Source organism: Paenibacillus sp. CFBP13512, assembly GCF_005233705.1.
In the GTDB taxonomy this organism is placed as follows: Bacteria; Bacillota; Bacilli; order Paenibacillales; family Paenibacillaceae; genus Saccharibacillus; species Saccharibacillus nuruki.
In genome coordinates, this window is record NZ_QGAD01000001.1 from 173,015 (window position 1) to 288,357 (window position 115,343).

Below are 115,343 nucleotides of genomic sequence, written 5' to 3' on the forward strand. Positions count from 1 at the left end.
CTAACTTCACCAGACGATTCATATGTTGTTCGACATAGTTACGCGCATGAATAATTTCTGAACGACAATTAGCCTGTAAAGTCCAATCACGTGATAGCACTGCCAGCGCTCCAAAACGGATATTCATCCATTCAGTCAATTCATGGATATGACGAATATGTCCCATTTCACGATGTAATTCTTCTACTGAAAACGCAAACGGTCGATCATGCAATTGCTGTTGCTTCAATTGCCAGTCAATCGCTAATTTGAGCATAAATGTTTTGACCGTTTCAGGATGATACCGTTCTTGCTTTAAGCGCTCAATCCAGTTGTTAATCCAAAGATTAATTTCTCCATCTGGCAATAATGCAAGTGCTAATGATTCTGCTGCTGTTCCATAATTAGCAAACAGATCACTTTCTTTTTGAAAATCTAAACGATGCGTAGAATCACATAATGTAGAAGGTGGTAAATAAAAATAACGATCTGCTTGCGCTTGTAATTGAATCGCATCGTTCATCGCTTCTTGCCAGTGCAGTGTCTTCGAACCACATACCGTCACAATCTCGGCTTTGGCAAATTTCTGCACACTATAAATCAACTGGTACATCACTTCATGCACAATCATTTCTTGTTGCGCACCTGAACGAACAGGCAAAGCAAACCAGACAAATCCTTCACCAGGACTTTTACTTAAATGCACTGCTGTTCCTGAATGTTCTACAATTTCTTCAACGATATTTTCAACGGTAAATGAAAGCAAATCCAGATCATGGAATCGCTGTTTGCGTTCTTCATTGGCTGTTACGGTGTAATAGACCGGCAGAATCATTTTACCGCGCGTATCCAATCCAAAATGAGTCAATCGCTGAATACCATACTCTGGGTCTTGAATACTGCCTGACAGCAATTCACTGGTAAATTTGCGCTTAATTAAGAGCCGATGTCGCAAATGATCTTCTTGTAGACGTTGATGTTCACTGGAATGCGATTGTGCTTGATCCAGACGTTGCCGAATCTGCTCCAGAATAGGTACTAATTGATCTGCTGTTAGATTTTCTTTGAGCAAATAATCTTGTACTCCTAACTTTACCGCCTGCTGAGCATAGGCAAATTCTCCATGACACGAAATAATGACCGACATCAGCGATTGTTGTGTCTGCTTGAGTGAAGCAATCAATTGAATACCGTCTATCTTGGGCATTCCGATATCGGTAATTAATACATCTGGAGCATGTTGCTGTCCATAAGTAAGCGCTTCCTCTGGATCGCTGAAAGAACCTGCTAATTGAAAGCCAAGTTGCTCCCACGGTACAGCACGAGACAAATAATGAAGTACGGGCATGCTATCATCGACCAGTATGACGCTATACATCATCATAAACCTCCTTTACTCTTACCATATAAAATACTATTCCTGCTATGGATCAATTCTATTGTCTATGTGGCAATCCGATCTTAATTTCTGTGCCTTCACCAGGGTGACTTTCTATGTGTACTTGTACCGAAGAACCATAGATCATTTGCAGACGGCGTATTACATTCGTCAGACCAATTCCTGAAATAGCAGGTACAGGTGGTACAGCTGATTCCTGTTCTAACGGGATTGAATCAGATGATGCTGTTTCGGATAAATCAGTATGTGTAGATTCTGATCGTGATAAAGGATGTAGAGCATATTCTATGTTTGGTTTTTGAATCTGATCAATCACTTGTTGTACAGCTTGCAAACGTTCTGCATTCATACCTTCTCCGCTATCACGAATACTGATCCAGATATATGAATCTTCCAACCAAGATTGTATCCACAAAATACCGCCATACTTCGATAACCCATGATGGTAAGCGTTCTCAACAAGCGGTTGAACGATAAATCGAGGTACGAATTTGTCGATTGTATCTGGCGATAATTCCATGTCTAAGTGCACTTTCACTTCTCGCTGAAAATCAACCAGACGAATATAATGTTGTACGGTTTCCATTTCTTCTTGAAGCGAAATACATTCGTTACCTCGATTGACAGTCATTCGTAGTAAAGAAGAAAGTGAACCCAATAATACAGCGGCGTCTTCAGAACCTTTTAACAACAGATCCATCCGAATCGCTCCCAAAATATTAAATAAAAAATGAGGGTTAATCTGTGCTTGTAGCATTTCTAGTTCTGCTTTGCGACGTTCACTTTGTTCACGTTCGATCTGGATAATCATCTCTTCGACACGGTCTAACATGGCATCTAGCGATTGACCGAGCACACCAGCTTCATCTTCTCCTCGAATACCGGAGCGAATACTGAGATTATCATTATCAATTTTGCGGACGACCTGCGTTAATTTGACAATCGGACGGGTGAGACGAGCAATCCCTAGCACTAATAAAATCAGGAATACGATCAGTACCGCCATCTGTACAAAATTCGTCACTTGATAGATTCGGTTAATCTTTTCAGCAGCAACACCATAAGGCACTAATCCTTCCAATCTCCATCCAGCCACAGACATATCTCTTTCCAGTTCTAGAATACCTTCTTGTGGATGATACAGTTGACTAAAATCATTACCGATCATCTGGCTATTGGGATGAGAAATAATCTGATTATCTTCGCCTACGATCATCATTTGAATGGTAGAATCGTACTTATTCAGTACTGCTTTCAATTGTTCTTCATTCATACTAACAATCACATAACCATAGACTTTGCCTGATAATAAGCGTAAACTGCGAGCCACCGAGAGCATGTGGGTGGTTGGTTCGTCTTTGGATTGCAGGTACGATGGATGTAGCAAAAAGTTAAGCTTACCCCCTGTAATAAATGTACCGCTATGGGTCAGTTGATGGATATCCAACTTATCCAGCTGGTATTGATCTGACTGGAAATTGCTATAGATCATTTTACCATTTCCTGTCCAGACCGAGATATAGACTTGTTCTCCTGCATAAGAAAGATTATCTAGTTTCTTGGTCACATCCGAAGCTTCAGTCTGTCCTACATAGATACCACTACGTCGATATTTGAGTGCTAGATTGAGTTCTTGATCCAAGTACAGATAGTTGGAAATATAGATCAGGCGATTGATCTGATCGGTTAAATACAGATTCGCCGCATCAAGTGAATTGCCTGCATTCTGCAAAACGGTTTCTTTCATCATGTCTTTGGTCAGCCAACTGGATAACATTGTGCCTGCGCCGATCGTTAACAGCAAGCAACAGGCCACGGAGGCAATCAGCTTGCCCCTTAGTGAAGTATGCCAGATTCTCCTCCATGCCTTCATGCTCATATGACCTTTCGTTTTGGATTAAAAGTTTAGATCAAAAATGGAATGGGGCTTTGGGGCATCATCCGCTGCGGCAGAGGTATTGTCCTTGTCATCGCTGGTGAACAAAAATACCTTGATTGACCGCTGGCGGTCGGTATTTTTATTCAAAGGCGATCGCTTCGCTTTTTCAGGACAATTCCTTTGCCTTCGCTCCGTGCTCCCTAGCCACCACTCTATTTCTTGATGTAAAGCTTTCTTAATTTGGGGTAGCCGTGTTAGTGCTAAAAGAATTAGTTGGTTTGTTTTACAAAAATATTGGTTTTGTAGTGATTAAAGTATGGTTTGATAGTGATTGGGATTTCTTTGTTGTAGCTTTAGTATAGAGTTTTTGGTTATTACATAAGAATATTTTAGATGAATTAGTATGATCTTATTTTAGTTGGTATACGGGCTTGTTTTATAGTTTAGGAATTTTTATTTCTTTTCGTTTTGGTTTATGATTTTCGCCTTAGTGTCATTCTTTAATAGATGCTATGGATTAGCTTTTGTTAGCGTCTATGATTTGTTGGACAATGGCTTTGGCGTTGGTGATGGTGGTGTCGATGTCTTGTTTTTGTAGGATATATTTTTCGAATTCAGCGTTTACTTCTTGTTCGATTTCGCTCAGGTATGGAACAGCTGGGGCTTTGTTAATGCCTTTGCTGACTTTGAAGGTGTAGATGAGTGAGTCTAGATCGACATTTTCTGGGTGTGTACCATTATTGATAATACTTTCTAGTGCTTTACTAACATCTGCTTTTTGCCAAGAGGAGATATCTGTTCCTTGTGCTTGGATACCTTCTGTTGTCATCCAGCGGATAAATTGCATAGATGCATCTTGTTTGTCTGAGCCTGCACCAATTCCGTAGTAATCATAATCATTGCTTGAATAGATTTCTTTGGTATCTGCGTTATTTTTAGGGTAAGGTGCTACAGCGACTTTGAAGTCAGGTGCAGATTCTTTGCTTCCTGCGATATTGGAGTTCATCCAGCTTCCCATAACTAACATGCTGGCTGATCCACCTAGAAATTGATCACGATAATTTAATTTTTGTGAAATCGCATCGCTATATGGAACGGCTGAATGATCTTCGTGTTCTGCTTGATAACGCAGTTCGAAAGATGCACGGAAGTTAGGGTCGTCCATGTTGGATGTACCGTCTGCTTTGAGGTAGCTATTATTTTCAGGTTGATTCAATAGTTCAAGTAACGTCTGAGATGCCCATGTATGGAAGTATACACCATAGTAGCTATGATCCGGTGCTGTCAATTTTTTGGCATATTCACGGAATTCATCCCATGTCCAATCGGTAGGTACTTTTAAGCCTGCTTTATCCAGACGATCTTTGTTCAGTAACACATACGTAATCGCACGTTTACCCGGTAATGCATAACGTTTACCATCGACTGCGAAGTCAGCTAAGTATTCATCTTCATATTTAAAATCAATCAAATCGTCCAGTGGTGCAAACATGCCCATATCCACACGTTGAGCGTACGTATTCGCATTATTGACCATCACCACATCAATAGGATCGCCCGAACCTGCGGCAAGGTCTAACTTTTTGATATATTCATCGGTATCACTTTTTTCAGATAAACCTACATATTCAACTTCAATATTTGGATTCTTTTTTTGCCATGCGGCATAGACATCATCCCAGTGGAATTGATCTTTGGTATACCATGTGTAAAATGTGATTTTAGTTTTGCCATCTGCTGTTGTGGCACTTTCTTTGGCTTGTCCACAGCCTGCGAGTACTAATAGTAGGCAACAACTCATGATGATCATCGATTTCCATTTTAGATTCAGCTTCATTATAATCCCCCTTAGGATATATACATTTGATATAAATGAATAACAGTTACCCTTTCACGCCACCGAGTGCAATTCCACCGATAACATGTTTTTGTGCTAGTAAAAAGACGATCAGTAAAGGTAAAATCGCCGAGCATGTGCCTGCCATAATCAGTGAGTAGTATTCGCCTGTAGCATCGGCAAAGCGGTTAATACCTAATTGAACTGTAAATAATTCAGGAGAACGTAGGAAGATCAATGGTGCTTGATAATCATTCCATGTCCAGATAAATCGTAAAATGGCATAAGTTGCAATAAAAGGCTGAACTAAAGGCAAAGCAATTTGAGCGAAAATACGTGCATGCCCTGCTCCATCAATCTTGGCAGACTCGATAAATTCACTATGAATCGACATAAATGCTTGTCGTAACATAAATGTACCAAGCGCACTGAACGATTCAAGCAATACCAATCCGATATGCGTATCGAACAATCCTAGACTGCGATACATAATAAATTGAGGCACTAATACCGCTTGCCCTGGAATCATAAACGTAAGTAACACGATAATAAATAATGTATCTCGACCTCGAAAGTTAATTTTGGAAAAAGCATAGGCTGCCATCGCTGAAGTGATTACTGAGATAAGGATGGTCATCACCGAGACTTTGATCGAGTTCCAGTAATACAACATAAATGGTGGGTCACCGAACCATACGGCACGATAATTTTCGACTACATTCCATGTATGCGGAATCCATTGAACCGGATATTTGAACACATCGGCTTCTGGCTTAAACGATGCTGATAACATCCAGATAAAAGGTAGTAAAAAGATAATCCCTATCACCAGCATGATAACGGTTACAATTATTTTCGTCAAAGACAGCTTGGCTCTTTTGGGACGATGCGTTGACGATACATTTGGAGCTGAAATCGGATGTTCCAACAGCTACACCTCCTTATCGATCCTATTCATTAGTAGTTGACCCATTTTTTCTGACCCCAGAATTGAATACCGGTAATCAGTAAAATAACAGCAAACAGAAATACCGATTCTGCGGCGGCATAACCCATTTTCAAATTCACAAATGCTTGATCGTAAATTTCATATACCATCACATTGGTTGACTTGGCAGGTCCGCCCTGCGTAAGAACAGCAATTAGATCAAATGTTTTGAACGAATAAATGATACCGGTAATCAACAAGAAAAACGTAGTCGGTGATAACATCGGTACGGTAATGGAGTGAAACTTACGCCATGATGATGCACCATCAATATCAGCCGCTTCATACAGATCTTTCGGAATCGATTGTAACCCTGCGAGATAGACCACCATATTGAAGCCAATCGATGTCCAGACCGTAATCATCATAATCGACGGTAATGCATACGTAGGATCGGCTAACCATTTCGGCGGATTGGTGACACCCAGAGACATTAAGAAACCATTTACAGGACCTTGAGAAGGATGAAATAAAATCTGAAATACTATCGCTACAGCTACAACACTTGAGATATACGGCATAAAATAAATGATTTTGAAAAAGCTTTTAAAATACACTTTCTCATCGACTACAATAGCGATCACCAGTGAAAATAATAGAGTGAACGGAACCGCTAATAACAATTTGATATTATTGAGCATAGAGATGAAGAATGATTTGTCTTGAAACAAATGACGGAAATTATCTAGCCCTATCATTTCAACACCACGGAATCCTTGAATAAAGTTCCATTTGGTCAAACTAATGAAAAATAACGACACCATCGGGATCAGTATAAAAATAGTCAGTCCAATCAACATGGGTGCCGCAAATAGATACCCTGCAATCGTTTCTTTGGCTGTGGTTGACAGCCAGCTCTTGGACTGCGATGAGGCTGTAGATTGAGATGCAGAACGCTCCACGAGTCGTACCTCCTTGTAGAATAGTGCAACAGCCGCGGACTGTAGCCTTATTCGGTTAATATCTTATGTTCTAAGTGTATCGTGGAAAGCCTGATCATTTAAGACACAGAACTGACCTGTTTCCAAACAATTTTTACCTATTGTGGTTAAAATAATGTTTTGGGACGGTAGCATTGTTTGGTTAACATGCTCTACTGTTCTTATTGAAAATAAAATAGACAACAAAAAATAGCCCGGTTATGCTACCCGAGCTATTTCTTTATCTTTTTATGCTGATCACGTTATGGATCATGACTCATTTCTACGGTAACCCGATTTCAAACGAAATGCGCTGACCTGGCGCTTCAATTCTCGCTCCGCGCAACAGACCATTCCGACTAGCCACTTGCTCTGCTTCTTGGGGAAAAGTAATCATCGAGTGCGGTGTTACAGGTACGATTCGTAATTGTTGCCCCCGATACGTCAGTATAATGGCTTCGGTAGATTCTGGAGTAGCTGTTTCTATCACAGAAGATTCTTGTCCATCCGATTGAAACAACGGAATCCAAGCACCGATATGATCAATCTGTTGTGTGGATTGCTCGCTGTCTTGGTCATGCCCCACTTCATACGTGATTACGATATGCCCGGGAGACTGTTCATAGGTCGCTACCACATAGTCGATTCCTTGTAACGGCCCTTGCCACTTGATCACAAGATGACTATGATCCGAGGTGGTTGCTGACTCCGCAATCGTATATGAACCTCCACCATCAGACGGATCAACCCCTGCATCTCGGTCAAATGGAAACACCGTTGGGAATCCTTCTGCTAGATGATGCCATACTTGATCCTGTGTCTGCCATGCCGGCATATGACTTAGCGGGAAAATGTCACCTGTAGCAAACTCTGTAAATCCTTGATTCTGATGCCCTGAAGAAGAAGTGGCTAGATTCGCATGTAAGCCCGCTCGCTGAATACGGGCTACTCCCGGAATCATATATGGATCATTAAGTGCCGTATGGATCACCAGCTGCTGACCGGGTACAGAACTAAATACAGTTTCAAACCAACCATCTGCCTGAAGTGTACGGCTTCCTAGCTCTACTGGAATCGGATAAGGCGTGATCTCCTCCACCTGTTCATACCAGAGCGTATACGCCAGAGCCGCGGCTGTCCATAGATTGTAAGTCGTATGATTGCTGTATACTTCATATCCGTGCCGCTCCTCTGCCGGGTAATGATTACGTACAATCTGTACATAACCATCAGGCATTTGCCATTTTGCGATTGCTTCCCATGTCAGATCTGCCGCATGACGAAATGCACCTGCCCACTGTACTTCTCCATCGGCATAAGCTTGTTGCGCTTGCATCGTAAAAATAAATGCGGCGGCGGCTTCATTCCATTGATGTTGCGCACTGCGTCCTCTTGGGGGTAATTCTCCAAGTGGTGATAGAGTCAATAACGAACTTATCGCTCCATGTTGCAACTGAGTCTGTAGTTCAGATGCAGTGGTTCCTTGATAACCGGATAACATCATCACACTTAAATGGTACCTTGTAGCAATATCGTAAGCGAATGGGCTATTTGGTCGATCCAGCGGGCCATCTTCGTACCATCCCAGTGTAGTGAATCGAGGCAGATGATATTGTTGCAAATAATCATCTATCCATGTCGTATCAGTAGGTGCTATTCCTTCGGCTTGTCGGATCACTTCTCCAGATAACATAATCGCATTCCAGTTAATCATTCGGTTAGGATTTTTCATTTTGCTCATTGTAAATAGATAGGTCTGTTCAGGTTCAATCGTAGCTAGCGATTGCTTCCATAATTCAGCTTGTTCTGGCAGTCTACTTTTCAAGATACGATAAGCACCCATAATCATAATAATAAAAAAGTCAGGATGTTGATCAGGTGTTCGCTCACTTACCAGTAACTCAATACTATGAGTCAAAGCTTTTGCCGCAGAGTCTAGTAAGTCTTCTCGCCCACTGCTCACCAGAACAGCCGCCGCCAGTGCGTACGAAGGTGTCGAATAATAACGTTCTGCTTCAGAATGGGGATCGATAATCGCTCCGTTATCTTGCTGATGAGTGGCATAATAATCTATCATTTGACTTAACATGTGTACTTTTCGCTCTTTCGTCCAATCTGACGCAGATAAAGGCTGACTCTGTTGCAATTGCTGTTCATAAGCGAGAGCTTCATCTGCCCAGCCATAAGAAGACGAATTCCATCGATTCCACTGTTTCAAAATAACCCCTTCTTTCGGTCTTTTGATGATCATGATTACGCTTACTTCTTCATGAGTTCAGTGTAGCATCTTGTTTTCTCCGATACGATTCACAGATTTGACCGATTAAGCGACAATCTTGACTCTACTGCTACAAGCATAAATTAAAGAGGTCGGATCACAAATGGCAACTCCACTACTACATCCAACCATTCGGATTGTTGTGGCTTTACATCTTCTGATACAAGTTCTGATTGAGCTATATCTGGTCTAGATGTACGCTGTTCTATAGAAGACAAATACTGAATAGATGTCCGATATAAGACTAGCGCTTGTCCTTCATGATCGACATGTTCGATCACTTCTACATTTACTTTATCCTGAGCATGCAAAAGATTCAGACACACTTCTGCTCTTCTTCCTTGCCAGCGTACTTGATCTGCTTCGACTATCGGCTTAATTTTACTAATTAAACGTTCTATAATAGGTGGTGCTGTAGTATAGTTCTGATTTGAAAAGCTTGATGTATCCAAACTACTTTCATACGAAACAGAATGATTCTCGTCTAGATTATTATTCTTATAGAAGCGAAATTGATCTATACAGTCTATCGTCACTTCTTCTTGACCGATCGGAACTTGCCAATCGAGACTACGTGTATATTGGTGCAACGACTGATGATCATAAGCATGAGTCAGATCTACTTTCCATACCGCATATTCTTTCTCTTTTTCTTTCCATACCTGCGGTTCTACCACGCTAGCATAAGCTTCACGTCCACTTTGTTGTTCTTGTCCATCAATCTGTGGTACAGAATGTCCTGCTGACGAAATATTAAGAATCTGTTCTCGACCATGTGCAAAATAAGCTTGTGTATACAGCCCTGCTCCAAGATCAGATAATATATTTTCTCCACCTGCATGAATAATAAAAGAACCTAGATCATTATGGTTATGCGGTTCATCGTTATGCCCACCTTTTGTTGCTAAAGCGACCGTGATTTGTGAATCTGGAAGTTCACTTTTACAGATCATCCACTGTAGATCAGGCAAATATATACTTACATTTTTAAAAGGTGTTGGTACTACAGTAGATGCAAAATAACGCGGGTCTGCCCACAACACATTACGAATCAAATGCGCCCAACGGCGACAAGGATCATCCATCAGTCGATTCATTTGAAAAGGTAACGAATAATGATGCCCTGTCCATTCACTTAATCGAGATAATAATCCTGCTGGCAATATCTCTTCCTCATCACTATCCGAGAAATTAACAAATACACCTTCTGACAAATGGATATGCTCGGGAAAAGCCGCCATCTTCATTATCTTTGTAGATCTCAATCTCCATTCATGCTCTGGCTCATATCGAACAAGCATATCTACAAAATACGTATAATAACCGAATCCATACACCCAATACCCTAGCCCTTCTGCACACCCTCCATCTTCTCCATAACCAGATAGAAAATGATCCATAGCCCCGATCACTCGTTCCAGAATCTGCCCACGTACAGGATCATCTGATTTCAATAACAACAATGCCGCTATCCCACATCCTGATCCACAGACCGCTGACCAATTATGATCTGCTGTTTCCCATGTGAAAAGTTGCTCAGGATCACTCATCGGCTTAAATATCCGTCGTTGCACTTCAAGTTCTATCCGCTTCATTATGCGAGTATCGAGCCGACCCTCGAATAAGGTATACAGTTCTGCTACCATGGCTGCTGTCTCTGCTGCAAATAAATCTATTTCTTCCCATACAGCTCGCTCTGTACCTTCATTCGACGGAGGCAGATGCGCAGGCAAGCACCATGTGTACTCATTGCATATATCCCATAATGCTTCTTCCAATGCTTCTATGTAACAGGTCACATCATCGGTTGTATTCAAGCTGACAATAGCCAGTGCTCCAATACGTCCTCTTTTTTCAAAATAAAGTCGCTGGTACTCTTCACGTCCTCCATGATCAGCAAATTCACGAAATACTTCAAAGGTCAGTACCGGAATAGGTGTAATCAATGCTTGATTGGCTAGATTCTGTAGCTCTCTCCACCATACTTCATAATCAGGATCTGTTAATGTATCTTGTAATCGTTGCTGTAAATGATCTACACCCCACGCAAACGTTGAAGCGTTGGCAGACATGCTCATTCAATTCACCTCATTGATATTGTGATTGTTGATTGTTGATTGTTGATTGTTTTGAAGATACCGCTTTCAACGATAAATGTATATCTATTATGAATTTTTCATATAATGAAATAATTATAAATGACTGGATATTTGACCATTATAGGTTATGCTATATAAAATAAATATGCAGTTGGAGGGATAACCATGAGTGTAAATACAGAATTGGAACAACACATCACTACATTGACGGATGAAGAAAAGAACGATTTTATCAAACATATCTACTTAATCCTAAATAATCGCAGTAATTCCGATCTAATCGTACGTGCCAAAATCAGTGAATTGGTAGGTCGTTATATCAATATTGCTAAATAAGATTATGGTAGACGAATAATAAATCTTGCTATTCGAACTGCCGACCTTTTTTACTTTTCGCTATACTTATATCTACTATTTTCTGCATATCAAAAAGTCGCTTCTTTAATACAAGCGACTTTTTGTGTTGACTGCTATGTTTGACTTGCCTACTTCTAATTACAGATATTTAGCGGAAACGCAGTCCACTTTTTTTATGTTTACGTTTACGAATCCAGATGTACATCATCACCACTACCACGATTCCGATCCCATCGACTAACGTATCTTCAAAATGCCCAGTTCTGCCGACGATAAAGGTCTGATGCCATTCATCAGATAGCGCATATAGATAAGAAACTATCCCTGCCCATATCAACGGCATATACTGCCTACGGCTCCACGGCGAAAATACTCGACATAGCAAAAACGTTAATAGCGCAAATTCAACCACATGAGCTATTTTGCGAATAAAAAACTCAAAAAAATCATATGGCGATTGACCACTTACCAGATAACCATCATAAGAAAATTCAATAGTCGGTGTAAATGTGGTTAATGTAGATTCTGGAATCAAGTTGGCTAGAAATGGCTTCAAATCCTGCTCGGTATAAGGCTGATGGGATTTATAAAAAATAAAAGCCATCCAACCTAAAGCCAGTATCGTCCATATGATCCACCCTACAGATGGAACTTTTCTACTACTATAGATAGAACTCATTAATCTTATCCCTCCAAACATATGCAGCATAGTATATCATATCCTGCACACTGGATCATCACTCTGTACAAAACAACATATCAAAAAACAGCCTGATCTATACCAGACTGTTTTGGTCATTACAGTATGTATTTCCTAGCACATACGGCTATTCTAGTATGTTTTTATCTTATCGACCCTATCGTGTCTTTAATCAAACATACTAGCTAGTCGTTAACTTATTGATCATTTTCACACTTGTCTAGACAAACAGTCATTTTTCACGTTGCAATGACAGAACTATATTCTATTCGATAGGAGCACGTTCTACAAAATATTTATTTGTCATATAGAAAGCTTCACCGCGTGATGTTTCCACTTTTCCTTTTTTCGGATCGAGGAAGACAATTTCTTTACACTTCGTGCAATACCATTTGGTACGCATAAACGGTGAATCTGTTGTATAAGCTGTTCCACATTTACAATCGACTTTAATCAAAATCTCATTCGCTTTATAAGCAGTGCTCAAGTCCTCAGCAGGATGTTGTTGTTCTTCCGGCTGAATCGGAACAATCACACGTTGATGATCAGAGAATTGATTTTGTACTTTAAAGTCAGCAACTAATTCTGGATTCAACCCAAAAAATTCTTTACCTATATTAGTCACATAACGCGTATTGCTTCTATAACTTTCAAGCCATTCCTCAATTTGTTGGTTAGATAAAGGTACAGTACCCTTAATACCACTGTTCAAGGTATATGTCATGATGTGCAAAGCATCGCTTGTTCTGCTTGAGTACATTAGAAACCTCCTCTTTCTTCAAAGCTAATGTACTATAAATCATCGTTTTTATCAAAGCACGAAATTAACTAAAATCCCATGTTCTTGAATTCGCTAGTACATATATGCCGTTTTATTCCCGGTAAAACGGATGATTACATTTTTGTTACAAATAAGTCAGCAAGCATCGGACCCTACTTTCTAGCCTATCCCCCCTATTCGCGATGATTATGTATCATTGCTTAACTTATATAATCGCCCAGATCGACATGCCACTTTATCTGGTTGCGGGCAATCCACAATTGAACAGCCTCATGAAAATGCTGAGCATATTGCTTACGGGATACCTGATTTACAGTACAAAAATGCTCTATTAATTGATATTTTTCTACCCAATCTTTCATCGTAGCAAAGCCAATATGCTTGATCATATGACATTGAAAGCAAAGTGACTGAAATCCAGTAAGAGACTGAACTTGCGTCTGGTTATCAAATGTCCATAATTCATGGCAATGTAGCTTATCGATCGTATCCCCTTTGACACGTTCACAGATACAACACGTATACTGATCCCGTCTCTGAATATCTTGGCTGAACTGTCTCCATTGATAGGAAGTGAACTGATTACGAAGATTCAAATGCATCGTCGATTCGGGAATTAATTCTATTTGTAACTTTAAATCATTCAGATTCATAGAAGTTTCCTGTCATCTAAGAGATTTTAAACTTCCTTATATTATAACACTAATGTTAATAATTTATAACACTAATGTTAACATTAAGGCAAGTCTAGAATCAGTTTTGAATCGCATAGTTAATGCGATTAAACTTTTGATCATTATATATCAATTATTCATTTTTTGAAATCGTTAAATCTAAGAATTATGGATTTCGATTATTTAATTTAGCGGTTAATTCAAATTTTCCATTGGTATTATTACCGATTTCATAATTATTAATCGTAAGATAGACCACCGTATCTTTATTCCATGTTGGCAGAAATTCTCCTTCACCATAATAATCTTGAACATCCGTAATCATCTGTTCACATTTCACTTTCAATTGCTGATCCGGTAAAGTGTATATTCCTTGTGTGCTATAACTAGCTTCCATATTCGGCTGGTTGTAAATATCAATATAGAGATAATCCAAATGATGGGATGTATCTTTGTAAAAATAGACTTTGTTTACCACAAAATCATCTGTCGCTAGATAATCTTCGATCTGATGGGTCATATCGTGAATAGCTGTATCTTCTCGAAGATCAACGTAATTGTTCTGAACATGGGTTAACTTCTGCTGATACTGCTCCAGCTTCTTTGCGAGTGCTAGATTATTTTGTTCACTATGATCTATGGCTATATTTAATCTGGCATTGCCCATCCACAATAGACTGGCTATAGCAATGATAAGCAAGATAAGAACAACTACAAATACTCCTCCACGAACACTTTTTTTGCGGCGAATCATTGCAGTAGTCCAATCCTTTTCTACAAACCGCATAACGACCTCCTTAAATATATTCTCGTTTGCATTATACCTGAAAGTGTATGCTTGTGATCTCTTTTTGAGCATTTATGAGTAATGAATCAAGACTTTGGAATGAGGAAATAAACAGGCTAGGTCTATTCACTTATTTTATAAAAATTTGTCAAAAATACTAGCTGTTTATGTAAACCTATGGTAATATTAGTTCATACAGAAAGGAGGTGCGTCAACATTCAGATTAACATGTTGAACGCGTCCTTTACCCAATCCGAGGTTCTTGTCTAAACCACACGAACTTCGGAGGCGCGGGATGCGGATCAAAGATTTCAATTAGCGCCATCGGGTTAGAAAGACCACCTTCGGGTGGTCTTTTTATGTGCCCTTTTATAATGAAGATACGCTACTCTGCTTCATAGGGAGCATCCAACTCAATAATATTGTGATCGGGATCAAGAATATAGATCTGTGCAAATCCCGCCAGACTATGAGGACGTGCCTCGTAAAATACCTGTTGTTGATCTAACCACTCCAATGTCTCCGAATAACTTTTCACCCAGATCGCCAAATGCCCATCTGTCGAATCAATACCACCCTGACGCAATGTCTCTCCTTGCGGTTGTTCAATCAAATGTAACTGCTGATTCCCAAGAGCATACCAGATGCCTACAGAATCAAATGGCGGGCGCTCAATCTCTTGAAATTGGAGCACATCAGAATAAAATACACGAGATACTTCAATATCGCGTACAGCAAGACTCATATGGTGAATATATTGAAATTCAATCATAAGCGGTTCTCCTTTGTTGTTTTTTTCATTGTTGCAACATTCTTTTTCTATATTAGCGGTATGTATCTATAAAGTAAATTCAGTTTAGAAAAAGAATTGCCAATATTTAAGAGAACGCTTACAATATGAAATATTAATATCCGCTTGTCTACATCCTTTCTAAACCAGGAGGCATATGTAAGATGATATCCAGCGAAAATGAATTGCATCCTTTTTCTCAAAAACCGGTTCGCTTTATTCTAACTCCTTCTCCTGTCGCTCAATCCACCTACCTGTATGTTCAAGAAATCAGTTATACGGATATCGAAGCCTCTTCTTCTATTAAACATGCTCGTATTGCTTCGTATCTATTTTTATATACGTTATCGGGTACAGGTCATCTGTATTATCAAGGGCAATCCTATTCATTACAAGCTGGAGATTTCTTCTGGATCGATTGCACAGAAGAATACCGCTATGAAGCAGATGCCGGTCAACAGTGGGAAACATTATCTATACATATGTATGGCGCTACGATAGAAGGTTATTATCGTCAGTATGAAGCCAATCAATTGCCTATTTATCATGCCCCATCATCTTCTATTCTGCTAGAGCTTGGACTGCAATTGCTCAACTTACAATATACTCGTACGCAAAAAACAGAGTTACTGAATGCGCAACTCCTCACCCAATTATTAACCGAGATCATCATGACGACGATCTATGCAAGAGACAATACCTACACGATCCCATCCAAAATACTCAATATGCAGACCTATCTCGAACACAACTATACTCAAGCGATCACACTGGATCAGCTTGCCCGACAATATGGGATGAACAAATTTCAATTAACCAAAGACTTCAAACAATATATCGGACTTCCTCCCATCGAATACCTGATCCATATTCGGATCAACGCTGCCAAAGGCTTGCTACAATATTCCGACAAAAGCGTCCAAGAAATCGCCAATGAAGTCGGCGTAGAAAATGTATCTCATTTTATCAATTTATTCAAAGCCAGAGTCAACTGTACCCCGCTTAGTTATCGGAAAGAATGGTCTTAACAATGCTTATTTCAAACAGTCATTTGTCTATTCGTGCTCTTCGCATGGAAGATAAAGATATACTGGTTAAATGGATGTCTAATCCTACAGTACTCCAATATTATCAAGGTCGGGACGAACCACTGGATATGGAAAAAGTGACTGAAATCTTTTACGATCCAGATACTGAAGATGTGCAGTGTATCATCGAATATGAAGATGTACCCATAGGATATATTCAGTATTACGTATTAGATGAAGAAAGTAGACAGGCATACGGATATCAGGATGCTGACGAAATCATCTATGGGATGGATCAGTTTATCGGCGAACCGGAGTATTGGAACCGAGGAATCGGCACTCTACTTATTCAGACGATGATCACCTTCCTCACACAGCAAAAACAAGCCCATCGTATCGCAATGGACCCTCAGACATGGAATATGAGAGCAATCCATTGTTATGAAAAATGTGGATTCCAAAAAGTAAAATTACTGTCAAAGCATGAGTGGCATGAAGGACAATATCGGGATTGCTGTTTGATCGAATATAAACGGTAAGGAAAAGTGATAATGAGATTAGATACATTTGAAAAATATACAATTGTACGTTATGATTTGGCTGATATACATAAATGAAAAAAGTGTCTGGTAGAGGATATTCGAGGTCAATAATTGTACAGTACCTGACTCAATTGCAAGCCGTCTTTGATCCCCTGCTCATACATCGTCGATTCTGCCAATCCTTGAATTAACGTAACCACTTCTTCGTATTGAGTGAACAGAATTTGGATGTCTGGTGGTAGTTGATCATAGATGGTAGCGAATAGTTCGGTGCATTCAGTAGTAAGTGCCTGATATTCAGGTGAAGGCGAAATAGCGTCTTCACTCACTTGATCCATGCGTGTCGACATGAACTGATTGAAGGCTTCTTTGATTTGGGCTTTTCTATGTAGTAGTTGGGTCATAGATCAAACTCCTTTTCACAATCTAATTATTCCCTCAAGGTCATATATAAAATATACGCTTATAGTCATAAAAAGTCAATAGTTTTGTGGAGGATATTTATGAAAGTTATCAAGATACGGCTCAAACAAGCGTTAAAAGATAGATCACTTACTCAAAAACAACTTGAAGCTCTCTCTGGTGTTTCTCAAGCCAGAATCTCTAAACTGTGTAGAGATGATCGTCAAGAGGTTAATTTACTTATGCTTTCTAAGATTGCAAATGCGATGAATATTACAGATATCTCTGAACTATTAGATTTTGTAGATGTAGAATAATTAGTTTATTGATTACGGAGAACTTAAATGAAGTTAAATATACTTTTGAAAAAATTATTAAAAGAAAAAGGTATGACTCAATTAGAATTATCATACTTATCCAGCGTTCCTCAATCTAAAGTATATATGCTATGTAATAATAACTACTAAAACTTGAATATTTCCAATCATCAAAAGATTGTAGATACGATAGAGATTAAAATATTTCCGAACTCTTGGAATTTATAAAAGAGAAATAATCTAGTTAATAAGGAGCTATTATGGAGCATGATACATCTTTCACTTCACAAGAAAATATTTTTACAATTGATTGCGAGGATGTAATTCTAAGAGAATTTACAGTTAACGATTTAGATGCTTTTCATTCACTTACTTGGCAACCTGAAATATATAAATATCTTCCTGATTGGAATGTATCAAAAGAACAAAGAAAAGATTGGTTAGTTAATTATGAAATCCCAGAAAATAAAAAGCTTCTTGATGCTATTTCACAAGGTTTTGGTATTGGTGATCTTTGCCTACGTTTAGGAATTATTTTAAAAGAAACACAAGAATTTATAGGTTGGTGTTGCTCAGGAATAAAAGAAGAATTATCACCGCCAAATCGAGAGATTGTATATGCCATCTCAAAAGACTATCGTGGCAAAGGTTATACTACACAAGCTGCAAAAGGAATAATTAACTATTTATTTGAAAATACCAATGTTGAAATACTTAGTTCTATTGCTTTATTAAATAACATTTCCTCTAATAAAGTAATCGAAAAAAGTGGTTTTATTTTTCAAAACATTATTAAGATTGATGATAAAGAATATAATTATTATCAACTACATAAAAAAGATCGGGCAGACGTACTATAATTACAATTATTTTTGACTTCACTTCACGAAACTTTATAGAATTAAAAAAGACCAATACTATGATCAGTATTGGTCTTAACTCTACCTTACTTATAATTTCAACTTTTCTCCAACTGTATTCCCTGGTATTCCTAAAGCTTGAGCTAAATGGACAACAGCAAATTGATTAGCGGATACGCCTTCTTTTTTAGCAGCATTGAGCAATTGCTTGTGCATTGTTTTAGGCATACGCAAAGGTATTTGTCCAGATGGCAAATCTTCGTTTGGCTCTATAATTTCTGCACCAGATTCTAACTTGATTTCTAAATAATCACGTTGTATTTCTTCCAATTCAGCGATTACTTCTGCAATGGTAGGTGCATCGGTGTGACAGCCAGAAAGTTCTTCAACTCTAGCGAAATAATAGATACCATCTCCGTCATTTCTTTTAGTAATTTCTATAGTATAAGGAAGATTCATATAATACTCTATATCTTTACTCATTCCTGTTCACTCCTTTTATTTAATATCTATACGATTTAAAGTCTAATCTTCTATCAATCGATCTAACATTTCTTTTATGTATGAAATCTTTAAAGGATCTTCTTCTTTTAAAACAAATACATTTCCATGGGGATCACCATATATCCTGTGAGAACCTCTTTTACGTTTTAATTCATAACCATAATAGATTAACACTTTTGCCGCTTCACTATACGATATACCTCTTGGTTGATTTCGCATTTTATCTATTATTTTTTCAATAGATGCCATAAACAACAACTCCTTCTTTGAAATAATGATATCATATGTGATATCATTATTTCAATATAATACTAGTTTACATACTAAATAGCCCTTATTTCTAAAATACTGTTCCTTAGAAATAAGGGCTATTTTTCAATCTATTTCATTGTATATTACAGACAATTAATTCGGAACCTTATGCTCAATTCTAAGCTTATCGGCTACCATCGCGATGAACTCACTATTGGTAGGTTTGCTTTTACTAATATTGATCGTATAGCCAAATAAATGACTGATACTATCAATATTCCCTCTTGTCCAAGCCACTTCGATGGCATGACGGATGGCACGTTCTACACGGGAAGGGGTTGTTTTGAATTTGTCTGCAATCGCAGGATACAATGTTTTGGTGATCGATCCTAGAATCTCGATATTGTTGTAGACCATCGTGATCGCTTCACGTAAGTATTGGTAGCCTTTGATATGTGCAGGAACGCCGATCTCGTGAATGATCGCTGTAATATTGGCATCCAGATTTTTACCTCTGGTTACAGGCGGTAGACCGTTATTCACTTTATTGCCCATGCTGTTGCTGTTATTACCCGGTTGCATATTGCCACCGCTATTGGTAATCGGTGATCCTACCAATTGGCGTACACGACTCACCAATACTTCCATATCGAACGGCTTGAGGATGTAATAGGATGCACCCAATTGTACGGCACGTTGTGTGATATTTTCTTGACCGAATGCTGTTAGCATAATAATCTTCGGTGCTGGAGATAGATTCATGTCTCGCAAGCGCTCCAATACACCCAATCCATCGAGGTGTGGCATAATAATATCCAAGATCAATACATCTGGAAGCTCTGGTAATTGATCGATCATTTGCAATACTTCTTCTCCGTTAAATGCTATACCTGCTACTTCCATATCTTCTTGACTGGAAATATATTCAGCAAGCATATTGGTAAATTCACGATTATCGTCCGCTAATAATACTTTAATATCTGACACGTTATAATTCCTCCTTATGAGTTCTCTGTTACTATGGCATAGCGGTTTGTTGTACTTACATTCATAGTTTTGGGGGACAAGCAGAAAATATATTTAAACTTGAAGTACTGTGATCATCAAGTCGCTACAGAAATTTGACTGTTTTGGACTCTTTATTATACTTTTCGACACCAACAAGGGTATTCCTGCTGTCGAATGTAAAAAAGCGGATTATTTTTCCATATTTGCTAACTTGGTTGATAAACGTTCCTTTTCTATATGTATAACACAAAAGGAAGAGCGTTAAGCTCTTCCTTTGACTTGAGCATCTTATTTCAAGATTGTTTAATGTACCGCATACGTAGAACTGTCTTTGCGAGCTTCCGCTAGCTTCAACATTTCATGAGCATGATGATTGGTTTTCTCTGTAATCTCTACTCCACCAAGCATCCGTGCAAGTTCATCTACACGTCCATCTTCATGAAGCGAAGTCACACGAGTCGCTGTGCGATCTCCAACAATATGCTTTTCAATTAGATATTGATGATCTGCCATACAAGCTACCTGAGGTAAGTGAGTAATCGAGAATACTTGGCAATCGGCAGATAATTTGAACAATTTCTCTGCGATCGACTGTGCCGCCCGACCACTAACCCCTGTATCCACTTCATCAAATACCAGTACAGGAACTTGATCATGACGAGCAAAGATACTTTTCAGAGCAAGCATAATACGTGACAACTCACCACCAGAAGCGATCTTACCCAGTGAACGTAACGGTTCACCCGGGTTCGGAGAGATCAAAAATTCTGCATTATCAATTCCCTGACGGGTAATACGAATATGACGTCCATTCCACTCGGGTCCATTCGCATCATCAATATAATCCATATTGACACGCAGCGAAGTACGCTCCATTTGTAGATGTTTGAGTTCTGCTTCGACTTGACTGGCAAGTTCGTCTGCCGCTTTGCGACGAACTTTACTTAGTTTCTCACCGGTCTGAAGCAATTTATCACGTAAACGATCACGACGTTCTATCATTTCAGCCAGACGTTCGTCTTTATTTTCAAGCAGATCTGTCTCATGTTGAATCTTCTCATAGTAAGTTAGAATTTCTTCTACATTGTCACCATACTTACGACGCAGACCTGAGATTTGATTCAGACGAGTTTCTACTTCTTCTAGACGACCTGGATTAAATTCGATATTCTCCCGATAACTCCGTAATTGGTAAGCTGCATCTTCCAATTGGTAAAAAGCAGATTGTAACTGCTCTAGGATAGGATCTAACGCTTTGGAATCGTAACGAGTGACATCTTCCAGTTGAGAAATAGCGACCGTTACAGAACCCATACCTCCGTCTCCATTGATTGAATGATATCCACCTACGATAGCTTCCATCATTTTTTCACTATGAGAAAGACGTAGACGCTCTTCCTGTAATAGCTCATCTTCGCCGATCTCTAGTCCTGCTGAAGAAATTTCTTCAAGCTGGAAGCGATATAGGTCCAGCATCTGGTACGTTTTCTGGCTTGTTTCTTGCAGATCACGTAATTCACGTTCGATTTTGGCATAGTCTGTATATTGTTGTTGATATTGAATTTTTAATGGATTAATATCTGCAAATCCGAATGTATCGAGTAAGCTCAGATGACGTTCTGGCTTCATCAAAGATTGGTGCTCATGCTGTCCATGAATATTGACCAGTTGCTCACCGATCTCACGCAACATCGTCAGATTCACTAACTGTCCATTAATACGCGCAGTACTCTTACCACTCGCTGTAACTTCACGGCGAATGACTAGATGTTCTTCTGCGGTTCCCTGAATGCCAAGTCGTGACATCGTATCCCACACGGGATGATCGCCACGTAACTCGAATAACGCTTCCATCTCAGCTTTATCATTTCCGTAACGTACCAATTCCGCTGAACCTCTACTACCTGCAATCAGACCTAATGCATCAATAATGATTGATTTACCCGCACCTGTCTCACCGCTCAGTACATGGAATCCTTTATGAAAATAAACGTCGATTTCTTCAACAACAGCCAGGTTTTTAATGCTCAGCATAACTAGCATGAGCCTCACTCCTCTTCGTATAAAAGACTATGGAGCAACGCTTTAAGACCGATATGGAGCAAACTCATGCGGTTAAGCTGGCAACTTGTGTGCCGAGCCGAACATTAACGTATCAATTACAACGACATCAATGATTATGAAATAAAGCTCATAATTTGATCAATGACCTGTTGGCTGTCTTCCGGTTGACGACAAATAATCAGTAGCGTATCGTCTCCTGAAATAGTTCCCATAATCTGAGGCCATTCCATATTGTCGATCAGCGCTGCGATTGAATTTGCTGTACCTGGTAAGAACTTCATAACCACCAGATTAGTTGTAAAATCTACTTGCAAGAAATTGTCCACTAATGCACGTTTTAACTTTTGCACCGGGTTATAACGTTGATCCGTTGGTAATGAATATTTATACCTTCCGTCATCCGTTGGAATTTTGATTAGTAATAATTCTTTGATATCTCTTGATACCGTTGCTTGGGTGACTTGAAAGCCTGCATTACGCAATGCTTCCACTAAATCGTCTTGAGTTTCAATATCTTGATGGGTGATAATCTCCCGTATTTTGATATGTCGTTGTCCCTTCATAAAGACCTCCGTTTGTGATGTGCTCTCTATAGTGTTAACCTTCCGCTATCTCTATCTCTGTGTATTTATGCATCGTACACAGAATATGCTCATCCATCTTTATTCGTGAACATATACGTAGATTCCTTTTTGTGAATGGAAAATACTGTAGATATGAGGATCATTGATCATTAGCCGAACAGATTATCCTATTGTAACATCCAGAACGAGAAGGTCCAAGCCTAAGCGATATCGATTAGATCGATTCACCATTTGGCAGATAGGCTACACATGTAGTGTTAAGCGCTATAGTCGGAACGTTCGTTCTCATTATATAGGAATACCTGTTCGTAAATCAATAGTCTTTTGGAATTAGTTTTTTCTTCCAGTTGAATCGCTTCATGCGAACAAAAAAACCTGAGCTCAGTAACATACACCGAACATCAGGTCTTTGTTGTGCTTGCATAGATATAGGTCATGCTGTATGAATGTTTTACTTTTTGGCTGAACCACCGCGGAATGTATGAGCGGCTTCAAGGGCTGTCTGAGAAGCAAGCGCAGGAATATCAATAACATCCCATTGTTCGATCGTATCGTCCCCTTCACCGGAAGGTAGATACCAGTGAGCTAGAAATTCGATATTGCCTTCTCCGCCTGTAATCGGGGAGAACGTTACGCCTTTGAGTACATATCCGATCTCTCTTGCAAACGTAAGAACATGCAGTAATACTTCTTCATGAATCTTCGGATCACGCACTACGCCTGTTTTACCGACTTTGTCACGACCGGCTTCAAATTGAGGCTTGATCAGCGCTGCAATATCAGCAGGACGATTAAGCAATTCTTTCAGCGGCGGCAACATCAATCGTAACGAAATAAATGACACATCGATACTTGCAAAATTAGGTCGTGGTCCTTCTAGTTGATCCGGTGTCATATAGCGGAAGTTGGTACGTTCCATCACTTGTACTTGCGGATGATTGCGAAGCGACCAATCCAGCTGATTGTACCCTACGTCAATCGCATATACGTATTCTGCCCCATGTTGAAGTGCACAGTCGGTAAATCCTCCTGTAGAGGAACCAATATCAAGCATGGTACGTCCTGTCATAGGAATTTCAAAATGTTTCAATGCTTTCTCTAGCTTCAATCCACCGCGGCTTACATACGGATGAACCGAACCTTTGACATTTAGATCGGTGTCACGAGCTATCTTCATGCCTGGCTTCTCCAGACGCTCTGTGCCTGCGTAGACCAATCCAGCCATAATTGCTGCCTTGGCTTTCTCACGACTCTCGTAGTAGCCTTGTTCGACGAGTAAGACGTCGATTCGTTCTTTGTCACTTGCCATGATTGGATATCTCCTAGCTTGCAAAATGAAATAACAACATGAAACGAAGCGGAAAGAATGCCCTCCGCTTCGCTTCTGTTGATCTTATGGTGTAGAGATACAAATGTTAAACTGAGTTTTTGTGAAAAGTAATCGCTTCGCCTGGCGCAAGCGCTTTGAGAGCGGTAGCGATATTTTCAGTGGTTAATCCAGCTTCACGTTGCTGATCTTTGATACTACCGTGTTCGATAAATTCATCCGGTACACCCATGATGCCTATAGCAACATCGTGTAATCCTTTAGAAGCAAAGAACTCAAGCACAGCACTACCCATACTACCTGCTTGCGAAGCTTCTTCAACTACAAGCATACGTGTACCTTTTGCTGCTAGATCAAGCAACAATTGCTCATCTAATGGCTTCATAAAGCGAGCATTAACAACAGATATGTTCATACCGTCACGTTTCAGTTCGTCCGCTACTTCAAGTCCAAGTTGAACCATCGGCCCAGAACCTAGAATCGCGTAACCTTCACCTTCACGTACCGTTTCCCATTGTCCGATCGGAATCGCTGTCAGCACTTGATCCAATGGTACACCTAAGCCACTAATCCGTGGGTAACGGTAAGCGATAGGGCCATCATTGTAATCGACAGCTGTTTTCATCATATGACGAAGTTCATTCTCATCTTTCGGCATCATAATAACCATATTCGGAATATGACGCATAAATGCGATATCGTATACGCCTTGATGCGTCTCGCCATCTGCGCCGACAAAGCCAGCACGGTCAATAGCGAACATCACATTGGCATTATGACGACAAATATCATGTACAATCTGATCATAAGCACGCTGCATAAAGGTAGAATACACTGCATATACAGGCTTCATGCCTTCCATCGCAAGCGCCGCACACATCGTTGCTGCATGTTGCTCTGCAATCCCTACATCAATCATACGATCCGGGAAACGAGCTGCAAATGGGAACAATCCAGAACCACCAGGCATTGCTGGCGTAACTGCCACAATGCGCTCATCTTGTTCTGCAAGTTCGATCAATGTCTGACCAAATACCTCGGTATACATCGGATGACCGCCTGCTGCTTTGAGCACTTGACCGGATTCAATTTTGTATGGTGTAATACCATGCCATTTGTAAGAATCGGCTTCAGCTGGCAAGTATCCTTTACCTTTGATCGTCACCACATGGATTAATACAGGTCCTTCTACATTGTCTGCTTGTTGCAACGTTTCCAACAATTTCGGTAAATCATGACCATCCACAGGTCCCAAATAGGTAAATCCTAGTTCTTCGAACAATACGCCAGATACCATAGCATATTTCAGTGTATCTTTAAGCTTTTCAGCCGTTTTAGCAATTTTATCGCCGATTGCTGGAATCTTTTTGATCAATGATTCCATTTCGTCTTTTGCACGCAAATAATTTTTATCCGAGCGAATCTTACCCAAATATTTATGCATTGCGCCTACGTTTGGAGCAATCGACATTTCGTTATCATTCAAGATCACTGTCAATTTACGTTGTTCATGACCGATATGGTTCAATGCTTCGAATGCCATACCACCTGTTAACGCACCATCACCAATAATAGCGATAACTTTGTTATCTTCTTTTTTGAAATCACGTGCAAGTGCCATACCCATAGCTGCGGATAAAGAAGTGCTGCTATGTCCAGCTTCCCATACGTCATGTTCACTTTCATTGCGTTTTACAAATCCACATAATCCTTGGTATTTACGTAATGTATCAAAACGATCCATCCGTCCTGTCAATACCTTGTGCACATACGCTTGATGTCCAACATCAAAAATCATTTTATCCTTTGGACTATCATACAAATAATGAAGTGCCAGGGTGAGCTCCACTACACCCAGATTAGAAGCAAGGTGCCCGCCAGTTACTGACAATTTTTCGATCAGAAATTGACGAATCTCGCCTGCTAAATCGGCTAATTGTTCCGTTGTTAGATCTTTAAGATCACTTGGTTGATGAATCTGTGGAAGCAGCACACCATTTCCCCGCTTTCCTTGTTGAATGCTTATCGACATCCAATTGGTTTTAAAATTATAATGTTTACCTTGTCCAACTTTTCATCTATCTTTTATATTATTATTCACTATATCACAACATTCCCTTTTTTTCGAAAATGCATGTGTGAATGCTCCTGAATAGTGAATGTCTATCCTATATACGTATAGACGAACTAAAATGATCATTCCTTACGATTAATGGTCCCTTTTTACCAGATAATCAGCAATCTCGGTTAATCGTTGTGAATCTGCTAAATTAGCTTCTGCTAGAGCTTGCTTCGCGCTTTCGGTCAAGCGTGCTACTTCTGCTTGTGAAGCTTCTAGTCCGATAAAATAAGGATAAGTCACTTTTTGAGCTTTAATATCGCTTTGTGTCTTTTTACCCAGTAATGCCTCGTCTCCAATCACATCCAGAATATCATCCTGAATTTGAAAAGCTAAACCGAGATCAGAACCGAAGCGACGCAAAGCATCCAGTTGTTGCTGCGTTGCACCTGCTGTACGTGCGCCAGCCGTTAACGAGAACATAAATAGATCAGCTGTTTTGTGCAAATGGATATATTCGAGTTGAGCAATTTCAGTCATTCCTTGCTCGCCTTCCATATCAGCCACCTGACCGCCAACCATTCCACGAGGCCCAGCATACTCAGACATATCGCTAACAATCGCAAGTAGCGCTTCTGCGGATACTCCTGCTTTGGACGCTTGAGTGACTGTATAAAAAGCTTGCGTTAACAATGCATCACCTGCTAGAATCGCCATCGCTTCGCCATAAACTTTATGATTGGTAAGCTTACCCCGACGATAATCATCATTATCCATTGCCGGTAGATCATCATGGACAAGCGAATACGTATGCACCATTTCTACAGCGCAAGCTACAGGTAAAGCCGCTTCACGACTGCCACCTAACGCTTCTGCTGCTGCAATCACGAACAATGGACGCAGTCTTTTCCCACCTGCCATTAACGAATATTGCATCGACTCTTGCAGATTAACCGGTACACTCCATTCAATCGGTAACACGAATTTCAATTGATCGCCCACATAAGTAGCAATCTCTTGCATATATGTTTGTAGATCCGGACGACTAGTCAATACTGCCACCGCTTTCTGAGGTATCAAATGGCTTTTTACGTAGTTCGCCATCTTCCTCTACGATCATTTCAATTTTACGTTCCACTTGCTCTAATTTCGAACCGCAGATTTGAGATAATTTCATTCCTTGTTGAAAAAGGTCGATTGCTTTTTCCAGTGGAACATCTCCATTTTCCAGTTCGGAGACGATTTCTTCCAGACGATCCATTGCTTCTTCGAAGTTTAACTCTTTTTCTTTTTCAGCTTTTGCCATCGGTTGCCGCCTCCTTGATCTCTGTCACCTGACAATTCAATTGTCCATCTTCTACGTTGACGATAATATGATCACCTTGTTGCACTTGTTGTACCGATTTGACCAGTTGTTGCTCTTGTTCGTCATAGACCAGACTGTATCCTCTTGCCATGACTTTAAGTGGACTTAACGCATCCAGTTGCTTCATGCCAAAGCCTAACTTTTGTTGCTTTTGCCGTAAAATACTACTCATACGAAGCTCCAATTGTTGACGTGCCGTATCGGTACGACGACGAGCATAGATCAATTGTTCTTGCGGATTATGACGGGCTAATCGCTGATTGAAACGTCCCAGACGATCACGCTGCATATGCGCACGGCGCTGTAGACTACTGGTTAGCCGTCTTTCAAGCATATCTAATCTCGTCATATGTTGTACCAGATGACGCTGAGGATGTAACAATACAGGTGCACGGCGTAGACGCTCTAACCGTTCCCGTTGACGCTGAGATAGACGTAACAGCCCTTGATTGAGCTGTCTACGACGTTGCTCTACTTGCGCACGTAATTCATTGATATTGGGTACGGCTAGCTCTGCCGCCGCTGTAGGCGTTGCAGCACGAAGATCGGCTACAAAATCAGCGATCGTAAAGTCCGTCTCATGACCGACTGCTGAAATGATCGGGATTTTAGAAGAAGCAATCGCACGAGCAACGATCTCCTCATTGAACGCCCACAATTCTTCCAGTGATCCACCACCACGACCCACAATCAGTACATCGGCTTCTTGCATACGATTGAAATTCTGAATCGCTTTGACTACCGATGAACCTGCACCTTTTCCTTGCACCAGTACAGGGTAGACTTCAATCTTAACAATCGGATAACGTCGACGAATAGTCGTCAAAATATCCCGTACCGCTGCTCCTGTCCCCGATGTAATCACACCGATCACTTTGGGAAAAGCAGGCAACGGACGTTTGCGTCCATGATCAAACAGCCCTTCATGTTCTAGCTTCTGTTTGAGCTGTTCATACGCCAGATATAGACTGCCGATGCCATCAGGTTGCATTTGTGTGACATAGAATTGATACTGACCATCCCGTTCAAAGACCGATATATTTCCTTTTGCCATCACTCTAGCGCCTTCTTTGGGTATAAAAGGAAGTCGCTGATTATGAGAAGCGAACATAATCGTTTTGATACGGCTACTTTCATCTTTTAACGTGAAATACATATGTCCACTAGAATGATGAGTGAAATTCGAGATTTCTCCGCGTAACCATACTTCAGATAGCAGTTGATCCGATTCCATTTTCATCCGAATATATTTGTTTATTTCTTTGATTGAATAGACTTTTTGCTGCTGCATACCATCAGCCGCCTTCCTTACTTCAAGCCGTGAGCGCGTTTGGCAGCGACCAGAGTGTTCTGCATTAACATCGTGATCGTCATTGGACCTACACCGCCAGGAACAGGTGTAATCGGGCCACATACTTGTGTAGCACTTTCAAAATCAACATCACCGGCAAGCTTACCATTTTCCAGACGATTCACACCTACATCGATCACGACAGCACCTGGCTTGATATAACTAGCATCGACAAAGTTGGCTTTACCAATCGCTACGACCAGAATATCTGCTTGCTTCGCTAACTCTTTCATATTGCTTGTACGGGAATGACACATAGTTACTGTTGCATTTTCACGTTGTAACAACAAAGAAACAGGTTTCCCTACAATGTTACTACGTCCAATCACCACAGCATGTTTACCCGAAATCTCAACGCCTGCACGCTTAATTAATTCGATAACGCCCGCAGGTGTACAAGGTAACAGACTATCATCACCAATGACCAGATTCCCTACACTGATCGGATGGAAACCATCCACATCTTTTTCAGGAGCAATCGCATTAATAATTGCTTTTTCTTCGATCTGCTTCGGTAATGGAAGTTGTACCAGAATACCATTGATATTTTCTTGCTTATTCAGTTGATCTACCATCGCTAACAATTCTTCTTGCGAAGTCGTTGATGGCAGACGGTGTACTTCAGAATAGTAGCCAAGATCATGACAAGCTTTTTCTTTATGGCGCACATATACTTGTGAAGCAGGATCTTCACCTACAAGTACAACAGCGAGTCCCGGTTGGAAACCTGTTGTTTTCAATTGTTCCATTTCTTGACGGATACCTTCACGAATGTCTTCTGCTATTTGCTTACCATTGATAATTGTTGCTGTCATGATAATCGCTCCTTTACCTGTTCGGAAAATTAAGTTTTATCGTTCAACTGCTTGACGTTTATCGTTGATGTCTGATGATCTTTTGTATTCCAATTTCTTATTCGGCTTCAGCTTGTGTTTCCGTTTCTGCTTCAGCTTTGGTGTGTGTTTCTTTGAGTTTATCCAAGTCTTGAATCATTTTACCCAGAACACCGTTAACGAATTTACCGGATTCTTCTGTACCAAAATGTTTGGATAATTCAATCGCTTCATTGACAGCGACTTTGGCAGGTACATCATTATGGAATACCATTTCATAGACCGCTTGACGCAAAATCTGACTGTCTACACGAGATAGACGGCTGATCTGCCAGCCTTTCAAATATTCTTCCAATAGATGATCGATCGCTTCTTTGTTTGTAAATGTACCATTTACGATATCAAGCACATATGATTTTAATTTAGCTTCGTCACGAATTTCAACTTCAGATTCGTTTTCTTGAGCCGCTTCTTCCAAAATCATTTCGATTGCTTCTTCTGCTTTTACATCGTTCATTTCCATCTGATACAAACTTTGTACAACGATCTCACGTGCTAATCTTCTTTTCATTCTTGGGTTCCTCCCGGTATGGATAAGCAGCTATTGCTATTGTCAGCTTACTATCCTGTGTACCTTATTATTTTCAATTCATTATATTTTACTCACGACAACCTATTCGCATCTATCGATTCATAAGTTCATTCCTCTAGCATACCAAAAAACCTGTCGTACATCATGCCCGGCTGTATAATTTATAATCCAATACGTGGTCCGGGAATGATGTATGACAGGTTCATTTAAACGGGCGCCAGCGATCCGATATCCATGCATTCACCCGTTCCCAGGGAATCACAGAGCCTAATCGCATATCTTTGTGCTTGCCGACGCTATAGCCTATGAACACTAACAGTGCAAAGAACAACATATCCCAAAAGCCAACTACCAAATACAATACTCCGCACAATAGACCTGCGGCTACACCTGTTATCCGTCCTCCGTGAGTTTCCCAGATGGCTTTCCATATCATAAGGAGAACTCCCTTCTACTCCACTCTGCTTTTGAATGCAGGGGATTGAACGATATTTGCTATAAATACCGATACCGAGGACACTGGAATACCGGTAATTTCTTCCACTTGATCATGAACGGTTTTTTGCATATTTTCGGTCAGTTCAGGAATCGAACTTTCACCGTCTACGATCGCTCTAATCATAATTTCAAGTCCGGATTCAATTACACGCACACGTGTTTTGACATCGCGCACACCTTTTGTACGTTCTGCTGATTTGAGACACATATTTTCAATCGTTTCCAATGATATCTGAATATCGCCAAATTCTGTCCGTTGATGTACAGAGTGATGATGCCCACGCTCTGAACGCACTGATAGATAAAAAAAGCGGATACTTAGCAAAAATAAGATAACAGCTACAATCACGATCGTAATGTATAGATTCTGCTCGTTCCGATCATTTAATTCTACAGGCACTTTGCCACTTAGTAAAAGGATTGCAAGCACAGACAAGATTCCAATGCTCAGGCTGTAAATAAACAACAGCAGTCTGTCTATAATTTTAGCCAAGAGTGTGCAGCCCCTTTACATTATAGTAAACCCCTGACTGTTACGTCGGGGGTTTATGATTGCTTTTCGTACTTATTTGACCCGTTGTGAAAATTCAACTTCTTCGCTTCTGTTCTTCTCCATTGTCTCTAAATGTACATCATGAATCTGCACATTCACTTCGACTACGATTAAGCCAGTCATCGTTTCGATCGAGCGTTTGACATTACGTTGAATCTCAGCTGCCACTTCAGGCAGACGATGTCCATAATGAACAATAACAGACACGTCTACAGCTGCTTCACGTTGTCCCACTTCTACTTTTACACCACGGGAAAGATTTTTGCGACCTAGTAATTCAGCAATGCCACCGGCAAAACCACCACTCATACCTGCTACACCTTTTACTTCAATCGTCGCTAGACCAGCGATGACTTCTATCACTTCAGGAGCAATCTGAATCTCACCTATATCTGTCCGCTCAAATTCAGTCGGTAACGTACTCATATTTATCTATACACCTCCTGCTAAGTAAACTAAATATAACATGTGAATGATTCATTGACAAACGAGCTTAAACTTCATTTTCCTCAAGGAATTTGATGTCAAAATCGCCACGTACAAATGTCTCATGATTCAGTAGGCGCATATGGAAAGGAATCGTAGTATAAATCCCTTCAATCGCAAATTCATCTAATGCACGCTTCATCTTCGCAATCGCTTGTTCACGGGTTGGAGCCCAGACAATCAACTTAGCGATCATGGAATCGTAATAAGGGCTAATCGTATATCCTGGATAAGCACCACTATCTACACGCACACCTGGACCACCTGGAGCAAGGTAGAAATCAATTTTACCCGGGCTTGGCATAAAGTTACGCTCAGGATCTTCCGCATTGATCCGACATTCCATCGACCAGCCGTTGATAACCACTTCATCTTGACGGAACGAAAGTGGATTACCTTCTGCAACAGAAATCATTTCTTGGATTAAGTCGATTCCTGTAACCATTTCTGTTACTGGATGTTCAACTTGAATACGAGTATTCATTTCCATGAAATAAAATTGTCCATCTTGTCCGAGCAAGAACTCAAGTGTACCTGCGCCAGAGTAATTAACAGCTACTGCTGCACGTACAGCCGCAGCGCCCATTTCTTCGCGCAATTCAGGAGATAATACAGGACAAGGTGCTTCTTCGACAAGCTTTTGACGACGACGTTGTACAGAGCAATCACGTTCACCTAAATGAACAGCATTACCATGCTTATCCGCAATAATCTGTACTTCGACATGCTTCATCGACGTTAAATATTTCTCTAAATAGACGCCACCATTACCAAAAGCTTTTTGCGCTTCTTGTTGTGCGGCTGTGATTTGTTTGATCAATGATTCTTCATCTTCTGCAAGACGAATCCCTTTACCTCCACCACCTGCGGTTGCTTTGATAATCACAGGGTATCCAATCTCACGAGCGATTATAATCGCTTCATCCATGTCTTCCACAATTCCGTCAGAACCCGGGATAACCGGTACGCCTGCGGCAATCATTGTACGCTTCGCTTCAGACTTATCACCCATACGTGTAATCGCATCTGGAGATGGTCCGATAAACGTAATATTGCAAGATTCACAAATCTCTGCGAAATCTGCATTTTCAGCTAAGAAACCATACCCTGGGTGAACCGCATCACATTCAGTCAATGTCGCAACACTCATTAAGTTGGTTAAGTTCAAGTAGCTGTCTTTGGATAAAGTGGGTCCGATACAGTAAGCTTCGTCTGCTAGACGCACATGTAATGATTCGCGATCTGCTTCAGAATAAACCGCTACTGTTGCTATGCCTAACTCACGGCAAGCACGGATAATACGAACCGCTATTTCGCCACGATTCGCTATCAGTATTTTATGAAATTTCATTTTACGTTTCCTCCTCCGGGATTTGGCAAAAGCAGTGCCTTGCTTATTCCGGTTTTACTAAAAATAATGGCTGTCCGTATTCAACAAGTTGTCCATTTTCTGCCAAAATCTCTACGATTGTTCCGTTTGTCTCTGCTTCAAGCTCATTCATCAGCTTCATCGCTTCGATAATGCATACAGTGGATTTATCGTTGACTTTATCACCCGTACTTACAAAAGGAGCCGCTTCTGGTGAAGAAGAACGATAGAACGTTCCAACCATAGGCGATACAATCGTATGTAGAGAAGGGTCTACTTCCGGAGTCGTTGGTGCAGAAGTTGTAGTAGGTGCATTAACTGGCGCTTGCACGACTTGAGATGTTGCAGCAGGTGCAGTTGTCGCTTGCTGTACATATACCGTTTCAGCTTTGCTTGGTTTGCGAATCACTAGACGTGATCCTTCATTTTCGATTTCTACTTCTTGTACAGATGTCTCGTCTACCAATTGAATCAATTCTTTAATTTCATTTAAGTTAAACATCTATTTTTCACTCCTTTGGCTTCATCGCCCGTTGTACACGGAAAGTTACACATAACGCTATGTATTATAGCACATCCTAGCCGTTTTCAAAATTCGTTTTATTCGGCGCGATAGCTTCTCGCAAAAAAGGGCAGAAACACTCTTTCTTTTCGAATGTTTCTGCCCTTTTGATATACGATTAACGACGATCTTGAGGACCGCCTACAAATGCTTGTTCTTCGGTATCCAGACCGTATGCTGTATGAAGTGCAGCCACGACATCTTGCAAGCGACTGGCTTCGATGACACAGGATACTTTGATCTCGGATGTACTTACCATCTTGATACTTACACCTTGTGCAGAGATGGCAGCGAACATTTGCGCCGCTACACCCGGGTGACTTACCATTCCTGCACCCACGATCGATACTTTAACTAGATCAATTTCAGAAGTGACTTCACTGAAAGGAAGTTCGCTACGTAAGCTTTCCATCACAGCAAGCGCACGTTCACGATCCGCCAGACTCACGGTATAGGAAAAGTCTGCTTTGCCATCTAACACACCGCTCTGTACGATCAGATCGACATCGATCTTGGCCGTTGCTAGTTCTCCGAACATTTTTGCAAGTACTCCCGGTAGATCAGCAACACCACGGATTGTAAGACGTGCTACATTTTTATCATAAGCAATGCCGTTGACGACTGCTCCCTGTTCCATAGTTGTCTCCTCCTTCACAACGGTTCCTTCATTATAGTTAAAGCTAGAGCGCACAACGAGTCGTACATTGTTATGCTTCGCATATTCTACAGCACGCGGATGAAGTACCGCCGCACCTAGATTTGCCAGTTCTAGCATTTCGTCATAAGATATTTCTTCTAGTTTGCGAGCACATTTGACAATCCGTGGATCGGTAGAATAAATTCCATCGACATCGGTATAAATCTCGCAAGTATCGGCATGGATTGCAGCTGCCAATGCAACGGCTGTCGTATCCGAACCTCCACGTCCAAATGTTGTAATCTCGCCTTCGGCTGTAATGCCTTGGAATCCAGCAACGATCACGATCTTACCTGCGCCGATTGCTTTCAGTACACGTTCAGGCTGAATATTCCGAATGCGTGCCTTACCATGTTCTGCTTCTGTCTCAAAACCTGCTTGCCAGCCGGTGAAAGATACCGCTTCTCGACCTAGATGCTGAATCGCCATCGATAACATCGCCATCGAAATCTGCTCACCTGTTGTCATCAACATATCCATTTCACGAGCAGGTGGATTCGGATTGAGCAGACGTGCCTGATCAATCAAATCATCTGTTGTATCTCCCATCGCTGAAACAACTACTACACAGTCGTGCCCTTCATCTTGCTTCTCAACAATGCGCTTTGCTACACGTTGCATGCGCTCGGTATCCCCAACGGAACTACCACCGAATTTCATAACATACAAAGCCAAGACCTCTTCACTCCCTACATGATACGGGTATGTTATCTCTTCCATATTCTACCCGGATTGAACAGCGTATTTAGGCGTTTCATACATAATAATGCATGAACATGCTTAGTCTTTAACAGTATAATACGAGAACGCGTTAAGTACTACCCGTAAATTAAAAAAGCTATAACAGATTATTATTCTGCTTTATATGCTGTCTATTCATTCTCCATTGATCCATAATCGATTGCGATAGAACAGTATGTTCTGTGATCTCAATCAAGCACATATCCTTATCTGTAGCAGGTTCATGTCCAAATGTGATAGCGTTTATGTGATATGGTTCTATCCATTTTTGGAAGTAGGTAAGCATATGTAAGCACTTCTTCGAGTCTAATACACCCTCATACATCAACTCTGTATCTCTAAAATTAAATTCCATCGTAATATATTCTCCATCTGATGAAATAACAGTTAATACTTCTTTTAATTCTGTACCTAGTTCAATGACTTTAAACAATATAGTTCCTGTACCTGCACGTAATAAAAAGGTTGAGAACGAATCAATATCGTACCATTCTATATCTTTCGCTGTAGCTTGATCATAAAAATGAGAAGATTTTATATCGGCTGACGTGATGTCTAGCTCCTGTTGTAATAGTTGATCTATATAGGAAATATGTATATCAAAAACGACTTCAAAATTGTCCATATAGGCACTCCTTATCGTAATTTGATTCTAAAAAAAGAATGAGCAGGCATCAAAGCCACTCATTCTTTCACTTGTACAATAATAAGTTCTATGCGCGAGAAACGTATTTACCTTCACGAGTATCGATGATTAGAACGTCACCTTCGTTGATAAACATAGGCACTTGAACCGTGTGTCCTGTTTCCAATTTTGCATTTTTAGTTGCGCCTGTTGCAGTGTTACCTTTGATTCCTGGCTCTGTTTCTGTAACAGCCAACTCTACGCTTGTTGGCAAGTTAATTCCAAGAATTTCACCTTGATAGCTAACGATGTTAACGGTCATGTTTTCTTTCAAGAATTTCAATTCCCATTCCAATTGCTTGGAGTTCAATTCGAATTGATCGTATGTTTCGTTGTCCATAAATGCATGCTCGTCACCACTTGCATACAAATATTGAACGCCACGGTTTTCGATTTGAGCACGAGCGATGGTTTCACCTGCACGGAAAGTACGTTCTACTACGTTACCGTTACGCAAGTTTCTCAATTTAGAACGCACGAATGCTGCGCCTTTACCCGGTTTTACGTGTTGGAATTCCAAAACGGAATAAATATTTCCTTCTACTTCTACGGTCAAACCTGTTTTAAAATCATTTACTGAAATCAAAATAACGCCTCCTCAGATGTGGTAAAGCTGGTCTCTTGCATAATTCTATGAAGCCTATATATTGTACTATACCCCATATCAATCGGATACTATATCATCATATACAGGTATTTTATTCGGCAAATGATAGTCATCATCCTGCATAACAGGATAAACTTTTCGTTATACCGGTAAAATCGTAAATTCTTTGGTCGAATGCGTTAACACACGAATACCGTCTTCTGTTATCAACACATCATCTTCAATCCGTACTCCACCGAAGCCTGGAATATAAATTCCCGGTTCTACAGTTACCACCATACCTGGAGATAATACCGTATCGCTCATTTTAGAAAGGCGAGGTTCTTCATGTACTTCCATACCGATACCATGACCTGTACTGTGTCCAAATGCGTCACCGTAACCATGAGAAGCAATCACATCACGCGCTAGTGCGTCTGCATCTCTACCGCTCATACCCGGTTTTAGGTGTTTAAGCGTATTCAGCTGTGCTTCCAGTACGATATTGTAAATTTTGCGATGCTCATCTGTCGGTGTACCTACAAAAACAGTACGTGTAAGATCCGATACATATCCTTGATAAATCGCACCAAAGTCCAAAGTGACAAATTCATTTGCCCCTATAACTTTTTCACTGGCTACACCATGAGGTAAAGCAGAACGTTCACCCGATGCAACAATCGTTTCAAATGAAGTGCCTGTAGCTCCTAGACGGCGCATAAAGGATTCCATTTCGAGTTCGATCTGTTGCTCGGTTACCCCTGGCTTGATGTAGTTCAAAATATGACTGAATGTACGATCTGCAATATCGGTTGCTTTCTCAATAATTGCAATCTCTTCAGCATCTTTGAAATTACGAATCTCTTCCATGATGCCAGATACAGGAACTAGCTCAACAGGTGCTAAATGCTTGCTGTACATTGCGTATCTGCTATAAGGCACCAAATCTTGTTCAAATCCAAGTTTGCTGATATTGCCTTTAGCCAACAATTCTTTCATCGTATCGACTACATTTGCAGAATGTTCTACCACTGAAAAAGCAGTAGCTTGTTCTGGCGCTTGAGTCATATAACGGAAATCAGTCAATAAGTAAGCTTCTTGCGCAGTGACAAGCACATAACCTGCCGAACCTGTAAACCCTGTCAAATATCTGCGGTTCACACTACTTGTAATTAGTAAGGCTTCTAACTGTTGTTCTTGCATCGCTTGACGTAACTTATTTAAACGTTGTGTACTCAATTACATCTCTCCCCTTCAGCATTTTAGAATAAAACACGATATCTGCTTGGTTCTGTGTATCCTCGTATTGTGATCATTTTGGACAAATGTAAAATGAGAAATAGCCAAAAATTATTTTACCATACCAATTGCAATTTTGAGAATAGGCAGTAGAATATCTTATTCATTCTATCTAGCTTGCTGATAGCGTATTCTGGTAAAAATCAGCCAAATCCGCTACAATTAAAGGATAGGCTTATTTCTAGCAATTATAGATCAATAGATAAGCTTGATCAGGCATTTCGTAAATAACGGTAATGTCGAACTACGGAAGGGTGACTGTACTTGTCAAAACAATCTGCTCCTCCGAGCTATGGCGGCCAAGCAGTAATAGAAGGCGTTATGTTCGGCGGAAAAAATGTGAATGTGACAGCTGTAAGACGTAAAGATGGTGAAATCACCTTTTTAGAAGTACCTAGACAAGATAAGTCATGGGTCAAAACATTACGCCGCATTCCATTGTTGCGAGGAATTATAAGTTTGATTGATTCAAGTGCCAAAGGCTCCAAACATCTCAATTATGCAGCCGATGCGTATTCAGAAGATCAGATGAGCCCTGAAGAATATGCAGAACAGAAGCAAAAAGAAGAATCCAAAATGAGTCTTAGTATGATGCTTGGTGTTGCAGTAGTGGGTATCCTTTCACTCATTGTAGGTAAGCTTGTATTCACACTCGTTCCCGTATTTGTAGAAAGTTTATTATTCGGTAGAGCCTTCGATAATCATGCACTGCATACCTTACTTGAAGGTGTTATCAAAATTATCCTGCTCTTAATCTATCTCTGGGCGATCTCACAGACACCGATGATTAAGCGACTCTTTCAGTATCATGGTGCTGAACATAAAGTCATTACAGCTTATGAACACGGCGAAGAGTTAACCCCTGAAAATGTACAAAAGTATAGTCGTCTACATTATCGCTGTGGAAGCAGTTTTATTATATTAACCGTTATTATCGGAGTTATTATCTATGCACTGTTTAGTTGGGATAGCCTCACCGAGCGGATTATACAGCGTATCGTTTTGTTGCCTGTCGTTATCGGAGTTTCGTTTGAATTTTTGAAATTTACGAATAGCTTACGTGAAGTACCCATTCTACGGTATTTAGGATATCCGGGGTTATGGTTACAATTGTTAACGACCAAAGAACCGACACTGGATCAAATCGAAGTTTCAATTGCTTCATTTAACCGTATGCGTGAATTAGACGCTGCACTTGAACAACAACATGTGCGTTCGGCAGTAACTACTGCTTCTCCTGACCCTGTGAAAGGATGATGATAATAAAATGAGAAAATCACCTGTTCAACTGATTGTATTTGGAGTTGCTATTCTGCTAGGTGCGGTCGGGCTGTTTCTTGAAATATTCCAAATGGTGGCTTCTCCTGCAACGTACAATTGGGCGAATCTCATTGTACCGATCATCTTGATTGTCGTTTTATTTTTGGTAATGCGGTCAGCTTCTGGTATGTCTGGTCGAAGTTATCAAGGGCCTAAAGTCAAACCTTCTGCACGTACCATGGCCAAGATGAACGGCTCACAAAAAAACAATTACAAAACCACTTCTGCTAGACCATCGAATAGTCATCAATCCAAGCCCAAAAAGAATTATCCTTTTCAAGTTATTCAAGGTAACAAAGGTAAAGACGACGATGAAGCACCTAAGTTTCACTAGATCAATAAATAGAATGTAGATCAGTTCCGTATAGCTATTGTTGCAATAAAGCTGATTATATCTATCAAGAAAAAGCATGACTTTTCCTTCTCACAGAGGAACAGATCATGCTTTTTCTTTGCTGTCTGACTATAATGCTCTCAGATTTTAATGTTCTAATTTATCAATATTTCTTTTCCAATCAAAAAAAGAGATTCCATCACCTATTGTAATGGCTGATGAAATCTCTTTTTCTACTTTTGTGCTATTTTACAATCCCCAGTATGAACGTAATTTCGCTAATACACCTTGTGGGTTCTTTTTCAAATCTTTAGCGCTAAAGAAGATACTGCCTTTGATATTGCTGTATTTCTCGTTGTATTTGAGCTGGTTGATGATCTCGTTAGAACTGCTCCAGCCAATTTCAGGAGTGCTGATTTTGTAAAGAGCGTGGCCGATATACAGATCTACACCTGTATTTTTAGTTTCATTTGCCCACCAGTCTACCACTTTATCATAACGAGCTACAGGAAGTGTCATACTCCAATAGACTTGCGGAGCGATATAATCGATCCAACCATTTTTGATCCATGTGCGTGTATCTGCATAGGTAGTGTCATAAGCAGTTACACCTGCTTTAGTATCTGATCCTGTGATATCGGATGATTTGTTACGCCATACACCGAAAGGACTGATTCCGAATTTCACAGCAGGTTTGGAATTATGAATCGATGTGTTGAGCTGTTGCACAAAGCTATTGATGTTTCCACGACGCCAATCCGCTTTGGTTTTGAATTTACCGCTGTTATAACTAGCATAGGTGCTGTCATCACCGAATTTGTTAGAAGCTGTCTCTGAATATGGATAGAAATAGTCATCTAAATGTACACCGTCGATATTGTAGTTGTTGACGACTTCCATCACAGTATCAATGACTGATTGACGTGCAGCTGGAATCCCCGGATTGAGATAATATTTATTATCGAACTTAATCACCCAATCAGGATGCTTCAATACTACATTGTTGCTTGCAAGCTTACTGGTGTTAGCATCTGTTGTAGCACGGAACGGGTTAAACCATGCATGGAACTCCATCCCACGCTTATGAGCTTCAGCAACCATATATTCTACAGGATCATAACCCGGATCTTTCCCCTGTGTTCCTGTAAGATATTTTGACCATGGCATAAGTGATGATTTGTACAATGCATCTCCAGCAGGACGAACTTGTACGAATACTGCATTGATACCCATCCCTTGTAGATCATCTAACAATTTTGAAAATTCTTGTTTTTGCTTGGTTGCACCTGATGTCGCTGGCCAATCTAGATTGTAGACGGTAGAGACCCATGCACCACGAAGCCCATCTTTGGCTACAGTGCTTGTTGGCGCTTTGCCACTGTTACTATTATCTGTTGTTCCTGTATTGGTAGTAGCTGGTGTAGAAGGCTTGCTACTGTTATTTTTACTGCCTGTACCTTGATAGCTACTTGTCGCTAAATTTACGGTACGGTTGGCTTGATCCCAATTCACATCAAGACCTAGACCTTCACCGATAAAACGTAGCGGAACCATGACACGACCGTTTTTCATTTCAACTGAAGCATCTAAGCTTACTGACTTGTTATCAATCGTTGCTGTATTCTGACCCGAAGTCAGTACCAGCACTTGCTTATCACTCGTAATCGTGACTGTGCTTGTCGATTGATTCCAGACGATTTTAGCTTTCAAATTTTCACTCACTAGACGTAAAGGAACCATGGTTACATTGCTCTTGCTGGTTATGTAAGGAGCAGCATCCCCTTGTATCTGTTCTCCATCAAGCATAATCTTAATATCCGAATCTGCGGCATGAAGTGTACTACTGATCGAAGGGACAATCATCAACAATACTAAAAATACAGCGATAACACGAACCATTTTCATAAATTTAAAACCTCCAGTAAATCGTTGCTTGGTGCTTATATCATTAGACGACTGACGGGTACCAAAGTTGCGAACAAAATAAAAGACATCTGCCAAGTGATCGACAGATGCCTGCCTTACGAGTCGCTAATCAGCTCTTTTTGCAGATTCTGTAGCGCTTCCACACGTGAAGGATCACGACGGAAGTATTCTAACAATGTTTCGATTTGAGTAATCGAATTCCAACTTAAATGATGCTCTATACCTTCTACATCTTTGTATATATAATCCGGGTTAACACCGATTACATTCAGGAAATCTTCAAGCAATTGATGGCGTTCTACAAGACGTTTGCCCATCTTTTTCCCTTTGCTTGTCAGCACTAATCCCCGGTACTTCTCATAAATCAAATATTCATCTTTATCTAATTTTTGGATCATTTTTGTAACGGACGAAGGATGTACTTCTAACCCTTCTGCAATATCCGAGACACGCGCATATCCCTTTTGATCGATTAATTTATAAATGCGCTCTAAATAATCCTCCATACTGGGCGTTGGCATCTTGCTCCCCCTTTTTCACTACATACTGTATTCATTTGGCAAATATTGATTCAATAATCATACATTTAATTCGCATGAGTTGGCAAGTTTTGCACATGGTTCAAACGATAGAAAGAACCTTCCATGTGTACACCATATATGCTGTTCCACGGAAGGCTCTACCTGATCATTTAAGCCTTATTTATTTAACAATTGCACCGTTAGGCATACCGTCTGGAACCGTCGCTAGTGTCAATTGATCGCCGTGAGAAGCCGCCAAAATCATACCTCTAGATTCTTCTCCGCGTAATTTAACAGGTTTGAGATTAGTCACACAGATGACTTTGCGTCCGACTAATTCTTCCGGTGTATAGAACTTCGCAATACCGGATACCACTTGGCGTTGCTCTGTTCCTAGATCCAATTGTAATTTAAGCAGTTTGTCTGCCTTTTTAACAGGCTCTGCTGAGATCACTTGAGCTACGCGTAGTTCCACTTTAGCAAAGTCGTCTATACTAATCTCAGGCGCTTGTTGCTCTTCTACCTCTACAGGCGCGGAAGTCGTTGGAGCTGTTGGTGTTGCTTCAGCAGCAGCTGTTAATACGCCACCCATCGCTTCTACGATGTAAGCCACTTCTTCTTTGCTATCTAGACGAGGAAAAATAGGATCGCCTTTCACTACAACTGTACCTGCTGGAATCTGACCATACGAACGAATACTTTCCCAAGCCGTAAGTTCGCCTTCTGCTATTCCAAGTTGTGCCCAGATTTTTTTCGGTGCACGTGTTAAGAACGGTTGTAACAATACAGATACAATCCGCAATGTTTCCACCAAATGATACATTACCGAATCCAATTGTGGTTGGTTAGCTTCGTCTTTGGCAAGAACCCACGGTTGTGTCTCATCGATATATTTATTGGTACGACTAATCAATTGGCTAATTGCCGTCAAAGCTACAGAAAACTCTAGGTGTTCAAATGCGTTTTCTACTTTTTCTATCGTTTGTGCAGCAATATCTTCTAACGTACCATCGACTTCAAGCACACGACCTGGATAAGCAGGAATGGTACCACTACAATACTTATCGACCATAGCTACCGAACGGTTAAGCAAGTTACCTAGATCATTCGCTAGATCTGAATTGACACGATCGACAAAGCTCTCTGGTGTAAATGTACCATCTGAACCGAAAGGCACTTCGCGTAGCAAGTAGTAACGCAGTGAATCTAGACCGTAACGCTCGATCAATGTGACTGGATCTACTACATTCCCTTTAGACTTGGACATTTTGCCGTCTTTCATCAGTAACCAACCATGACCAAATACTTTTTTCGGCAAAGGTAGATCAAGTGCCATCAACATAATCGGCCAATAGATGGTATGGAAACGTACGATTTCTTTACCTACCAGATGAATATCTGCTGGCCAGAACTTATTAAATAATTCTGGATTATCGGTTCCATACCCTAGAGCTGTAATGTAGTTAGATAAAGCATCGATCCATACATAGACGATATGCTTAGGATCACCTTTGACTTGTACGCCCCACTCAAAGGTTGTACGCGAAACGGCTAAGTCTTCAAGTCCTGGCTTGATAAAGTTATTAATCATTTCATTTTTGCGAGATTCGGGTTGAATAAATTCAGGGTTATCTTGATAGTATTTTAATAAACGGTCTGCATATTTGCTCATACGGAAGAAATAAGATTCTTCTTTCACCAATTCTACAGGATGTCCACTATCCGGGCTTTTGCCACCGATAATCTCACCGTCTGCATTACGTTCGATATCTACAATTTGCGTTTCTGTGTAATACGTCTCATCTGGAATACTATACCAGCCTTCATATTCACCTTTATAGATATCACCTTGCTTCAACAATCGATCAAAGATTTCTTGTACCACAATCTTATGGCGTTCTTCTGTCGTACGAATAAAATCATCATATGAAATGTCTAATTGATCCCATAACTTTTTGATGCCTTCTACTACACCATCAATAAATTGTTGAGGAGTCTGTCCTTTTTCTAAAGCTTTACGTTCAATCTTTTGTCCGTGTTCATCTGTTCCTGTTAGATAGCGAACTTCATATCCTCTTAAGCGCTTGTAACGAGCCATAGCATCACCGGCTACGGTTGTATAGGCATGACCGATATGCAATTTGTCACTTGGATAATAGATAGGTGTTGTTAGATAAAAAGTAGGTTTGGCTGTCATTATAATTCCTCCTTCAATATTGTTAAATCACTATCATGTTATTTCCATATCTGGACGCAAAAAAGCCCTCGCCCCTATATGGGACGAGAGCATAGACTCACGCGTTACCACCCAAATTCTCTACTTCTTTGCAAAAGTAGACTCTATCAGTCTTTAGCAGACTGCCCATTAACGCTGGTTCACGCTGAAGCCTTACATATCGATACAACCGAATATGCTTGACCACAGTTCCTCCCGGACCATATTCGATGACGCTCACCATACCGGTTCCCAGCTACTCCGGCTCTCTGTACTGGCGCTTTTTCCATCTACTTATCCATTCACAGGAAATGATATTTGATGTTATGAATATACCGAACTTCCAAATCACCTGTCAAGCATTTTGCTGTTCCTGATTGGTGACTGATGAGGCTGATTTCACTTTGGATTTAGCTGGTGGTACAGGATCAAACCCTCCCGGATGAAAAGGATGACATTTTCCTATCCGTTTAGCAGCTAATCCGATGCCTTTGGCTACACCATGAATCCCGATCGCTTCGAGTGCATATTGAGAACAAGTCGGATAAAAACGACATGTTGGAGGTTTAAGTGGTGAAATGAATTTGCGATACACATGGATCGGCGCCTGTACCGCACGACGACTCAATTTTGGCTTCACTGGCTTTTACCTGCATGTTCATGTGTATCATAATGAGATTGCTTTAGATGTAGCGTTGGACCTTCTTTACCATCTCCGGCACCCATTTCTTTACGACAGTCTTTGCAATAACCGAACACTTCAAATTTGTGTTTAACCACTTCAAATTGTTCCGGCATATCTGTCATATCCATCGGGCAAAAAGCAATCGGGTACGTTTTCTCACATTGTAAGCAGATCATATGATGATGATGGCAATCCTGACTGCAATGGCTTTTAAATTTAACACCATCTTCGAAAACGATCTGTTCTAACACACCTAGCTCCTGCATCACACGTAAATTACGATAGACCGTATCAAAACTAAGTCCACTGTATTTTTTACCCATATAGTCATATACATCTTTAGCGGTCAGATACCCGGGAGCTTCTGCAAATAAACGGGCTAATGTGCGGCGTTGATCGGTTATTCGCAATCCCTGTCCTGCCATGGTATCGATGATTTGTTCTGTCGACAGCATGAGTTATTCCTCCTGTCCTAATCTATCTTTTCTATTCTAAACTATTTATCTTATTATTCGTAATAATAACTATTATACAACATAACCGTATACGATGCGCAATAATTCGTCAAAAGTTTATGGCGATTACGTTACTAATTGAAGCTTACTTCCACCTGCATACACATTTCTCCATCATGCCTTATTTAGGCTCAATCGTCAATTGATTCTGACCAAAATCAGCAATTATCATAGAACATCAAAAAAGCTCGAATCAGCATTCACTGATTCGAGCTTTTGATTTGAAAATTATTGTTTTTTAGCTGGCAATTGTGTGAATAATAAGTTAACTGGCAAGTTACTACCAGGTGCTGCTGTAAACCACAATTCCACGGCTTCTGTATCTAATGTTCCTGTACGATATAGAACAACATTATCATTTGCTGTTGTTGCTGCACCGTTATTTTTGATTGCTGTTACTGCTCCGTTTACATACATGTAACCTGAGTAACGACCACCACGAGCATTAAAGGAAATCATCGTGTTTGGCGCAACCATGTCTAGCTTGATTTTGTACAATACACCAAAGTTACCTGCGTTAGAAGCTTCAGTCATTGACAATGGATCTGTACCCATTAAGTTAGGGTCACTGTTGTTGTCTCCGATTGGCATACGAATCGTTGTGTTACCGATCAAGTCAGCAACATGGATATTACGTACAGCATTGTCATACGTACCACGGTTGTGGATACCATCGCGGTCTAGCTTAGGTTCTGTAGCTAATGCAGCGATCGGATCTTGATTTTCATCAATCATCATCACTGTATATTGTACATTAGAATCACTTACTAGATCGCCGAACAATGAAATAACTGTATCGTTTTTCATTGCAGTAGCACTAAGTTGGTTAAAGATAACTTGGCTTTGTCCAGGTTGTAGAACAACAGATTGTGCTTCTGCACCTGATTGCATCGATTGGAAATAACGTTGAACAGAAACTTTACCTACTGCTGTAGCATAAGGATTCGGTCCACCAAAACCAAGAGCTTGAATATTCAATGTTGCTGGTGTAGCATTCGGATTCGTTGCTACAACGTACATTTTTTTGCTACTACCGGTTTCGTTCAAATGATGCACCATAAAGCGTGTAGCGCCAGTAGCGTATTCTTGATACACAATACCTTTAGTCAATACACGTTCAGGACTGTTACTACGAATCAGACGACTTGGATCATCATTGACTTGAGCATTGGTTACGGTTGCCCATGTTGGAACGACAGAACCGTTAAAGTCGAATGAATCTCCGATTGGTGTAAATAATGGATAGAAGTCTTCAGCCGAATATAATGTTTGATCCGTTACATTAATCGTTTTGCTATATGTTCCTGTTGCACCGTGTTTATCGGTTACAGTCAATGTGATTGTCTGTGGACCTGGTGTAAAGAACGCTAATTGTTTGTTATCCCATTTAGTTAAGCCTGCATTGATAGCATTCTCATCATCAGTACTCATATCTGTATAAGTAACCAATTCACCCATACGATACGTTTCTTGATTGGTATTGAACATCGCTACAGGGGGTTGGTTAGGAGGAAGCACGTTGATGGTAACCGTGTAAGGATCACTCCATTGTCCTGACGAATCCATAACAGAATACGTGATCACATGAGGACCTGATTCTGCAAAAATGTCTTCGCGTCCTGTCCATGTTTCATTAGCAATAGGACTGCCATCAGACGTTTTAGATTGTGTTTTGTACGTTACTAATGTTTGACCTGCATAAATCGCAGTAGGGGAAACTGTAAAGGAAGCTGTTGGTTTAACAACCAAATCCAATACAACTAATTTACCTTGTACTGTATAAGGAATATTTAGAGCTTGAGTAATAGAAGTCAAAGGAACCATAAATACATTTTTCTGTTGGAATGCTGGACCTTTCATCAAGGTGTTCACACCATTTACAGTGTAGTACTTACTGTCTGTTTTGAAGCGTAATTCTTTACCGTCTTTTTGCATGATCGTTTCTTTGGTCTTAGCGTCGTATGTAAGCTTCAGACCGACACGGGTCACAAGTGCGCGAACCGATACGTAAGATACTCCACTTTTCACAGCCATAGGTTGATCTGAAAAGTATAATTTACCATCTTGATAAATTTGATTAGAGTTCATCATAAAAATAACTTTGTTAGGTCCAGCCGAATACACATCATTCACCACGGTAGGTGTTGTTGGTGTAGTTACTGGCGGTGTAACTGTAGTTGGTGGCGTTGTAGGAACCGTTGGCACTGTACCATCACCTGTTGTTCCAGCAGGATCTGTCGTCGGATCAGTCACTGCGTTAGGATCTGTAACTGCATTAGGATCAGTTACTGTAGTATCATCTCCTACAGTCCCTTGAGTATCATTGTAGACATCTTGTACGATACTGCTATCCACATCGCCTTCAGCAGCATGCACTTGCGCTCCTGGAACAGTCGCAACAGTCTGAGCTACAGCGAGTAATGCAATTAGTAAAGTCTTCTTGAATTTCATTATTAGGCTCCTTCTCATAGCAATTTACTGTAATTCACTTCCAAAAAGATGGTGTTTCCCCCGAATTGGCACATTAATAAGACGCGCCAAACCTTGAAAAGTTTCTCTCTTCCTTAAGAAACCTTACAACATACGTATCTGTTCACACTTCAGTCACATCTATTCCGCAGAAAAATCACATAAAAAACAGCCTTATCCATCAGCGATGAATAGACTGTTTTTGACTACATGATGTGCTCAGAAAACGTCATTAATTATACTTTACCACAAATAAATGCAATAACCTATTTTGACAACTACTCTTCTATATTTGAACCTGATATTGCTCATTTAAGCTCACTGGTAATTTTCCTAGCGCTGGCTTAACGCCTGCAATTACATCTGCCAAAGCTTCTATCGCATACTTCCGATTTTCATAACTACAGATATACGTCTTGATCTCAGGAAGATCATTCATATCATAAGGATTACGTACAGAAGCCACAATCAATACAGTATCTGTCAAAAGAGATAATTGACGGGCGAGTTCTGCTTGACCGAGTGGTAACAGACCCGATGATGTATACGCTGCAAAGATCACTTTGGGATAATGGATTGCTTCTGCTAATACTTGCTGAATCTCTTCCGGTTCCGGGCGAGCATCTATCGTAATCTGGGTTGCATCGATCCCATAGCTATTAAGAGCTTGAGCAAAACTGACATCATGCCCTGTCGGCTCATCCACTTCGGTTAGACGTGTCACCTGTGGCCATATAATGAGTACTTTATCATCCGGTTGCAAAGGCAATTGCCCTTCGTCTTTGACTAATGTAATACTACGCTCTGCAATTTCACGCAACACCGGTTCGATCGGGTCAGATTCTAAGCGCTGTGTCCACGCTTCTATCGTATAAGGTGCTGCATCCATCTGATGTTTGGCTTTGAGTGATAGTATTCGTTCAACTGAAGCGTCGATTTGAGCTTCAGATAACTGACCTTGTTGCACCGCTTCTTTAACCGCTTCAATCGCAGCGATCTGGTGCTCTAATGTATGACTCACTAGCAATAGGTCTGCTCCGGCTTGAGCTGCCATAACAGTCGCTTGTGGTATCGGAAAATGCTTGGCAATCGCATGCATTTCCAGACAATCAGTCACAATTAATCCTTCAAATCCCATCTCGATACGAAGCAAATCGGTTAGTACTTTACGCGACAATGTAGCTGGAATAGGCTCCGGTTCAAATGCAGGGAAAATAACATGAGCCGACATGATCACATCGACTCCTGCATCTATCGCTGAACGAAAAGGTAATAATTCAATCTGTTCTAAGCGTAATTGATCATGAGGTACAGAAGCTAATCCATAATGAGAATCCACCTCAGTATCTCCATGCCCTGGAAAATGCTTGGCTGTAGCAGCTACACACTCTTGCTGAATCGCTTGAATAGCGGCGGCTCCATGAATAGCTACTACTTCAGGATTTTCAGAATAAGAACGGACGCCAATCACTGGATTACGAGGATTATTGTTCACATCGACACAAGGCGCAAAATTCAAATTAATCCCTAATGTACGTAGTTCACGCGCACTGATCGCTGAAGCGGCTGCCGTTAACGCCACATCATTTACTGCCCCAAGAGTCATATTGCCTGGAATCAGACTCATTCCATCTTGATCGATTCGGCTCACCATTCCACCTTCTTGATCGATCGCTATCAATAACGGTGGTAATCCTTGCCTCTGAGCAATCTGCTGTAACCCTGTGGAAAGGTCTGTAATCTGCCGAGCTGTTCCTATATTACGCCGAAAATAAATCACTCCACCGACATGGTATTTTTCGATCAATTCTGTAATATGTTCGTTCGGTACATTGGTATGAAATCCGCATACAAATAATTGTCCGATTTTCTGATCTAATGTTAAGTCTGATAATTGAATAGTGTTCATAGATATCCTCCTTGTACTGGAGCCTGTTTTGAAAAGATGTCTGAACAAGATACATATGATATAGATAATCGATATTCTTATTTAAGTATAAATAACGAGATGGCGTGCAACAAGCGGATAAAGTTTGGGTTTTGGGGAGTTTTTTAAGAAGAACTGATATTACAGATAACGTATCACTACTCAACTATGTAGATACCAAAAAGCCCTTTCCTATGGATCAGGAAAGGACTTCTGGCTTCACGTTCATATACCCTTTTTGCTTACTATGGTTGTTATTTATCTATTTTCATAAAGAGGAGGATTAGACACAAGAGACTTGACGACGACCTTGCTCAATCAGACGATAAGCACGTTCTACTTCTTCTTCGGTTGGCGAAGGAACCCCATCCAGCGGATAGATGCGTCCCAGCGCTTCCCATTTGTAGATGCCCATCTGATGATAAGGTAAGATTTCGAATTTCTCTACCCCTTTTAATGTGCCGATAAATTCTCCTAAAGCGATCAGATCTTCTTCAGCATCATTAATGCCAGGTACAAACACATGGCGTATCCACATTTTGCGTCCATTATCAGATAGCCATTGTGCTGTGTGTAGAGTGCGTTCATTTGATACACCGGTTAATTTTTTGTGCTTTTCATTATTGATATGCTTAATATCAAGCAAGACTAAATCAGTAACTTCAAGCAGTTCATGGATTTTGTTAGGTTCATTGAATCCATTGCTATCCAGTGTTGTATTCAGGTTCCAACGGTCTTTGACTGCTTTGAACAATTCTCTGACAAAAGGAGCTTGCAACGTTGGTTCTCCACCAGATACCGTCAATCCTCCACCTGAAGAACGGTAGTAACTCAAGTAAGGTTCAATTTCAGCTAGAACTTCTTCTAGCTCCATCACTTTACCTCCGTCCAAATTCCATGTATCAGGGTTATGACAGTATTGGCATTTCATCAGACAACCCTGCATAAATAGTACAAATCGTATGCCCGGGCCATCGACGGTACCGAACGTTTCTAGCGAGTGAACACGGCCTTTTACCATGATCAATCACCCCTTTCGTCTGAGTTGATGTATATAAATGAATAGGATTTCGAGAGTTAGAGTTACACCGCTACGCGTATGAATTATTCTTACGATCGCTGTTAAGATCGGATATCTGGAATGAACTGCTTTCGCAGTCGATATCCGAATCTTAAATGCGAACGCTTCGCTTCTTCAGAAACAATTCCTACTCTTCGCTCTGCGGTGTGACTCCACTTTCTCAAATGCTTCATTTATATCATTCATTGTTGGTTAGCAGTTACCATCTTTGATTACATTTCTTACTTTAATTAGCGTTATTGCTTTGACTATTGTTAAAAAGTTCGTATTACATTGATCCGTGGAATGTGCGGTTGATGACATCCATTTGTTGTTCACGAGTCAATTTAACAAAGTTAACAGCATATCCAGATACACGGATGGTTAATTGTGGGTAATTTTCTGGGTGTTCCATTGCGTCTAGTAATTGCTCACGAGCGAATACGTTAACGTTCAAGTGATGGGCATTACTACCGAAGTATCCATCAAGCATAGATACAAGGTTAGTTTTGCGAATTTCTTCTTCTTTACCTAATGCTTTTGGCACGATAGAGAATGTGTTAGAAATACCATCTAAGCTATCTTCGTATGGTAATTTCGCAACAGAACTTAGAGATGCAAGAGCACCTTTAGTATCGCGTCCGTGCATAGGGTTAGCACCTGGTGCGAATGGTTCGCCAGCTTTACGTCCATCTGGTGTTGTACCTGTTTTTTTACCATATACTACGTTAGAAGTAATTGTTAATACTGATTGTGTTGGTGTAGCACCACGGTATGCTTTGTTTTTGCGAATCATACTCATAAATGTTTCGACCAATTCAACAGCAATCTGATCGACTTTATCATCGTTGTTACCGTAGCAAGGATATTCACCCTCGATTTTGAAATCTACAGCAATACCGCGTTCGTCACGAATCGGTGTTACTTTAGCGTATTTGATAGCACTTAATGAGTCAGCTGCTACTGATAGACCCGCGATACCGCAAGCCATTGTACGTAAGATATCACGATCATGTAGTGCCATTTCGATACGTTCGTAGCTGTATTTATCATGCATGTAATGGATAACGTTCAATGTGTTCATGTACAATTTGCCTAACCATTCCATCATGGCTTTGAAGCGTTTCATGACTTCGTCATATTCAAGCACTTCAGAAGTGATTGCAGGGTATTCAGGGCCTACTTGAACGCCTGATTTCTCATCACGTCCACCGTTGATTGCATACAATAGTGCTTTAGCAAGGTTCGCACGAGCTCCGAAGAATTGCATTTGTTTACCGATACGCATAGCGGATACGCAGCAAGCAATACCATAATCGTCGCCATAGATTGGACGCATCAGATCATCATTTTCGTATTGGATCGAACTGGTTTCGATTGAAACTTTAGCACAGAATTTTTTGAAAGCTTCTGGCAATTGTTCTGACCACAATACAGTCAAGTTAGGTTCTGGTGCAGGTCCCAAGTTGTACAATGTATGCAAGAAACGGAAACTGTTTTTGGTAACTAATGTTTTGCCATCGACAGCCATACCACCGATTGATTCCGTTACCCATGTAGGGTCACCACTGAACAATTCGTTGTAATCTGGAGTACGTAAGAATTTAACGATACGCAATTTCATAACGAAATGGTCAACCAATTCTTGAGCTTGTTGTTCTGTCATTGTGCCTTCTTTAACATCACGTTCGATGTAGATATCAAGGAAAGAAGATACACGTCCTAGAGACATCGCTGCACCATTTTGCTCTTTGATTGCTGCAAGGTAACCGAAGTATACCCATTGGAACGCTTCTTTTGCTGTTTGTGCTGGTTTGGAAATATCGAAGCCATGCATTTCAGCCATTTTTTTCAATTCGCCTAGAGCACGAATTTGTTCTGATACTTCTTCACGAAGACGAATCACATCTTCATCAATCACGTCAACTTCCATATCATTCAAATCTTGTTTTCTTTCATTAATTAGGAAGTCTACACCGTATAATGCTACGCGGCGATAGTCACCGATAATACGTCCACGACCGTAAGCATCTGGTAAGCCTGTAATAATACCTGCTTTACGTGCTGCTCTCATATCAGAAGTATAAGCATCGAATACACCTTGGTTATGCGTTTTACGAATGTTTGTAAAGATATCAATGATTTGTTCTGGTACTTCAAAGCCATACGCTTTACAAGCATCGATCATCATTTTGATACCACCGAACGGTTGTAATGAACGACGGAAAGGAGCATCTGTTTGAACACCGACGATTTGTTCTTTGTCTTTGTCCAAGTAACCAGGACCGTGTGAAGTGATTGTAGAAGGTGTTGCAGCATCTACATCCCATACGCCACCACGTTCGATTTCTTCTTTAGATAGTTTGGAAATGATATCCCACAAGTCTTTTGTATTTGAAGTAGGGCCAGCTAGGAATGTTTCGTTTCCTTGATACGCACTAATATTTTGTTCAATAAAGTCGCGAGTATCTACATGTTTTGCCCATTTACCTGATTTGAAATTGCGCCATGCGTCTTGTTTTAAATTATCCTGTACATTTCTTTCGATAACTGACATTGATAATCCCTCCATTATTTGTGAATAAAATCACAAAACCATTTACACTATTGCTTGTCTCGCCTACACGATACCGGAAGCTGTTGTTTTCTCCCTCCGGCTATGTCTTTATTATGATGCAATTCATAAGCAGAGTATGTGACATTTATCACAAAATAGCATTTTTATTATGATTTTTATCACATTCTGTATCTATAACAGTTTTTAAAAATAACTACTACAGTTCACAACCAAGCCTGTTACACAATAAGTAAATAACGATTTGTACAGTGAATACAGTGATATGAATCTACTAATACAAAAATACACATCATCATTCACTGCAAATAGCTGTAGCATCATACAAGAATTTACGACTTCTAACAACGAAATACATCACACTATTTCTGTATTATTCTATATACAAGCTATAGAATAATGTTGGACATCGCATCACTCCTCTCTACAAACAAAAGAACGGTTCTCTTTAGTTCTGCTAATATCGCAAACTAGGAGATCGTTCTTTGGGATAAGGTGGCATTCCATATTTGCTTTGTTTTTTATTTTCAACCATATATCTTGAAAGTATATTCCTAGCGATACAAGTTAAATAAGAAGGAAAAAGGATCAACTCCAACGTACTGCTATAACAGCATGTGTGGAGTGATCCTTTTTTCAATCTATCATTTTACTTGCCGGATAGGTCTATTTATTCAAATCGACCATAGAATGCGTTGCGGTATACATCAGCTAGTTCAGTCACTAAAGGTAATTTAGGATTCGCTGTTGTACATTGATCTTCGAATGCACGGTCAGCAAGGTAATCTACACGAGATTCAAAGTCTTTTGCATCAAAGCCCAATGCTTCGAACGTTTCAGGAATACCTAGTTTGCGGTTCAAGTCACGAATAGCATTGATTAAGCTGTTCACGCCTTCTTCGGTTGTGCGTGCTGGCAATCCCAAGATACGAGCAATCTCAGCATAACGTTCGTGAGCAATAAAGTGAGAATATTTAGGGAACGCTGCGAATTTAGTTGGTTTTTTTGCATTGTAGCGGATAACGTGTGGCAACAAGATCGCATTGGTACGACCGTGTGCTGTATGGTATTGTCCACCCCATTTATGTGCTAAGCTATGGTTAATCCCTAAGAATGCATTCGCAAATGCCATACCTGCAATCGTAGAAGCATTATGCATTTTTTCACGAGCCAGTTTGTCGCCTGTTAGAGCAGACTGTTCTAGATATTGGAATACCAGTTGAATCGCTTTGATCGCTAGTCCATCGGTAAAGTCACTTGCCATTACAGATACATAAGCTTCAATCGCATGAGTCAATACGTCCATACCTGTATCAGCAACAGCTACACGAGGTAAAGAGTATACAAATTCAGGATCGATAATCGCTACGTCTGGTGTTAATTCATAGTCAGCCAAAGGATATTTTGTGTTGCCTTTTTCTTTATCTGTAATAACTGCGAACGATGTTACTTCAGAACCTGTACCTGAAGTCGTTGGAATTGCTACAAATTGTGCTTTTTGTCCCAAATGTGGGTATTTGTAGATCCGTTTGCGGATATCCATGAATTTTTGTTTTAGGTTATCAAATTCAGTATCAGGATATTCGTAGAACATCCACATGCCTTTAGCAGCATCCATAGGAGATCCACCACCAAGAGCGATAATGCAGTCCGGTTGGAAACGTTCCATCATTTGACGACCACGTTCTACAGTAGCAGTTGATGGATCTGGTTCTACATCAGAGAACACTTCAACAACAACTGGAGTCTGGCGTTGACGCAAGTAATGTTGTACTTTTTCAACATAACCAAGTTGTACCATCATCGCATCTGTTACGATCACTACACGACTAATATCAGGCATTTTAGCAAGGTATTGAGTTGCGCCTTTTTCAAAATAAACTTTAGAAGGTATTTTGAACCATTGCATATTCACAGTACGACGAGCCACCCTTTTCACATTAATCAGATTCACAGCACTTACGTTAGAAGAAGTAGAGTTACGACCATAAGATCCACAACCTAGTGTTAAAGATGGTAAGTTCGTATTGTAAATGTCACCAATTGCACCATGTGTAGAAGGAGAGTTCACGATAATACGTCCAGTTTGTAGACGATTAGAGAACTTCTGAATAACTTCATCATTATTAGAATGGATAGCTGAAGAGTGACCCATACCGCCAAATTCTACGATTTGTGCAGCACGTTCAATCCCTTGATCCGCGTTTTTAACTTTATAGCAAGCCAGTACAGGGCTTAATTTTTCAGCAGATAATGGGAATTTAGTACCTACGCCTTCCAATTCTGCTACCAGTATTTTGGTATCGGCTGGAACGGTAATTCCACAAAGTTCAGCAATTTTGACAGCAGATTGACCTACGATAGAAGGGTTCACTGCACATTTATCTGTATTCATTGCACCGTTCGTTAATTTGCCTGCTTCTTCTTTAGTTACAAAGTAACAACCGTTATCGATCATTAATTTTTTCACTTTTTCATAAACAGGTTCTTCAATAACTACTGCTTGTTCAGAAGCACAAATCATACCGTTATCAAATGATTTGGAAAGAATCAAGTCATTCACTGCTTGTTGCAAGTCAGCACTTTTCTCTATAAAAGCAGGAACGTTACCAGGACCTACGCCAAGTGCAGGTTTACCACAGCTATATGCTGCTTTAACCATTGCGCCACCACCAGTAGCTAAGATTAACGCTACATCAGGATGATTCATTAATGCATTTGTTTTGTCCATTGAAGGAGCATCGATCCATTGGATACAATCCGCAGGTGCACCATGTTTGACAGCCGCTTCAAGTAAGATGCGAGCGGATTCTTTACTACAATTCTGTGCAGATGGATGGAAGCCGAAAATGATTGGGTTACGTGTTTTGATTGAGATCAAAGATTTGAACATAGTAGTCGAAGTTGGGTTCGTTACCGGTGTAATCCCCATGATGATTCCGACAGGTTCAGCAATTTTTTGGAAGCTTTCATAATCGTTATCTTCTATAATACCGACTGTTTTTTCATTTTTGATACCATGGTATACATATTCAGTAGCGAACATGTTTTTGATAATTTTATCTTCATATACGCCTCTGCCTGTTTCTTCAACAGCTAGTTTGGCAAGATACATATGTTGATCCAAGCCCGCTAATGCCATTGCTTGTACAATGTTATCAATTTGTTCTTGATCCATATTCATAAATGCGGCATGTGCTTTATTCGCTTTATCGATTAACTTTTGAATTTCTTCCTGTGCACTCAATTCCACGTTACGACTAGCATCATTTTTAACAGCCATTTCTCTCATCCTCCTCAGAATGTGTATTGCTTTTGTCTACACACCGATCATAGCATAGAGACATAAATCATAATGTGATATTTTTCACAATCAATTTTTATTTTTTAAATTTGTTTTATTTTATTTTTTCCTTTTGCATTTTAATATAAAAAGATGTATGATAATAGTGAAATTAATCACAAAGTATAGATTACTTTTACGTATACATGAGTTCATTATCTTTCCTATATAACGTAGAATTTAACTAATCATTTAATTTCCAGTTTTTTTCCTAAAATGTTATGCATTATGATTAATTTCACGTATAATTGAAACAAAAAGGGGCGAACCATAATGAACAATTCTTTAGAACATACTCAACCACGTCATAATACAGCATGCTTTTCGGAAATTAATCAGGAAAGATTACTTAATCATTCTACAGAACGCACGATTGCAGCAGGTTCACATTTATTCTGGGAAGGCGACTTATCCGATAAATTATACTTCCTTAAAAGTGGACGGGTTAAATTAACCAAATCTACTGATGAAGGTAAAGAATTGATTCTATATATGTATCAAGCAGGCGACATGATCGGTCAAGCAGATCCATTTTCAGGTACACGCCTTGGATTTACAGCGGAAGCATTAGAAGATACTGAAGTCGCTGTTATTGAACACAAAGAATTGGAATTGATGATCTGCCAGTATTGTGATTTTGCTATCGACTTTATGAAATGGATGGGTACTCATCACCGTCTAACACAGACTAAAGTGCGTGACTTAATGCTATACGGTAAACCAGGTGCTCTCTGCTCCACTTTGATTCGTTTAAGCAATACTTATGGTCAAGATTATAACGATCAAGGTTCGATTTTGATTAACAAAAAAATTACACATACCGATTTGTCGAATATGATTGGTGCTACTCGTGAAAGTGTCAACCGGATGCTTAGTGATTTGCGCAAAAAAGAAAGTATTGAATATGAACACGGGATGATCATTATTCATGATCTTGAAGCGCTACAAGAAGTATGTCACTGCGAAATGTGCCCTAAAGAAATATGCAGAATTTAATGAATATTCAGGTGTGCTTATGCATTTACCTGTTGAGACAATTAAAATACCAAAAAAGCTTTCCGTGTGTTACTCATAGCGGAAAGCTTTTTTTGGTTAACACATCAAAATCTACTCGACCCAATGCTCTGCCCAGTTCTGAATCTGCTCCATCACTGGCTTAAGTGCACGTCCTTTGTCGGTTAGCTCATACTCAATTCGAACAGGTGTCTCTGGATAGACCTGACGAATCAATATTCCACTACCTTCTAAGTCTTTCATCCGCTCTGACAACATTTTGTCGCTCATCATAGGAATAAGATTAGAAATATCTTTGAAACGCTTAGGTCCACTCATTAATGATTGAATAATTAGACCGTTCCATCGTTTACCTAAAAATGAAAACGCGGTCTCAAAACGGGGACATAATCCCAATTGGTGTTGCTCCATGTTTTCTCACCTCTTCAATTGTTCCGAAACACGGGATCGGATAGTCATAAGCTCGTATTTCATCACGTTGTGATGTTAACTTACGATTAGTTAGTACATATATTTTAGCATATTTTACCTGAAAAGAGAACGAAAACATTACATAATTAAAGAATACTGAATATTATTTAAAATTCAGGTCATCATTCTTGAATCTCATCTATACATTTACGCAAAATAACGAGATCATTCGCAATAACATCAGTCAATGATCTATTATACAATACTGCTGCTGGATGATACATAGGAAAAATCCAGTATTCTTGATCAGACCAGTGATATCCTTGATCCATATGATCTGCATCTACTTGTTGAATACGACTTCGGTAAGCTTGACCATGCACATTCGATACCTGATGCCCTTTGCCAAGTAATCGTTGCAATGCAATATTGCCCAGCGTAATAATGATCCGAGGTTGTACTGCCTCAATCTCAGCATCCAAAATAGGTGCAAATGCAAATACTTCGTAAGATGTTGGTGTGCGATTAGAACGACTCGAACGTTCGGCATGATGCTTTCCTTGAATGATTTTGTCTTTATAAGGACGACTGCGTACAGCACTCGTAATATACAGATCATTTCTAGTGATATTTAGCGCTTCAAAATAACCATCTAATACTTTACCTGCTTGTCCGCAAAAAGGAATCCCTTTTTCAATCTCATTCGCACCGGGTGCTTCTCCCACCATCATCAGCGATCCCGGAAATTTGCCATAACCACCCAAAAATCCTTCTAATCGATGTCCGGCGACTCGTTCCAGACATTCACTAATTCGTGCTGGAGATAGCTTCACATTGCCGATTTGTGATTCTATTTGTGCTTTAGACATAAATGCACTCCTTTCTATATCTAACTATATGTTAGAGTGCCTAAGTATTATGGATACTGGATCTAAAGGGATAAATCTCAAAAAAAGTACGCCTGTAGGCTATTAACCATACACGCGCACTTTTGAAATATTTATTTTTTATGATTAACACAGTCTGGAATTCAGGATCAGGCTGTTCAGGTAGACAGTTATACCATTACTTTACTACCGAGTGCACGCGTAGGTTCTTGGCGTCCGAATTCAGGACGTGTATTAGTTGCAGGATACGCCCAGCGTACAGCATTCGAGATAATGTGCATAATATCCTGATTATAATATGTTGGATATGTCTCATGTCCTGGACGGAAATAGAATACTTTACCGTGTCCACGGCGATACGTACAACCGCTACGGAACACTTCTCCGCCTTCAAAGTTGCTTAGATATACCAATTCATCAGGAGCAGGAATATCGAAAAATTCACCGTACATTTCTTCTTTATCCAAAGTAATCGAAGGGTTCACGCCTTGAGCAATCGGATGCGTAGGATTCACACACCATAGAATTTCTTGCTCGTCTGCTACACGCCATTTCAGATCACAACTGGTTCCCATTAATTGTTTGAATGGTTTGGAGAAATGTCCAGAATGCAGAACAATCAATCCCATGCCTTCATTTACTCGTCTTGCTACCGCTTCTGCAATATCATCATCTACTAATTCATGAGCCGTATGTCCCCACCACAACATTACATCAGTAGAGTTCAACACAGACTCTGTCAAACCATGTTCCGGCTGATCGAGTGTAGCTGTACGGCAGGCAAAGCCTTCCTTCGATAGCCCATCCGCCAGAACAGTATGAATCCCATCAGGATATACTGCTTTGACATCATCACGGATTTTCTCATGTACAAACTCATTCCAGACCGTTACATTAATCATAAAAAACTTCCTCCTCTATATTAGACCCACCACATCTCACCAAGTTCTTCTTCAATCAAAACCTGCTTCAAGTTATGGACAGCTTTTGTAAAACCTTCATTCACCGACATCAAACCATCTTCGTGCTCTATACTTACAACGTAATCGTATCCAACTAAGCGTAACGTGCTGATAATATCAGCCCATGTTTTGTTATCATGTCCAAAGCCTACTGTACGGAACTGCCAAGCACGATCTTGCATTTTTGTGTAGTCTTGCATGTCTGTTACACCGTGCATATTAACATTATCGGTATCTACCAGCGTATCTTTAGCATGAAAGTGATGAATTGCATTATTTTTTCCTAAAATTTTAATAGCTTGTACAGGATCGATACCTTGCCACCACATATGACTTGGATCAAGGTTCGCACCAATCACTTCGCCAGCCGCTTCACGTAGACGTAAAAGTGTACCCGGTGTATGAACAGAGAAACCTCCGTGCAGTTCCAGCCCTACTTTCACATTATGATCAGCAGCGAACTTACCATTTTCTGTCCAGTATGGAATGACTTTTTCTTCCCATTGCCATTTCATAAGATCCTGGAAATCATTTGGCCATGGTGCTACAGGCCAGTTCGGATATTTCGCATCATCACTATCTCCCGGACAACCGGAGAATGTATTAACAACTGCTACATCTAACTTCTGTGCCAGTTGAACGGATTTGATAAAATCTTCATGCGATTCTTTCGCAATCGCTTTTTGCGGATGAAGCGGATTACCGTGACAACTTAATGCACTAATGGTTAATCCACGAGAATCAATCGCTTGTTTAAATGCTCTAAGCTTGCCTTCATCAGCAAGTAACTCATCTGGTTTACAATGAACATTACCCGGGTTACCACCAGATCCTAGTTCTACCATTTTAACGCCTTTTTCAGCTACATAATCCAATGCTTCTTCAAAACCCATATTGTTGAGTAATACCATAAATACGCCTAATTTCATTTGTCCATCCTCCAGCTTCATTCATTAATTTTATGAACGCAGTCTGGTGAACTTATCACTTGAATCTGATTCCAATAGAGTGAGCTGTAAGTTCTGTATTCGTCCAATCGAACAAATGAGAATGTAGTAAAAGCTCTATCTATTAAATAATACGTCGAAACATGTCATAAGGTTCACCTTAAATGCGATTTATATCCATTTTAGTATAATTATTGGGATTGAACAGTAAGAGTTTGATTATACACTTACTTTTCCGCTTTTGGCACCGTAAGATTTCACCCAGTTCATGCTTTGCTCAATACTCTGTAAAGGCGGTTGTAAACATGAGTCTTGCTCTACCACTAACCATTCAGCTCCTGCTTTTTCAGTAGCATCTGCAATAGCGGCTACAGGCACTTCACCTTCACCAAGTTCGACCGTCTGTGCACCTTTATCTGTGCGTTTGAAATCTTTCCAGTGAACAATCGGTAAGCGTCCAGCGTATTTTTGAATATATTCAACAGGATCGTAACCACCATACTGTACCCAGCAACTATCTAATTCAACTTGCAATAACGATGCAGGTACTTCTTCATACATAGCATCAAATACAGTGTGTTCACCTAATTTTTCAGTAAATTCAAATTCATGATTGTGATATAACAACACCACATCATTTTGATTACACAATTCGCCAAGCTTACGTAGATTAGCGAAAATATCAGGCCAATTCTTACGGTGCTCATCTGATAAGAAAGGGACAATAATATAACGATTGCCTATTTCTTTGTTATAATCGATTAAAGATTGAGCATCTTCCAGTAGTTCTGTATATTGAGTATGAGAACCAACGACTTCAAGATTGTGCTTTTTGAGTAATTCGTTGATTTGGGTAGAAGTACGTCCGTAGAAGCCAGCGAATTCAACACCTTGATATCCAAGTGCTGCTACTTTGGCAATCGTACCTTCAAAATCTTTTTCCAAATCATCTCGTACGGTGTATAGTTGCAATCCAACTTTAACCATTGCTCCATTCACTCCCACAATTTATGATAGTTGTAATAGCATCATTCATCTTTAATAACTATTGCCTTGTCTGTATCCTGCACGACTTTTGATAATCACATGCTTGCCTTCTAGAGAAGAACGTTGAAAAGCATGCATCGCTTCAAGTACATGATATGCAAGTTCACCACTAGCACGGTGAGGTTGATTGTTACGAATCGCTGTAACCATTTCGTTTAGACCTTTACCACGTTCATTACGAGTCCCTTCAAAAACAGGAGGTACAATCTCAAACTCTTCTGAACCTGCGCGTCTTATACGAACATCACCATCGAAAAAGTTAGGATCAGGGATATCCAGTGTACCTTCTGTACCGTAGATTTCAATTCGAGGCAATTGAGAGCCTCCTTTGATATCAAAACTGGTCACCATGGTAACGATTGCACTGTTTTCGAAATCAATTGTTCCTGCCAGATGTGTAGGTGTCTGTACACGTAATGGTGTACCTTCTTTAGGACCACTCGCAACATGTCGATCAGGAATCTGAATACCAGCTGACGAGCTTATTCTTGTCATCGATCCAAGTAAGCTTGTGAGTGCCGTTAGATAATAAGGTCCCATATCGAACATAGGTCCACCACCAGGTGCGTAGAAGAATTCAGGATCAGGGTGCCATGATTCAGGGCCACCGCTCATCATAAAAGCAGAAGCTGCAATCGGTCGACCGATTAATCCATCATCGATCGCTTTGCGTGCTGTTTCTATGCCTGAACCTAAAAATGTATCCGGTGCACTTCCTACACGACGACCCACTTCTTTGGCTCGTAATAGTGTACGTTGACCATCTTCTAGCGATACAGCAAATGGCTTTTCAGCATATACATGTTTGCCTGCTGCAAGTGCTGCTAGATTCACTGCGGCATGTGCGGCAGGAATAGTCAGGTTGATAATCAATTCAATATCTTCCTGTGCAAATAATTCCTCCGGCGTGAATGCGTTTGCAATGTTAAATTGTGAAGCTCTTGCTTGCGCCTTCTCGATCACCATGTCTGCACAGGCTACGATCTCAACGACTGGACTTGATTGTAGATTTTCCAAGTAAATTTCACTGATGTTACCACATCCGACTAAACCAGCTTTCATTCGTTCCACAGGTCATCCTCCTTTGGGCATGTGTTTTTCTAGGTGCAGAAAAGCTACTCCTCTGGTTATAAGTAAACGTAGGATTGTCCTGTCAAACGACAATCTAGCAATGCTATGATAAACCCTTTATGTATGATGGACTTATACATACCATTGTCCTTTTTGTTTATTGTAAGATCATGATGATTTATAAGCTCGTTACAATAGTATTACTATTTCGTGTCAATTAAAATGAATAATATGATTAAAACATGAACTATTTGGTCAAATTTTAAATTTGTTGCTGAAAAGAGGATTTTTAATGGAATTAACTGGAGATATTTGCAAAGTTTACACCGCAGGTTATTCGTTTCATCGAAAACCTTTTTATATGAATGAGCCCGAAGGTGTCAAAAGTTACTTATTCCGTTTTCAAACTGAAGGCAATTGCTTGCTTCGTTACAAAGGCGGTATGGACGAAGTCGAAGTAGGCGATCTCCATCTATATGCTCCAGACGAACCGTATGAATTGAAAATTGATTATGCGCCGAACGCAGCAGGTCTACCGATAGTAGAAAGCGGAGATTACCATATCTTTTTTGGAGGAGAATGGGCAGATCGATGGTGGAATCATACCGAACGCCCGGCTAAAGTAAAAATTCCACTTAGCGATAATATCGTGGATCTATTACGACAGATCTCGATGGAAAAAAGAAGAATCGATGATCCTTATCCTGAGATTTTATCTTATTATATGAAAATTCTATGCTTATCAATCGATCGATATTTATCGGAACAACCGATCAGTGGTCCCAAAACGTATCTAGCTTATCAAATTAAAAACTATATCGAAGAAAATGCATCGACTGCTTTTAAATTAGACGATGTAGCTATGTATGTGGGGATTAGTGTCTCTAGAGCTGTTCATTTGTTTAAAGAAGCTTTTGATACCACGATTATGCAATATGCGCTTGATGTTCGTCTCAATATGGCACAAGAGCGAATTGTCTTCAGTCCGATGCCGTTAGAGGAAGTGGCTGAATCTTCAGGATTTGCCAATTATACGTATTTCCATCGTGTATTCCGTTCTCGCTTTGGCATGTCACCCAAAGAGTTCCGTATTTCCAAACGTGAACATATCACTTAAATTAGTCTTCAATTGGCTGATAACGCTTAGGGTAGATAATCAATGACAGAGAGATTCTTTGATCTAAAGAATCTCTCTTTTTTCATGTATAATAAACAGAATATAACTATAGCAAATATAAGTAGATATACGATCATTTTTGATCTTTATAAGGAGTATATAACTATGAAAACGATTATTGATATCGCTCAAGCCGCTGGTGTTGCCAAAAGTACTGTTTCTCGGTACCTCAATGGCGGCTCGGTGAGTGAAGAAACTAAAGAAAAAATCGAACGCATTATTAAACAACATCAGTATGTACCGAATACATTTGCTCGAAGCTTAAAAGCGAAAAAAACAAGTATTATCGGCATTATTGTACCGCGGCTGGATTCTTTTGCTGTTTCTCAAATGTTAATGGGGATCGATGATACATTACGTCAAGAGCAGTACCAGATGCTATTAGCTAATGCTAATCAAGAAACCACGCGTGAGATTGAAGCTATTTATGAATTTTCTCGGCAAAAGATTTCAGGCTTACTATTTATGGCGGCTCAAATCACAGATGAACATCGTCAAGCGATAGCCAAATGCAATATTCCTGTTGTCTTGATTGGTCAAGATGATAAACAGCTACATAGTGTTATTCATGATGATCGTCAAGCTGGTTATCTACTAGGCAAATATGTACTGTCTAAAGGGCATCGTCAGATCGCTTATCTAGGGGTCACTGAACAAGATGATGCAGTAGGTATTCAGCGTAAGCTTGGCTTTCAACAAGCTCTTCAGGAGTATACAGATTATGATATTCGTTATTACGAATCAGGATTTCGTATGGATCAAGCGGTCATTGCAGCCCATCATCTACTTGATCAGTGGACTCCTTCTATTGTGGTTGCAGCAACCGATAATATAGCCATTGGTGTATTCAAAGCCGCACTTTCTAGAAAAATTGATATTCCGACTGACTTATCAGTGACCGGATTCGGTGGGTACGATATCACTGAGCTTATGCATCCTGCTTTGACTACCGTCAAATTTCATTACAAAGAAGCCGGGCAACTCGCAGCGACTAACCTGATTCAAATGATTCAAGGGCAATCGGTAAAAAACACATCCATTTCAACATGCGAACTACTTGTCAGAGAAAGCGTTGACAATCGCTAAATACCGACTTATAATACATTGGAACCGGTTCCGATGTATTTTTTTGATCTAATTTGGAACCGGTTCCGTAAAAAGAATATGATGAATAAGTATGGAGAACACACTATGAAAATGAACAGAACTCAGTTATACCGTAAGCTTCATGAAGCAGAGACTGGCGAATGGGAAGCCTTAAAACAATTAGCCGATCAGAGTCCGTGGCGACAAGCTTTTCATATTCAACCTGAAGCAGGGTTACTAAATGATCCTAACGGATTTTCCTTTTTTAATGGAGAATATCATCTTTTCTATCAATGGTTCCCACTAGGCACCCAACATGGTATCAAATACTGGTATCATACTTCTTCTACTGATCTGGTGCATTGGAATAATAAAGGGATCGGTATGGCTCCAGATACGATATATGATTCTCATGGTGCCTATTCTGGAAGCGCTATAGAAAAAGACAATCTACTGTATCTAATGTATACCGGTAATACGCGTAACACAGATTGGAAGCGTTATCCATTTCAATGTATGGCGACTATGGATCAACAAGGTGTGATCACCAAGCTCCCTCCTGTTATCGACAAAGTACCTGCTGGGTATACCGATCATTTCCGTGATCCTAAAGTCTGGCAAGATGGAGAATATTATTACTGTGTCATTGGAGCACAGCGGATCGATCAGACGGGATGTGCGGTTCTTTATCAATCACCTGATCTACAAGAATGGACTTTTCAAGGGGAGTTAAATACGGCGTTACCTTCATTTGGCTATATGTGGGAGTGTCCGGATTACTTTGAATTGGATCAGCAAGGTGTATTTTTATTTTCTCCGCAAGGGTTAGCAACCATCGGAGATCAGTTTCAGAATATTTATCAGTCGGGTTATATGATCGGTACTCCGCTTGATCTGAATACGCGACAGTTTGATCATGGAGAGTTTTATGAGTTAGATCATGGATTCGATTTCTATGCTCCACAGACTACACTTGCTCCCGATGGACGCAGACTGCTCGTCGGTTGGCTCGGAATGCCAGAGATCGACTATCCTACAGATACTCAAGGATGGGCACACTGTCTCACGTTGCCACGTGAATTATCAATTGAAGATGGTCAGCTTAGACAGCGTCCAGTTGCAGAACTGAGTCAGCTACGTGGACAACAGTCTCATGTACATCGCACTGTTCATCATCATCGTGATCTGATTTCTTCTATAGAAGGTATTCATTACGAAATGCTTATTCAGATCAGTGATATTCAAGCTGATAAAGTAGGGATCGAAGTACGAGTGGGCACAGATGAAAAAACAGTTCTGTATTACGAACCTGCACTTGAAAAACTAACGTTAGATCGCACCTTGTCCGGTCAATCCCTTGCACTGGAGTATGGAACGACTCGAAGCTGTAGTTTACCGCTAGAAGAAGGAATAGTAACGCTACATTTATTTATGGATACTTCTTCGATTGAAGTTTTTGTCAATGATGGTCGTAACGTATTCACTTCACGCATCTTTCCACAATTGAACAGTACAGGATTTGCTTTATTTGCAGAACATGGGAGTGCTTGTTTTGATGTTACACAATGGGATTTGATCGATAAGGGGGAACAGTAATCATGTCTGAAAATCAAAAAATTGCTCAACAGGTGATCGAAGCTGTCGGAGGTAAAGATAATATTGCATCTTTTGCTCATTGTGCAACCCGCTTGCGGATTATGGTACATAACGAAGAGCTGATTGATCAGGAGCGCACTGAAAATATTGATAAAGTTAAAGGTGCTTTTTTCAACTCCGGACAGTACCAGATTATTTTTGGTACAGGTACAGTTAATCGTATTTTTGAAGAAGTTGAGAAATTAGGTGTCGAAAGTACTTCCAAAGACGATATTAAAAGTCAAAGTAAGAATGCCGGCAACTTTTTCCAACGTTCTATTCGTACATTTGGCGATGTGTTCGTTCCTATTATTCCGGTTCTTGTCGCTACCGGTTTATTTATGGGATTACGAGGATTATTAACACAACCTCAGATCCTAGCTTTATTCGGTATTACACCTGATCATATTCCAGCTAACTTTCTTTTATTTACACAAGTTTTAACGGATACTGCATTTGCCTTTTTACCTGCACTTGTTGCCTGGTCTGCTTTTAGGGTGTTCGGCGGAAGTCCTGTATTAGGGATTGTACTTGGCCTTATGCTCGTCAACCCTGCTCTACCTAATGCTTATTCGGTCGCCGATGGGTCTGCTCATCCATTAACGATGTTTGGATTTATTCCTGTTGTCGGTTATCAAGGTTCTGTTTTACCGGCATTTGTCATCGGTTTGATTGGAGCCAAATTAGAAAAAGCTTTACGTAAGCGGATTCCTGAAGCGATTGATCTAATCTTAACTCCATTCCTGACATTACTGATTATGATTACACTTGGGCTGTTCGCAATCGGTCCTATTTTCCACTCACTGGAATCTGTTGTTTTGAATGCTACGATCTATGTATTAGATATGCCTTATGGAATTGCAGGGCTATTAATCGGTTCTTTGCATCAAATTATTGTAGTTACAGGTGTGCATCACATTTTCAACTTCTTGGAGATTCAATTATTAGAAAGAACAGGAGTTAACCCATTTAACGCTATTATCACCTGTGCGATGGCGGCTCAAGGTGGAGCTTGTCTAGCTGTAGGTCTCAAAACCAAAGACAATAAGCTCAAAGCATTAGCCCTTCCTTCTTCGTTCTCTGCTTTTCTAGGAATCACAGAGCCTGCGATTTTTGGAGTGAACTTACGATATATGAAGCCATTTATTATGGGATTGATCGGTGGCGGCGTAGGTGGATTTATGGCTTCTTTGTTCCATTTAGCAGGAACAGGTATGGCAATTACAGTGATTCCAGGAACATTGCTGTATTTGAATAGCCAACTTCCACTTTATATTTTGTGTAATGTAGTAGCGATTGCAATAGCATTTACGTTAACATGGTTATTTGGTTATAAAGACAAAGTAGTCACAGCATCTACAGCAACCGTATCAGGAACTGCTTCCGGCTCTACGCCTACTGCTGTACAAGAAGTACATTCTACTTCTTCTGTTGAATCTGTATCATCTGCTTCTAATGATAATCAAACAGCTACATCTTCGCACTCTAATCAAGTAAATACTTCTGCTACAAGCACTAAGGTGTTAGATATAATCGCTCCTATCAGCGGTACATTGGTTCATCTCGAAAATGTACCTGACCCTGCTTTTGCAGGCAAGCATATGGGTGAAGGAATTGCGATTCAACCGGATGAAGGCAAGTTATATGCTCCATTCGATGGAACAGTCGCCCATGTGATGGATAAGAGTAAGCATGCGATTATTCTTGAGCACAGTAGTGGTGTACAATTATTAATTCATATTGGACTGGATACGGTTTCTTTGAAAGGACAAGGATTCACCCTTCATATACAATCCGGGGATACCATTCAAGCAGGACAATTATTGATCGAATTCGATACTGCTATGATTCAATCTTCAGGTCTATCTATTATTACACCTGTGATTGTGCCCGACGGGATCGAACATATTCAGAATATTCAACCTGCTGAACTTCAGCAAGTACGTGCTAATCAAGATTCTATTATGCAAGTCACCTATACTCTTCATTCATAAAAATCAAAAAAGAAACCTGATTCTACGCATATACAAATGTTGCGTAGGATCAGGTTTCATATTATTTATAGCCAAAGTTGAACATTAACGTTGAGTACGGTAAGCTTCCATCAACTCTTCAATAGCATTACGGCTAATCATTTTACCTTTGAAATAGATCAAGTCTTCTGAATCGCCTGTGAAGATGCAAGAAGGCTCATATTTTTTCAAAATAATGCGATCACTATCGACAAAAATCTCCAAACCGTCTTTTACATCGATATTCATGACACGACGCAATTCGATAGGAATAACGACCCGTCCCAATTCATCTACTTTTCTTACAATACCAGTTGCTTTCATCATGTTATTTCTCCTCCAATTATATATTTATATAACCCCTATATGACACTATTATATATCATTCTACAATTTTCTACATTTTTTTCAAATCGTAATAGTTATTATTAAATCATATTAAGTGTCATATGCCAAGTTAAAATTTTAAAATTTGCAAAAAATAAATAAAAGCTTCTGCTATTTCCTTTAATTTTCAGGAAATAACAAAAGCTTTGTACACATGGGTATTCTACTCTTTTTCTGTTTCTTGGGAAGCAAGTCGGCGCTCTGTTGAGGCTCTTGTCTCTATCGCTTCACTAATCACTAACGCTAAATCTTCATTTCCATACATCGACAACACCCCAAATAATGTGTCGTCAGGAATATCACCTGCTTCTTCTTTAGGAACGGTAAGATTAATCCCTTGTTGCAGACGTGGATTGTCCACTTGATCAGGATAAGCCGTCTGATATAATTCTTTGGCATCGAATCCACGATTCACACACCACTGAGCGAATACCAGAATCATCATATCTTCATCTTGACGATAACTCTGTACAATCTGCTCTTCTCGTAATTTCTGTTGCTCTTTACTTGTTAAATTGTCGTAATCATAATCATCCATCTTATTGCATCCTTTCTATATTGACGATTTCTTTTACAAATCTGATGTTAATCGGTCTGCTAAAATATGTGATTCTAATACCAAGTCTGCACGTATACTGCATTGTTCAGGTGTCGATAAGCGATCTAGAAAATGATCAACCACGCCCATAAACCCGCGCCGTTCCCATATCGTTTCCCAGCTTCCAAATTGTTGATGCTGAGGTAACATATCTTTTTCATATAAATAAGCGCTATCCATATTCATCACTTCTGCAGAACGTCCGCCGCCGTGCAAAATCAATCGTTCCATATCGATCCCTGCACTGCGTGCCATTGTATAGCTCCCATAACGCCCGTTCCCTAACGAAAGCATTCCCGAAGCATGAAGCATAGGGCCATTGCCGTTCCCTTGCTGACGAAGCTGATGAGCCATTACAGCATAAGTATCATTACCCAACCACATTAATAAATCCAACATATGAATCAGATCATCATAGACCGTTTCTTTGGCAGGTAAACTTTGGAGACGGGTACGATGTTTGACCACTTCACATAATTCGAAACCACCTGCTTCTGCCAGCCAGGCATAAGCGTTCATATATAATGGAGCAAACCGACGATTAAAGCCTACAGCTAGCAGTAAGTCTTTCTGCTCTGCTGTTGCAGTCATATGACGGGCTTCTTCGATTTCGTAAGACAATGGCTTATCTACATATACAGGCAATCCGTAACTTAGACATTTCATTACAATATCATAATGAGTGAATGTAGGGCTATGTACAAATACAGCATCTAATTCCCATTTTTCAATATCTTCGACTCTAGTACTCCCCTGTGTTAAGCGAAAAGTATCCATCGTCTGACGCACAGTCTGCTGAGAATGGCTGACTACACCGACTACTTCTATATCTACACGATTGATAAGTAATGGTAAATATACTTTACGAGCAATATCCCCTATACCGATCAAAGCAATCCGTTTACGCTTACCACTTTTGTGATCGTGTTGTTTCATACTATAGATTCTCCTTTGATCATAAGTATAGATATTATGGTTACATCTTATTCTACTATAGAGGTAACCGATCGAATATAAAAGTCACTTTATTTTATCTTTATTGGATTTATATTGAAATTTCATATGGTTTTAAGCTATCCCTCATGTGAATTTAATCGCAAAGCTTATAATAAGAGTATACAACACGATGAGCAAACCATTTAAAAATAACATCAAGAAAATATACACAATCTATTGCAATTGTCGAATGATGGTGATATATTTATATCATAAAGTTACTAAATGAAAGTAAGTTATAAAAAATTATGTAATTACAGAGGAGAAATTAATATGAAATCCACATTTAAAAAAGTTTTATTGTCTACTGCTTTAGCTACTAGCTTGGGTGCTGTTGCTTTGGTTGCACCACTAGGAGCAAGTCAAGTATCAGCTGCTGCAGATACAAGTAATCACCAAAAAGCAAAAGATAAAGCAGAACAACGTGCAGATAACTTAGCTTACCAAACAGCAGTTTCAAAACAAGTAGAAGCTATGTTCGGAACAGCTAACACAACAACTGAAGAAACAACTCCAGCTGTAACACCTGCTAAAACAGCAACAACTGTGATTGTTCCTCAAGGTGCTAGCTTGACTGAAATCGCTGCTCAATACGGTGTCACTGTAGATGAATTGATTGCTGCTAACAATCTTTTGCCTGCTGGATACCAATTGACTATTCCGCAAAAATAAGAATTATCCATCTGATCGGCCAAACGGATAATTAATAACAATTAAAATATAACCAACAACCGCTCACATGGCTACATGTCGGCGGTTTTTTCTCCCTATATTTATAAATAGATATCATCCAAATCAACAATTTTTACGTATCTAATGTTTGAATGCACTGTTTTTTTGGGTTTTATATAGTGTAAGATATTATATATGATTTAAATTTTAATTATTTATTTAAAGAAATGGAGTGAACGATAAATGAGCAACTCACAATATGAAAAGGCTACTTTTGCAGGCGGATGTTTCTGGTGCATGGTATCTCCTTTTGAAGAACTACCAGGCATCATCAGTATTCGCTCCGGTTATACAGGTGGACACACCGAAAATCCTACGTACAAAGAAGTATGTACTGAAACAACAGGTCATGCTGAAGCTGTACAAATCGTATACGATCCAGCTATTTTCCCTTATACCAAATTGTTAGAATTGTACTGGCAACAAATAGATCCTACCGATGAAGGTGGACAATTCTACGATCGTGGTTCTTCTTACCGCACAACGATCTATTATCACACAGAAGAACAACGGGAGTTAGCAGAAATCTCCAAACAAGAAGTAGCTGCTAGTGGTCGCTTTGATAAGCCGATCGTTACACCGATCGAACCAGCTCAAACATTTTATGAAGCTGAAGAATATCATCAAGATTATCACAAAAAAAATACAGGTCATTACAAACGCTATCGTAAAGGTTCCGGTCGAGATGCTTTTATCAACGAGCATTGGTCTACCAAACTTGATAAAAGTGATCTAAAAAATAAATTATCCGAAATCCAATATCATGTTACACAAAAAAATGGAACAGAACCTGCTTTTAAAAATGAGTTCTGGGATCATCATGGCGAAGGTATCTATGTCGATATCGTATCAGGCGAGCCACTGTTTAGTTCACTAGACAAATTCGATTCTGGTTGCGGATGGCCAAGCTTTAGCCGTCCAATTCGTGATTATCAAGTCAAAGAAAATATGGATTTGAGTCACTTTATGGTTCGTACCGAAGTACGTAGTCGTGAAGCTGATTCTCATCTAGGTCATTTATTTGACGATGGTCCGGGACCGAATGGTCTACGTTATTGTATTAACTCGGCAGCTCTACGCTTTGTTCCAAAAGAAGATTTGGAAGCTGAAGGATATAGCGAATACAAAGCGATGTTCCAAGAAGCTTAAGTTTAATAGATGAATAGCTAAAGGCTCTTACCTCTAAGGTGAGAGCCTTTTTGTTTGATCATAGTACCGTTTCGTCTGATCTGAAACGGGTAAAATGAATACATAGCATCTTTTTTTCGATGCAAACATGTTTATGGAGCATGTGATTACGTATTCTATCTTATCTAAAGGAGTGTTTATAATGCCGTGGACTAACGGAGATTATCCCCCATCTATGAAAAATTTAGATACTCGTGTACGTCATAAAGCGATTGAGATTGCCAATGCTTTACTCGATGAAGGTTATGAAGAAGGTCGAGCGATCGCTATTGCTACTGCCAAAGCTGAAGAATGGGATAAAGATCATCCTAAATCAGATTAAAACAATCTTAATACTATATAACGAGGGATAATGAGTATGAATATTCATTATCCCCCGTTTTTTTGTAGACAACGTTTTTTTAATCGATCATAAATAAAAATAATGAAAAAAGCACAGACTATATAAGCCTGTGCTTTTTTGTTGCTTTGATATGATCAATAAATTTAGCTGTTTACTTCAATATAATATTCTTTTATACAGATTGAATCGCTTGCTCAACTGTATCGTCACCGGATACAAGGTCAAACGAACGGCGGTACGTACTGGACTGGTCTAAAATGCTAGCAATCACTGAAGCAACATCTTCGCGTGGAATACTGCCTTTTTCTCCTAAATGTTCAACCAGTTTAACTTTACCTGTACCTGCATCATTCAATAGTCCACCCGGACGAATAATCGTGTAATCCAGTGAACTCGCTTCTAACATTTTATCCGCATAATGTTTGGCTACATAATAGGTTTTCATATCGTCTGGCCATTGTGTACGATCTTCTGCATATAATGCACTGACTAGAATAAAGCGTGAAATCCCTGCTTTTTCCGCAGCTTCCATACTCTTGACAGCTCCATCCAGATCAATCAGTAACGTTTTGTCTGCGCCTGTGCTTCCGCCAGAACCTGCTGCAAAAACAACTGCATCTGCTCCTTGAAGTACTTTGGTTAGATCCTCTACCGATCCTTCAAGATCAGCAAGTACAGCTTGTGCACCTACTTTTTCTAATGCTTCTGCTTGTTCAGGCTTGCGGATAACAGCACTGACTTTATGTTGATTTGCTGCTAATTGAGTAGTTAAGATTTTACCAATCTGTCCATTAGCTCCAATAATTGCGATATTCATTGTTATTGTCCTCCTATAGGCAAAAAAGATTCGGTCTTTACTATGTATACCCCAATTACACACTATTTATTCTATATCGCTTTAAATTGTCCTCACAGAAGTCATATGCTAACGATCATATACACTTTTTACATATAGCAAAAAGCGAGCATACACGGTCATTAACTACCGATCTCTGCTCGCTTTTATTGTACTGACTTATATTTATCCAGTTTATAAATTAATTCCATGAAGCAGGCTTGATCTCCACAGGTTCGATCTCTGCCACATCCATATAATGTTTGCCCCAGTTATACATCGCATCCAAAATTGGCATCAATGTTTCGCCCATTTCAGTTAACGAATATTCTACTTTAGGCGGAACAACAGGATAGACTTCACGATGAACAATCAAGTCTTCTTCCAGTTCACGCAATTGACTGACTAACATCCGTTGAGTGATTCCAGGAATCAAAGCTTTAAGTTCGCCGAATCGTTTTGTACCGCTTTTACCCAGATGCCATAAGATTAACATCTTCCATTTCCCCCCGATGACCGATAGGGTTAATTCTTTCTCACAATTAAATATACGTTCACGCATGATTGAGATTCCTCCAATTAGGATAATAACATATGCTCTAGTATGGTCTGCTACACAGTTCTATTTCTTTATGATCTCTCTATTATAACTAAAAAAGTGCTGACAGTATACTTTTAGACACTATGTAATTAAAAAGTGCGTACTTACGGAAATAGCACCTTTTGATTTATACTAGCAATACGTCGATGATGGCTATCCACTTTGTGTGGAATAATGATCTGATCATTAGGAGTCATCATTGAACGATAGGTAGAACGAACGCAACATACAACTAGGAGGAATTATATATTATGGAACTTCAATTAGCGTTAGACTTGGTTAACATCCCTGAAGGTATTGCTCTTGTAAAAGAAGTAGCACCTTTTATTGATATCGTAGAAATTGGTACACCGATCGTAATTAACGAAGGTCTTCATGCAGTTAAAGCTATGAAAGAAGCTTTCCCTCACTTGAAAGTATTAGCTGACCTTAAAATTATGGATGCAGGCGGTTATGAAGTAATGAAAGCTTCTGAAGCTGGTGCAGACATCGTAACTGTTCTAGGCGCAAGTAATGACCTTACAATCAAAGGTTGTGTAGACGAAGCTAAAAAACAAGGTAGCAAAGTATTGGTTGATATGATCAATGTTAAAGATATCGCAACTCGTGCTAAAGAATTAGACGCACTAGGTGTAGACTATATCTGTGTACACACAGGTTATGACGGTCAAGCAGCAGGTCAAAATCCGTTTGAAGACTTAGCTACAATCAAAAGTGTAGTTAAAAACTCTAAAACTGCTATCGCTGGTGGTATCAAATTAGAAACATTGCCAGAAGCAATCAAAGCTAACCCTGATCTAATCATCGTGGGTGGCGGAATTACAGGTCAAGACGATAAAGCTGGCGTAGCTTCTAAAATCCGCGACTTGATCACTCAAGGGTAATACGATGAGTAACCAAGCAGGAATCTCCAAACATTTCGACCGTATTATTCAAGAATTAGAACGTACACTTGCGGCTATTCCTGAAGTCGAAGCAGAAGCACTGGTACAACAGATTTTGTCAGCACGCCAAGTCTTTGTAGCTGGTGCAGGACGCTCCGGTCTTATGGCAAAAGCATTAGCTATGCGCTTAATGCAATTGGGACTGAAAGCTTATGTGGTTGGTGAGACGGTTACTCCGCGTGCTGGAAAAGGTGATCTGCTGATTATCGCTTCCGGTTCAGGAGAAACACAAGGTCTCGTGTTGATGGCTGAAAAAGCGCAACAAGCTGAAGTAACGATTGCCGCAGTGACGATTTTTCCTGAATCAACGATCGGTCAGAAATCTGCATTAACGGTCAAATTGCCTGGTTCTCCTAAAGATCCTGCTGATCATAATCAATATGAGACGGTTCAACCGATGGGTTCATTGTTTGAACAGACTGTATTATTATTTTTCGATGGATTAATGCTTCGCTTAATGGAGCATCGTGGTGGCGACTCCGCGGCCATGTTTACCAATCATGCTAATTTAGAATAGAACGATGTAGATACTCTTTATTTGATATCTTTAATCCACAGAAGGATTCCCCTCCTTTTGTGGATTTTTTGTGTGCGATGGGACAAGACAGACTATTTAGGTTACACTATTAAAGTAACGTAGTATTGAAAAGTTACAATGATCATACTTTAATCCTACACAGAGGTGACTATATATGTTGAAATTAGGCGTACTGGATCAATCCCATATTAACGAAGGCGAAGATGCCAAAGATGCTCTAGCCAACACATTAAAATTAGCGCAAGAAGCAGATCGTTTAGGCTTTTCAAGATTCTGGATGTCAGAACATCATGCGTCTCCAAGTCTGGCTCACTCAAGCCCTGAAGTATTAATCGCTCATGTAGCCGCACTGACTTCACGGATTCGTGTTGGCTCAGGTGGTATTATGCTTCCTCACTATAGTGCTTACAAAGTAGCTGAAAATTTCCGTCTACTCGAAGCTTTATACCCTAATCGTATTGATCTAGGTGTAGGTCGTGCTCCTGGAGGTATGCCTTTAGCTACACGTGCTCTTCAAGAAGGCAAATTCCCTTCTATGCATGCATCAGATCGTTATCCTCAACAGATTGTCGATTTGATTGCTTATCTGAATGATGCTTTGCCAGCAGATCATCGTTTTCCTGGATTGATTGCTGAACCAAGTATTGAGACTGCTCCTGAATTATGGTTACTCGGTTCTAGTGGCGGAACAGCTGATCTAGCGGCGATGACAGGTGCTTCTTATGCGTTTGCTCAGTTTTTTGGAACAGTAGGTGGAGAAGATGCTGTAGCTCATTACAAAGAAAGCTTCAAACCATCACTCATGTCTTCTACACCCAAGTCATTAGCAGCAATCACGGTGTCCTGTGCAGAGACAGAAGAAGAAGCAGAATATCATATGCGTAGTAATGATCTCTATTTCTTGATGTTGCGTGAAAATCGTCCGATGCCTTATCTCCCTTCTGCCAAAACAGCAGCAGAATATCCGTATACCAATTCTGAAATCGCACATATTCAAGATACTCGTCGTTTTCGTGTAGTGGGTACACCTGATCAAGTAAAAGAAAAAATGCTTCAGTTTGCCAAAGATTTTCAGACTGACGAATTGCTCGTCGTATCTGCTATCCACAATACGGAAGCTCGATTAAAATCATATCGTTTACTAGCAGAAGCGTTTGAACTACAAGCTTAAGTCTTTTTGACGATCTAATAGATTACAACTTAAGATGATAAAGGGAGCGATGTATGATCGCTCCCCTTTTCTTTGACTTTTATGACGTAGATTGAATTGGCTTATCCCTACATCTATATGATTAGCCCTTAGTTACACGTGTAAGACAATGCGCAGGAATAGGACCAGACAACCAGACTTCATGACCTGCAAAATAAAACGTTACACCTTCTGCAATTGCTTGAACCGTATCTACTTGTAAAAGCACTAATGATCCTCTACGCTTCCCTGCTAATTCTGCAAAATGTGTACTGGCTGATAAATGGACATACTGACGATTCATAGGCAAAAGACCTTGCTGCTCTATTGCTGTTACTGCTTGTTCATGAGTGCCATGATATAGGATCGCTGGTGGTGTTCCTTGTTCGTATTGAACTTGGGTATGGCTATGCCCATATCTTGCTTTGATCCGATTATCGTTGATTTCAAAACGCTGTTTGTCTGATTGTTCAACAACCTGACGAATATCAGCTTCCGTAATATCGCTCCATCCTTTTTGCTCACGTAACACATGTACTAATTCTTCTAAAGGACAAGAACCATCACGAGCATCAAGTACAATGCCGTATTGCTCAGGGGTATGTCGCAAAATCAAACTCATATATTTACTTAATTGCACCTCTTGTTTGGCTGTTAACATTAGAAAGCTCCTTTAAGTTGGATTTGGGTACATCTATACTCACTTTGAATTTTAAATGTTACTATGTACATACAGAAAATATAGAGAAAAAATAGCACATTTCAGAAAATAGGAGAGAATGTATGCAACCATCTGTTACGCAAGAACAAGTTTCACCGCAAAATGATCGTTTCCCGGCAGCACTATTCTGTCTCACTGCTGGTGCTTTTGCGATCGGCATGACTGAATTTGTGATCATGGGTTTACTGCCTAATGTAGCCAGTGATCTTCAAGTCACTATTCCACAAGCAGGGCAACTCATTACCAGCTATGCGCTTGGAGTGGCTGTCGGCGCTCCTGTACTGACGGTATTAACGCATCGCATTCCGCAGAAACAATTGCTCTGTCTGCTTATGATTATTTTTATACTGGGTAATGCACTTGCTGTCATCGCTCCAAACTATAGTCTGTTAATGGCTTCGCGTCTAGTTACTGCATTAGCACACGGTACTTTTCTGGGAGCAAGTTCATTGATAGCTGCACGATTGGTACGACCGGAAAAACGAGCCAGTGCCGTCTCGATGGTTCTCGCTGGACTTACCATCGCTAATATTATCGGCGTTCCTTTCGGTACCTTTATCGGACAATATTTAGGCTGGCGTGCTTCTTTCGGTGCGATAACGATTATGGGAATGATTTCGCTAGTCGGTATCTTTTTCCTCATTCCAAAGATCGAGCAATCAGGGCCTTCTAGCCTTGCCAAAGAATTCCGTAGTCTGATCAATCCGCAAGTTCTGCTTATTTTATTCACTGGTGCTTTTGGCTGTGGAAGTATGTTTACTGTATTTACCTACATTACGCCTCTACTCACCGATGTGAGCGGATTCCAAGAACATAGTGTCACATGGATTCTAGTGATGTTTGGTGTAGGTGTAACATTAGGTAATATTATAGGCGGTAAGCTAGCCGATTGGAAGTTAATGCCTTCATTGATCGTAACATTTACCATTCTAGTGATCTTGCTGGTTATTCTATCTACTGTTCTTCACAATCAGATCTTAACGCTTCTATTCGTATTTCTCTGGGGTGCAGCGGCCTTTGGTATCATGCCAGGTATTCAGATTCGTATTATGAATCTAGCCCATGAAGCGCCAAGACTTGCAGCCACTTCCAGTCACTCTGCATTGAATTTGGGGAATGCAGGTGGTGCTTTTCTCGGTGGCGTTGTTATTACCCATCTCGGCTTACCTTACGTTCCACTGATTGGTGGCGCTGTTGCTGTAGTCGGTATTTTAGGATCTATCCTTAGTTATTATTTGGTTGAAAAAAGAGCACTTGTCAAATAAAATAGCAAAAAGCCGTTCAATGATCGTTAAGATCTACTGAACGGCTTTTATTTATACTTTGATGCTCTTATTATTGATTTGTAGTGACTGTGGAGTAGATGCTATAGGTTTTACAGCTGCTTTACTCACAGATACAGCTAATGTGGAAGTGCGCTTAATCGGTAGTACATAACGTATTTGCCAAGATGTTGTCATTGTCCATGTGATCACTTTACCAGCAATCCATACTGCAAGAACAGTATACATTGTTTCTTTAAGCGGTAAATAGAACAAACAGATCAATAACACAATCGCATCACTTGCAAAAAATACGTTACCGATCTTCCAGCCACTCCAATCACTGATTAATTTGGACAACACATCATCGCCTCCGGTCGCCCCACCATATCGTAGAACGATTCCTGCTCCTAGACCGGTTAACAACCCAGATAAGACTGCGGCTGCTAGCAGGTTACCGTGCAGGTCCACCACAAACAACGATAATTGCTCAAATAATGAGTAAAATAGTGAAAACGATAGTGCTCCAATCAGTGTAAATAACATGAATCTGCGACCTTTCAACCACCATGCAAGTAATATCACTGGAATATCCAACAACAAGGCTGTCCAAGCTGGTGACCATCCAAATGCATATTTACCTAATAGGGCTAAGCCGACAAATCCGCCTTCTGACAATTGATTCTGAACATTAATGTGATAATAAGCAAACGCTAAAATCAAAGTTCCAAGCAGTATTATGGCAATCTGCCTTAATACTGTTTTATCCATTTGTTTTCTCCTCATACAAGCTCCCTCTATTTCTCGTAAGTTTGATCGATATCGACCGACTCCTACGTGAGGCAAACTTGGAGGACTTTGTCCTTCGCATACATGATTCCCTCTTCCGTTAGAGTTGGTCTATAGTGACTTGTTCTCTACGGAAGAGCTAAGTATAAGAGAGATCATAACGTTTCCAAACCGTCCTTTGGGGAAGTATCCTTCGGGGACCCATGGTATCCTGATCCTTTCGTTAATAGATTCTAAAGCTAAATTTATTATACCACAAGAAGCTTAATGCTAAACAGCTTGCTTGTGTAAAAGATTTTCTAAGATTGTATATTCCATGTAAAAAAAGCCTACACATTAAAAAGATGTAGGCTTTAAAGATATTTATTTTTTGATCGTTGATTTGTGATCATTTGCTAGTTTCTTTTTACCATTCATCAAAATAAATTTGCGTTCCCACAGTCGTTCAGCACGCATAGCGACTTTGAACCATTTGAGAGAAGCACAACGTTTCTGTGCAGAGACTGCCAATCCCCAATGAATTACTCTTGTTAAAATAGGAGATACTTTGTTCATATCACGCAATGGCTCTAATGTATCATGGAATAGACGCTTAGGTACATCAATCGGTGCTTTACCCTGACAGCAGAAATACAGTGTAGCCGCCAAACTATAAATATCTGATACCGGTCCTTGTACCGAGCGACCTGAATAAAATTCAATCGGTGAATATCCTGCTGTCGTCAGAATCGTATGCGTTCGTTCTTGATAACGCACAGCCGAACCAAAATCAAGCAACTTGGTCTGTCCATCTTCTCCAATCAGAATATTACTTGGTCTCACATCACGATGAATATAACCAAGACTATGTATGTATTCCAATGCCCGAATAACAGGAACCAGTCGTTCTACTAGAAAATCATTGGTTACTTCTGTAGGATGTTCTTCCATAAATTGATCCAATGTGATGCCTTTGCAATATTCAGTGACAAGGTAAGCTGTACCATTTTCTTCAAAATATTGTACATAGCGAATAATACCTTGATGATTGATCTGACTCAATATTTCAGCTTCAGAACGAAACGTTTCCAACATTTCTCTATATTTAGAACCCAGACCAGGTTCATGACAATCAATATGCCGACGATCCTTTTTACGTTGTACCAATGCACTTGGAAAAAATTCTTTGATTACATGAAGTGTACCCTGTTCTATATGTCTGGCTACATAGACGATAGATAATTCACTAACCGATAATGTCCGGCGAATCTGATATGTATTCGCAAGTGTATGGTTTCGGGCAAGGGCCGGATTGACTATTATTTTATTCATTCTACACCCCTTCGCACCTTCCCACAGCATAGCGGTTCCCCATGTATATTACGCCCTGCCGGTGAAGAATATGGATAACAGTCATTGATTATGGCTGTCTACACAAATATTTTAGCATGAAACTTGACAATTGTGAGCAATTTCTCTGACAAATTTCATTAATTTCAGCAAATGTTCTGCTTTTTTCTTAATATCGCAGAACATTTGCTGTTTTTCCCACTACTTTTCGGATTTATTTATAGTATCTCCCATTTCATGAAGGTTATCAACGTTACTCGATAATACTTCAATTGAGCTACGACTCATGCGTATTAAGCACGTTCTGAGATCCAATCGCTTTCTCGCATAATCCGTAAAGCACTCTCAGCTATTTCGGCTACTCTGGAATCAGGATCATGTGTAGCAGTATAGACTAACATATCCTCAAACTCTCGCCAGCCGATAAAACTTGTAGCAAATACGGCGGATTGACGTACACGTACATCGGGATCACGAAGATATAATTGGAAAATGTCTAACACTTCAGATGAAGCTTCATCATACGAAGCAATACCCAAACGACAAATCGCATCGATTCGATCATCAACATGTTGATCATGTAGACAACGATATTGAATATCTTTGCTTGAATACACCATACCACTTTGATATAAATGATATGCTAATTGCTGATGATCTGGGCCTGATAATAATAAATAAGGAATACTGGTCGATTGATCATTAATAAGATGTACCAAAGTCGACTGATCATCCATAACAAATGTGAAATATTCAGACGTCTGTTGCTCCTTTGTTTTCTGTGTTCCTTCTAAAGTAGATAAACATTGCAATTTTGATAGCGCTTCCAATATATCAAAAAAACGTAACTTAGGTTTCGTGCACAAACGAATATCATTCATACGAATACCTCCTCCTTTAATCTTGGGATAGAGTTAGTCTTACTTAAGTTATAACGATATATGGATATAAACGAATCATTATAGTAAAAATTGTAAGAAAAAGTAATCATACAAGTTACATATTGAGGCGAAATAATATTTAAAATCAAAAAAATCGGTATGATTGTTCGACGGTTACTTAACACCTATAGAAAAAGCGTCTCTTAGTGGATAAGAGGCGCTTTTAGATTTTAAAATGAGTGATCAATATGACATGTATGATTATTTGTATTTCCATAATCATATCTACATCTTACAAGTACAATAGAGTATGCCTATTAACTACGTGCTGTATGCGGTTTGGCACTCCATTTTTTCTCGTCTGCGGTTTGTTTTTCTTCGGTTGCGCCAGCAACTGGAGGTTTGATCCACAGTGCAATCAAGAAGGATACGATACATAACATGCCGATAACGATAAAGGTTGGTTTGAATCCACCCATCCATGCTGCGATAAATGAACCTGCTAATGCACCAATACCAAATCCTTGATAGACAATACCATAGTTTTTGCTGTGATTTTTGAGTCCAAAGAAATCACTCACAATCGCAGGGAATACGGTAATATTACCACCGAAGCAGAATGCAATCGCTGCAACAGCTGCGAAGAAGATACTGTATGTTAATGGGATAAAGCTTAGAACCGCAACTGCTGCTGCTGTCACCATAAATGTACCGCAGATCACTTTCATGCGTCCTACTTTATCAGACAATGCTCCCAAAATAATACGTCCTGCTGTATTGAAAATAGCGATCATAGCAACCGCATTAGCTGCTGTAGCCAAATCCAAACCTGCTAATTGAACACCGATATCTTTGACAATTCCGATTAAGTACAATCCACTCATACATGCGGTAAAGAACATAATAAACAGTAAGTATACTTGTTTGGTTTTGAGCATTTCTTTAACTGTATAATCATGAACAACTACTGTTGCTGTTGGTTTGATAGAAGATGGTTGGCTATCACCTACGCGTTGTTGTGCTGCTTTTGCTTGTGGAGCTGGTGCCCCGGATACATTTGCTTCACGAATAAAGCGTGAACCAATAACGATCATTAGTAGCACAATAATGCCCCAGTACAAGAATGTTGCTGATACACCTACAGAACCGATAAAAGCACCATTGATATATTTGAAAATGAGACTTCCTGTTCCATATGCTCCTACAGATATTCCGGAGATTAACCCTTTACGTTCCGGGAACCATTTGATCAAGTTAGATAGCGATGTAATATACGCTGTACCATCTGCAAATCCAACAATCACCCCTGCTAACATATACAATAAAGGTAATGAAGAGACTTGCGAACTAAGCATTAAGCCTACACCGAGTACAATACCCGCGATACCAATCAGACGACGGATACCCCATTTTTCTTGTAATTTTCCTGCAAATAAAGTGGAAAAAGCTAAAGCAAAACTGGTAATCGAAAACGTAATCGCTACTGAACTGAGACCCCAACCGAATTTATCAACAAGAGGCTGGTTAAAAAGACTCCATGTATAAATCGTCCCCAGACCCATTTGTACAATAATTGTACCGAGTGCAATCAACCAACGATTGACTGGAGGTTTAGTGGTTTGTAATTGAGCTGTACTGGCTTGATTGGATACGTTTTTCATGATCGATGTTCCTTTCCGTAAGGACCGCAAATTGTAGTGTTATATGGTTCGGAGAATTCTCTGTTTCCTATGACCAAATTATAACCCTACCTTTGATGTAACATTCCCAAAAAGGAATGAAATGCAGTATATACGGAATGAAATGCCTTTAGATACTCATGATCTGCCTGAACTCTTTGACCTTACTTCGGCTCACGGGAACTTCATAATCCAAATCATGTAAACGCAGTAAATAAGTGTTATTAAACCACGGCACAATTTCACGGATTTTGGTGATATTGACGATATACGAACGATGACAACGGAAGAAGTATTCCTCTGGTAATGTATTTTGAAATTCTGAAATACTTGAAGTGACTGTATATTCAGCTCGCTTGGTAAATACATTCGTTACTTTCTCGCTGGCAGATGCATAATACACATCATCTACAGGAATCACCTGAATTTTATCATTTTTCCATAAGCTAATCTTACCTTGCAACACATGTGCATGATGAGGAACATGTGTTGTACTGGCTGTTGTTGATTGACCTAATGTAGACTGATCTGCATTAGAATGAGTCTCTTCAGCATGTTGCTCTGTTGATTCTTTTTCAGAAGACGGATTAGATAGAGTCTGCGAACCTTGATCACGTTCATACGTATTTTCTAATTTGCGTAACATTGATGTCATACGAGACTCACTATAGGGCTTCAAAATATAATCAAACGCTTCGATTTCAAACGCTTCTGCGGCATGTTCTTTGTACGCTGTAATAAAAATAATATAAGGTTTACGTGAAAATTTACTGATCGTATGCGCTAAGAATACACCGTCTAACGAAGGAATATTAATATCAAGAAAAATAGCATCTACTTCATGATCTTGTACATATTTTAAAACATCCATTCCATCGTCAAAGCTACCTACAATCTCAATCTGACTATGTGTACGGATATAATATTCTAATTCTTGTCTCGCCAGAAATTCGTCTTCCACTACGATTGCTTTCATGACATCTCCTTTTTCACTTTAAACTGGATACGTGTGCCTCGTTCAAGACGCTCTATCTGTAATCCTTCACCATAGATCAATTTGACCCGTTGATGCACATTTGAAAGCCCGATTCGATTTTCAGGCATTTTACCATTATAGACATTCGTAATAATATCTTGATCGATTCCTGCTCCTGTATCTTCTACACTGATGAGTACTTGATCGCCATGATCTTTAACCGACAATGTTACTGTACCGGAACCTTTACCTTTCAAAATGCCATGTACTATCGCATTCTCCACTAATGGCTGAATAATAAGACTGGGGATTTTCACTTCTACTTCTTCATCCACATCATAGATCACTGTCAATTTATTACCAAATCGTGCTTTTTCAATCTCAACATAATTCACAACCTGACCGAGTTCTTTATTAATATCGATCAATTGGTCACTCCATTCCAGACTATGACGAAGATAACCGGATAGATTGATAATCATTTCACGGGCATAGTTAGGATCGATACGGATGGACGATGCTATCGCATTGAGAGCGTTAAATAGAAAATGAGGATTGATACTGGTCTGTAATGCTTTAATTTCAGCTTTGTTTGCCATTTCTTTCATCTGCTCAATCCGAGACACTTCCATCAATGTAGAAATGATCTGAGAAAGACCTACTGCTAATGTTTGTAAAGAATATGTTATTTTATGCGCTTTACGGTAATAAATCTTGAGTGCACCTGTAACGATCCCTTTTTCAGTCAAAGGAATAATAATTAACGATTGAATATTAGGCACTTTGCCTTCCATATCGTTATTGCTAATCATAATCTCACCGCTACGAATCGTCTGCTTGGTCGCATCAGTAATAATCTCATGCCCGATATTGTAGTGATCTTCGCCAAGTCCTACATAAGCTAAAATGAGCTTGGTATCTGTAATCGCTACAGCATCCGCTTGAATATCTTCTTTAATAATACCGCATATTTTGCGCAATGATTCGCTATTAATGGATCTGAAATAAGGAAGTGTTTTATTGGCAATATCCAGTGCTAACTTTGCTTGCCTTGCAGCGATATTTTCCTTTTCCCCTTCGACTCCTTGTACAAATAGAACGATTAGACCTACACTCACCTGACCTAGAATCATCGGCAAGGCAATAATAGATACGATTTCTCGACCTAGTTGAGCCGGTTCTGCCATCACTAGAATTAAAAACATGGTTAATGCTTCACAAAACATGCCTGCTGCTATACCAGCAATCCAGCGTCGATTACGCTTTACTTTTTGATGAATATATCCTGAGACAATTCCTGCGGTAATACTGGTAATCAGACAAGGTATTGAAGTAACACCATCTATATCAATCAAATAGCGATGAAGTCCTGAGACGACACCAGTGACGATTCCGACCGGCCAACCAAATAATATACCTCCAGCCATTACAGCTATAATTCGTACATTGACCAGTGAACCTTCTACATTTATACCTGTATACGTACCAAATACAGCAAATCCACTAAAAATAATCGAAATAATTAGCAAATCTTTTTTGAATAATATATCTTTCTGAAAAATCTGTCTAAAATGCGATAACCTCGTCAAAAAGTATAAACAAATCAGTAACAATGCTGCACGTTCAAACAGCTGTAACAGGATAATTAACGTTACATTATTATTAAGCATGTATGCCTCCACTATAAAGTTAAAAAGGATATAAGATATACTTTTTTATTCTTTCGTTTTCGTTTAGATTCTGGTTATGATTATGGTTGAACTACATTCTTTTTATTTTACACTATTTTGCTTCTTTTGATTGTGACACCTTTCAAAATAAACCCAATCGCTCTGTAGATCACAGAATGATTGGGTTTATCTTCAAATATTTAATATAGGCCTTTAACCAAGTACTACACGATCATCTGCCATTTTAGTCCCGCTGATTTGCTCAAATTCAGACATCAATCGTTCGATCGTTAGATCTTTTTTCCGTTCTTCATCAATATCCAAAATAATTTTGCCTTTATCCATCATAATTAGACGATTACCAAGACGTATCGCTTGCTCCATATTATGTGTAACCATCAATGTCGTTAGATTCATATCACGTACAATTTCTTTGGTCAGTGATGTAATCAAGTCGGCACGTGCAGGATCAAGGGCAGCGGTATGTTCATCCAGTAATAGTATCTGTGGGCGAGTAAATGTTGCCATTAGTAGACTCAAAGCTTGGCGTTCTCCACCTGATAACATCCCCACTTTGGCACGTAGCCGATTTTCCAATCCAATCCCAAGACGTGATAACTCTTGTTTGAAAAGATTACGTCTTGCTGTTGTCACGCCAAATGAAAAGCCACGATTTTTACCACGACGATACGCCATCGCTAGATTTTCTTCAATCGACATATGAGGAGCTGTTCCAGCCATTGGATCTTGAAAAACACGTCCGATCCAGCGACTACGCTGATATTCTGCTAGATGTCCTACCGATTGCCCTTCGATATTAACCAGACCTGTATCAGGTTTTATTACCCCGGAAATAATATTCATAAGTGTTGATTTGCCTGCACCATTACTACCGATCACAGTCACAAAATCGCCCGGCTTCAAATGAAGCTGAATACCGATCAAAGCAATTTTTTCATCGACAGTACCCGGATTGAACAATTTAGATACATTTTCGATATGCAACATTACTGTTCACCTCCGGTTGGTTTGGAATAGGGCGCTGTCTGGATATTGCTTAATAGTTCAGCAGAGCGCTTTTTGGCTAATCCTTTTTGTTTCACTTTGCTTCGAACAGCCGGGAACACAAGTGCAATAATAACTATAACCGCTGTAATTAATTTGAGATCAGATGCTTCAAACCATTCGATTCGTAGAGCAGCTGTGACCACAATCCGATACACAATCGAACCTAAAATAACAGCCAATGTAGCTCTAAATACCGTTTTGGCACCGAAAATCGCTTCTCCTATAATGACCGAAGCTAGTCCGATCACAATCATCCCAATACCTGATGTCGCATCTGCAAAAGTCGATGTCTGAGCAACAAAGGCACCTGATAAAGCCACCAGCCCGTTGGAAAGACTTACTCCAATAATGGTTGTTGTATCGGTATTAGCGCCTAGACTGCGAATCATTTGCTTATTATCGCCTGTTGCTCGCAGCGCCAATCCCATATCTGTACGCAAAAAGGCATCTAGCAACAATTTACATGCAATCACAATAATCAGCATCAATGTGATTGGAGAAATATGATCAAATACCATATCGCTACCAAAAATAGACACGTTCGGACTACCTAAAATGCGCAAATTAATCGAATACAATGCAATCATCATCAGAATACCAGACAATAGTCCATTAATTTTACCTTTTGTATGAAGTAATCCTGTACAAGCTCCTGCTACAAGTCCGCCTGCAAAAGCTCCTAGACAAGCTAACCACGGCGAAAAACCATGAACAATCATCACTGCTGCAATCGCACTGCCTGTGGTAAAGCTTCCATCCACCGTCAAATCAGGGAAATCCAAAATACGAAACGTAATATATACACCTAATGCGAGCAGAGCATACAACAAACCTAGTTGTATCGATCCTTCGCCTATTTTCAAAAATAACTCCATACTCTAGCCCGCCCTTTCTTCATGTTGCTTCGTTGCTGATCGCTGGTGCTGACACGGATAGGATCAAGCCTACGGTAGCAAAATGGGATGAACTCAAAAGAAGCTCACCCCACTCTGTGTGATCCTATTTCACTTTTAGCTATAGTGCTCGCTACTATACTATTATTGAATCAAATTGTTCTCAGGATCTTTGACTTTGGCTTTCATTTCATCAGTCACTTTAATACCTTGTGCTTCAGCTGCTTTCAGATTCAAAATCAAATCTAGCTTTTCTTGCATAGCTACAGGTAGATCACCTACATTTTTGCCATTTTTCAATACGTCTACAGCCATTTGACCGACTTGATAACCATGATCATAATATTTGAAGCCTACTGTAGCAAAAGCTCCTTTTTCAACGGTATCGCGATCACTAGAGAAGAAAGGCATTTTGTTCTCATTGGCTAATTGAATAACAGTATCTACTGCACTCACTACCGAGTTATCCAGTGTAATATAAAAGGCATCTGCACGACCAACTAATGATTGTGCAGCTTGCTGAACTTCAGAAGTATTGGTAACTGCTGCTTTGATCATCGTAATTCCGTGCTTTTTGAAAGCTTCTTCTGCACGTTGTGCCATAATTACAGCATTAGGTTCACCTTCATTAATCACTAATCCAATCGTTTTGATATCAGGTAATTCTGTACCGATAAAATCAGCTAATTCTGTGATTGCTTCTGGATTCGTATCCGATGCTCCTGATACATTTCCACCCGGCTTTTGTAGATCGCTAACGATCTTGGCACTTAATGGATCTGTTACTGCCGCAAATAAAACAGGTGAATCTTTAACCTGACTGACAACAGCTTGCGCTGAAGGGGTAGCAATCGCTAACACGAGATCATTATCACTTTGAGATAATGTCTGTGCAATCGATAAGTTATTGGTGGAATCGCCCTGTGCATTTTTATAATCGACTGTTAAATTCTGACCTTCTACCATGCCCGCATCTTTAAGTGCTGCTAAAAACCCTTCACGAGTCTCATCCAAAGAAGGATGCTCGACAATCTGCGAAATGCCGATTTTGTAGGATTTACTATCTGTACTGCCTGCCTCTCCTGAAGAAGCACCTTCACTTCCACTGTTACTACACCCTACTGCGGTTAAGATCATTAGCACCATACTTAGAAGTAAAATCCATTTCTGCTTCATATTCATTTGTCTGTAACCCCTCTCGTCTCTAGTCTCAAGCTGTATATGTTCAGTAAACTGAACTGCATCATTCAAACTACAATGCCGTTTGAATGCGTTGCAACTTTACTTAGTAAAAGTCTCAGTATAAAAAAGGGTAGAGTCCTTATACTTTACATTCTATGAAATATTCTTAGCGTATTTTAATTTACTTTTAAGAGTATTCTCATCTACAGCAAGTATGCTAAGTGGATATCCTCAACGTAAAGTATCAAGTTAGAAAGGTGGAGAGAGCCTGATGGATATCAAAAAAATAATGGCGACCAGTTCAATGGCAATGGCGCTAGCTGTAAGTGGAACCTTACTGATTATTCCACAAGCTCATGCAGCGACAATCAGCAAAACCATTCCTAGCCGACTGGAACGTACGATAGCGACTCCATTATCCGTTAATCAGACTCCAAGGCGTGATATGCACCAACTTATGCAAAGAGAACGTATACCCTCTGCTTCCCATACTATATTAACAACAAGAAATCTATTATCTATTGATACGATAGCAAATACAGGCCATTTATTTGATGAAATATCCAGTTTACTCGGTATGAACAGTTTGGAATTAAAACAGTATTTACAAGATGGAGATACAATTGCTCAAATCGCTGAGCATCAAGGTATGGAAGAAACGAAAATTACCGATTTGTTGATCAATAACATAAGCATCATCTGGCAGCAACAATTAGCTGCTGGTCAAATTACACAAACACAATATGAACAATATAAGGTAGAGGCAAAAGATCAAGCACAGAGGATTATTAACAGTGCTATGTAAGAATATATTTGATATCGAAAATGTATATTAAATCTATATTAAAGCTCTATCCTATACACCGTCAATCTATAATTAGAGATATCTTTGTAAAAAATAATATTTACTGCTGAGATATCGATTTGTACATGTTAATCATATGTATTTTATAACGTATAACAAAAAAAGGAGAATACGATCATCGTATTCTCCTTTTTCATATCCAGTTTGAGTCTATTGCGTTTAATCCATTAACTCGCCTTGAAATACTTGCTGTCGTTCCAGATAATCCCGCAAAGCAGCGTATTCGGGTGAAGTCCAGAAAAATTCGTTGCTTACTAATTTAACAGCATCTACACGAGCAATTTCTAATACTTCATAATCGCTCATCATATCCGCTACTTTAAATTCAGGCAATCCACTTTGCTTGGTACCAAAAAATTCACCGGGTCCCCGAATTTCTAGATCACGACGAGAAACTTCAAATCCATCTTCGGTTTCAGTCATAGCACGCATCCGCTCTTGTCCATTTTCAGACTTCGGATCAGCAATCAAAATACAAAACGATGCATGTTCACCCCGACCAACCCGTCCTCTTAACTGATGAAGTTGAGATAAGCCGAAGCGATCAGCATCCATAATAATCATCAGTGTGGCATTAGGTACATCTACTCCAACTTCAACAACCGTTGTTGAGACTAACAATTGAATATCGTTACTGTAAAAGTGGCGCATCGTTTCTTCTTTTTCTGCTGCACTCATACGTCCATGTAATAATCCTACTTTGTAATTAGGAAAATCTTGATCCATTTGTATATACAGATCAATCGCATTCTGTACATCCAATTTGTCGGATTCTTCTATAAGTGGACAGATGAGATAGGCTTGTCGTCCTTGGTCAATTTCACGCGCAATAAACCCTTTGACACGATCCATCATATTATGTTTCACCCAATACGTGCTGATCGGTTTGCGACCTTTAGGACGTTCTGCAATCGTCGACACATCCATATCTCCAAAGGCGGTAATAGCTAGTGTACGTGGAATAGGTGTAGCTGTCATCGTGAGCACATCAGGATCGAACCCTTTGCGTCTTAAAATACTACGCTGATTGACACCAAAGCGATGCTGCTCATCAGTGACCACTACGCCCAGACTGCGGAAATACACTTCATCTTGAATCAAAGCATGGGTACCTACCAGAATATCTATCATTCCCATTTGCAAAGAAGCCAGTAGATCCTTCCGCTTGCGCCCTGTGACACTACTGGTTAACATCCCGACTGTAATATCAAAAGGCTCAAACATTCGCTGGAGCGAGCGCATATGCTGTTCTGCTAGAATCTCGGTCGGTACCATCAGTGCGCCTTGATGCCCTGAACGCACAGTTGCAAATAAAGCGATCGCAGCGATTACTGTTTTACCAGAACCTACATCTCCTTGAAGCAAACGATTCATACTATAAGGCTCACGCATATCTTTGAGAATTTCCAATTCCACTTGCTTCTGCGCATTCGTTAATTCAAATGGCAAGCTACGAACAAATTCACGAATCGTCGCATTATCTGTGGTATGGACAATTCCGCTATTACGCTTACGATTAATATTGCGATACGCTTGTAATTTTAATTGGAACAGAAATAACTCTTCATAGACCATGCGGCGACGTGCTTGCTTACCTTCTTCAATATCACCAGGTTGATGCAAATGGCGAATCGCTTGCTTGCGTGATACCAGCTTATACCGACGCATAATCTCTTGTGGCAAAATCTCAGGAATCATTTCACCGTATTGGTCGAGCGCTTTACCAATCGTTTTGCGCATCCAACCTTGCGTGATATTACCCCCGACCGAATAGACAGGTTGCAGACTACCACTACGTTGTGTTCCTTTATCAGGAAATTCAGAATCAAGCACTGTCATTTGTGAGCGGCGTTGATCCCATTTGCCAGTCAGTATAATTTCACGACCGGAAGTTAATTGTTCTTTGAGATAATGACGGTTAAACCATGTCGCTGTAACCATCCAATCGTCGACCATCATTTTACAGGTCAGACGTGACTTTTTACCATAACGTTGTAGTACAGGTAGACCTACTATTTTGGCTTGAACGGTTATTTTTTCGCCATCTTTGACTTCTATTAATGATCGTAAACGATAATCTTCATACCGGAATGGAAAATATTCCAGTAAATCAAGGATCGTATAGACGCCAAAGGCGTGAAGCTCTCCTTCTTTGAGAGCACTCACGCCGTTCACTTGCCGAACTGTAATCTGTTCCAGACTGATATTCATGTTCATCCCTCGTTTATGGCTGATCCGGCCACGCGAAGATCCCTAATGTGCGCGCTCCTGTATGACTTCCCACTACAGATCCGATGTCTGGCAATACCAGTTCACCAATCTCATAATGTTCTTTGAACAGCGCTAACAGTGGCTCGGTAGACTGTGGATCAGCTGTATGTCCCAAAGCTAGGTTAATTTTATCAACTTTTAATTCTTGACGCATCATTTCAACGATACGTGCCATTGCTTTTTTCTGACCTCTTACTTTTTCAACCGCATAGATTTGTCCTTGTTCGTCGATTGATAAGATTGGTTTCACATTAAGCAAGGTTCCGAGAACAGCCGATGCTCGTCCAATCCGTCCACCTTTACGCAGATTTTCCAGATCATCTACAATAAAGTATAGCGAACGACTTTTCAAAATATGTTCAATACCTTCTACAATCTCATCTACTGTTTTGCCTTGTTCCGCAAGTCTTGCAGCGTGGACCACAGCCATACCAAAACCGTATGATGCTGATTTGGAGTCCAATATTGTTATATGATCATCTTGATCGATCATTGATTTCCCAATAAGTGCAGATTGATACGTCCCGCTAAGTCCAGAAGACAAATGAAGCGAAATAATGGAAGCCTCTGGATACTGCGTATGAATCGATTCATACATTTCTGCAAATTTGGCAGGGGAAGGCTGTGATGTAGTTGGTAATACTGATACAGACACCAGACGACGGTAAAACTCGGTCGCCTTAATATCTACACCATCTTGAAACGTTTCTTCACCGAAAAATAAACTTAACGGGATAATCCGTATACCATACTGTTCTGCTAGAGCAGCCGGAATATCTGCTGTACTATCAGTCACGATTATCGTATGTGCCATCGTTTCTCCCTCCTATCGTTCCTATTTTCAAGATTCTACCGAGAATAAGTAATGGTAAACGGGTTGACCACCTTCATGCATCTCAATCTCTGCATCCGGATATGTCTCTTCTAACCAGCCCATAAGTGCACTGGTGTCTTGATCATCTGCATCGTGCCCTACTAACACAGTCACTACTTCTTGTCCTTCTTCGATCATTTTGGACAGTAGTTGTTGACAGGTGGTTAGCATGAGATCACTAGCGGCTACAATTTTGGAATTATGAATTCCGATATATTGTCCTTCTTTAATATTCATATCTTCAATAACAGTATCACGTACAGCATTAGTCACTTGACCGGACTTCACATGTTGCAGTGCTTCATTCATATTGCTCTGATTGACACTGACATCTTCATCTTCTTGAAAAGCAAATGCCGCAGCAATCCCTTGTGGAATACTTTTACTTGGAATAACTGTGATGTGATGTGTTTCTTCTAATAAGTCTTTGGCTTGTTGAGCTGCCAGTACAATATTAGAGTTATTTGGCAAAATAAAGATATGGTCAGCTGACATACTTTCTACAGCTTTGACGAAATCTTCTGTACTCGGATTCATCGTTTGCCCGCCGGATAGAATCGCATCTACACCTAGACTTTTGAAAATATCAGAAATACCATCTCCTGATGATACCGCGATAAATCCATAAGCTGCCACTTCTTCTGCTGGAGGTGTAGCTGTTTCCTGAGCAGTCAGTGGTTGTGGTGGCATTTCAGCAAATACGTCTGGTGATGGCGCAATATCTAGTCCTGCTGATAATAGATCACGATGTTGCTCACGCATATTCAAAATATGAATCTGTGTAATCTCACCATAACGTAATGCCAGGTTCAATACTTCACCGGGTGCTTTGGAATGGACATGTACTTTGACCACTTCATCATCGGCAATAACAATAATTGAATCTCCATTCTTAGAAAGTTCCTGACGGAAAGATTCTTCATTAAAAGCAGCATTTTTGATATCACCGATCTGACGATTGATAAAAAACTCCATATCGTACAAGAACTCGATATCTTCGGTCTCCATACGAGATTGAGCAGAATGATCAGGAGTAGTGGTCGCTAATCCTTTAGCTTTATCCAAAGCTACGCTAGAACCTTGTACCGGAACACTTTCTCCAATATTCGCATAGATATCCGCTTGCTCTTGATTCACTTCATAACCATGTTGTAAGTAGTTATAGAAGCCTTCATAAATATAGACTAATCCTTGTCCACCTGAATCCACTACGCCTACTTGCTTGAGGATCGGTAACATTTCTTGAGTCTGTGCCAATGTTTCTTGAGCACGCTTGAGCACTTCGCCCATCAACTCGGTAATATCGGTCGTGCGACGTGAATAATAGAGTGCATGTTTGGCAGCTTCTTTGGCAACCGTTAAGATGGTTCCTTCTACCGGTTTCACGACTGCTTTATACGCTGATTCCACTCCACTTTGAAGAGCTGCTGCAAATTGATTCGCATTTAATTCTTCATATGAAGCCGCAGAACGACTGAATCCACGGAATAATTGAGATAAAATAACACCTGAATTACCACGTGCTCCCATCAATAACCCTTTAGATAATACGGTTGCAGTTGATCCAATAGCAGCCGAGTGATTACGCTTTAGTTCTGTAACGCCCGCAGTCATCGTCAAATTCATATTAGTGCCTGTGTCTCCATCAGGTACCGGAAACACATTGAGGGAATTGACGTGCTCTGCATGTTGTTGCAATCGCTCCGCTCCAGCCAGTACCATAGCGGTAAAATCAGTCCCATTTAAAAAACGCTTACTCAATGAAAATTCCCCTTCCTCATCATACCTATACATCCTGCCGGATCATATTTCGGTCAGGATATTCATTTTTAGTTGTAGTTAAGATTGTTGAAAAGCCATATTTGTATTTCATAAGGACTATAACAGACTATTCTCTATCAATGCCACTCTATCCATTACCACCATACCTACAAATTAGAACCTTGTCCTTGTACCAAGTACCAAAAATAGGCGAGAAGGTATAAAGAATAGACGATTTCTTATAAACGATCCAGAAATCATCAAGTCAGTTACCTTTAAGATCCAACAAAAAGATATACGTCGGACTATTTTACATTGTACTATAACCTACCATAGAAATAAATAAAGTATTTGACACTGTTGACTATAGTCAAATCGTTATGCTAATATGGTAGAAGTGTTGTTTTCATGCAGTTTTTTTGGAAATAGGAGGTGTAACTATGGCTCGCAAATGTTATGTAACAGGTAAAAAACCTGGTAGTGGTAATACTGTTTCTCACGCTAATAACCGCAATCGTCGTACTTGGGGCGTGAACGTTCAAAAAGTTCGCATCTTGGTAGACGGTAAACCAAAACGCGTATATGTCAGCACCCGTGCTTTGAAATCCGGTAAAGTGACTCGCGTATAATTTACGGCTAATACATTTGTATTATATGTAATGATGAAAAGCATCTCTAGCGATAGGGATGTTTTTTTGATTTCATTTTTAAATTATGGCTCAAACATTCCAAATATACATATACACCTATATAAAAAACCAGTAACTATTATCGTACTGATAACGTTACTGGTTTTTTTATGATATATATGCAATCACTACAAGATCATGAGTTGGTTAGTTCAAGCTATCTCGAATACTTTGGATCGCTTTAGCACGATCAGGAGCTCCAAAGATAGCACTTCCTGCTACTAACACATCTGCACCTGCATCCACGACCAATTTGGCAGTTGTTGCGGAGATGCCTCCATCGACTTCGATATGAAAAGCCGTATGACCTTTCGCGTTAGCCCAATCACGTAATTGTTTTACTTTATCGACCATACGTGGGATAAACGCTTGTCCACCAAAACCCGGGTTAACGGTCATCACAAGTACCATATCCAAATCATCCAATACTTCTTCAATCGCAGAGATCGGAGTTGCAGGATTCAAAGCGACCCCTACTTTCACACCATGCTCTTTGATCAAATGAATAACACGATGTAAATGTACACATGCTTCTGCATGCACAGTAATCATATGTGCGCCTGCTTTAACAAAATCAGCAATATAATTTTCTGGATTTTCGATCATTAGATGCACATCTACAAACAATCCTGTATGCGGAGCCACCGCCTGTAATACAGGAGCACCGAATGTAATATTAGGTACAAAATGACCATCCATTACATCAACATGTAACCAATCTGCTCCACTACGTTCGATTTCTGCGATTTCTGCACCTAATTTGGCAAAATCAGCAGACAAGATCGAAGGCGCAATTTTGATAGGGTTCATCGTTCAATACCTCCGTTTTTCATCTTTCATTTCTTGATAAAATAATTGATAGTGCTTATAGCGACTTTCTGCGATTTCACCTTTAGCTAATGCTTCGGTTACTTTACAGCCCGGCTCGTGTAAATGAGTACATCCACGGAACTTACAACCGTCTGAGTATTCATTGAACTCACGGAAACATGATCCCAAGTCTTCTAAATCTACACCAAGCTGTGTAAAGTTCATCTGACTGAATCCCGGAGTATCGGCTACATAACCACCGCCATCAAGCTCTATCAGCTCGACATGGCGTGTCGTATGCCGTCCACGTCCAAGTCGCATACTGATCTCGCTAGTATTGATTGTACTTCCAGGAATAATAGCATTCAGTAAAGAAGATTTACCCACACCTGATTGTCCTGCAAACATACTAATTCGATTCGATAATTCTGCACGAATCGATGCTGTACCTAAACCGTCTTCCGCACTGGTCAAAATGACTTTATAACCAATTTGTTCATACAGTAGACGTGCTTGCTCCACTTCAGCTAATGTTTGAGTATCGTCTGGATCGATCAAGTCCATTTTGCTAAAACAAATCAATGGTTCTAGATTCGCATCTTCCACATGAACCAGAAATTTATCTAATAAATGTAGACTCAAATCCGGTTCTTTCACTGAAAACAGAAGAACAGCTTGTTCAATATTGGCCACAGGTGGACGAATCAACTCTGTTTTTCGAGGTAATAATTCTTCCACTGTACCTTCTCCATTTTCAGTTAACGAATACAACACTTGATCGCCGACTAAAGGCGCAATCCCTTTTTTCTTAAGAATACCGCGTCCACGACACTGAACTGTTTTCCGGTGATCCCCGCCCGAGGCTATATCATCGACTTGTTGTTGTACATAATAGTAGCCGCTTAAAGCTTTGACGATTAAGCCCTGTAGCATGTGATTACGTCCCCTCATGGATAAAGCTTATTTCTTTGGATTGTGCATTCTTATGGTTACTGGTTTATACATGATCACTATTACGGTGTACTGGTATCTCCACTATCCGCTGTTCCTTCTTCTGTTGTTGGATCAGTCGTCGCAGTTCCATCTGTAGCTGGATCAGTCGGTGTAGTGCCTTGACCGTCTACTGGTGGATCTACGGCAGGATCATCTGTTCCCGTGCCTGTGCCTGTACTTCCACCATTATCGACCGGTGGAACTTCAACAGGAGCGTCTGGTTCGACTACAGTTTCTTGTACAGTACCTTGCTTCGCTTCGTTATACCCAATCGCGTACGTATCAATAAATTCACCATCACGATAGATTGATACAGCTCCATCTCGATTTGGTCCCAAAACCATATTCACTTTTAGCGATTGACGTGAATTGATTGTTTTGGTTCCCCAATCTTTGTTTTCACCAGTAGCATCGGTATATTTAATATTGATTTTGCTTGATTTGCCTGCTGTAGCTGGCGGAATAGATACGGAGTACGTATAGTCGAATGCTTCTGGCGGATACCCAGAGCTCACCCAGAACGATACTTTACTTCCTTTGCTTAATGAATTACCGGAAGCAGGGTTTTGTCGGGTCACTTTACCATTCGCTACAGTATAGCTGGTTTCTTGCCCTACATCGCCTACAGCAAATCCGTTAGAAGATAGTTTGGATTGCGCCTCTGATTGACTCATACCGGTTAGATCAGGTACTGAAGCTGTAGCTGTTCCTTTACTTACAGTCACCGTGACTGTTGTCGTTGCGGGATCAACATCTGCATTCGCTCCTGGAGTCTGATCAAATACGGTTCCACTATCTACATTGTCATTATTTGCATCTATACGTGTTATCTGATCTTCTTTGAATCCTTCAGCAAGTAAAAGTTTACGTGCATCTTCATATGTTTTGGCATTCAGATCAGGCATTTTGGATAACTCTTTTTCAGCGGTAACCGTAATATCAATTATAGCGCCCTCTTTGACCATCGATCCCGCGTCTTTACTCTGGGCGATAACAATACCGGCAGGTTGTCCTTCTTTGTATTCACTTGTGACCTGACCGATTTCTAATCCCTGAGCATCCACTAGCTTCTTGGCGTTATCCTGTGTCTGATTGATCAGATTCGGTACAGCCACATCTGCCACTTCTAAAGTCGAGCGAACATACATCGTCGCAATCGTCATCAGTGCCAGCAAGACGACAACCGCAGAAATCCAAATCGTCGGCTTCACCCATCTACGCTGTTTCTTCGAAGGCGCAGACGAGCGTGACATTTCACGATCAGACTTACGATCATCATCCCCAATAGGAATCGAAGTCGGGCGAATTGCGGATATAACTCGTGTCTGTTCATCATCATCAATCGTAGGGAAATACACTTTGGTTTCACTACGACGTTCTGGTAAAAGACAAGTGTCCAAATCTTGCAACATTTCATGCGCCGAGTTATAACGTTCCGAAGGATTTTTGCGCATAGATTTCAAAATAATATTTTCTACACTTTGCGGAATCAGCGGATTGATCAACCGCGGTTCTTCAAATTCATCTTGTAAATGCTTAAGCGCTACACTAATAGGACTTTCGCCCAGAAAAGGAAGTCGCCCAGTGAGCATTTGATACAATACAATACCCAGTGAATACAGATCAGACTTCTCGCCTGTAGCCACACCTTTAGCATGTTCAGGTGAAAAGTAATGCACCGAACCGACCACAGAGCCTGTCTGTGTAATCGTTGTAGAGGTGACAGCACGAGCGATACCAAAATCGGTTACTTTGACCCGGCCATTACGTCCGATCAAAATATTATGCGGTTTGATATCACGATGAATAATCTGATTATGATGAGCATGATCTAGTGCATCGCAGATTTGGGAAGCAATTCGTATCGCTTCATCTACAGGCAAAGGCGCACGTTCTTTGATCACTTCATTTAAATTGTAACCTTGTACATATTCCATCACGATATAGTGAATATCGCCTTCTTGTCCGACATCATAGATGCTGACCACATTAGGATGTGATAAGGAAGCCGCCGATTGAGCTTCACGACGAAAACGGCGAATAAATTCTTCATCATATACAAATTGCTGGCGCAAAACTTTGATGGCAACATGACGATTAAGCAGCACATCGCGCGCATTATATACAAGCGCCATACCACCGCCACCGATTTCCTCGATGACTTCATAACGGCCGCCTAGCGTATGTCCGATCATTGTTCCCACCCCTTCGTGCTTAACTCTACTGTAGAGTCATCCATTTCGAACAGGGCAACAGTAATATTATCTTCGCCACCAGCTTCTAGGGCTAATGCTACTAAATGCTTCGCGCGTTCTTCAAGTGCAATACCTGCTAACGCAACGGTCTCGATCTGCTGATTACCAATCATATTGGTTAAGCCATCGCTACATAGTAATAACACTTCGCCAACTTTAAGCTGAATATCGTCAATTTCAACGACAACTTCTGCATCTGTACCCAGCGCACGTGTTAATACATTACGGCGCGGATGAACAGCTGCTTCTTCTTGGGTGATCTGATGATTTTTGAGTAATTCATTGACCAGTGTATGATCTTGCGTTAATAGACGTAATGCTTCTTCGCCTACCAGATAAGCGCGGCTATCACCGATATGACCGATAATGCCGCTATTACCGCGTAGCAATACAGCTACAACAGTCGTTCCCATATTGTGGTAACTGTCGTCCATTTGAGCAGTATGAAAAACAACATTATTCGCATGTAAAATAGCATCATGTAATGCGGCACGACATGCTTCAAGCGATAAGCCCGCTTCTAGCCCTTGCAGATCACCAATAATCGTCTGCACTGCCAGTTGACTTGCTGTATCGCCAGCACGATGTCCGCCCATACCATCAGCAACTATACCTAATGTATATTCCTGTTGAATTGAACCAATCCATACTGAATCTTCATTCACTTGTCGAACGTGTCCCCTATCACTATGTTGCGCTGTTCTAATCAAATGTGATCACCTCGCAGTCGACTCCATGTGTTTCGCTCGTAATTGTCCACAAGCAGCAGCGATATCGTGTCCTTGCTCACGACGGATCGTTACATTCACACCTTTGTCTGATAAAATACGCTGGAATTCAAAAATATCTTTGCGCGGGGTACGCACATAATCACGTTCTGGAACATAGTTAACAGGAATCAAATTGACATGACACATCATTGTTTTGAGAACATCTGCTAATTCTTCTGCATGCTCAGGTTGATCATTAACGCCACCAATCAACGCATATTCAAACGTAATCCGGCGACCTGTTTTCTTCAAATAATAACGAAGAGATTCCATCACATCATCAAAAGGAAAACGACGGTTAACCGGCATTAATTTAGAACGTAATTTATCATTCGGTGCATGAATAGAGATCGCTAGATTGATCTGCGTATCTTCATCTGCAAATTTGTAAATATTCGGTACGATTCCACTTGTAGAAACAGTGATATGACGTTGACCGATATTCAATCCTTTTTCATGAATCATAATCCGTAAAAAGGTCATTGTTGCTTCATAGTTTTCAAAAGGTTCACCTGAACCCATAATAACGATACTGCTTACCCGTTCATTTGTTTCATCCAAAATCTTCTGTGCTTGAACAACCTGAGCAACAATTTCACCTGCTGTCAGATTACGTTTCAATCCGCCCAGTGTGGATGCACAGAATGTACAACCGATACGACAACCTACCTGTGTCGTTACACAGATACTATTTCCGTAGTTGTGACGCATAATAACCGTCTCGATCGCATGAGCATCATGCAGACCAAATAAAAACTTAACCGTACCATCTTTAGACTGCATTTTTGTAATCTCATCCAATAGAACAAAAGAAAACTGGTCGTCTAGTTTAGCGCGAAGTTCCTTGGAAAGGTTAGTCATTTCCTCAAACGAAGTCACACGCTTCACATACAGCCAGTCGAAAATTTGTCCTGCACGGAAAGCAGGTTCATTATTTTCTTTTGCCCAGTTCTGTAGATCTTCCAAAGCATAATCATATATAAAAGGTTTCATTACAATTATCACACCTATTCTCAAATTCTTTTCATTTTTTGATACTACTGATTACATGACGGTCAACATTGAATTTCATCCTTACTATTCTAGCATAAAACAATCAAACCCTAAAGAGTCTGTTCATTAAGATATCGTCATATTTATCACAACTTTGTTCATTTTACAGATTATAGACTCATATTTATTTATAAACATAGCAAAAGTCGCTTTATTCAAGGCATATTTCGTTATCCTAAGATATCCAGCCAAGATCCATTACGATAGTTGCTGAATCAGAATTTGTGCTGCTTCACGAGCATGAACAGCTGCCTCTGGCTCTGTTTGTAGCATATAAGTCATTATAGCTCCTTCTACTAACATATATAGAGTGCTAGCTAACATTTGCGATTGTTTAACATTGCACTGTTCTACCAGTGATGCAATATAATCACGTAGATACACTTTATATTGATGAGAAGCTACAAAGTAAGGATGATTATCATCTGAAAATTCCGAAGCTGTTTTGATAAAAGCACAGCCTGTAAAATCTGGCGCTACAAACCATTCTCCTAACACATCATAGACAGCTAGCAAACGATTTTGTGGTGTACCTCCGCGACGATCAACAGAAGATTCGAACCAATCTCTCCACTGTTCATCCTGTCTTTTCAGATAAGACAAAACAAGTTCATCTTTGGATGGAAAATGATTATATAACGTCATTTTGGCGACTTTAGATTCGGCGACGACTTGATCGACACCTGTAGCACGAATCCCCTGTTTATTAAAAAGTTCAGAAGCGACTCGCAGAATCTGTTCTTTTTTACTTTTATTAACCATCACATAACCTCTATTCCCAAAAGCTTTTGCAATTGATTATCAATATATACAGACCTGTAAGTTTATATTAAATCGACTCCAATGTAAATACAAATAAAATAGCTTGAAACTATACAGACCTGTATGTATAATTTAAAAAGTGATAGCACCATTACACATTGCAATTCAAAACTAAAACTGAGGTGATCTCTATGAACGTGAAGCATAAGTATGAGCTGGTTAATGGTTTAAACATTTTTTATCGAGAAGCAGGTAATCGCAATCATCCCACGATTTTGTTACTACACGGATTCCCATCTTCCTCGCATATGTACCGTAATCTTATGATTCAACTTGCTGATCGTTACCATGTTATTGCTCCTGACTATCCAGGGTTTGGTAACAGCGATCAACCGCCAATGGCTGATTTCGAGTATACGTTCGACAGTATTGCTCATCTGATCAACGATTTTGTTGAACAATTAAACTTGGCTACGTACAGTATCTACGTACATGATTACGGCGCTCCAGTTGGCTATCGTCTAGCCGTTATGCATCCAGAACGTGTTCAAGCGATTATTTCTCAGAATGGTAATGCTTATGAAGTGGGACTTGAATCTGCATGGGCACCTATCCAAGCTTTTTGGAAAAATCCTAACGATGCTGCGATTCGTCAAGATGTGCTTGACATATTAACAATCGAAGTTACAAAACATCAATATGTAAATGGAACGCGTGACCCTGAATCCATTAGTCCAGACAATTGGAACAACGATCAGATTCATCTGGATCGAGAAGGTAATCAAGAGATTCAACTGGCGCTCTATTTTGATTATCAGAACAATCTGAAGCAATATCCAACATGGCATGAATACTTCCGTACTTATCAACCACCTGTTCTTGTCGCGTGGGGTAAAAATGATATGTTTTTTGGAGTCAAAGGAGCCTTAGCGTATATGGATGATCTTGAAGATGTAGATGTTCATTTGTTGAACACAGGGCATTTTCCACTGGAAGAAGATTTAGCGATTAGCGTTGATCTGATTCGACACTTTTTAGAGACTCGATTAACCGGTTCATCCTTATAAATATACAGACCTGTCTATTTAAAAGTGAATTTCTTTTCCAACATAAAAAGCGCCCAAAAGGCGCTTTCTTTGTATATCATTTATTTTAGTGACTGTTTTTACGTAGTGCTGCAATATAGAATCCATCTGAATGAAAATCTTGCGGTAAAATCTGTACACCTGTTGTAGCATGATTGGTAGTGATCGGTGCAAAAGGAACCACTTCAAACTGCTTGTTTTGATGTAAAAAAGATTCCACAATCGCTTCATTTTCACTACGTTCAATCGTACATGTACTGTATACCAGAATACCATCAGGCTTGAGTAAAGTAGACATATTCTGCAACAACTGTTGTTGTAACTGCACGATTTCTTTGATATCTGCCATACTTTTATTCCATTTGAGATCAGGTTTACGACGAATAACGCCTAGACCGGAACATGGAGCATCTAACAATATCCGGTCAAAAGAACCCGCAGGATAACGTTCTGCTAGTGTTAAGGCATCACCAACGGTCGTTTCGATAATCGAAAGTTGTAGACGTTCTGCCTGATCATCAACCAACTGACGCTTATGCTCATGAATATCGTTAGCTACAATATGGCCGTTGTTATTCATTTTCTCTGCCAAATGAACACTTTTCCCACCGGGAGCCGCGCAACAATCGAGTACATTCATTCCAGCTTGAACTTGTACCGCTTCTGCCACTAACATCGAACTTTCATCTTGTACCGAAATCAATCCTTCTTGATACCATGATGTCAACGCCATATTACCGCCACCATGTACCAGAATACCATCTGGAGATAATGGAGAAATTTCTACCTCGTATCCTTCACTTTGTAACAATTCCAACATCGCTGTACGAGAAGTACGATGCGTATTTACACGAATACTTACCGATGGAGCTTCATTATTGGAAATACAGATTTGCTCTGCTGTTGCTTCATCATATTGCTTGATCCAACGTGCTACCATCCATTCAGGGAATGAATGTTGCAATGATATTCTTTGGGCTGCTGGCAAATCTTGCGGAATAACTAATTCTTCACGACGACGAATCACATTACGCAAGACACCATTAACCATTCCTGATATGCCTTGATGCCCACGACGCTTCGCAATATTAACCGCTTCATTTACAGCCGCATGCGCAGGAATACGATCAAGATAATAGATTTGATAAAAGCTAAACCGTAACAGATTACGTACCCATGGTTGAAGTTTATTTAAGCCTTTAGCCACAAATTGTCCAAGGAAATAATCAATCGTATTCAGACGTGAAATCGTACCGTACACTAGCTCTGTAGCGAGTCCAATATCGGCACGTTCCAAACGAATACGATTGAGCATTTGATTGAGAACAAGATTACTATATGAACCTTCTTCTTCCACAGCAGTAAGTACTTCCAAAGCTACTTCACGAGCTGTTGTAGGACGAACCGATTTGCTTTTGGGATCCGATTTCGTTTTGGTGCTATTTGCTAACGGGCTATCCGCATTCGGTTGACGTTTGGATTTGTTGTTATGATTTTGATTATTCACCCGAGCACCGTACCTTTAGTCATTGACGTTCCGCGTACAAATTCAGACGCTTTGAGCGCTTTTTTACCCGCAGGTTGAATCTCTATAAGTGTCACTGTGCTGTCGCCTGTACGAACAACGATACCTTCTGGAGACAAGTCTAAAACAGTCCCAGGTTTGGCATCGAGTGCAGCACCTGTTAAAGTGACATCGGTAGCAGGTTTGCTCATTTTCCATACTTTGAATACTTCACCGTTCCATAACGTGAATCCACCGGAAAACGGTACAAGACCACGCACTTGATTATATAATTCACGACTGGTTTTCGACCAATCCAACTGTTCATCTTCACGAGTTAGGTTCGGAGCATAGGTTGATTCATCATCATTTTGCGGTTCTGCGTCAACTTTACCTTCTAACAAACGTGGCAATTCTTGACGAAGAATTGTTGCTCCCGCTTCACTCATTTTGGCAAATAAGGTACCTGATGTATCTTCATCCGTAATCGGAACTTCAATCTTGGAGATCATATCCCCTGTATCAAGTCCCTCTGCCATATACATCAGTGTAATCCCTGTTACTGTCTCACCATTAATAATACACCGCTGAATCGGCGCACCACCACGATATTTAGGCAACAAAGAACCATGAATATTGACACAACCTAGACGAGGAAGATCAAGTACTGCTTTGGGCAAAATCTGTCCAAAAGCAGCCGTTACGATCAAATCAGGTTCATAAGCGGCTAGTTCTGCAATAGATTCTGGATTTCTCATCCGCTGTGGTTGAAGAACAGGAATACCATGTTCTACAGCTGCCGCTTTGACAGGCGTAGGTGTTAATACTTTTTTACGACCTTGAGGACGATCGGGTTGAGTTACGACACAGACTACGTTCATGCCTTCTTCAATCAGAACATTCAAGCTATGCACAGCAAAATCAGGTGTGCCCATAAATGCAATTTTCACGATAGACTTATTCCCCTTCCTCATCTAGCTTACGATCATAGACACGTTCTGCGATATCGGTAAACAGTACACCATTCAAGTGATCGATCTCATGTTGAAAAGCACGTGCTAATAGATCACGACCTGTGATTGTCACTTCTTCACCATTACGATCTAACCCTTTAACCGTTACTTCCAACGCACGACGAACTTGACCATTTAGACCTGGAATACTCAGACAGCCTTCAGTGCCTAATTGCTCGCCATTGCTTTCTATAATTTCAGGATTAATGAGTTCGATCAATCCGTTATCATCGCCTACATCAACTACAATAAGACGTTTCAAAATCCCAACTTGTGGCGCAGCAAGACCTACACCATCTGCATCATACATCGTGTCCGCCATATCGGTTAACAACTTTTGTACATTGGGTGTAATTTTAGTCACTTCTTTTGCTTTTTTGTGAAGCACGTCATCCGGTTCAGTTACAATAATACGTATAGCCATTCTTTATCCCGTCCTTTATGTCATCTCTCTACTTTTGCGTTGTTACTATTTTGCATAAACCCTTTTTACATTAATACCTGTGGATCGACATCGATACTGATTAATAATTCTTTATCACGTACGCTGTCTTGCAATTGTTCTGCCACATGCTCTGCAAGCTTGGCAACGTCCATATCTCCACGCCATTTTATCATACATTGGAATCGGTATCTATTTTTTAAGCGTGGGATTGGCGAAGCGACAGGACCTAATACATCCAGAGCTTCATTTGAAAATCGTTCCAGACTACCTAACCAACCCAATTTAGAGGCTTGATCTTTAATCATCTGTGTATAATTTTCAGCAATTCGTACTAACAAAGCTAACTTCTCATGAGAAAAGGTAATCAGTGCTAGACGGCAATAAGGTGGATACCCTAATGTCTGACGATGCTTTAATTCTTCACGTACAAATGAATGATAATCGTGATGACTGGCATGTATGACCGAATAATGCTCTGGATTATACGTCTGCACAATCACTTCGCCTGGTAAATGATGACGACCGGCTCGACCAGCTACCTGTGTAAGTAGTTGGAACGTTTTCTCCGCTGCCCGAAAATCAGGTAAATGTAACGCCGAATCGGCAGCAATAACACCAACCAGTGTCACATCTGGAAAATCCAATCCTTTCGCTACCATTTGGGTACCTAACAGTAAATCCGCTTTTTTATCTCGGAATTGATTTAATAATTTCTCATGTGACCCTTTTTGCGTGGTTGTATCAACATCCATCCGTACAACACGAATACCGGGAAATAACTTCGCCAATTCTTCTTCGACACGCTGTGTTCCTGTGCCAAAATAACGAATATGCTCGCTACCACATTCCGGGCATATTTGCGGAGCCGGTTCAGCATGACCACAATAGTGACAACGTAGACTGTTCGAGCGCTGATGATAGGTGAGTGAGATATCGCAGTTCGGACATTCAGCTACATATCCACAAGTACGACACATAACAAAAGTAGAATGACCACGTCGATTAAGCAAAAGAACAGTTTGTTGCTTTTTCTCTAACCGATCTTCTATCGCTTGGTGAAGCGGTCGGCTAAACATCGAGCGGTTGCCTTCTTTCAACTCTTCACGCATATCAATAATCTCTACAGCTGGAAGCTCACTTCCAAGTGCACGTCCATGAATTTCCAATAAGGTTGGCATAAATTCATCATTTGCTTGGGATCTAGCTGCATAATAACTTTCCAATGAAGGGGTAGCTGATCCCAAAATAACCACTGCATTATGCTGATGAGCACGATGAATAGCTACATCACGAGCATGGTACTTCGGACTTTCTTCTTGCTTATACGAAGTCTCATGCTCTTCATCCATAATAATTAAGCCCAGATTAGAAAAAGGAGCAAAAATCGCTGATCGTGCCCCAATAGCAACTTGCGATTTGCCTTCACGGATTTTGCGCCACTCATCATAACGTTCCCCACTGGATAAACGGCTATGCATCACTGCTACACGATCGCCAAACCGACCTTTGAATCGCTCAACCATCTGCGGAGTCAGTGCAATCTCAGGTACCAACATAATCGCTTGTCGATCTTGTTCAATCACACGCTGAATACATTGCAGATACACTTCTGTTTTACCACTGCCTGTAATCCCGTGAATTAAATATTCACCTTTTTCCCGCTTGTTAATACGGCTGATGATCGAGTTATATACCTGTTGCTGTTCATCGGTTAATGTAAATGGAGTAGTAGGTGTAAAGTTACGATCTTGATAAGGATCACGATACACTTCCATATCCATAATAGCGATATATCCTTTGTCGGCTAAAGCTTTCACTGTACTGGCTGTTACGCCAAGCACCGTCATAATTTCTTTCAACGGTACATCGCCGCCTGTATCTGCGATATACGTTAGTACTTCTTGCTGACGTTTGGCTTTGGCAGGAAATTCTTCAATAATCGTACGAATCTCATCTTCTGGCAAATGTAAAGAAACCGTTCGAACAGTTTTCTTTTGCACTTTATCACGTATGCTACGGCTTTCTAATAATATGCCTCGTTGTAATAACGATTTGATAATATGCGCTTGTTCACCAAAACGTCGACTTAACAATTCCATTCGCACTTCTTGTTGCTTTTGAATATGAGAGATAATCTGTTCTTCTTCATCGGTTAATAAAGATGCTGTAGCATCAAAAAGAGAATCTTCGCCTACCCAAGATTCACGTTCAGCCACTCGAATATACCGTTCTGCTTTACCTTTCAAAGCCGCAGGTAACATCGATTGAAGCGCAGTAATCCGATGACAAGCATATTTGGCGCTCATCCATTCAGACAATTCTACTAATTCTTCTGAAAGTGGAGGCACAAGATCAAGTAATTCCTGCAATGCTTTGAGCTTTGCAGCAGGTGTCTCTGATGTTCCACTTAATCCAATAACAAATCCTTGTAATGTACGTGGGCCAAAAGGAACACCGACACGACTCCCTACTTCTAACCATCCTTGCATCGATTCCGGCACAATATAGTCAAATGGACGATCTGTGCCCCGGCTAGGTACATCAACAATCACCTGAGCAATAAGCGTCATGAGGTAGACACTCCATTCAGCCGTTTAGCTACTACACTCAACAATTGGATTGCTACGTCATCTTTACTCATCAAAGGCAGATCCATTACTAATCCATCAGCATCATAAATCTGAACTACATTGGTATCTGTACCAAAACCAGCTCCAACTGTAGTGACATCATTAGCGACTAATAGATCACAGTTTTTGCGTTTTAATTTGCCCATAGCATGTTCAGCCACATCATTCGTTTCTGCGGCAAATCCAATCAGGAATTGTCCCTGTTTGCGTTGACCCAGACTTTCCAAAATATCGACTGTTTTTTCGAGTTCTAATGTAAGCCCCTCGTCTTTTTTCTTCATTTTGGTATCGTATACAGTGCGTGGACGATAATCTGCAACAGCTGCTGTTTGAACCATAATATCGGTGCTGTTCCATTCTCCTAATACAGCCTCATACATATCTTGAGCAGACTGAACACGTACAGTCTCGATCCCTTCAGGTAAAGGTACTTGAACCGTCCCTGCGATCAGTCGTACCGATGCACCCATATCACGAGCCGCTTTAGCAATGGCAATCCCCATTTTGCCGGAAGAATCATTCGTAATAAAGCGAACAGGATCAATCCGTTCCACGGTTGCACCTGCAGTGACTGTTACTTTTTTGCCTGCTAATGCTTGACTTAACTGATTACGATGAGCCTGAGCTTGAAAAAAGTCTTGTACTACTCTAATAATCGTCTCCGGTTCTTCCAAACGTCCTTTGCCAACATAACCACAAGCAAGCATTCCACTTCCCGGCTCGATCATTAGCACACCTCTACTGACCAGTGTATTCATATTCTGCACCACGGCTGGATGCTGGTACATGTGTACATTCATTGCTGGAGCTACCATGATTGGAGCCATCGTTGCAAGCAAAGTTGAAGAAAGCATATCATCTGCTAGTCCATGAGCCATTTTAGCTATTGTATTTGCTGTGGCTGGAGCAATTAATACTAGATCAGCTAGATCGGCTAGATTAATATGCGTGACTACTTCTGGATCACGTTCGTCAAATGTATCTATATGAACCGGGTTACGAGAGAGCGTCTGTAGGGTAAGTTCGGTAATAAATTTAGAAGCTGAACGTGTCATAATAACATGTACATCTGCTCCTTGTTTTACCAATCCGCTACATAACGCTGCCGCTTTGTAAGCAGCGATTCCGCCAGTAATCCCTAGCACAATCTTTTTACCTTGCAGCATCTCTATCTCCCCGCTTTCGTTTAGTTTGAGCAATTATTCATCCCTTTATTATACCGCTTTTTGTAGTAAAAAGGGAATAACAGTGATCATTTCGAGAACTTTTCAAAAAAAATAACAACCTTTCGGTTGTTAGCAAGTGGCGCCGGGGACCGTATTTAATTATACATTATATAGCGGACCCCTTTACCTAGACCCTTACTTCTTACTCGTCGTCATACTCTGTTTCTGTTCTGCGTTCAATGCGAAGAATATCGTTATAGATTTCTTCTAATGCAATACCTACATATTTGCTCGCATGAGCATCTTTCAATTCACTAGTGCTACCTTCGCGCAATTGTCTTGCACGACGGGAAGCTGCAACAACAAGAGAGTACTTACTGTCGACTTTAGTCATCATTTCATCAATAGAAGGATATAACATTAGATACACACACCTCTTCGTGTTCTGCGAAATAAACTTCCGCAGGACTTATTTTGTAATCTTACAATGTTCTGCGACAATAATACTCTGGATTCGCATACATGCTAGATCAATTTCATCATTGACTACAGAGTAATCATAATGCTTCATCAATTCCAACTCGTCAGCAGCTACCGTCATCCGATTCATAATCGTATCTACGGTTTCAGTTCCACGCCCATGCAGACGTTGTTCCAATTCTTCAAACGAAGGTGGAGTCAAAAAAATAAATACGCCTTCTGGAAACTTCTCCATGACTTTCAAAGCACCTTGTACTTCGATTTCAAGGAAAATATCGTTACCCGCATTCAGCGTATCTTCTACAAAATCACGTGGAGTGCCATAGAAGTTACCTACATACTCCGCATGTTCCAGCAATCGATCATTTTGGATCATTGACTGGAATTGTTCATGACTTTTGAAAAAGTAATTCACTCCGTCCACTTCACCTGCACGAGGCTGACGAGTGGTTGCAGATACAGAATAGATCAACTCAGGCATGCGCGTCCGAAGAGCACTGCATACCGTCCCTTTACCGACACCAGACGGGCCGGATAACACAAATAATAATCCTTTAGACATGGTACACTCCATTTTAGGCTGTTGCGTCGTCCGGTCTGTACTGGATTGATCAACAGCCTCTTTTTGTTTATTCGTCGTGATCATCATCTTTGGTAGATAGACGATGTGCTACGGTTTCCGGTTGCACTGCGGAAAGAATCACATGATCGCTATCTGTAATGATAACAGCACGAGTACGACGACCATATGTGGCATCAATGAGCATATGACGATCGCGTGCTTCCTGAATAATTCTTTTGATTGGTGCAGACTCAGGGCTTACTATAGAAATAATCCGATTAGCGGATACAATATTTCCGAAGCCAATATTGATAAGTTTGATGGCCATCTTCAGGTTTTTCCCCCTATACATTTGACTCATTTACGCCGAAATGAGGTCGCTAACTTGCATTCATTCCAAATTTGCAGCTTGTTCACGGATTTTTTCCAGTTCCGCTTTCATCTCAACCACATGATTAGTCAGAGCCAGATGATTTGCTTTGGAACCAATTGTATTCACTTCTCTATTCATTTCTTGAATCAAAAAATCAAGTCTACGCCCTATCGCATCATTACTTTCGAGCAATAACCTGCACTGCTGAAAATGGCTATTCAAACGTGTCAATTCTTCATCAATATTTGAACGATCTGCAAATACGGCGATCTCCATGCTAATTCTGGAATCATCCCAATGATAACTTCCATCCTGAAGTTCAGATAATCGCTGTACCAGACGTACACGATGTTCTTCTACTACAGTAGGTGCTAATTCACACATCTTCCGATAATGCTGCTCTAGTAAATTCAGACGCTCCCGCAAATCGTTAGCTAAATGAATCCCTTCTCGTGCACGCATTTCCAGTAAATTATGAAGTGCTTCTTGTAGCCCCTGACCAAGAATCTGTTGCCACTGTGCTTGTCCTTCTTCATCTGCCAATTCCGAAGGTTGCTCAGTCGTCATTACTCCCGGTAATGCAAGCAATTGGTTAATATCCAACGTTCCATTCATACCATAACGCTCTGTTAGCTCTTGACCTGCTTGTAAATAAGACTGGACATTCGCATGGTTGAGCTTCAGAGACGGAACTTGCCCTGTATCTTGCTCTTTGTTCATAAATACATCTATCCGTCCACGCTTGATCGCATCTTGAATCAGTCGTTTGAGACTGTCCTCCATTTGACCCCATTCGCGTGGTATACGCATCACGATTTCGCAATAACGATGATTGACGGATTTGACTTCAATCTGGACTTTGTAGCCGCCAAATTGCACGGCGGACTGACCGTATCCGGTCATACTGAATGACATCGGCATCACATCCGTTATCCTATTGTAATTGATTATCTAGTGTGAAACAAGGGGTTTGGACGGCGCTTTGCTTTTGTCCATATATATTCAGTTAGCTGTACGCTCATATCATAAAACATAAACGGAGTCATAATATATATTCCATTAAAATGTTCCATAGCGACATCCAGCAGTTCTTTAGCGATCACTACGCCTGTAGCTCTGCCTTCTTCACCTTCGAGTCCAGCCATTCGTCCACGTACTTCATCCGATAATTGGATACCCGGAACTTCATTATGAAGATATTCTGCATTACGCCCGCTCGCAAGTGGCATAATGCCGATAAAAATAGGAATATCCAAATGTTTGGTCGCTTCGCGAATATCAGCAATCAACTGCACATCGTAGACAGGCTGAGTCATAATATAATCAGCACCGGCAGCGATTTTCTTTTCCAGACGAACGACTGCTTTGTCGAGATGTTTTACATTCGGGTTAAAGGCTGCCCCTACAACGAACTTGGCACGTTGTTTGAGTGGTTTACCTGAGAAAGCAATGCCTTCATTCAATTGCTTGATCATTTTGATCATATCAAATGAAGTCATATCGTAGACCGAACTTGCTCCTGGCAAATCACCAAATTTAGACGGATCACCTGTTACCGCTAGAACATGATCAATACCCAATGCATCGAATCCCATCATATGCGATTGACTACCGATCATATTGCGATCACGACAAGCAATATGGATCAAAGGGCGAATACCTGCTTCACGTTGCACAATATGTCCAAGTGCCATATTACTCATTCGAGTAACTGCTAGCGAATTGTCTGCTAGAGTTAATGCATCCACTCCTGCTTCTTTAAGCGCAGCTGCTCCTTTGAGAAAGCGAGTGATATCCAGATCACGAGGTGGATCAAGTTCAACGATAACAGTTGGACGTTCGCGCACTAGATCAACCAGTGTTGGCGGTACATCTTCTCCATTACGATCACTTTCATCCATAATTGCATTTTCTATGGTTACACTGATCTGTGGAGTAGGTTTTTGTACATTTGAAAAGTCTAATGTCTCCGGTGTATATCCTTCTAGTGCTCTTGCGATTGCAGCGATATGTTCAGGTGTAGTTCCACAACATCCACCGATCACTCTGGCACCTAACTCGGCAAATCGAACACTCCGTTGACCAAAATAAGCCGGACTTGCTCCATAACGATATTCACCATCAACGTAATCAGCGACACCAGCATCTGGATAAACAGATAACGGTAACGATACTTTTCCTTGAATCGCTTCAAGTGCATGTAGTGTTCCATTAGGACCCACACGGCAATTAAGACCAACCATATCTGCTCCTGCATCCGTTAACAAAGCAAACGCATCTGGCAAAGCAAATCCATCTAACGTCCGAATCGCATCTTCTACTGTTAATTGGCACATGACAGGAATATCAGTAAGTTTGCGTACCTGCCGTAAAGCAATCGCAAGTTCTTCCACTTCAAAAAACGTTTCTAACAAAATTCCATCTACACCTTCATCTAATAACGAAGATACTTGTTGTCTAAAATATTGGCGTAATTCAGACCTCGGAATATTGGTACGTTTACCATTGCGAATCGCTCCGACTGAACCAACGACATAAGCTTGATCCCCAGCTGCTGCCCGGGCAATACGTACCCCTGCGCGATTAATTTCATCGACTTTATCTTCAAGCCCATATTTAGATAATCGATCATAATTAGCAGAAAATGTATTGGTCTCAATCATTTGAGCACCTGCATTAACATATTGACGGTGTACATCTTCTATAATATGTGGACGAATCAAATTAAGTTCTTCATAAGAGATCCCTACTGGAAATCCTAATTGATATAAATAGGTTCCCATCGCTCCATCACCTATAATCACGCTATCTGTCCATTTGGAACGCAAATCTGGCTTCATTGTATAGTCCACCCCACTGGATTCATTTACGTTCTAATGTAGCACAAAAACAAGAGCTATAAGACGTTCAAACGGTGATATAGCTAAATTATATAACCAGACTGTTTGTAAGCTGTTATTCAGTTGTTTCTCCTGTATAGACCGTAGCCGCAGAACCAGTCATATAGAC

107 protein-coding genes (2 of these 107 running past the window's edge) are annotated in these 115,343 nt (G+C 40.2%); 22 read left to right on the forward strand and 85 right to left on the reverse strand.

Features of this window, described 5'->3' with window-relative positions; all coding sequences use genetic code 11:
• The 7 genes from PaeCFBP13512_RS00805 to PaeCFBP13512_RS00835 form a co-directional block, all read right to left on the reverse strand.
• Positions 1 to 1,357, reverse strand: partial view of a response regulator transcription factor gene (locus PaeCFBP13512_RS00805; protein ID WP_161594177.1) — the 5' portion only. The gene continues 254 nt to the left of window position 1, outside the view; the window shows 1,357 of its 1,611 coding nt (coding positions 1-1,357); the start codon lies at positions 1,355 to 1,357; its stop codon lies off the left edge, out of view.
• A gap of 58 nt (positions 1,358 to 1,415) precedes the next feature.
• Complete coding sequence (locus tag PaeCFBP13512_RS00810) at positions 1,416 to 3,251, reverse strand: cache domain-containing sensor histidine kinase (RefSeq protein WP_161594178.1); 1,836 nt, start codon at positions 3,249 to 3,251, stop codon at positions 1,416 to 1,418.
• Between the two features lie 523 nt (positions 3,252 to 3,774).
• Positions 3,775 to 5,094, reverse strand: coding sequence for an ABC transporter substrate-binding protein (locus PaeCFBP13512_RS00815; RefSeq protein WP_137220667.1), 1,320 nt, complete (start codon positions 5,092 to 5,094; stop codon positions 3,775 to 3,777).
• Between the two features lie 46 nt (positions 5,095 to 5,140).
• Positions 5,141 to 5,929, reverse strand: coding sequence for a carbohydrate ABC transporter permease (locus PaeCFBP13512_RS00820; RefSeq protein ID WP_069327984.1), 789 nt, complete (start codon positions 5,927 to 5,929; stop codon positions 5,141 to 5,143).
• 122 nt (positions 5,930 to 6,051) lie between these two features.
• Entirely contained in the window at positions 6,052 to 6,984 is a 933-nt protein-coding gene (locus PaeCFBP13512_RS00825) for a carbohydrate ABC transporter permease (RefSeq protein WP_137220668.1), read from the reverse strand.
• A gap of 301 nt (positions 6,985 to 7,285) precedes the next feature.
• Positions 7,286 to 9,253, reverse strand: a complete 1,968-nt coding sequence (locus PaeCFBP13512_RS00830) for a glycosyl hydrolase (RefSeq protein WP_137220669.1) — start codon at positions 9,251 to 9,253, stop codon at positions 7,286 to 7,288.
• A gap of 110 nt (positions 9,254 to 9,363) precedes the next feature.
• The gene (locus PaeCFBP13512_RS00835; protein ID WP_161594179.1) at positions 9,364 to 11,352 is read right to left on the reverse strand and encodes a heparinase II/III domain-containing protein; all 1,989 of its coding nucleotides are present in this window, start codon (positions 11,350 to 11,352) and stop codon (positions 9,364 to 9,366) included.
• A 192-nt stretch (positions 11,353 to 11,544) separates the two neighbouring features.
• Between PaeCFBP13512_RS00835 and PaeCFBP13512_RS23140 the strand changes: the two genes are divergently transcribed.
• Positions 11,545 to 11,715, forward strand: coding sequence for a hypothetical protein (locus tag PaeCFBP13512_RS23140; RefSeq protein ID WP_161594180.1), 171 nt, complete (start codon positions 11,545 to 11,547; stop codon positions 11,713 to 11,715).
• 169 nt (positions 11,716 to 11,884) lie between these two features.
• On the opposite strand, the gene PaeCFBP13512_RS00840 is transcribed toward PaeCFBP13512_RS23140, so the two are convergent.
• The 5 genes from PaeCFBP13512_RS00840 to PaeCFBP13512_RS00860 form a co-directional block, all read right to left on the reverse strand.
• Entirely contained in the window at positions 11,885 to 12,415 is a 531-nt protein-coding gene (locus PaeCFBP13512_RS00840; RefSeq protein WP_069329788.1) for a VanZ family protein, read from the reverse strand.
• A gap of 286 nt (positions 12,416 to 12,701) precedes the next feature.
• Entirely contained in the window at positions 12,702 to 13,196 is a 495-nt protein-coding gene (locus tag PaeCFBP13512_RS00845; RefSeq protein ID WP_137220671.1) for a hypothetical protein, read from the reverse strand.
• 221 nt (positions 13,197 to 13,417) lie between these two features.
• Complete coding sequence (locus PaeCFBP13512_RS00850) at positions 13,418 to 13,870, reverse strand: hypothetical protein (RefSeq protein ID WP_069329786.1); 453 nt, start codon at positions 13,868 to 13,870, stop codon at positions 13,418 to 13,420.
• Between the two features lie 187 nt (positions 13,871 to 14,057).
• Positions 14,058 to 14,678, reverse strand: a complete 621-nt coding sequence (locus tag PaeCFBP13512_RS00855) for a hypothetical protein (RefSeq protein ID WP_137220672.1) — start codon at positions 14,676 to 14,678, stop codon at positions 14,058 to 14,060.
• 385 nt (positions 14,679 to 15,063) lie between these two features.
• Positions 15,064 to 15,450 (reverse strand): VOC family protein, encoded by a 387-nt coding sequence (locus tag PaeCFBP13512_RS00860; RefSeq protein WP_137220673.1) that lies wholly within the window; start codon positions 15,448 to 15,450, stop codon positions 15,064 to 15,066.
• A gap of 182 nt (positions 15,451 to 15,632) precedes the next feature.
• On the opposite strand from PaeCFBP13512_RS00860, the gene PaeCFBP13512_RS00865 reads away from it, so the two are divergent.
• Both PaeCFBP13512_RS00865 and PaeCFBP13512_RS00870 read left to right on the forward strand, forming a co-directional pair.
• Entirely contained in the window at positions 15,633 to 16,496 is an 864-nt protein-coding gene (locus PaeCFBP13512_RS00865) for an AraC family transcriptional regulator (protein ID WP_069329783.1), read from the forward strand.
• Between the two features lie 2 nt (positions 16,497 to 16,498).
• Positions 16,499 to 17,035, forward strand: coding sequence for a GNAT family N-acetyltransferase (locus PaeCFBP13512_RS00870; RefSeq protein ID WP_137220674.1), 537 nt, complete (start codon positions 16,499 to 16,501; stop codon positions 17,033 to 17,035).
• Between the two features lie 107 nt (positions 17,036 to 17,142).
• Here the strand turns inward: PaeCFBP13512_RS00870 and PaeCFBP13512_RS00875 are convergent, their stop codons facing one another.
• Positions 17,143 to 17,442 (reverse strand): hypothetical protein, encoded by a 300-nt coding sequence (locus PaeCFBP13512_RS00875; protein ID WP_137220675.1) that lies wholly within the window; start codon positions 17,440 to 17,442, stop codon positions 17,143 to 17,145.
• 99 nt (positions 17,443 to 17,541) lie between these two features.
• On the opposite strand from PaeCFBP13512_RS00875, the gene PaeCFBP13512_RS00880 reads away from it, so the two are divergent.
• On the forward strand, positions 17,542 to 17,757 hold the full coding sequence (locus tag PaeCFBP13512_RS00880) for a helix-turn-helix domain-containing protein (protein ID WP_137220676.1): 216 nt from the start codon (positions 17,542 to 17,544) through the stop codon (positions 17,755 to 17,757).
• A gap of 260 nt (positions 17,758 to 18,017) precedes the next feature.
• A complete protein-coding gene (locus PaeCFBP13512_RS00885; RefSeq protein WP_137220677.1) occupies positions 18,018 to 18,617 on the forward strand; it encodes a GNAT family N-acetyltransferase in 600 nt (199 codons plus the stop codon).
• Positions 18,618 to 18,707: 90 nt separating this feature from the next.
• Here the strand turns inward: PaeCFBP13512_RS00885 and PaeCFBP13512_RS00890 are convergent, their stop codons facing one another.
• The 21 genes from PaeCFBP13512_RS00890 to PaeCFBP13512_RS00990 form a co-directional block, all read right to left on the reverse strand.
• The gene (locus PaeCFBP13512_RS00890) at positions 18,708 to 19,100 is read right to left on the reverse strand and encodes a toxin-antitoxin system HicB family antitoxin (protein ID WP_069329112.1); all 393 of its coding nucleotides are present in this window, start codon (positions 19,098 to 19,100) and stop codon (positions 18,708 to 18,710) included.
• A gap of 42 nt (positions 19,101 to 19,142) precedes the next feature.
• Positions 19,143 to 19,370, reverse strand: coding sequence for a type II toxin-antitoxin system HicA family toxin (locus PaeCFBP13512_RS00895; RefSeq protein WP_137220678.1), 228 nt, complete (start codon positions 19,368 to 19,370; stop codon positions 19,143 to 19,145).
• Between the two features lie 156 nt (positions 19,371 to 19,526).
• Positions 19,527 to 20,360 (reverse strand): sporulation transcription factor Spo0A, encoded by an 834-nt coding sequence (gene spo0A, locus PaeCFBP13512_RS00900; RefSeq protein ID WP_083243611.1) that lies wholly within the window; start codon positions 20,358 to 20,360, stop codon positions 19,527 to 19,529.
• A 324-nt stretch (positions 20,361 to 20,684) separates the two neighbouring features.
• On the reverse strand, positions 20,685 to 22,424 hold the full coding sequence (gene recN / locus PaeCFBP13512_RS00905; protein ID WP_069329110.1) for a DNA repair protein RecN: 1,740 nt from the start codon (positions 22,422 to 22,424) through the stop codon (positions 20,685 to 20,687).
• 134 nt (positions 22,425 to 22,558) lie between these two features.
• Entirely contained in the window at positions 22,559 to 23,008 is a 450-nt protein-coding gene (ahrC, locus tag PaeCFBP13512_RS00910; RefSeq protein WP_069329109.1) for a transcriptional regulator AhrC/ArgR, read from the reverse strand.
• Positions 23,009 to 23,480: 472 nt separating this feature from the next.
• On the reverse strand, positions 23,481 to 24,338 hold the full coding sequence (locus PaeCFBP13512_RS00915) for a TlyA family RNA methyltransferase (RefSeq protein ID WP_193555925.1): 858 nt from the start codon (positions 24,336 to 24,338) through the stop codon (positions 23,481 to 23,483).
• Positions 24,339 to 24,444: 106 nt separating this feature from the next.
• Positions 24,445 to 26,349, reverse strand: coding sequence for a 1-deoxy-D-xylulose-5-phosphate synthase (gene dxs / locus PaeCFBP13512_RS00920; protein ID WP_137220860.1), 1,905 nt, complete (start codon positions 26,347 to 26,349; stop codon positions 24,445 to 24,447).
• Positions 26,350 to 26,565: 216 nt separating this feature from the next.
• Entirely contained in the window at positions 26,566 to 27,468 is a 903-nt protein-coding gene (locus tag PaeCFBP13512_RS00925) for a polyprenyl synthetase family protein (protein ID WP_069329106.1), read from the reverse strand.
• Positions 27,461 to 27,721, reverse strand: coding sequence for an exodeoxyribonuclease VII small subunit (xseB, locus tag PaeCFBP13512_RS00930; RefSeq protein WP_069329105.1), 261 nt, complete (start codon positions 27,719 to 27,721; stop codon positions 27,461 to 27,463). Before xseB ends, PaeCFBP13512_RS00925 begins: the two co-directional genes overlap by 8 nt.
• Positions 27,708 to 29,072 carry an exodeoxyribonuclease VII large subunit gene (gene xseA / locus PaeCFBP13512_RS00935; RefSeq protein WP_137220679.1) on the reverse strand — a complete coding sequence of 455 codons (1,365 nt, stop codon included), beginning with the start codon at positions 29,070 to 29,072 and terminating at the stop codon, positions 27,708 to 27,710. Before xseA ends, xseB begins: the two co-directional genes overlap by 14 nt.
• 17 nt (positions 29,073 to 29,089) lie before the next feature.
• Positions 29,090 to 29,947, reverse strand: coding sequence for a bifunctional methylenetetrahydrofolate dehydrogenase/methenyltetrahydrofolate cyclohydrolase FolD (gene folD, locus PaeCFBP13512_RS00940; RefSeq protein WP_069329103.1), 858 nt, complete (start codon positions 29,945 to 29,947; stop codon positions 29,090 to 29,092).
• Positions 29,948 to 30,044: 97 nt separating this feature from the next.
• Complete coding sequence (nusB, locus tag PaeCFBP13512_RS00945) at positions 30,045 to 30,536, reverse strand: transcription antitermination factor NusB (RefSeq protein WP_069329102.1); 492 nt, start codon at positions 30,534 to 30,536, stop codon at positions 30,045 to 30,047.
• 223 nt (positions 30,537 to 30,759) lie between these two features.
• Complete coding sequence (locus PaeCFBP13512_RS00950) at positions 30,760 to 30,993, reverse strand: DUF2273 domain-containing protein (RefSeq protein ID WP_069329101.1); 234 nt, start codon at positions 30,991 to 30,993, stop codon at positions 30,760 to 30,762.
• Positions 30,994 to 31,008: 15 nt separating this feature from the next.
• The gene (amaP, locus tag PaeCFBP13512_RS00955) at positions 31,009 to 31,548 is read right to left on the reverse strand and encodes an alkaline shock response membrane anchor protein AmaP (RefSeq protein ID WP_069329100.1); all 540 of its coding nucleotides are present in this window, start codon (positions 31,546 to 31,548) and stop codon (positions 31,009 to 31,011) included.
• Between the two features lie 72 nt (positions 31,549 to 31,620).
• Positions 31,621 to 32,034 (reverse strand): Asp23/Gls24 family envelope stress response protein, encoded by a 414-nt coding sequence (locus PaeCFBP13512_RS00960; RefSeq protein WP_137220680.1) that lies wholly within the window; start codon positions 32,032 to 32,034, stop codon positions 31,621 to 31,623.
• Positions 32,035 to 32,101: 67 nt separating this feature from the next.
• Positions 32,102 to 33,445, reverse strand: a complete 1,344-nt coding sequence (accC, locus tag PaeCFBP13512_RS00965) for an acetyl-CoA carboxylase biotin carboxylase subunit (RefSeq protein WP_069329098.1) — start codon at positions 33,443 to 33,445, stop codon at positions 32,102 to 32,104.
• A gap of 43 nt (positions 33,446 to 33,488) precedes the next feature.
• Positions 33,489 to 33,965 carry an acetyl-CoA carboxylase biotin carboxyl carrier protein gene (gene accB / locus PaeCFBP13512_RS00970; protein WP_069329097.1) on the reverse strand — a complete coding sequence of 159 codons (477 nt, stop codon included), beginning with the start codon at positions 33,963 to 33,965 and terminating at the stop codon, positions 33,489 to 33,491.
• Between the two features lie 178 nt (positions 33,966 to 34,143).
• Positions 34,144 to 35,397 carry an aspartate kinase gene (locus PaeCFBP13512_RS00975; RefSeq protein WP_069329096.1) on the reverse strand — a complete coding sequence of 418 codons (1,254 nt, stop codon included), beginning with the start codon at positions 35,395 to 35,397 and terminating at the stop codon, positions 34,144 to 34,146.
• Positions 35,398 to 35,560: 163 nt separating this feature from the next.
• Complete coding sequence (locus tag PaeCFBP13512_RS00980) at positions 35,561 to 36,088, reverse strand: hypothetical protein (RefSeq protein WP_137220681.1); 528 nt, start codon at positions 36,086 to 36,088, stop codon at positions 35,561 to 35,563.
• Positions 36,089 to 36,176: 88 nt separating this feature from the next.
• On the reverse strand, positions 36,177 to 36,734 hold the full coding sequence (efp, locus tag PaeCFBP13512_RS00985) for an elongation factor P (protein WP_069329094.1): 558 nt from the start codon (positions 36,732 to 36,734) through the stop codon (positions 36,177 to 36,179).
• A 162-nt stretch (positions 36,735 to 36,896) separates the two neighbouring features.
• Positions 36,897 to 37,973, reverse strand: coding sequence for a M24 family metallopeptidase (locus PaeCFBP13512_RS00990; RefSeq protein WP_137220682.1), 1,077 nt, complete (start codon positions 37,971 to 37,973; stop codon positions 36,897 to 36,899).
• Positions 37,974 to 38,297: 324 nt separating this feature from the next.
• Here PaeCFBP13512_RS00990 and PaeCFBP13512_RS00995 point away from each other — a divergent pair, with 324 nt between their 5' ends.
• Both PaeCFBP13512_RS00995 and PaeCFBP13512_RS01000 read left to right on the forward strand, forming a co-directional pair.
• Positions 38,298 to 39,290 (forward strand): DUF1385 domain-containing protein, encoded by a 993-nt coding sequence (locus PaeCFBP13512_RS00995; protein ID WP_137220683.1) that lies wholly within the window; start codon positions 38,298 to 38,300, stop codon positions 39,288 to 39,290.
• 10 nt (positions 39,291 to 39,300) lie between these two features.
• Complete coding sequence (locus tag PaeCFBP13512_RS01000; protein WP_137220684.1) at positions 39,301 to 39,687, forward strand: hypothetical protein; 387 nt, start codon at positions 39,301 to 39,303, stop codon at positions 39,685 to 39,687.
• A gap of 249 nt (positions 39,688 to 39,936) precedes the next feature.
• On the opposite strand, the gene PaeCFBP13512_RS01005 is transcribed toward PaeCFBP13512_RS01000, so the two are convergent.
• From PaeCFBP13512_RS01005 to adhE, 10 genes are all read right to left on the reverse strand, one after another.
• The gene (locus PaeCFBP13512_RS01005) at positions 39,937 to 41,592 is read right to left on the reverse strand and encodes a family 10 glycosylhydrolase (RefSeq protein ID WP_137220685.1); all 1,656 of its coding nucleotides are present in this window, start codon (positions 41,590 to 41,592) and stop codon (positions 39,937 to 39,939) included.
• A gap of 116 nt (positions 41,593 to 41,708) precedes the next feature.
• Positions 41,709 to 42,134 (reverse strand): transcriptional regulator MntR, encoded by a 426-nt coding sequence (mntR, locus tag PaeCFBP13512_RS01010; protein ID WP_069329089.1) that lies wholly within the window; start codon positions 42,132 to 42,134, stop codon positions 41,709 to 41,711.
• A 181-nt stretch (positions 42,135 to 42,315) separates the two neighbouring features.
• Positions 42,316 to 44,331 (reverse strand): methionine--tRNA ligase, encoded by a 2,016-nt coding sequence (metG, locus tag PaeCFBP13512_RS01015; RefSeq protein ID WP_069329088.1) that lies wholly within the window; start codon positions 44,329 to 44,331, stop codon positions 42,316 to 42,318.
• Between the two features lie 373 nt (positions 44,332 to 44,704).
• A complete protein-coding gene (gene yidD / locus PaeCFBP13512_RS01020) occupies positions 44,705 to 44,989 on the reverse strand; it encodes a membrane protein insertion efficiency factor YidD (protein WP_193555926.1) in 285 nt (94 codons plus the stop codon).
• Positions 44,986 to 45,489 (reverse strand): Fur family transcriptional regulator, encoded by a 504-nt coding sequence (locus PaeCFBP13512_RS01025; protein WP_137220686.1) that lies wholly within the window; start codon positions 45,487 to 45,489, stop codon positions 44,986 to 44,988. The genes yidD and PaeCFBP13512_RS01025 overlap by 4 nt, the downstream gene beginning before the upstream one ends.
• A 288-nt stretch (positions 45,490 to 45,777) precedes the next feature.
• Positions 45,778 to 48,000: a stalk domain-containing protein gene (locus tag PaeCFBP13512_RS01030; RefSeq protein ID WP_137220687.1), complete on the reverse strand. Its 2,223-nt coding sequence runs from the start codon at positions 47,998 to 48,000 to the stop codon at positions 45,778 to 45,780.
• Between the two features lie 304 nt (positions 48,001 to 48,304).
• Positions 48,305 to 49,927 (reverse strand): beta-N-acetylhexosaminidase, encoded by a 1,623-nt coding sequence (gene nagZ / locus PaeCFBP13512_RS01035; RefSeq protein WP_137220688.1) that lies wholly within the window; start codon positions 49,925 to 49,927, stop codon positions 48,305 to 48,307.
• A gap of 301 nt (positions 49,928 to 50,228) precedes the next feature.
• Positions 50,229 to 50,966, reverse strand: coding sequence for a pyruvate formate-lyase-activating protein (gene pflA, locus PaeCFBP13512_RS01040; RefSeq protein WP_069329084.1), 738 nt, complete (start codon positions 50,964 to 50,966; stop codon positions 50,229 to 50,231).
• A gap of 328 nt (positions 50,967 to 51,294) precedes the next feature.
• On the reverse strand, positions 51,295 to 53,562 hold the full coding sequence (gene pflB / locus PaeCFBP13512_RS01045) for a formate C-acetyltransferase (RefSeq protein WP_069329083.1): 2,268 nt from the start codon (positions 53,560 to 53,562) through the stop codon (positions 51,295 to 51,297).
• A 688-nt stretch (positions 53,563 to 54,250) separates the two neighbouring features.
• Entirely contained in the window at positions 54,251 to 56,863 is a 2,613-nt protein-coding gene (gene adhE / locus PaeCFBP13512_RS01050; protein WP_069329082.1) for a bifunctional acetaldehyde-CoA/alcohol dehydrogenase, read from the reverse strand.
• A gap of 333 nt (positions 56,864 to 57,196) precedes the next feature.
• Here adhE and PaeCFBP13512_RS01055 point away from each other — a divergent pair, with 333 nt between their 5' ends.
• Positions 57,197 to 57,919 (forward strand): Crp/Fnr family transcriptional regulator, encoded by a 723-nt coding sequence (locus PaeCFBP13512_RS01055; RefSeq protein ID WP_069329081.1) that lies wholly within the window; start codon positions 57,197 to 57,199, stop codon positions 57,917 to 57,919.
• Between the two features lie 111 nt (positions 57,920 to 58,030).
• Here the strand turns inward: PaeCFBP13512_RS01055 and PaeCFBP13512_RS01060 are convergent, their stop codons facing one another.
• The 6 genes from PaeCFBP13512_RS01060 to PaeCFBP13512_RS01085 form a co-directional block, all read right to left on the reverse strand.
• On the reverse strand, positions 58,031 to 58,348 hold the full coding sequence (locus PaeCFBP13512_RS01060) for a winged helix-turn-helix transcriptional regulator (RefSeq protein WP_069329080.1): 318 nt from the start codon (positions 58,346 to 58,348) through the stop codon (positions 58,031 to 58,033).
• 182 nt (positions 58,349 to 58,530) lie between these two features.
• Positions 58,531 to 59,217, reverse strand: a complete 687-nt coding sequence (locus PaeCFBP13512_RS01065) for a uracil-DNA glycosylase (protein WP_069329079.1) — start codon at positions 59,215 to 59,217, stop codon at positions 58,531 to 58,533.
• Positions 59,218 to 59,405: 188 nt separating this feature from the next.
• Positions 59,406 to 60,137 (reverse strand): ThuA domain-containing protein, encoded by a 732-nt coding sequence (locus tag PaeCFBP13512_RS01070; protein ID WP_069329078.1) that lies wholly within the window; start codon positions 60,135 to 60,137, stop codon positions 59,406 to 59,408.
• A 20-nt stretch (positions 60,138 to 60,157) separates the two neighbouring features.
• Positions 60,158 to 61,126, reverse strand: coding sequence for a sugar phosphate isomerase/epimerase family protein (locus PaeCFBP13512_RS01075; protein WP_069329077.1), 969 nt, complete (start codon positions 61,124 to 61,126; stop codon positions 60,158 to 60,160).
• Between the two features lie 237 nt (positions 61,127 to 61,363).
• Positions 61,364 to 62,131: a sugar phosphate isomerase/epimerase family protein gene (locus tag PaeCFBP13512_RS01080; RefSeq protein WP_137220689.1), complete on the reverse strand. Its 768-nt coding sequence runs from the start codon at positions 62,129 to 62,131 to the stop codon at positions 61,364 to 61,366.
• Positions 62,132 to 62,182: 51 nt separating this feature from the next.
• Positions 62,183 to 63,262, reverse strand: a complete 1,080-nt coding sequence (locus PaeCFBP13512_RS01085; RefSeq protein ID WP_069329075.1) for a Gfo/Idh/MocA family protein — start codon at positions 63,260 to 63,262, stop codon at positions 62,183 to 62,185.
• A gap of 292 nt (positions 63,263 to 63,554) precedes the next feature.
• On the opposite strand from PaeCFBP13512_RS01085, the gene PaeCFBP13512_RS01090 reads away from it, so the two are divergent.
• The 4 genes from PaeCFBP13512_RS01090 (at position 63,555) to PaeCFBP13512_RS01105 (ending at position 69,154) form a co-directional block, all read left to right on the forward strand.
• Positions 63,555 to 64,379: an AraC family transcriptional regulator gene (locus PaeCFBP13512_RS01090; protein ID WP_069329074.1), complete on the forward strand. Its 825-nt coding sequence runs from the start codon at positions 63,555 to 63,557 to the stop codon at positions 64,377 to 64,379.
• A 165-nt stretch (positions 64,380 to 64,544) separates the two neighbouring features.
• Positions 64,545 to 65,525 carry a LacI family DNA-binding transcriptional regulator gene (locus tag PaeCFBP13512_RS01095; RefSeq protein ID WP_137220690.1) on the forward strand — a complete coding sequence of 327 codons (981 nt, stop codon included), beginning with the start codon at positions 64,545 to 64,547 and terminating at the stop codon, positions 65,523 to 65,525.
• Positions 65,526 to 65,630: 105 nt separating this feature from the next.
• Positions 65,631 to 67,121: a glycoside hydrolase family 32 protein gene (locus PaeCFBP13512_RS01100; RefSeq protein WP_137220691.1), complete on the forward strand. Its 1,491-nt coding sequence runs from the start codon at positions 65,631 to 65,633 to the stop codon at positions 67,119 to 67,121.
• A 2-nt stretch (positions 67,122 to 67,123) separates the two neighbouring features.
• Positions 67,124 to 69,154, forward strand: coding sequence for a sucrose-specific PTS transporter subunit IIBC (locus PaeCFBP13512_RS01105; protein WP_069329071.1), 2,031 nt, complete (start codon positions 67,124 to 67,126; stop codon positions 69,152 to 69,154).
• A gap of 84 nt (positions 69,155 to 69,238) precedes the next feature.
• Here the strand turns inward: PaeCFBP13512_RS01105 and PaeCFBP13512_RS01110 are convergent, their stop codons facing one another.
• The 3 genes from PaeCFBP13512_RS01110 to PaeCFBP13512_RS01120 all read right to left on the reverse strand — a co-directional run bounded on the left by PaeCFBP13512_RS01110 (position 69,239) and on the right by PaeCFBP13512_RS01120 (position 71,093).
• Complete coding sequence (locus tag PaeCFBP13512_RS01110; protein ID WP_069329070.1) at positions 69,239 to 69,499, reverse strand: AbrB/MazE/SpoVT family DNA-binding domain-containing protein; 261 nt, start codon at positions 69,497 to 69,499, stop codon at positions 69,239 to 69,241.
• 223 nt (positions 69,500 to 69,722) lie between these two features.
• Positions 69,723 to 70,097 carry a hypothetical protein gene (locus PaeCFBP13512_RS01115; protein ID WP_069329069.1) on the reverse strand — a complete coding sequence of 125 codons (375 nt, stop codon included), beginning with the start codon at positions 70,095 to 70,097 and terminating at the stop codon, positions 69,723 to 69,725.
• A gap of 33 nt (positions 70,098 to 70,130) precedes the next feature.
• Positions 70,131 to 71,093 carry a Gfo/Idh/MocA family protein gene (locus PaeCFBP13512_RS01120; protein WP_069329068.1) on the reverse strand — a complete coding sequence of 321 codons (963 nt, stop codon included), beginning with the start codon at positions 71,091 to 71,093 and terminating at the stop codon, positions 70,131 to 70,133.
• Between the two features lie 333 nt (positions 71,094 to 71,426).
• Here PaeCFBP13512_RS01120 and PaeCFBP13512_RS01125 point away from each other — a divergent pair, with 333 nt between their 5' ends.
• The 3 genes from PaeCFBP13512_RS01125 to PaeCFBP13512_RS01135 all read left to right on the forward strand — a co-directional run bounded on the left by PaeCFBP13512_RS01125 (position 71,427) and on the right by PaeCFBP13512_RS01135 (position 73,395).
• Positions 71,427 to 71,825, forward strand: coding sequence for a LysM peptidoglycan-binding domain-containing protein (locus tag PaeCFBP13512_RS01125; protein ID WP_137220692.1), 399 nt, complete (start codon positions 71,427 to 71,429; stop codon positions 71,823 to 71,825).
• 243 nt (positions 71,826 to 72,068) lie between these two features.
• On the forward strand, positions 72,069 to 73,034 hold the full coding sequence (gene msrA, locus PaeCFBP13512_RS01130; protein ID WP_069329066.1) for a peptide-methionine (S)-S-oxide reductase MsrA: 966 nt from the start codon (positions 72,069 to 72,071) through the stop codon (positions 73,032 to 73,034).
• A 181-nt stretch (positions 73,035 to 73,215) separates the two neighbouring features.
• A complete protein-coding gene (locus tag PaeCFBP13512_RS01135; RefSeq protein WP_137220693.1) occupies positions 73,216 to 73,395 on the forward strand; it encodes a hypothetical protein in 180 nt (59 codons plus the stop codon).
• A 193-nt stretch (positions 73,396 to 73,588) separates the two neighbouring features.
• Here PaeCFBP13512_RS01135 and PaeCFBP13512_RS01140 read toward each other — a convergent pair whose 3' ends face one another.
• Complete coding sequence (locus PaeCFBP13512_RS01140; RefSeq protein WP_069329064.1) at positions 73,589 to 74,233, reverse strand: SDR family oxidoreductase; 645 nt, start codon at positions 74,231 to 74,233, stop codon at positions 73,589 to 73,591.
• Positions 74,234 to 74,453: 220 nt separating this feature from the next.
• Positions 74,454 to 74,822, reverse strand: coding sequence for a winged helix-turn-helix transcriptional regulator (locus PaeCFBP13512_RS01145; RefSeq protein ID WP_069329063.1), 369 nt, complete (start codon positions 74,820 to 74,822; stop codon positions 74,454 to 74,456).
• 281 nt (positions 74,823 to 75,103) lie between these two features.
• Between PaeCFBP13512_RS01145 and hxlA the strand changes: the two genes are divergently transcribed.
• The 3 genes from hxlA to PaeCFBP13512_RS01160 all read left to right on the forward strand — a co-directional run bounded on the left by hxlA (position 75,104) and on the right by PaeCFBP13512_RS01160 (position 77,505).
• Positions 75,104 to 75,736 (forward strand): 3-hexulose-6-phosphate synthase, encoded by a 633-nt coding sequence (gene hxlA / locus PaeCFBP13512_RS01150; RefSeq protein ID WP_069329062.1) that lies wholly within the window; start codon positions 75,104 to 75,106, stop codon positions 75,734 to 75,736.
• A gap of 4 nt (positions 75,737 to 75,740) precedes the next feature.
• Positions 75,741 to 76,313 (forward strand): 6-phospho-3-hexuloisomerase, encoded by a 573-nt coding sequence (gene hxlB, locus PaeCFBP13512_RS01155; protein WP_137220694.1) that lies wholly within the window; start codon positions 75,741 to 75,743, stop codon positions 76,311 to 76,313.
• A 175-nt stretch (positions 76,314 to 76,488) separates the two neighbouring features.
• Positions 76,489 to 77,505 (forward strand): LLM class flavin-dependent oxidoreductase, encoded by a 1,017-nt coding sequence (locus tag PaeCFBP13512_RS01160; RefSeq protein ID WP_069329060.1) that lies wholly within the window; start codon positions 76,489 to 76,491, stop codon positions 77,503 to 77,505.
• Between the two features lie 121 nt (positions 77,506 to 77,626).
• Here the strand turns inward: PaeCFBP13512_RS01160 and PaeCFBP13512_RS01165 are convergent, their stop codons facing one another.
• Positions 77,627 to 78,184 carry an RNA 2'-phosphotransferase gene (locus PaeCFBP13512_RS01165; RefSeq protein ID WP_137220695.1) on the reverse strand — a complete coding sequence of 186 codons (558 nt, stop codon included), beginning with the start codon at positions 78,182 to 78,184 and terminating at the stop codon, positions 77,627 to 77,629.
• Between the two features lie 122 nt (positions 78,185 to 78,306).
• Between PaeCFBP13512_RS01165 and PaeCFBP13512_RS01170 the strand changes: the two genes are divergently transcribed.
• Positions 78,307 to 79,509, forward strand: coding sequence for an MFS transporter (locus PaeCFBP13512_RS01170; RefSeq protein ID WP_069329058.1), 1,203 nt, complete (start codon positions 78,307 to 78,309; stop codon positions 79,507 to 79,509).
• 51 nt (positions 79,510 to 79,560) lie between these two features.
• Here PaeCFBP13512_RS01170 and PaeCFBP13512_RS01175 read toward each other — a convergent pair whose 3' ends face one another.
• From PaeCFBP13512_RS01175 to PaeCFBP13512_RS01215, 9 genes are all read right to left on the reverse strand, one after another.
• The gene (locus PaeCFBP13512_RS01175) at positions 79,561 to 80,292 is read right to left on the reverse strand and encodes a YitT family protein (RefSeq protein ID WP_069329057.1); all 732 of its coding nucleotides are present in this window, start codon (positions 80,290 to 80,292) and stop codon (positions 79,561 to 79,563) included.
• Positions 80,293 to 80,658: 366 nt separating this feature from the next.
• A complete protein-coding gene (locus PaeCFBP13512_RS01180; protein ID WP_069329056.1) occupies positions 80,659 to 81,606 on the reverse strand; it encodes a serine/threonine protein kinase in 948 nt (315 codons plus the stop codon).
• A gap of 311 nt (positions 81,607 to 81,917) precedes the next feature.
• Entirely contained in the window at positions 81,918 to 82,505 is a 588-nt protein-coding gene (locus PaeCFBP13512_RS01185) for a HEAT repeat domain-containing protein (protein ID WP_137220696.1), read from the reverse strand.
• A gap of 317 nt (positions 82,506 to 82,822) precedes the next feature.
• Positions 82,823 to 84,166 (reverse strand): L-lactate MFS transporter, encoded by a 1,344-nt coding sequence (locus tag PaeCFBP13512_RS01190; protein ID WP_137220697.1) that lies wholly within the window; start codon positions 84,164 to 84,166, stop codon positions 82,823 to 82,825.
• A gap of 148 nt (positions 84,167 to 84,314) precedes the next feature.
• Positions 84,315 to 85,160 carry a LytR/AlgR family response regulator transcription factor gene (locus tag PaeCFBP13512_RS01195; protein WP_137220698.1) on the reverse strand — a complete coding sequence of 282 codons (846 nt, stop codon included), beginning with the start codon at positions 85,158 to 85,160 and terminating at the stop codon, positions 84,315 to 84,317.
• Positions 85,157 to 86,830, reverse strand: coding sequence for a sensor histidine kinase (locus PaeCFBP13512_RS01200; protein WP_175425217.1), 1,674 nt, complete (start codon positions 86,828 to 86,830; stop codon positions 85,157 to 85,159). The genes PaeCFBP13512_RS01195 and PaeCFBP13512_RS01200 overlap by 4 nt, the downstream gene beginning before the upstream one ends.
• Positions 86,831 to 87,043: 213 nt before the next feature.
• Positions 87,044 to 87,838, reverse strand: coding sequence for an ABC transporter ATP-binding protein (locus PaeCFBP13512_RS01205; protein WP_069329052.1), 795 nt, complete (start codon positions 87,836 to 87,838; stop codon positions 87,044 to 87,046).
• On the reverse strand, positions 87,838 to 88,773 hold the full coding sequence (locus tag PaeCFBP13512_RS01210) for an ABC transporter permease (RefSeq protein ID WP_137220699.1): 936 nt from the start codon (positions 88,771 to 88,773) through the stop codon (positions 87,838 to 87,840). The genes PaeCFBP13512_RS01205 and PaeCFBP13512_RS01210 overlap by 1 nt, the downstream gene beginning before the upstream one ends.
• A gap of 162 nt (positions 88,774 to 88,935) precedes the next feature.
• Positions 88,936 to 89,967 carry an ABC transporter substrate-binding protein gene (locus tag PaeCFBP13512_RS01215; RefSeq protein ID WP_137220864.1) on the reverse strand — a complete coding sequence of 344 codons (1,032 nt, stop codon included), beginning with the start codon at positions 89,965 to 89,967 and terminating at the stop codon, positions 88,936 to 88,938.
• 277 nt (positions 89,968 to 90,244) lie between these two features.
• On the opposite strand from PaeCFBP13512_RS01215, the gene PaeCFBP13512_RS01220 reads away from it, so the two are divergent.
• Complete coding sequence (locus PaeCFBP13512_RS01220) at positions 90,245 to 90,778, forward strand: hypothetical protein (protein WP_137220700.1); 534 nt, start codon at positions 90,245 to 90,247, stop codon at positions 90,776 to 90,778.
• Between the two features lie 219 nt (positions 90,779 to 90,997).
• Here the strand turns inward: PaeCFBP13512_RS01220 and recG are convergent, their stop codons facing one another.
• Genes recG through PaeCFBP13512_RS01235 form a run of 3 tightly spaced genes read right to left on the reverse strand, consistent with a single transcriptional unit; the run spans position 90,998 to position 95,744 of the window.
• Positions 90,998 to 93,049: an ATP-dependent DNA helicase RecG gene (recG, locus tag PaeCFBP13512_RS01225; RefSeq protein WP_069329049.1), complete on the reverse strand. Its 2,052-nt coding sequence runs from the start codon at positions 93,047 to 93,049 to the stop codon at positions 90,998 to 91,000.
• A 13-nt stretch (positions 93,050 to 93,062) separates the two neighbouring features.
• Positions 93,063 to 93,923 carry a DegV family protein gene (locus tag PaeCFBP13512_RS01230; protein WP_069329048.1) on the reverse strand — a complete coding sequence of 287 codons (861 nt, stop codon included), beginning with the start codon at positions 93,921 to 93,923 and terminating at the stop codon, positions 93,063 to 93,065.
• A gap of 27 nt (positions 93,924 to 93,950) precedes the next feature.
• The gene (locus PaeCFBP13512_RS01235; RefSeq protein ID WP_137220701.1) at positions 93,951 to 95,744 is read right to left on the reverse strand and encodes a DAK2 domain-containing protein; all 1,794 of its coding nucleotides are present in this window, start codon (positions 95,742 to 95,744) and stop codon (positions 93,951 to 93,953) included.
• 440 nt (positions 95,745 to 96,184) lie between these two features.
• On the opposite strand from PaeCFBP13512_RS01235, the gene rpmB reads away from it, so the two are divergent.
• Positions 96,185 to 96,373, forward strand: coding sequence for a 50S ribosomal protein L28 (rpmB, locus tag PaeCFBP13512_RS01240; RefSeq protein WP_069329046.1), 189 nt, complete (start codon positions 96,185 to 96,187; stop codon positions 96,371 to 96,373).
• Positions 96,374 to 96,580: 207 nt separating this feature from the next.
• On the opposite strand, the gene rpe is transcribed toward rpmB, so the two are convergent.
• The 6 genes from rpe to PaeCFBP13512_RS01270 form a co-directional block, all read right to left on the reverse strand.
• Positions 96,581 to 97,243, reverse strand: a complete 663-nt coding sequence (rpe, locus tag PaeCFBP13512_RS01245; protein ID WP_137220702.1) for a ribulose-phosphate 3-epimerase — start codon at positions 97,241 to 97,243, stop codon at positions 96,581 to 96,583.
• 3 nt (positions 97,244 to 97,246) lie between these two features.
• Positions 97,247 to 98,176, reverse strand: coding sequence for a ribosome small subunit-dependent GTPase A (gene rsgA, locus PaeCFBP13512_RS01250; RefSeq protein WP_137220703.1), 930 nt, complete (start codon positions 98,174 to 98,176; stop codon positions 97,247 to 97,249).
• Positions 98,177 to 98,256: 80 nt separating this feature from the next.
• Positions 98,257 to 100,431, reverse strand: coding sequence for a Stk1 family PASTA domain-containing Ser/Thr kinase (gene pknB / locus PaeCFBP13512_RS01255; RefSeq protein WP_137220704.1), 2,175 nt, complete (start codon positions 100,429 to 100,431; stop codon positions 98,257 to 98,259).
• Positions 100,428 to 101,201: a Stp1/IreP family PP2C-type Ser/Thr phosphatase gene (locus tag PaeCFBP13512_RS01260; RefSeq protein WP_069329043.1), complete on the reverse strand. Its 774-nt coding sequence runs from the start codon at positions 101,199 to 101,201 to the stop codon at positions 100,428 to 100,430. The genes pknB and PaeCFBP13512_RS01260 overlap by 4 nt, the downstream gene beginning before the upstream one ends.
• 6 nt (positions 101,202 to 101,207) lie before the next feature.
• Positions 101,208 to 102,254, reverse strand: coding sequence for a 23S rRNA (adenine(2503)-C(2))-methyltransferase RlmN (gene rlmN, locus PaeCFBP13512_RS01265; protein ID WP_069329042.1), 1,047 nt, complete (start codon positions 102,252 to 102,254; stop codon positions 101,208 to 101,210).
• Positions 102,255 to 102,512: 258 nt separating this feature from the next.
• Positions 102,513 to 103,076, reverse strand: a complete 564-nt coding sequence (locus PaeCFBP13512_RS01270; protein WP_083243609.1) for a TetR/AcrR family transcriptional regulator — start codon at positions 103,074 to 103,076, stop codon at positions 102,513 to 102,515.
• A gap of 191 nt (positions 103,077 to 103,267) precedes the next feature.
• On the opposite strand from PaeCFBP13512_RS01270, the gene PaeCFBP13512_RS01275 reads away from it, so the two are divergent.
• Complete coding sequence (locus PaeCFBP13512_RS01275; protein WP_137220705.1) at positions 103,268 to 104,143, forward strand: alpha/beta fold hydrolase; 876 nt, start codon at positions 103,268 to 103,270, stop codon at positions 104,141 to 104,143.
• Positions 104,144 to 104,228: 85 nt separating this feature from the next.
• Here PaeCFBP13512_RS01275 and rsmB read toward each other — a convergent pair whose 3' ends face one another.
• From rsmB to dapF, 11 genes are all read right to left on the reverse strand, one after another.
• Complete coding sequence (gene rsmB, locus PaeCFBP13512_RS01280; RefSeq protein ID WP_137220706.1) at positions 104,229 to 105,668, reverse strand: 16S rRNA (cytosine(967)-C(5))-methyltransferase RsmB; 1,440 nt, start codon at positions 105,666 to 105,668, stop codon at positions 104,229 to 104,231.
• Positions 105,665 to 106,615, reverse strand: a complete 951-nt coding sequence (gene fmt, locus PaeCFBP13512_RS01285) for a methionyl-tRNA formyltransferase (RefSeq protein ID WP_137220707.1) — start codon at positions 106,613 to 106,615, stop codon at positions 105,665 to 105,667. The genes rsmB and fmt overlap by 4 nt, the downstream gene beginning before the upstream one ends.
• 7 nt (positions 106,616 to 106,622) lie before the next feature.
• Positions 106,623 to 107,102 (reverse strand): peptide deformylase, encoded by a 480-nt coding sequence (def, locus tag PaeCFBP13512_RS01290; RefSeq protein ID WP_137220708.1) that lies wholly within the window; start codon positions 107,100 to 107,102, stop codon positions 106,623 to 106,625.
• A gap of 65 nt (positions 107,103 to 107,167) precedes the next feature.
• Complete coding sequence (gene priA / locus PaeCFBP13512_RS01295) at positions 107,168 to 109,693, reverse strand: primosomal protein N' (protein WP_137220709.1); 2,526 nt, start codon at positions 109,691 to 109,693, stop codon at positions 107,168 to 107,170.
• The gene (gene coaBC / locus PaeCFBP13512_RS01300; RefSeq protein WP_137220710.1) at positions 109,690 to 110,919 is read right to left on the reverse strand and encodes a bifunctional phosphopantothenoylcysteine decarboxylase/phosphopantothenate--cysteine ligase CoaBC; all 1,230 of its coding nucleotides are present in this window, start codon (positions 110,917 to 110,919) and stop codon (positions 109,690 to 109,692) included. Before coaBC ends, priA begins: the two co-directional genes overlap by 4 nt.
• 202 nt (positions 110,920 to 111,121) lie before the next feature.
• A complete protein-coding gene (rpoZ, locus tag PaeCFBP13512_RS01305; RefSeq protein WP_069329035.1) occupies positions 111,122 to 111,340 on the reverse strand; it encodes a DNA-directed RNA polymerase subunit omega in 219 nt (72 codons plus the stop codon).
• Positions 111,341 to 111,388: 48 nt separating this feature from the next.
• Positions 111,389 to 111,961, reverse strand: coding sequence for a guanylate kinase (gmk, locus tag PaeCFBP13512_RS01310; RefSeq protein WP_069329034.1), 573 nt, complete (start codon positions 111,959 to 111,961; stop codon positions 111,389 to 111,391).
• Between the two features lie 67 nt (positions 111,962 to 112,028).
• Positions 112,029 to 112,289, reverse strand: coding sequence for an extracellular matrix/biofilm regulator RemA (gene remA, locus PaeCFBP13512_RS01315; protein ID WP_020615370.1), 261 nt, complete (start codon positions 112,287 to 112,289; stop codon positions 112,029 to 112,031).
• Positions 112,290 to 112,352: 63 nt separating this feature from the next.
• A complete protein-coding gene (locus tag PaeCFBP13512_RS01320; RefSeq protein ID WP_137220866.1) occupies positions 112,353 to 113,249 on the reverse strand; it encodes a YicC/YloC family endoribonuclease in 897 nt (298 codons plus the stop codon).
• A gap of 32 nt (positions 113,250 to 113,281) precedes the next feature.
• Positions 113,282 to 115,174: a bifunctional homocysteine S-methyltransferase/methylenetetrahydrofolate reductase gene (locus PaeCFBP13512_RS01325; protein WP_069329033.1), complete on the reverse strand. Its 1,893-nt coding sequence runs from the start codon at positions 115,172 to 115,174 to the stop codon at positions 113,282 to 113,284.
• Positions 115,175 to 115,289: 115 nt separating this feature from the next.
• Positions 115,290 to 115,343: the end of a diaminopimelate epimerase gene (gene dapF, locus PaeCFBP13512_RS01330; protein WP_137220711.1), read on the reverse strand. It continues 783 nt past the right edge of the window; 54 of the gene's 837 nt are visible here — the last part of the coding sequence; its start codon lies beyond the right edge, outside the window; it ends in the stop codon at positions 115,290 to 115,292.

Excerpts from the sequence above, each read along its gene's own strand:
- PaeCFBP13512_RS00810 (WP_161594178.1), bottom strand. The coding sequence starts at position 3,251 with ATGAAGGCATGGAGGAGAATCTGGCATACTTCACTAAGGGGCAAGCTG.
- PaeCFBP13512_RS00815 (WP_137220667.1), bottom strand. The coding sequence starts at position 5,094 with ATGAAGCTGAATCTAAAATGGAAATCGATGATCATCATGAGTTGTTGC.
- PaeCFBP13512_RS00820 (WP_069327984.1), bottom strand. The coding sequence starts at position 5,929 with ATGCTGGTGATAGGGATTATCTTTTTACTACCTTTTATCTGGATGTTA.
- PaeCFBP13512_RS00830 (WP_137220669.1), bottom strand. The coding sequence starts at position 9,253 with ATGATCATCAAAAGACCGAAAGAAGGGGTTATTTTGAAACAGTGGAAT.
- PaeCFBP13512_RS00835 (WP_161594179.1), bottom strand. The coding sequence starts at position 11,352 with ATGTCTGCCAACGCTTCAACGTTTGCGTGGGGTGTAGATCATTTACAG.
- PaeCFBP13512_RS23140 (WP_161594180.1), top strand. The coding sequence starts at position 11,545 with ATGAGTGTAAATACAGAATTGGAACAACACATCACTACATTGACGGAT.
- PaeCFBP13512_RS00840 (WP_069329788.1), bottom strand. The coding sequence starts at position 12,415 with ATGAGTTCTATCTATAGTAGTAGAAAAGTTCCATCTGTAGGGTGGATC.
- PaeCFBP13512_RS00845 (WP_137220671.1), bottom strand. The coding sequence starts at position 13,196 with ATGTACTCAAGCAGAACAAGCGATGCTTTGCACATCATGACATATACC.
- PaeCFBP13512_RS00850 (WP_069329786.1), bottom strand. The coding sequence starts at position 13,870 with ATGAATCTGAATGATTTAAAGTTACAAATAGAATTAATTCCCGAATCG.
- PaeCFBP13512_RS00855 (WP_137220672.1), bottom strand. The coding sequence starts at position 14,678 with ATGCGGTTTGTAGAAAAGGATTGGACTACTGCAATGATTCGCCGCAAA.
- PaeCFBP13512_RS00860 (WP_137220673.1), bottom strand. The coding sequence starts at position 15,450 with ATGATTGAATTTCAATATATTCACCATATGAGTCTTGCTGTACGCGAT.
- PaeCFBP13512_RS00865 (WP_069329783.1), top strand. The coding sequence starts at position 15,633 with ATGATATCCAGCGAAAATGAATTGCATCCTTTTTCTCAAAAACCGGTT.
- PaeCFBP13512_RS00870 (WP_137220674.1), top strand. The coding sequence starts at position 16,499 with ATGCTTATTTCAAACAGTCATTTGTCTATTCGTGCTCTTCGCATGGAA.
- PaeCFBP13512_RS00875 (WP_137220675.1), bottom strand. The coding sequence starts at position 17,442 with ATGACCCAACTACTACATAGAAAAGCCCAAATCAAAGAAGCCTTCAAT.
- PaeCFBP13512_RS00880 (WP_137220676.1), top strand. The coding sequence starts at position 17,542 with ATGAAAGTTATCAAGATACGGCTCAAACAAGCGTTAAAAGATAGATCA.
- PaeCFBP13512_RS00885 (WP_137220677.1), top strand. The coding sequence starts at position 18,018 with ATGGAGCATGATACATCTTTCACTTCACAAGAAAATATTTTTACAATT.
- PaeCFBP13512_RS00890 (WP_069329112.1), bottom strand. The coding sequence starts at position 19,100 with ATGAGTAAAGATATAGAGTATTATATGAATCTTCCTTATACTATAGAA.
- PaeCFBP13512_RS00895 (WP_137220678.1), bottom strand. The coding sequence starts at position 19,370 with ATGGCATCTATTGAAAAAATAATAGATAAAATGCGAAATCAACCAAGA.
- recN (WP_069329110.1), bottom strand. The coding sequence starts at position 22,424 with ATGCTAGTTATGCTGAGCATTAAAAACCTGGCTGTTGTTGAAGAAATC.
- ahrC (WP_069329109.1), bottom strand. The coding sequence starts at position 23,008 with ATGAAGGGACAACGACATATCAAAATACGGGAGATTATCACCCATCAA.
- PaeCFBP13512_RS00915 (WP_193555925.1), bottom strand. The coding sequence starts at position 24,338 with ATGGCAAGTGACAAAGAACGAATCGACGTCTTACTCGTCGAACAAGGC.
- xseB (WP_069329105.1), bottom strand. The coding sequence starts at position 27,721 with ATGGCAAAAGCTGAAAAAGAAAAAGAGTTAAACTTCGAAGAAGCAATG.
- xseA (WP_137220679.1), bottom strand. The coding sequence starts at position 29,072 with ATGCAGCAGCAAAAAGTCTATTCAATCAAAGAAATAAACAAATATATT.
- folD (WP_069329103.1), bottom strand. The coding sequence starts at position 29,947 with ATGACAGCAACAATTATCAATGGTAAGCAAATAGCAGAAGACATTCGT.
- nusB (WP_069329102.1), bottom strand. The coding sequence starts at position 30,536 with ATGAAAAGAAGATTAGCACGTGAGATCGTTGTACAAAGTTTGTATCAG.
- PaeCFBP13512_RS00950 (WP_069329101.1), bottom strand. The coding sequence starts at position 30,993 with ATGATATGGAAAGCCATCTGGGAAACTCACGGAGGACGGATAACAGGT.
- PaeCFBP13512_RS00960 (WP_137220680.1), bottom strand. The coding sequence starts at position 32,034 with ATGAGTACGTTACCGACTGAATTTGAGCGGACAGATATAGGTGAGATT.
- accC (WP_069329098.1), bottom strand. The coding sequence starts at position 33,445 with ATGAAATTTCATAAAATACTGATAGCGAATCGTGGCGAAATAGCGGTT.
- accB (WP_069329097.1), bottom strand. The coding sequence starts at position 33,965 with ATGTTTAACTTAAATGAAATTAAAGAATTGATTCAATTGGTAGACGAG.
- PaeCFBP13512_RS00980 (WP_137220681.1), bottom strand. The coding sequence starts at position 36,088 with ATGGACAATTTTGAAGTCGTTTTTGATATACATATTTCCTATATAGAT.
- PaeCFBP13512_RS01000 (WP_137220684.1), top strand. The coding sequence starts at position 39,301 with ATGAGAAAATCACCTGTTCAACTGATTGTATTTGGAGTTGCTATTCTG.
- PaeCFBP13512_RS01005 (WP_137220685.1), bottom strand. The coding sequence starts at position 41,592 with ATGAAAATGGTTCGTGTTATCGCTGTATTTTTAGTATTGTTGATGATT.
- mntR (WP_069329089.1), bottom strand. The coding sequence starts at position 42,134 with ATGCCAACGCCCAGTATGGAGGATTATTTAGAGCGCATTTATAAATTA.
- metG (WP_069329088.1), bottom strand. The coding sequence starts at position 44,331 with ATGACAGCCAAACCTACTTTTTATCTAACAACACCTATCTATTATCCA.
- PaeCFBP13512_RS01025 (WP_137220686.1), bottom strand. The coding sequence starts at position 45,489 with ATGCTGTCGACAGAACAAATCATCGATACCATGGCAGGACAGGGATTG.
- PaeCFBP13512_RS01030 (WP_137220687.1), bottom strand. The coding sequence starts at position 48,000 with ATGAAATTCAAGAAGACTTTACTAATTGCATTACTCGCTGTAGCTCAG.
- nagZ (WP_137220688.1), bottom strand. The coding sequence starts at position 49,927 with ATGAACACTATTCAATTATCAGACTTAACATTAGATCAGAAAATCGGA.
- pflA (WP_069329084.1), bottom strand. The coding sequence starts at position 50,966 with ATGGTAAAAGGCCGTGTTCACTCGCTAGAAACGTTCGGTACCGTCGAT.
- pflB (WP_069329083.1), bottom strand. The coding sequence starts at position 53,562 with ATGTCAGTTATCGAAAGAAATGTACAGGATAATTTAAAACAAGACGCA.
- adhE (WP_069329082.1), bottom strand. The coding sequence starts at position 56,863 with ATGGCTGTTAAAAATGATGCTAGTCGTAACGTGGAATTGAGTGCACAG.
- PaeCFBP13512_RS01055 (WP_069329081.1), top strand. The coding sequence starts at position 57,197 with ATGAACAATTCTTTAGAACATACTCAACCACGTCATAATACAGCATGC.
- PaeCFBP13512_RS01060 (WP_069329080.1), bottom strand. The coding sequence starts at position 58,348 with ATGGAGCAACACCAATTGGGATTATGTCCCCGTTTTGAGACCGCGTTT.
- PaeCFBP13512_RS01065 (WP_069329079.1), bottom strand. The coding sequence starts at position 59,217 with ATGTCTAAAGCACAAATAGAATCACAAATCGGCAATGTGAAGCTATCT.
- PaeCFBP13512_RS01070 (WP_069329078.1), bottom strand. The coding sequence starts at position 60,137 with ATGATTAATGTAACGGTCTGGAATGAGTTTGTACATGAGAAAATCCGT.
- PaeCFBP13512_RS01075 (WP_069329077.1), bottom strand. The coding sequence starts at position 61,126 with ATGAAATTAGGCGTATTTATGGTATTACTCAACAATATGGGTTTTGAA.
- PaeCFBP13512_RS01080 (WP_137220689.1), bottom strand. The coding sequence starts at position 62,131 with ATGGTTAAAGTTGGATTGCAACTATACACCGTACGAGATGATTTGGAA.
- PaeCFBP13512_RS01090 (WP_069329074.1), top strand. The coding sequence starts at position 63,555 with ATGGAATTAACTGGAGATATTTGCAAAGTTTACACCGCAGGTTATTCG.
- PaeCFBP13512_RS01095 (WP_137220690.1), top strand. The coding sequence starts at position 64,545 with ATGAAAACGATTATTGATATCGCTCAAGCCGCTGGTGTTGCCAAAAGT.
- PaeCFBP13512_RS01100 (WP_137220691.1), top strand. The coding sequence starts at position 65,631 with ATGAAAATGAACAGAACTCAGTTATACCGTAAGCTTCATGAAGCAGAG.
- PaeCFBP13512_RS01105 (WP_069329071.1), top strand. The coding sequence starts at position 67,124 with ATGTCTGAAAATCAAAAAATTGCTCAACAGGTGATCGAAGCTGTCGGA.
- PaeCFBP13512_RS01110 (WP_069329070.1), bottom strand. The coding sequence starts at position 69,499 with ATGATGAAAGCAACTGGTATTGTAAGAAAAGTAGATGAATTGGGACGG.
- PaeCFBP13512_RS01115 (WP_069329069.1), bottom strand. The coding sequence starts at position 70,097 with ATGGATGATTATGATTACGACAATTTAACAAGTAAAGAGCAACAGAAA.
- PaeCFBP13512_RS01120 (WP_069329068.1), bottom strand. The coding sequence starts at position 71,093 with ATGAAACAACACGATCACAAAAGTGGTAAGCGTAAACGGATTGCTTTG.
- PaeCFBP13512_RS01125 (WP_137220692.1), top strand. The coding sequence starts at position 71,427 with ATGAAATCCACATTTAAAAAAGTTTTATTGTCTACTGCTTTAGCTACT.
- msrA (WP_069329066.1), top strand. The coding sequence starts at position 72,069 with ATGAGCAACTCACAATATGAAAAGGCTACTTTTGCAGGCGGATGTTTC.
- PaeCFBP13512_RS01135 (WP_137220693.1), top strand. The coding sequence starts at position 73,216 with ATGCCGTGGACTAACGGAGATTATCCCCCATCTATGAAAAATTTAGAT.
- PaeCFBP13512_RS01140 (WP_069329064.1), bottom strand. The coding sequence starts at position 74,233 with ATGAATATCGCAATTATTGGAGCTAATGGACAGATTGGTAAAATCTTA.
- hxlA (WP_069329062.1), top strand. The coding sequence starts at position 75,104 with ATGGAACTTCAATTAGCGTTAGACTTGGTTAACATCCCTGAAGGTATT.
- hxlB (WP_137220694.1), top strand. The coding sequence starts at position 75,741 with ATGAGTAACCAAGCAGGAATCTCCAAACATTTCGACCGTATTATTCAA.
- PaeCFBP13512_RS01160 (WP_069329060.1), top strand. The coding sequence starts at position 76,489 with ATGTTGAAATTAGGCGTACTGGATCAATCCCATATTAACGAAGGCGAA.
- PaeCFBP13512_RS01165 (WP_137220695.1), bottom strand. The coding sequence starts at position 78,184 with ATGTTAACAGCCAAACAAGAGGTGCAATTAAGTAAATATATGAGTTTG.
- PaeCFBP13512_RS01170 (WP_069329058.1), top strand. The coding sequence starts at position 78,307 with ATGCAACCATCTGTTACGCAAGAACAAGTTTCACCGCAAAATGATCGT.
- PaeCFBP13512_RS01175 (WP_069329057.1), bottom strand. The coding sequence starts at position 80,292 with ATGAGGAGAAAACAAATGGATAAAACAGTATTAAGGCAGATTGCCATA.
- PaeCFBP13512_RS01180 (WP_069329056.1), bottom strand. The coding sequence starts at position 81,606 with ATGAATAAAATAATAGTCAATCCGGCCCTTGCCCGAAACCATACACTT.
- PaeCFBP13512_RS01185 (WP_137220696.1), bottom strand. The coding sequence starts at position 82,505 with ATGAATGATATTCGTTTGTGCACGAAACCTAAGTTACGTTTTTTTGAT.
- PaeCFBP13512_RS01190 (WP_137220697.1), bottom strand. The coding sequence starts at position 84,166 with ATGAAAAACGTATCCAATCAAGCCAGTACAGCTCAATTACAAACCACT.
- PaeCFBP13512_RS01195 (WP_137220698.1), bottom strand. The coding sequence starts at position 85,160 with ATGAAAGCAATCGTAGTGGAAGACGAATTTCTGGCGAGACAAGAATTA.
- PaeCFBP13512_RS01200 (WP_175425217.1), bottom strand. The coding sequence starts at position 86,830 with ATGCTTAATAATAATGTAACGTTAATTATCCTGTTACAGCTGTTTGAA.
- PaeCFBP13512_RS01205 (WP_069329052.1), bottom strand. The coding sequence starts at position 87,838 with ATGTTGCATATCGAAAATGTATCTAAATTGTTCAATCCGGGTACTGTC.
- PaeCFBP13512_RS01210 (WP_137220699.1), bottom strand. The coding sequence starts at position 88,773 with ATGGAGTTATTTTTGAAAATAGGCGAAGGATCGATACAACTAGGTTTG.
- PaeCFBP13512_RS01215 (WP_137220864.1), bottom strand. The coding sequence starts at position 89,967 with ATGAAGCAGAAATGGATTTTACTTCTAAGTATGGTGCTAATGATCTTA.
- PaeCFBP13512_RS01220 (WP_137220700.1), top strand. The coding sequence starts at position 90,245 with ATGGATATCAAAAAAATAATGGCGACCAGTTCAATGGCAATGGCGCTA.
- recG (WP_069329049.1), bottom strand. The coding sequence starts at position 93,049 with ATGAATATCAGTCTGGAACAGATTACAGTTCGGCAAGTGAACGGCGTG.
- PaeCFBP13512_RS01230 (WP_069329048.1), bottom strand. The coding sequence starts at position 93,923 with ATGGCACATACGATAATCGTGACTGATAGTACAGCAGATATTCCGGCT.
- rpmB (WP_069329046.1), top strand. The coding sequence starts at position 96,185 with ATGGCTCGCAAATGTTATGTAACAGGTAAAAAACCTGGTAGTGGTAAT.
- rpe (WP_137220702.1), bottom strand. The coding sequence starts at position 97,243 with ATGAACCCTATCAAAATTGCGCCTTCGATCTTGTCTGCTGATTTTGCC.
- rsgA (WP_137220703.1), bottom strand. The coding sequence starts at position 98,176 with ATGCTACAGGGCTTAATCGTCAAAGCTTTAAGCGGCTACTATTATGTA.
- pknB (WP_137220704.1), bottom strand. The coding sequence starts at position 100,431 with ATGATCGGACATACGCTAGGCGGCCGTTATGAAGTCATCGAGGAAATC.
- rlmN (WP_069329042.1), bottom strand. The coding sequence starts at position 102,254 with ATGAAACCTTTTATATATGATTATGCTTTGGAAGATCTACAGAACTGG.
- PaeCFBP13512_RS01270 (WP_083243609.1), bottom strand. The coding sequence starts at position 103,076 with ATGGTTAATAAAAGTAAAAAAGAACAGATTCTGCGAGTCGCTTCTGAA.
- PaeCFBP13512_RS01275 (WP_137220705.1), top strand. The coding sequence starts at position 103,268 with ATGAACGTGAAGCATAAGTATGAGCTGGTTAATGGTTTAAACATTTTT.
- def (WP_137220708.1), bottom strand. The coding sequence starts at position 107,102 with ATGGCTATACGTATTATTGTAACTGAACCGGATGACGTGCTTCACAAA.
- priA (WP_137220709.1), bottom strand. The coding sequence starts at position 109,693 with ATGACGCTTATTGCTCAGGTGATTGTTGATGTACCTAGCCGGGGCACA.
- coaBC (WP_137220710.1), bottom strand. The coding sequence starts at position 110,919 with ATGCTGCAAGGTAAAAAGATTGTGCTAGGGATTACTGGCGGAATCGCT.
- rpoZ (WP_069329035.1), bottom strand. The coding sequence starts at position 111,340 with ATGTTATATCCTTCTATTGATGAAATGATGACTAAAGTCGACAGTAAG.
- gmk (WP_069329034.1), bottom strand. The coding sequence starts at position 111,961 with ATGTCTAAAGGATTATTATTTGTGTTATCCGGCCCGTCTGGTGTCGGT.
- remA (WP_020615370.1), bottom strand. The coding sequence starts at position 112,289 with ATGGCCATCAAACTTATCAATATTGGCTTCGGAAATATTGTATCCGCT.
- PaeCFBP13512_RS01320 (WP_137220866.1), bottom strand. The coding sequence starts at position 113,249 with ATGTCATTCAGTATGACCGGATACGGTCAGTCCGCCGTGCAATTTGGC.
- PaeCFBP13512_RS01325 (WP_069329033.1), bottom strand. The coding sequence starts at position 115,174 with ATGAAGCCAGATTTGCGTTCCAAATGGACAGATAGCGTGATTATAGGT.